A 101,559-nucleotide genomic window follows, 5' to 3' on the forward strand; every position below is an offset into this window, starting at 1 on the left:
TGACCTTAAGTATCGCCGGCAAGAATAATGTTCTGGTCGTGCCGACCGAGGCTGTGATCTTCCACGGTGGAAAAGACGTCGTTTATGTCGCCAAAGATAATGCCGCAGTCGAGATTGAAGTATCAACCGGGCTCGAAAGCGGGACTGAGACCGAGATCATCAGCGGCTTAGCTGAAGGAGATATCGTCATAACCAAAGGGCAGAACTTTGTTCAGGACGGATCAGAAATCAAAGTCATATCGCTTGACGGCCAAGAGGTCCAGCAGGAAACAAATGATACGGCAGCTTCAGCGCAAACAGGGGGAGGCGCACAGGAGTGAGAATATCTGAAACGTCGGTAAAACGCCCCGTTACAGTCCTGATGCTCGTTTTCATTGTCATCATCCTCGGATTTGTCTCTTTTACGCGTATCCCGCTGGATCTGATGCCTGAGATGGAATTGCCTTACGCAATTGTCAGTACCTCTTACAACGGAGCAGGACCGCAAGAGATAGAAACTTTAATCACCCAGCCGATTGAACAGGCTGTTTCGACGGCCCAGAATGTCAAAAACATCAGCTCCATTACTTCGGAAGGCAGTTCATTGGTAATTCTAGAGTTTAATTACGGCGTCGATATGGACCAGGTTGCGCTGGACCTCAGGGAAAAAATCGATCTGATCAAGAACTATTTTCCAGACGGGGTCAGCAATCCGATGGTCCTGAAGATCAATATGAATTCCACCCCGGTTCTGACGTTGTCGATCTCCTCGCCGACGATGAGTCTTTCCGAGCTGCAGACGCTGGCGGAGGATACGATTCAGCCGAGACTGGAAAGGGCGGAAGGCGTTGCTTCGGTTTCAGTAACCGGCGGAACCGAGGATATTATTGAAATCCGGACGAAAAGTGAAAAACTGGCCGGTTACGGTATCAGCCTTGCTTATCTTCAAGGGATTCTGGCCTCGGAGAATGTGAACCTGCCCGGTGGCACAGTCAAAAAAGGAACCCAGGAGCTTACCGTCAAAACGACCGGGGAATTCACGTCGGTGGCCGAGATTGAGCAGTTGCTTATTCCTCTGCCTACCGGTGTGAACGTTCAACTGAAGGATCTGGCAGATATTGAATTGAAGGCTGATCAGCAGACCACGATTGCCAAAGCTGACGGCAATCCAGGCGTAAATATCTCGATCCAAAAACGTTCTGATGCCAATACGGTAAAAGTGGCGGAAGCGGCTTATGCTGAGATAGACAAAATCCAGAACGAACTGGAAGGCGTTAAGATCACGGTCGTGACAGACAATGCGGCCTATATTAAAAGCTCCTTGTATTCGGTCGCTGAGCATGGCGTTATCGGTGCCCTGCTGGCGGTTCTGGTCCTGTATATCTTTTTACGTAATATCCGTTCCACGTTAATTATTGCTTCGTCCATCCCGATCTCAATTATTGCGACATTTTGTCTGCTGTATTTTACCGGAATTACCCTGAACCTGATGACGCTCGGCGGACTAATGCTTGGGATTGGCCGTTTGGTTGATGATTCTGTCGTCGTGCTTGAAAATATCTACCGCTTCCGGCAGAACGGCTATTCCAGGGTCGAAGCGGCAGTGAAAGGATCTTCGGAAGTAATCATTGCCGTTATGGCTTCCACGCTGACGACGGTCGCAGTCTTTTTGCCGATCGTCTTTGTTCAGGGGTTAACTTCGACCCTGTTCAGACAATTTGCTTTAACGATCGCGTTTTCGCTCGGCGCATCGCTGGTCGTTTCGATGACGGTTGTCCCGATGCTCGCTTCCAAGCTCCTGAAAGTGGAACGTAAGAAAAATCCAGACGGCTCCGTTATCTCGGGAGAGGCTGAGAAATTGGGAGAAGCGGGAGAACTCGGTGCAGTGGAAGATGAGGAGAGCAAAGGGTTATTTCGTACTCCAGCTTTCCTGACAAAGGCTCATGATCAATTTGACAAGGGCTATGAAGCGTTGCTGCAGGGTTATAAGAAACTGCTGAAATGGGCGCTGAGCCACCGGAAACGTGTTTTTGTGATTACGACGATGATCTTTGTGGTTTCCGTTGCCTCGATCGCTGCAGTCGGGACGGAGTTCTTCCCAACGACCGATGAAGGGATGGTCTCAATCAGTGTCACACTCCCGGACGGGGCCAAAGTCGATGATACCGTTGAGATCATGCGTACCATTGAAACGAAAATTGCGGATATTCCCGAAATTGATACCATCTTCCTGGATGCCGGATCAGCCGGGACGATGAGCCTGACCGGTGCTCAGGGCAATGTCGGTACCTTTACCGTCAAACTGCTGCCTTTAGCGGAGCGGAAACGCGGTGTCGTTGAAATCTCCGATGAAATCAGAAACCGGATCATGGATGTGCCCGGGGCCAAGACGAGTGTCACGGTGGCACAATCTGTGATGAGCGCCGGGGATCCGATCAGCATTACGATCAAGGGAGAAGAGCTCGATCAGCTGAAGCAGATCGGGGATGATTTTGTCAAGGAAATCAAAAAAATCCCGGGAACCCGGGAAGTAAAATCCAGTTATGAAGACGGCATACCCGAAGTAGAAATCAGCGTGGACCGTCAGGCAGCCAGCCAGTACGGTCTGAGTGCCGGAACCATTGCGACGGCGGTGAAAGCCTCGATTAGCGGTGTAACCGCGACGCAGTTTAAATACAATGGAACGAAGATCGATGTCAAGATCAAAGGGGATGAAACATTTAACAGGAATCTGCAGGCACTTGAACAAATCCCGATTTCTACGAGCCTTGGCTACACGGTCACGCTGGGCCAGGTCGCAGATATCTCTGTCAGCCGCGGTCCAGTCAGTATCAGCAGGGACAATCAGGTCCGAACCCTGACGATTTCCGGCCAGATCAGCGGCAGGGATGTAGGCAGTGTTTCCAGCGATATTCAAGCAGCTCTGGCAGGTTACCAGCTGCCGGATAATTACACCTATGAAATGGGCGGACAACAGCAGGAAATGGTCGATGCGTTCAGTGATCTATACCTGGCGTTGGGGCTTGCTGTGATTCTGGTCTATATGGTCATGGCTTCCCAGTTTGAGTCACTGGTCTATCCGTTTGTAATTATGTTTTCGATTCCGCTTGGCTTTGCCGGAGCATTTTTGGGATTGTTCATCACAGGCAAACCGCTGAGCATTATGTCGATTATCGGGATCATTATGCTGGCCGGAATCGTTGTATCCAATGCGATCGTCCTAGTTGACTATATCAACACGCGACGCAAAACGTACAATGAGGACGTGCATGAGGCGATCGTCAATGCCGGTCCGATTCGCTTACGGCCGATTATTATGACGACACTAACGACTGTTCTGGCCATGTTACCGCTTTCACTGGGGATCGGGGAAGGGTCGGAATATCAAGCGCCGATGGCCATTGTCGTCATCACCGGTCTGCTGTTTTCCACCCTGGTCACCCTGGTACTGATTCCGGTCATGTATTCTTTCATGGATGATCTGTCCAATAAATTCAAACGCAAATTCAGAAAAGACAAAAAGACCAACATACCCTTTAACCTGTAATCAAGAGAAAAGCTTTACTCAAAAAAAGCTGTAATTTAAAGATGAAGAATTTGATTTTACAGGCATCGGATTAAATAAAGGGGGGAACAACGGTGACCAAGGAACGGAAAAAAACTGAAATCCTCCTGGCAGCCAGCAAAGTATTTTATATCAAAGGCTTTGAAGGAACAAAAATTGATGATGTCGCCAAAGAAGCTGGGATCGGCAAAGGGACCGTCTATGAATATTTTGAAAGCAAAAAACAACTTTTTGAGGAGACCGTCGTTTTCAGCTGTGAAGAACGGGGACGCATCATTCAGGAAATTTTGGAAAAAGGGAGTTCTTTAGAAGAGAAAATCAGGGCACTCGCCAAATGTCAGGCAGAAATGATTAGAGAGCACATGCCGGTCGTCAGGATGATGTCCTGTTCCAAGATTATGGCCAGGGAAATGGGAGCGGTCTTTATTGAGCATAATATTCGGCTCGGAGAGATCATCAAGAAACAAGTCCGGCAGGCTATCGACCAAGGGGAGGCCAGGGCTGAAATTGATCCGGAATTTGCTTCGGCAGCAATCATGGGTACGATCATGCAGTATTTCGGCAAAAAAGTGATATTTGCTGAGGCCATGCCTGAGGAAGCGGACTACGATAAAATCGTTCAGGTCCTGATGTCGGGAATTGGAATGAAGCCGGATGATAACAGAAGATAGTGAGCAAATCATAAAAAATCAACAAAAAAGCAGGTACGTTCCCGATGAGCTCAAAGCCTCGGGACGTACCTGTTTTTTTATTATGTAGAACGTTGACTCGAATATAGCTTCGTTATATCTTAAAATTCAGCTTGATGACGCCGACCTTGACAAGGGCTCTATAGAAAATACAGGCCAGCGGGAACAGGAATACGCCGAGGACACCCATAACTTTGAAACCAATCCAGATACTGATCAGGGTCGTCAAAGCGCTTAAACCGATGCGCTCGCCCAGTATTTTGGGTTCAATCACTCTCCGTACGACAATGATAATGATATACAGAATGACCAGACCTGCGGCCAAGAACAGCCGATCCTGGAAAAGTGAGACAATAGCCCAGGGCATGAGCACGGATCCGGTACCGAGGATCGGCAGGATATCTACGATTACGATCAATAATGAAATGACTGCCACGTATTTTACATGGAGGATAGCGAGACCGGCAAAAGCAATAATATAGGTGATTGTGCTCAAAATGATCTGCGCTTTAAAAAATCCTAATGTAGCATTGCGCAAATCACTTAAGACGTAAGCGACTTTCAGTTTGGAGGAATCTTTGAAGAAGGAGTAGAAGAAACGGTGGATATTGCTTAACTGGAATGTGAACAGGAAAACGGATACCAGGTAGATAATCGACAGGAAGAACATGTTCGGTATCGCCGTGGAGATACTAAGTGTTGAGGAACCAATCGCAGATACCAGGTTGATGTTAGCCAGGTCATTGATCCATTTCATGATCATATCGTTTATTTCAGGAGGCAGCAATCCGATCGTTTCCTGGATACGCTCCGTAAGGTTCAAAAACCAAACCTGAATTGCCGGGCCGTTCGATTGAATAAAGTCAAGCAGGTCCAAAAGCTGAACATAGAGCTTACTGATGATCAGATAAAGGAAAATAACAATACTGGCAAGAAAAAACAGGTAGGTCACAGACACCGAGAGTGTCTTGCTTTTAAGTCTGGTGACCTTGCCCAACCATGCTGCGGCAGGTTCCAGAAAAAGGGCCGTGAAGTAAGCAAGGATAAATGGCATAAAATGCGGAAGAATCTTATAAAGGCCATATGGAATGACGAGGGTTGCAACAATGATTAATACGGCGATAAATACTTTTTTGGAGTAATCAAGAAGATTTAACATTGTCCGAACCTTTCTTATCAGCGATGATCAGAAAAATATGTTTTTAAAATAGTCCTGTTTAGATAATATTATCGGAAAAGCCTTGAATATGCAATCAAAGTCTGGGAAGCGTATGACAAATAATCTTGAAACGGAAAGGGGAATGCCCGTTTCTGTCGAATTACTGCTAAGATATGAATTAGGCCGGACCTGCAAATCATACAGGAGGGAAAAAAGAACGTGAAACTTGGCAAAAGTCTAAGATTTTTGATGACAGTATTTCTGGTATTATGTCTGGGTTTGGGACTTCCACTGCAGGCTTATGGCACGGAAAACGATACTCTGGATGAAGTCAGAACAATCCTGCAGGAGCAATATGTCGATGTTGTTCCGGATGAGGTACTGAACGCGCCGACGGTCGAAAAAATGCTTCAAAGGTTGGGTGATAAATACACCGAGTATATGACCGCGGCCGAATATGAAGATATGATCAGTTCACTGAATATGTCCTTTTCCGGAATAGGGATAGAACTGGAAATGGTACAGCAGGGGGTTAAGGTTACCCGGGTCATTCAAGGTTATGGGGCTGATAAGGCAGGAATCAAACAAGGGGATATTATCCTTGAAGCAGATGGTTATTCCCTGGCGGGAAGAACCTCGGAATATAGCGCCGGCAAACTTCGGGGGCCGGAGGGAACCAAGGTTCGGGTAAAAGTCAAAAGAAATGCTCAAATCCTGAGCTTCGCTGTCGTACGGATGAAGATCGCGATGCCGTTGGCTGAAGGCCGGGTACTGGAAGGGCATATTGGCTATATCGCAGTTAATTCCTTTGGCGAGGATGTTGCAACGCAGTTTGGCAAGCAGGCCCTGGCCCTGCAGGAAAAAGGCGTAGACTGCTGGATTATTGACCTGCGTAATAACTCCGGAGGGTATACAAAAGCGGCAATGGAGCTGTTGGGTTATTTTATCGAGGAGAAAAGCGCGTATATCATGAAGGCGAGGGGGAACCTGGGTATTGTCGATACAGCCGTCAAGCAGGCTTTCACGTTGGAAGGGCCGATTGTCTTGCTGATCAATGGGTACACGGCAAGTGCTTCCGAGATTACTACGGCCGCGCTGAAGGATTATGGCAAGGCGACCGTCATCGGGGAAACAACCTACGGTTCAGGTCGGGTTAAGGCTTTGATTCCATTGAGTAACGGGGACTATTTGAAAATGTCCGTTTACAGGTTTTTCTCTCCGTACTATAACCCGATTGATGTGATCGGAATCAAGCCCCATCTGGATTTGGCCGGTGTCAATGAGCTGAATACCGCTGTTTTGATGCTTAAAAATTATAAGGCTGAAGATAAATCACAAGATAAATCAGGGTATATTCAGTTGGAGGCGGGCCCTTATGTTTATCCTCTTTCGGTAAAAGAGCTTCGTCAAACCGAAAACTGGGCAATTGGCAAGAAAATCCTGGATTCAGCCTATGTAACCACAACATTCAAACTCGGAGGCTCTAACGGTTGGGAGCCATTTCCGGAAGAGACTCTCCAGGACCGCTGGCAGATCTACTACCCGGGATATGAAAAGTCCGGAGATCTTAAGAATATTCCGCTCGAAAAGGTGTTCAACGTGAGCTTTAACCGGGAAATGGATTGGAATTCCGTAACGGCAGACAGTATTGAACTGATCAATACGGCTACAGGAGAAAGAGTCAAGTGCGCATACACGTTTGTCGATCAGCAGCATATGACTGTGAAACCGGCAACGAAACTTCAGGCCCATACCGGGTATTGGCTGGTGATTCATCCTTTAATCAAGGACGTTCAGGGCCAGGCAATTACCGGAGGTGTAGCGCTGGCCGCAACGGTAAAATAAAATCTTTTTGTGATACTATTAACAAACAACGTATAAAAATCACCTTTTATGGGAAAGAATAGAAATAGATTGATCCCAAGAGGTGATTTTTTTTGGAAGACCGACGATGCCGTAAAGGTTTGGCAGTGATGCTGACCACGGCGATTATCCTGAGTGCTACTGCCCAGACTGTATATGCCATACCTGAAAAATCAAAGGAACTGCTCTATTCCAGGGTATTGGAAATCCAACAGACTGTCCTTGAGAATGTCATGTCAGATGCCAGAAACATTATCCTGACGAAAGCGAATGAGAATCGTATTTTCCGGATTCTTTTGGACAAATTCTCCGGGCAGCCGGAAAGTCAGATTTCTTTCGTGATCGAACAGCTGCCTTTGGAAAAAAAGGCTGTTATTACCGCAGACAAAGGATCAGATATGGTGATTGAGGCGGCTAAAATGGCCGAACCGGCTGATTCAGCAGATTTGACTAATTCGGTGGATTCAGTCCGGGAGCCTGAACGGGTTAGTTCGGATATTTCCCGCAGCAGTCGAACCGTTTACGATCAGGAAGATGTGGTGCTTTTAGCAAAAATCATTTATGCTGAAGCCCGTGGAGAAAGCTTTGAAGGTCAGGTTGCCGTAGGGGCAGTAGTTTTGAACAGGGTGGAAAGCCCGAAGTTCCCCGATACGATTCGGGAAGTCATTTACCAGCCGGGACAGTTTTCTGCAGTCCTTGACAGGCAGATTGAACTGACACCGGGAGATGAGGCCTATCAGGCTGCGTTGGCAGCGCTTGAGGGGCAGGATCCAAGCGAGGGCGCTCTCTTCTATTACAATCCGCGGACAGCGACCGACAATTGGATCAAAACCCTAGATGTTGTAAAAAACATCGGAAACCATAATTTCTGTGTCTAACACAGGAAGATATATGGTTAATAAGATCAAATAAGGGTATATGAAAGCTATAAGACTTAGGGTTCTTTCCTCAAAGGAAGGCAGCTGAAGCGAATCAAAAGATTTGTCTGCAGCTGCCTTCTGACGTGAAGACGCTTAAATAACCCTGTGATAAGTCTGGGGGCCACAGTTCCGCTGTGAGCGGAGCATGGATTGGTAGCGCGGCCTTTTTGTGTCAAGGAGGACATAACGGCCGAAAGCGGAACTGTGGCCCCCAGACTTGCTCTGACAAAATGGTCTTATATATAAAAAGTTTAGTAAGCTTCACGGTGTCACAGCTGCAACCTGTTTTTCATATTATGACATAGCACAACACAGCGCAATTTGCAAACATACAAGGAGGTTAAAAAGATGTTCGGACATAACAAAGGGTTAGGAATCTTTTCCCAGGGTATGGGGGGTATGCCCGGAGAATCAATGATGGGTATGACGCCGAGACAGCTCAACTTGGTCGCTTCGGAAGGCTTTAGCGGAAACGGAATGGCGACGATCGGATCGGATAACAATTTTTCGGTCATTGCGCACCTGCCGCCCGTTCATACATTTAGTCCTTATGCTCCGGCAGTTTATGCGGCTTATCTGGTTGACGGCAAGGGAAAAAACGGATTTTATGCAGGAACGCTACGACCGGCCGGCAATGGAATGTATCAGGCCAATTTCAGGAGTCCGGTGCCGCTCGTGCATTATGACAAAGTTGTTATTTCACTGGAGAGCCCACAGTCCATTATGCAGTCTCCGCAGGGTCCTATTGTCATGAAAGTCAAGGAAGGCTTTTTCCCAGGGCTGGGACCGGTTAAAAAAGCCGGCAGTAATATGTGGGGTAAGGTGAGAGGTTTTGTCGGCAGCCGTTTTGGCAGCAAAGATGAGATCAATCAGAATCAACAGTCCCAGATTCCGCAATATTCGCAGCAGCCTCAAAATCAACAGTATCCCAATTATTCGCAGAATCCTCAGTATGCCGCGCAGCAACGTACTTATCCGCAGCAAGGTTATCCGCAATGGGGAACACAGATGCAGCCTAACAGGCAAAGATATGACCGGCCGTATATGCCCCAGGGCGGATATCAGCAGGGACCGGTTTATGGGCAGAATTCTGCTTCACAAGTTCCAGGTATGCAAAGTCCGATGATGCAAGCTCCAGCGTCTCCAGCGCCTCCAGCGCCGGTTCAACCTATGGAATTTCAACCGGCCGCTCAGGTCACAGAACAAGCCAAGAGCCAGCCGATACAGCAAATATCGCCTGACGAGCCGAAGGAATCATAGCAGGCAGAAAAGTTCATCTTTGCCGGGGTTCGGAAAAATAAATATGGATGTACTTGATAAGACGCACGTGGCCGTAAAAGGTCAGGTGTGTTTTCATGATGAACTGCCGTTTGACGTATTCGCCGTGTCCGTCCTGCCGAAAATGGCCAGCAGACCATAGAGAATAAGGGAAGCCAGCGGTACCACGTATCCCGGAACATTGTCAATGGATTTGAGCTTAAAAGCATATAAGGTGGAAGCGCGGCTTTGCACAGGCGTAAAAGGAGCACTCAAAGAAATATTGATTGTCATTCCTTCCTTCGGGATCAGCGGAGTCTGAGTCATCTTAAGCTGAGCCATTCTGTCCTCTCGTAAAGCGCTGATGTCCGGCAGGGCCTGACCGTATTCTCCCGGAAAGAATATTCGGGATGAAACCGGAACAACGGACCATTTATAAAATAGGGCCGTCGCAAGTTCCAGACCGACGATAATAAAATACCCATGTGGAATCATGATTTTGGTCAGCGGGATGATCAGGGTGCCTACTGGACTGTTGTTACTTGGATGGAGTGCGTTGGAGATCAGGAGGGAGATATAAAAAGGGACCGCTGCCTCTATTATTTTTTCCCCAGTCAAAGATTTGGCAGGAGCGGTGTTCTGATAAATTTGACTGCGGTGATAGAATACGGCAGACATTTTTCGCATTGGCCCCCTTTTAATTATTCCGTATTACTCGGATCATTTTTGTATTTCGGGTAGAGCAGGAAGTAAATAAATAAGATAAGCAAGGGGATAAATGTCTTTGGGAGTTTCTTAATTTCAAACATTTCAATGCCATAAATTAATACAAATTTGGTGCCGGTACTTTGAGGCACTCCGGAGTAAGGTGCAATCAAAGCCAAATTAAACGCCAAACCTCTCGGTTCCAACGGAGTTTCGGGTTCCTGCTGATTTCCTGTGTTATTACCACCTGTTCCGGCGGCATTTGTCTGGGGAGATAAGGGCAGGCCATCAAGAAATAGCCTGATATCCGGATAAGCCTGCTGATATTGACTGAGAGCAGAAATTCCTGAGAAAGCAGAAGACCACTTTGCCAGCAGAGAAGTTGCGAGTCCAAGTGCAATAATAATCAGGTAACTGAGGGGGATATTTAATATTTTCAGCGGTATCAGCAACGCTCCGACGGGGCTGTAGCTATTTTGAGGAAACAAACTGTCAGTCAGAAAAAGGGCGAACGTTAAAGGGATAGGTGTTAAGGGCGGGAACATTTCTGCAGAGGAAGGACTTCCAAAGGATTGATTATTTGGATATGGGTCGCTGTTCAAGAACATCATTTGAAAAATCTCCTATCCCTTATAATAAGAAAAGACAAACGGCAGAATAAGACGTGATTTACTTGCTCTTGGGGTTTAACCGGCTTAGCAGTTCGGAGACATTGAGCCCTTCAGGGATTTGGAAGCCTTCCGGGATCGTCATGGCAGGGCCGTTTTTGTCGCCTCCAATTGTATCCAGAAGCTGCTGGGCAAGATTTTGGATTTCTTTGGGGAAAGGCAGCTGTTCGGCACTGGGCATACCGTAAATTGTGGTTGTGATCGTCAGGTTCACAGTTGCCATTATTTTCTCCAGATCCTGCTGAATGGAGAAGAAGCTTCGGATAGAAGGATATAGTTTGATCAGGCGCATTTTTAAGTCGATGAGCGCTAAGGTATCCTTTTCAGATATCACTTTGCTGAACATTTGCGCGGTCAGGATTTGACGTTCTTTATCCTGATATGCCGCAAAAGCTTTGGCAGCTTCAGGGTCGTTTTGGATTTCGGCTTCTGCTTCTTTCAGCCTTTGTACTTCCGGTGTTTGTAGAAGCGCTTCACCGAGTTCACGTGCTTTAACAATGTATTCCATATGAATCAGGCACCTCCTTATGTATCAGGTTATGCAGTTCAAAATGTCGGAGTGCCTTAAAATACAAACAAACCGTAACCAACAGGAAACGAAGAACGAAAAAAGTTTTATTCGGGAAGGATTTAAGGGAAATATGTAGAAAAATATTGCGATGAGGAGGAATGAACATTGCGCACTTACCGTTTGGAAATTAGGGTTATTCAGCTTTCCGTATTGATGGCTGTTATTGTATTGGTCTTTGGGTATGTAAATGTTTGGAACGGAGGAACACCGGAACAGTCCGCCAGTGGCAGCTCGACAGTCCAGAATGGCGGAGCAAGTAATGGGGGCGGTGCAGAAAATGAAGCCGGTAATACCGACGGTGATGCTGTTTTGAATGGCAGCGGTACGACTGTCAATACCAAAATGGTGTGTCTAGGTGATTCATTTACATACGGTTACCCGGGTGAGCCGATTAATTCCTGGCCGCAGCATCTTGCGGATGTCCTGAAAGTGGAAGTGGTCAATGCGGGTCAGACTTATCAGAATGCATCCAGCCTGTTGGAACGTTTTGAAGAGGATGTAATTGCTGAGAAACCGGACACAGTCATTATTTTTGCCGGCGTTGGAGATGCTATCCGCGGAACCCCATTGGAAGAATACCAAAACAATATCAAAGCCATGGTCGAAAAAGCCACGGCTAATCAAATCAAGCCTGTCCTGGCGCTGCCGGTTCCTTTCCCTGACACGGATGAGCTCTATAAACAATACAGGGAATGGGAAACAGCTTATGCACAGGAGCAAAAGATTACGACACTTGATTTTAAAAGAGTACTGTTTGGCGACGGGGAAGAGATCCTCAGAAAATATTCCGATGACGGGAGATATCCGAATAAGGACGGCTATCAGGCCATGGGTGAGTATGCCGCCACAGTCCTGCAGTAATATTTAGCATATTGATAAAAGTGTGAGACAGCCTTCGGGCTGTCTTTTTTTTTGACGTCCACGGATGGACAAATGCCGCGATGCCATGGAGGGCAAGGAGCGGCGACATTAATGGGGTAAGAAGACGGAGATAAATCCAAAGAAAATAAATCCGCCCAGTCCTCCAATAAACGCCCAGACCGGGTGGTCTTCCCGGGACAGCGGCCATAATTCAGCCAGAACGAGAAACACCATTGCCCCAGCGGCCAGGGCCACAAAAAAACAGAGTGAGGTATGGACAAGTTCCATGGCCATCCTACCGAGCAAGGCACCCAGCGGAGTAAATAGTGCAATCAGGAGAGTCAGCGCCAGAATCTTCGGTTTCCTGATCCCGGCCATTACCAGAGGTGTAGCAGTAGCCATTCCTTCAGGCAGGTTATGCAGAGCAATGCCAAGGGCAATAAATGTACCCAATTGACCGGCGGATTCGTGCCCCGCAGCAATGGCCATTCCTTCAGGTATATCATGAAGCGCTATACCGGAAGCAATCAGAATGCCCATCCGTTTCAGACGGCTGTATCTATGATTAGGAAGCTGACGGTTTCTTGCTTTGAGCAGTCTGTCGGCAGAAGACATCAGTACCATACCGGCCAAGATCCCGCCCAGGAGGAGTCCCGGCTGTTTGAAGGATGCAGCCAGCGGCAAAAGATCAAAGGCCACCACAGCAAACATGACGCCTCCTGCTGCGGACAGTAGAACGGCCAGAAGCCAATCCGGAGGGTCCCCCAGGAAAAGCACAATCAGGCAGCCGGCTGTTGTGGCCAGCCCGGCAATTGTGCTGATGTACAGCAGATACAACGGAGACTGGAAGTCCAGGAGCATTTTTTCACCCGATTCTTTCGGCAGATTGTCAGCAAATCTGACAGGGCCTTATGAATCTTATTTTCAGACTTCAATAAATATTCGTACTGCCAAAAAACTTCCGAGACGCGCTGAATAAAAAACTTCTTGGGTGGTAAAAATAACCATATAAAGAAGGTTTATATATTTAGAATTTAAAAGGTACGGGAGAGGAAAATTAAATGTTAAAATTTGTGAATAAAAGCATAATAAGGTTAATTGTCTGTCTGGTCTTGTGTTTTAGTTTCTTGGTGGTTAATCCCTGCGGCCGGTCAGCAAACAGTGCTGAAACAGAAGCGTATGACAGTACAAGTCTCATTCGCTTTCATGTTATTGCGAATTCGGACAATGAACAGGATCAGCTGCTGAAATATGCGGTGAGGGATGAGGTCTTGAAGGCTGCTTCCCCAAACCTGGCTGAATCACAATCCCTAGCCGAATCCAGAGAAATCCTTCTGAGCATGGAAAACCAGTTGCTGGAGATTTCTAGGAGGGTGGTCAAAGAGTGGGGAAAAACTTATCCGGTGACCCTTGAGTATGGTGTATTTGCTTTCCCGACAAAATCTTACGGCAATATTGTACTCCCAGCAGGAGACTACGAAGCGGTTGAGATTAAGATAGGAAATGCTGAAGGGGCTAATTGGTGGTGTGTTTTGTTCCCGCCTTTATGCTTTGTTAATGTCGAGGAATCCACATCACTTCCTGTTGACGGTAAGCCTGCTGTGCCGCTGAATACAGCAGCCAAACAAAAAAAGCCGACCTATCAGGGCAAAGAAATCGGCTTTTTTCTGGAGCGTTTTTTCTAGGGGCGAGCAATTTCGCAATACAGCATTACCGTCAATAAATATAGATAGGGTTAACAGGTACTATATCCCAAGGATCTCTTTGAGTCGGCGGGCCTGAGTGCGGCTGACTGGGACTTCACTTTTGTCTTTGTCCTGCACGATTACAGTATACGTACCATTAAAGTAAGGGACAAGTTCCCTCATTTTTTTTATATTAACCAGATAGCAGCGGTGGGTTCTGAAAAAAGTTTTTGGATCAAGTCTGGATTCCAAATCCCGCAGCGTATAACGGGTCAGGTAGAATTCAGCTTCTGTTTTGACGTAAACATTATCCTTATCTGTGGAAATATAGATAATTTCTTCCGGCCGGATCAGAATGGTTTTTCCATTATACTCAGCTGCAATCACTTCAAGGGGTTTGAATTCGGGGATATCCGCCTTGACCGGTTCAGCTTTAGGTTGAGAGGGAGCAGGCGTTCTACGCTTTCTTACCGTATTTAAGGCTTCTTCAAGCCGCTTCGGATGAATCGGCTTGAGAAGATAATCGTAAGCATGAACACTGAACGCATCAAAAGCAAATTCTTCATGGGCGGTCGTAAAAATCACCGCCGGTTGTTTTGGACTCTGGGAAAGCTTCCTGGCAAGTTCAATGCCGTTTAAGCCGGGCATATTAATATCGAGAAAAATAACGGAATAGTCGACACTGTCAATCAGTTCCATGGCCTCAAGCGCATTTTCTGCTTCCCCGACAATTAGCACGTCTTCAAATGATTTTAAGAGATAACGCAGTTCTTTACGGGCCGGGGATTCATCATCAACCAGCAAGGCTCTTATTTTCATATTTTTAACCTCCTTGAATTCTATTTCTTTGGGACAAAGCATATTATCTTTTTAGAAATTTCTTTTTAGCGGACATTTCTATATTCATTTTAGAAAGGAGAACTTCTTATGAGAAAAATACGGTTGCTGCTGACCTTCATTCTGCTGATCGCAGCCATTACGCTTCTGGTTGGCTGCAATATCCTGAATGATCTAATCAAGGAAGGCGGTAATGCGCCCCTAAGCAAACTTCTGGATAAGACTGCTCAAGAAGACACGGTTGAAGTGACTACAGAATCTCAGCAGACGGAACAAACTGTAAAACTTTATTTCGCAGATGCTGACGGGAAAGTCTTGATCGAAGAAAATCGAACAATTCCCAAGACACTGAGCCTGGCCCGCGAAACAGTAAGCCAATGGCTGCTGGGGCCGGCCGGAAGATCAAGTGCTTATCCGATGGTGAACCCTCAGACGGTGTTATTGGACATTGGAATCAAAAACGGCATTGCCACAGTAGATCTTAGCAAGCAATTTCTTGAGCCTTACAGCAATGTCTCGGCCGAAACCGCTCTTTATGGTTTAGTCAACACCTTGACTCAGTTTCAAACCGTCCAGATCGTGAAGATCCGGGTCGAGGGGGAGGACATTCAAACCTATCGCGGAATCGGTCTGGAGAACTTAAGGTACCGTAATGATTTGATCGGCTACGCCTCAGGGACTGTGCAGGACGATGAAGTGACTACTGAAGATTCCCCAAGTGAAATCAATCTTTTTGAACAATAACTTCAATATTTTACCATTTGTTGAAAAGATCAAGATACGCTATGATATTAATTATATAACACCTATCATTAAATCTTTCAATAATATTTGAATTTTGAAAATTTTACTAGTGTTGATTTCCGGAATATGGTAAAATACTGTAAAAATGATATATAACAATATATACTTATATATAGGGGTTATTTTGAGTTGATTTTTGAGGTGAGGTGTTCGCATGTTAGAGAACAGAGAGTTAGCAGGTCATCTTGACCATCTGCTTCAGAGGCTCACCGTTTCTACCCAAAGGCAAAAGAGTGATTTTGCAGAAAAGCTTGGTATTTCCCGTCAGCAGTTTGAAGTGTTAACGATTATTTTTGAAAAGGGCCAGATTACGATGGGTGACCTCTGCAAGGAAATTTCTTCAGCCTGCAGTACGGCAACCGATCTAGCTGACAAACTGGAAAGAGCCGGCTATGTGGAGCGAATTAGGGAAAAACGGGACCGCAGGATTGTGAGGCTTAATATTTTACCCAAGGGAGAAAAATTGGTCAAATCGGTAATTGAGACAAGGACAGAAAGGCTTGAAAGTATTCTGGAATCTTTTGAACAGGAAGACCGGATGCGTATTATTGGTATTCTAGAAACGTTATCCGATAAATATGAGAGACTTTCCAGAAAAGAGTAAAAATCGAATACAAAGGTTATTGAACATTTTTGTCGGAGTAAGATCTTCCCGGCAAAGATGTTTTTTTTTGACGGCAAACCTTTTTTTAAAAGTTATATTTCTTGAATTCCGTATTTGCGCTATACTGAATAAAAGTGTTCCGGACAAAAAGCGGAGGTAAATTGTGAAAGAGATTCATGTTAACGAGGTCATTTCTGCAGTGGAGAGACTGTGTATTGAGGCGAACTGTATTCTGAATCAGGACGTTATTGATGCTTTGAACAAGGCTCTCGGCACTGAGGAATCCCCCCAGGGCAGAGAAGTACTTCAGCAGCTTTTGGAAAATGCGGAGATTGCAGGCAAAGAAAATATACCGATATGTCAGGATACCGGGATGGCAGTATTGTTTGTAGAAGTCGGCCAGGACGTACATATTGTCGGTGGAGATTTGACGGGAGCCCTGAATGAGGGCGTGCGCAGGGGCTATGAAAAGGGTTTTTTGCGTAAATCTATCGTCAAAGATCCTTTTAACAGAATCAATACCGGAGATAATACACCTGCAGTTATTCATTATGAAATCACACCAGGGGACAAGATTGGGATTACGATTGCACCGAAAGGGTTTGGCAGCGAAAACATGAGTGCCTTGAAAATGTTTAAGCCTTCAGATGGTTTACCTGCAGTAAAGAATTTTATTGTGGAAACAGTGGATAAAGCCGGGCCTAATCCCTGTCCGCCCATTGTGGTCGGAGTTGGATTGGGAGGTACGATGGAAAAGGCTGCCTACTTGGCTAAAAAGGCCTTGCTTCGTCCGATCGGAGAATCGAATCCGGCTGAGGAATATGCCCGGCTGGAACAGGAGCTTCTGACCCAAATTAACCATTTAGGGATAGGTCCCCAGGGTTTTGGCGGTCGGATGACGGCGCTGGCCGTAAATATTGAGGTATTTCCGACGCATATTGCAGGGCTGCCCGCAGCAGTCAATATTAATTGTCATGTTACCCGACATCGTCAAGTGATTTTGGAAGGGAGGGTCTCTTCCTGTGAGTAACGATCAAATGGTTGAAACCCGGAAAATTTCAGTACCGTTAGATGATTTGACTGCTGCTTCTCTCAGATGCGGTGAAAAGGTGCTGATCAACGGAGTCGTCTATACCGGAAGAGATGCCGCTCATAAGAAAATGGCTGAGGCCTTGGGCCGGGGAGAGAAACTGCCTTTTGATATGAAGGGACAGGTGATCTATTTTGTGGGGCCCGCCCCAGCTCCTCCAGGCAAAGTCATCGGATCTGCCGGACCGACAACCAGTGGCAGAATGGATGCCTATTCTCCTGGTCTGTTGGCCAATGGTCTAAAGGGGATGATTGGCAAAGGGCTTCGTTCACCTGAGGTCATACAGGCCATTAGGGAAAACGGCGCAGTCTATTTTGGGGCGATCGGTGGTGCCGGAGCACTCCTGGCTTCCTGTATCAAGGAAGCTGAGGTCATTGCCTATCCTGAACTCGGAACGGAGGCAGTCCGGAGACTGGTTATCGAAGATTTTCCTGCCATCGTCCTGATTGACAGTCTCGGGCAGAATCTTTACGAGACTGGCAGGGAAGAATATCAAATATTGGGGTGATGGTTTGTTCTATTCTTTTGAATTGGAAAAGTACCTCGAGGAATTACTTCCTGCCAGAGATGAACTGCTTCGTGAGATGGAAAGCGTAGCTTTGGAGGAAACGATTCCTGTGGTTACACCGGCCGTGGGTCATTTTCTTCAGCTTATGGTAAAGATGACAGGTGCAAAACGCATCATGGAGATTGGTACGGCGATTGGCTACTCCACTGTCTATCTGGCCAGAGGCGCAGCCGAGACTGGAGGAAGGGTTTTTACGCTGGATATGAACAGAGGAAGGCTCAACAAAGCCAAAGAGTATCTGAAAAAAGCCGGTCTTGCCCATTTGGTTGACTTCAGCTGTGAGAATGCGCTGCACTGCCTGCCGAAACTGACGGAAACATATGACTTGATATTCGTAGATGCAGCCAAAGGGGAGTACCTGGATTATCTTGATCTTATCACACCGCTTATTTCCCCCGGCGGTGTTCTGGTGGCGGATAATGTTCTGTTCAGGGGCTGGGTTGTGCCTGATTCGGTTTTTGACCGGAAATATGATAGAATGGTCGGTTGTATGAGGGATTTCCTGCAGCGTCTGGCCTGTCTGCCGGAATTTGAGGTAAGCGTACTTCCATTTGGCGACGGTATTGCGCTGGCCAGAAAAAACAAGTAGGAATTCAGGCAAGATACGAAGTGAGGATTAACGTATTTAAATAGGATATTTGGTTAATGTATTTGGTAAGGATATTAGGATATACGAGGAGAAATAATGTCAGGTAAGAAGGCTGCGAATGGGTTTCTTGCAATTGTCAGCGGATTGATTCTAATCACGATCATATTGCTGACGGTGATTGAACAGTGCGTCTTTGATCTCAATTTCTTCCGGTCGGAATATGCCAAACTAGACACGGTATCTGTGACCGGGATGCCGGAAAAGGATCTAATGGTGACGACCACGGAACTGCTGGCTTATATCCAGGGGGACAAGGATAACCTTGAAATCCGTGGAGAGATTAACGGTCAGGAAAGACAGGTGTTTAATCAGCGGGAAATCGTCCATATGGCAGATGTTCAAAGGTTGTACTTGGGCAGCCGCATGGTCCGTAACACAGGCTTGATTATCCTGCTTCTGTTTCTGATCTTACTAAGGGTAAGCAGTGGGAAGAAATACTTTCGTTCCTGGGCCGGTGGTTTTCTGGCCGCGGCAGTCATATTTCTTTGTGTATTTGGGGCAGTAGGGATTGCGGTCTGGCGGGATTTTCAAGTGTTCTGGGACAACTTTCACTATCTGATTTTTACAAATGACCTTTGGCTGCTTAATCCGGAGACCGATATCCTGATCCAAATGGTGCCGCAGCAGTTCTTCTTTGATTTGGTTGTCAGGATTCTGGCTCTTTTTACTTCTGCCGTACTGATCCTCGCTCTTGTTGCTGCAAGAATTCGGTTCGCCTATCAGAAAGTATAAGTACCGTTGAGCTTGATGACCGGTCATACAATTGATAAATATCAATAATTTTTTGAGAACAGAAAGGAAGCTCGATAATATGCTAAGATTTGATGGAAGACAACCCGATGAAATCCGGCCTGTGAAGATTACCAGGAAGTTTACGGATCTTCCCGAAGGCTCCGTCCTGATTGAGGTCGGAAAAACCAGGGTGATTTGCACGGCTACTGTTGAAGATAAAGTACCGCCATTTAAAAAGGGGACCGGCAGCGGTTGGGTCACAGCGGAATACGCTATGCTCCCGAGGGCGACGGCCGTACGCAATCAGCGTGAGGCTTCCAAGGGAAAATTGGGCGGAAGGACAATGGAAATTCAGCGGTTGATCGGCAGGGCGCTTCGTTCCATTGTCGATCTGAGTAAACTTGGAGAAAGGACCATCTGGCTGGATTGTGATGTCCTTCAGGCAGACGGCGGGACCAGGACCGCTTCGATCACGGGTGCTTATGTTGCCCTGGCTGATGCTGTAAACTACCTGCTGAAAAATCAATTGATTAAGCAGGACCCTTTAATAGACAGCATTGCGGCCATTTCTGTAGGCAAAGTAGATGGGGTACCTGTAGCCGATCTTGCCTATGAGGAGGATTCCAAAGCCGAAGTCGATATGAATATTGTGATGACCGGTTCGGGGCGTTTTGTAGAGATCCAGGGTACTGCAGAAGGTCAGCCGTTTGACCAAGAGGATCTGAATGCATTCTTAAACCTCGGGGAATCGGGTATTCAAAAACTCAGCGCTTTGCAGAAGGAAGCTCTGGCCAAAGAGCTTCCGGTAGCCTAGTCCGAAGGAGGTCTGTAAGGATGCAGGTCTTGCTTGCAACAACGAATAAGGGCAAAATAAAGGAACTAGAGGGATTGCTTCATAACGAAAAAATCAAAATTTTATCGTTAAGCGATCTTCAGGATTACCAGGAGGTTGAAGAGACCGGCATTACATTTGCCGAGAATGCTTTTATCAAGGCGCGGGCTGCCTGTGCTGCAGGCCAAATGATTACGCTGGCAGATGATTCAGGGCTTGAAGTCGATGCGTTGGCTGGAGCTCCCGGTGTTTTTTCAGCACGCTATGCCGGAGAGCCGAAAAATGATGAGCGTAATATCGAAAAACTCCTAGCAGACCTGGAAGACGTGCCTGAGGAAAATAGGACTGCCCGCTTCCGCTGTGCGTTGGCTATCGTCTGTCCTGACGGCCAGGAATATCTGACGGAGGGAGCGATTGAAGGAAGAATACTGACCGTAAAAATCGGAACCGGCGGGTTCGGTTATGACCCTGTGTTTTACCTGCCTGACCTTCAGAAAACGATGGCGGAGCTCAGCTCGGATGAAAAAAATTGCCTCAGCCACAGAGCGCAGGCTTTTGCGAAAGCAGTTCCATTGTTGACAACGTTACTGAAATAATTTTTTATTATTCTGAATGTGAAATTAAAAATGCTTCTTGACTAGTTTTTTCTCTTGGGATATACTAATCATTGTCACAAAAAGCGGCGGGGTATAGCGCAGTTTGGTAGCGCGCCTGCCTTGGGAGCAGGAGGCCGGGGGTTCAAATCCCTCTGCCCCGACCATAATGAAATGCTGCGGTGACCGAAACGTGCGCCTGTAGCTCAGCCGGATAGAGCATCTGCCTTCTAAGCAGGTTGTCGGGAGTTCGAATCTCTCCAGGCGCGCCATTTTTCATTGAGCGTGCATTTCTCGAAAACAAATGATGTAATTCAGACATGGTGGATGTGGCGAAGTGGTTAACGCACCGGATTGTGGCTCCGGCACTCGTGGGTTCAAGTCCCATCATTCACCCCATATAAAAAGATTAAGCTTTATCGCAAGATAAAGCTTTTATTATTAGGAATGATGGGACTTGAACAGAAAGCGCGCCCTGTAGAAGCGTTTTCCGGCTATGGGAGGTGGCCGATCATGCAAACTCCGCTTCATAGCGGTAGGCCATCCATGGCCGTCGGAAAAAGGAAATGCGACCTATGGAAGCATTTACCCGCCCCGGCGTGATAGCCGCGAAGCGGCGGAGCAAGTCCCATCATTCACCCCAAAATCGTAAAGCAGTGTGTACCAAGGGTTTCAGAGATTAGCAAGAAGTTGCAAAATCACGTAATCCGGTCACCGAAAATAGACAGTCCGGCATGAATAACTTCCAAATCAAAAGGAGGTTATTTTTTATGTCACGTATGCGTAAAATAATCAACAAGACTACGCAAAGAATTGGGAAACATCATTAAAAAACTATCTTGCTTATAGTAGCGCAAAACAAAAAAGTAAACGTACCTTACAAGATTTATTCTAAGCCCATATTTGCTATGCTAAGGTGCTAATTGCAATTGCCGCAAAGATTAAAGTCCATCAGTAATTCTCCTAATGGCTTCAATTGAATAATCCACTTCCTTGTTGGTATTATAGTGCCCAAATGAGAAGCGTAGAGTTCCAGTTGGATAAGTTTTCAATGTTTTATGGGCATTTGGAGCGCAATGCAAACCTACCCTTGTCATCACGCCATAGCGATTGTCAAGTTCAAACGAAATCTCGGCAAGATCGCGTTTGGTGGTCTGAATGGATACAACCGCTGTGCGATTGGTTATATCCGGCCTCCCAATAATCCGAATATCCGGTAATGATTTCAGCTTTTTCAAAAAACGGGCGGTCAATTCGAGTTCTTTTTCTCGAATCTTATCAATGCCTGTTTCCAATAGATACCGCAAAGCTGCATGAAGTCCGAAAATTCCCGGAAGATTCATCGTGCCTGCTTCAAATCGGTCCGGCATGAAGCCTGGTACTTCCTCTGTATGGGATAAACTCCCCGTTCCGCCGCTGATAAGGGGGTTTATTAACGGAAACATAGCTTCTGTCGTGATAAAGCCGCCGATCCCCTGCGGTCCCAGTAAACCCTTGTGTCCGGTAAAAGCGAGGGCATCAATACCCATTGCTTGCATATCGATTGGAATAACTCCAGCCGTCTGGGCGCTATCAATAATAAAAGCCAACCCCTGTTCTTTGCAAAAACTGCCTACTTTCTGAATAGGAAGAAGTGTCCCGCAAACGTTGGAAGCGTGGGTCATGACGATCGCTTTAGTGTTCGGCCTGAGTAGCCTGGGTACTTCTTCGAACAATAACTCTCCATCCTCAGTACAGGGAATCCTATCAAATTCTACTCCGGAAGTTTGAAGCTGGATCAAAGGCCGCATGACCGCGTTATGTTCCATTGCTGAAACAAGCACATGATCGCCATTTTGCAAGAAGCCTTTTAAGATCATATTTAAACTAGTTGTGATATTTGGAGTGAAAATAACGTTTTTACAGTTGGGGTAATTGAATAACTCACAAATGAGTTCTCTGGTTTCAATCACAATTTCATCCGCTGTATAGGCACTTTCGTAGCCACCCCGACTGATATTTGCACCGATACTCTGCATGTAGTGCACTACTGCAGCAGAAACTGAAGCTGGTTTAGGAAAAGTTGTACAAGCATTATCAAAATATATTTTGGTGAGATTCATTTTTTCCCTTTCTAACTGATGTTATTCAGCTTATATTATAGCTCAATTTTGTTGCGTTAATATATTCGAATAATCTATTCATAAAGACTTTTATTATTGAAAATTTCAATTTTTTTTTATAAACCTATTATGGTAATATTATCTCCATATGTTAGACACATAATGTCTAAATAATGATATTACAGAAGGAGGTCATTGAAGAGTGATCAAAAACGAAAAGATTGTAATTGTTATCGCTGGAATTATCATTGGTATTATTTCTGTCACACTGGTACTTCTAGGCAATCCAGCCAATATGGGCTTTTGTATTGCCTGCTTTGTCCGCGACACAGCAGGTGCGCTGGGTTTGCATCGGGCCAATGCCGTCCAATACATACGACCGGAAATTATTGGTTTGGTTTTGGGATCCTGTCTGATGGCTTTAAGTAAAAAAGAATTCTCACCGCGAGGTGGTTCTTCCCCTTTAACGCGGTTTATTCTTGGATTTTTTGTTATGATCGGAGCGCTGATGTTCCTGGGATGCCCCTTCCGGATGATTCTACGACTTGCCGGCGGAGACTTAAATGCTCTTGTTGGCTTGGTTGGATTCATCTGTGGCATTTTAGCAGGGATATTCTTCCTTAACAGGGGCTATACATTAAAAAGAACCTATAGTCTTCCGAAAATTGAGGGAGTCATATTCCCGGTGATACAAATTGTGTTTCTTTCTTTGCTCTTGGCAGCGCCTGCCTTTATTTATTTTACGGAAGCAGGAGCCGGTCCCGGAGCCAAACATGCCGCGATCGCAATTTCTCTAGCTGCGGGTATCCTTGTTGGTATCTTAGCGCAAAGAACCCGACTTTGCATGGTTGGCGGCATTCGGGATCTAGTATTATTTAGAGAATGGAAATTGTTGCTTGGTTTTCTGGCTATCCTGGCATCTGCTTTTGTTATGAATACCGCTACCGGTAACTTATCCGTGGGATTTGCCAATCAACCCATTGCCCATACGGATGGTTTATGGAATTTTCTCGGTATGCTTACGGTTGGTTTTGGCTCGACACTTCTTGGAGGCTGTCCGCTTCGGCAAATGATTCTTGCCGGGGAAGGCAATACGGACTCCGTTATTACAGTGATTGGCCTATTTGCCGGTGCAGCCTTTGCGCACAATTTTTCTTTAGCTTCTTCAGCTAAAGGACCTACGACCAACGGCATGATCGCGGTCGCTATTGGTTTGGTTGTCATGCTGATAATCGCTGTGGTCAACACCCGGAAGGCCGCTGCAACTGTGAATAATTGACATACGCTTTGATATTTATTCAAATGTAAAAAATTACATTACATTGAGAGGAGAATTGACATGCTCGATGCAAGAGGCCGTTCATGTCCAGAGCCTGTTATCATGATCAAGAAAGCAATGGCTTCCAACGAGGATGAATATGCCATACTGCTTGACAACCGTACCTCTTTGGAAAATGTCTCACGTTTTGCGAGAGTTGCAGGATATCATAGTGATTATACTGAAGAAAATGGGATCTTTACATTGAAAATAACAAAAAAATAATAATGTAGCACAAACATCGAAGGGAAATCCACTTATGGAATACATCGCAACCTTTTATTCGCATTATGGCGCGATGCGCTTTAAAAAAAAGTGTATAGCCAATAACCTTCATGCGGTCGTAATGCCTGTTCCCAGAAGTCTCAGCTCTTCTTGCGGCAGCTGCGTCAAGTATGAAGATCACCGGGACTTTGTTGCACCGGAAAATCCGGATGAAGAGATTGAACAAATAGTCTGCATTGAAACAACCGGGTACCGGCAGGTATATAAGGCTAAAGGAGCATAATTGCTTATAGTTTGTTTCTAACCCAAGTATAGTTATAATAAATACTAATTGTGAAATTAATTACTTGTATTCTATAAAATAATTAGTTAAAATCCAGGTAGGTTAAGAAATCAAATACAGCATGAGAAACGGTGTTTTTCAAAGGTAAAAGCCCGCAAACACGCATGGATTATGGCTTGTGGTATCGCGGCAGTCACAGAGTGATTGTGGCTCCGGCACTCGTGGGTTCAAGTCCCATCATTCACCCCATATAAAAAGATTAAGCTTTATCGCAAGATAAAGCTTTTTGATTACCCGCCTCGGCGTGATAGCCGCGAAGCGGCGGAGCAAGTCCCATCATTTTTTTTAATCATGGGGTTCGTCAGTAACCTGACCCCTTTAGGGCGGTGTAGATTTTTTATGGTGATGCTGCCTGCGTCGTGGCGGATGCTTTCGCGGATAGACCGCTCTGGCCGCTGCTGTTTAACGCAACAATTTTATAATAATAGGTTGTCTCCGGATCTAAGCCTGTATCCGTGTAAGGGGGCGCTGCCACATTTTCCGCTATCGGATTATAGGTGCCTTCGGAAGAGGATGCCCTGTAAACGATATAGGAGCTTGCACCGGTGACCGGAGTCCAATCCACAACAATCTGGCTGGAATTATCGGCTGTTGCCGTCAGATCTAATGGTACGGACGGAAATGTGATGGTATTTGCTGTTAAAGAATAAGGGCCATCTCCGGCGCTGTTGGAGGCCAAAACTTTATAGTAATAGGTGGTTCCTGCATCCAGACCCGTATTGGTATAGGAGGTTGAAGATAAAGTCGTGATACGTGTATAAGTTCCGGAAGCAGAGTGAGACCGGTATACGGAATAAATCGGGTCTCCGCTTACGGCGGACCAGGACAGCGATATCTGCGAAGAGCTTAGCGCTGCAGCAGTCAGATTTGCTGGAGCAGTTGGCACACTCGAGGCAAGGGTAGTGGCACTGGTGACCGCCGAATAGGCACTGCTGCCGGCAGTGTTCACAGCCAGGACTTTGTAGTAATAGGCAGTACTCGCGGTCAGACTGCTGTCTGTATACGCATTGGTTGTGGTCGTGGCCATAAGCGTGTAAGTCCCTGATACTGAATTGGCTCTGTATATGGAATAAGTATCTGCTTCGCTGACCGAAGACCAGGATAGGGAAATCTGTGTTGAGCTCTTTGGCACAGCAGTGAGATTATCAGGAATGGAAGGAACGCTGGCAGCAATGGTTTTGGCACTGGCAATGGCAGAATAAGAACTCGAACCGACACTGTTTGTGGCCAGCACCTTATAATAATAAGTCGTATTGGCTGTCAGACCACTATTGGTATAAGAAGTAGCGGTAATGGTCGTAAGCAGAGAATACGGTCCTGATGCTGAGGAAGACCGGTAAATGGAATAGGATGCTGCCCCGCTGACAGCGGACCAGGAAAGTGTGATCTGACTGGTACTTTTCGGTGTTGCCGTAAGATTTGCCGGGGCAGACGGGATGCTGAGCGCAGTCGTGGTGCTAGCAACAGGTGAAAAGGCGCTCGATCCGGTACCGTTCGTAGCTTTTATCTTATAGTAATATGTTGTGTTGGGGGATAGTCCACTATTGATATACGAAGTCGAGGAAACTTTTGCAATCTGATAGTAAGACCCATAGTAGGAAGAAGCGCGGTATACAGCATAGGAAGTGGCACCGTTTACTGTTGGCCAGGATAACGCGATCTGACTGATACTTTGCGATTTCGCTGTAAGATTTGGCGGAGCAGCCGGGACAGAAGCAATATCGTCTAAAAGGGTGTTTACGACGTTTTGCGGTATCACGGCTGTACCACCGAAGACAATCAATTTGCTGATCAGATTACTTTTTTGATTGATATAATTCCCGACAGAAGTGTTGGTCAGACTGTTGACCAAAATAACGGGGGAATTTGTCTGTGCTGCCAAGGCCGAACCTGCGAGCGCATCGGGAAATGATTGCCCGGTTGCGATACAGCAGGCGGCCAGATTAAGTTGAGCTGAAAATTCATCGATAATTTTAAGGTTGGTTTCATAGCGGTCAGCACCACTCAGCCTTTTCCCCGCAGGAAGAAGATTTAAAACACTGGTGCTGATGACACCGGTTCCGCCAACAACATATGTGCTGGTGACATTTTGCAGAGCTTGCTGGATGTTACCGGGCAAGCTGTTTTTAGCTGTAAGCAGGATCGGAATTTCTTTGATCGCGGCGATAGGAGCGGCAGATAAAGCATCCGCAAAGTTTTCACCCGTTGCAATGATTGCCTGGTTATAGCTTCCCAGCGTCTGGGCAATTCTGGCCGAGGTATCATAGCGGTCAGAACCGGCAATCCGGGATATGGATATTCCCATATAATAGATCTCCCGTTCCACACTTGTGGAGATGGCTGAAGCCCCACCGATAAGAAAGACATGTGAGACGTGCAGACGGGAAAGTTCGGTCCTGGTCTTGGTGCTTAATGATTCGCTGGAGGTCAGCAGAATAGGAGCATTATATTTAGAGGCGAGCGGAGCGCTGCATAAGGCATCCGGATAATTTTCACCATTGACAATGATGGCGTAGTTGGAAGAACTCCAGCCATACTGGGAAATCAGGGCGGATGTTTCATATCTGTCACTGCCTGACAAACGATTGGAGGTTATGAAAGAGGATCCTGGACTGCCGGCGGCTGCATTAACGATATTGGAAAAATAGTCTGTGCCGGAATTCCCCATAGCTTTGATCTTGTAATAGTAAGTATTGCCTGATGTCAGGCTGCCATCCGTATAATTGGTATAGAACGTCGAGGCAATCTCCGTATAGGCCCCTGAATACGAAGCTGAGCGGTAGACCGTGTAAGAGGTTATTCCGCTGATTGAATTCCAGGAAAGATAGATTTGCCCTGGTCCGGAGGATTTCGCTGAAAGACTTGAGAAAGAGGAAAGGGTCGTGGCGCCGGCATAGGAAGAAAGTAAACTTGTTTCATTGTTGTCGACAGTCTGGATCTTATAGTAATAGGTTTGATTGGAGGCCAAACCGGTGTCGGTATATTGGTTTGTGGTAACCGAATTAGTAAAAGTGTAGGTTCCGGAATGGGAAGTTGATCGGTAGACATTGTACTTGTCTGCGCCGCTTACTGCAGTCCAGGTTAACGCAATTTCATTTGGACCGAGTGCAGAAGCGGATAAGTTTGTCGGAGCGGACAAGGCAGCGGCAGAAATCTGAGGCATAGTCAAGAAACTGACGAGGAAGCATAAGAGTATCACCAATGATTTGGATTTGATTTCTCCCATAGGATATTCACCTCCCGTTGCATTCTCTTTTAAAGAATCATGAAACAATTATACCATTTTTTGGTTTATCATCTGTAAATTATATGTAAATCTTTTAGAATATTCAATTTAAATTTTTATTGTTATTCTTAGTAAAATCATCCATAATAGAAATCAGCAAGAAGAATGGGGGGCCTGTTTGTGACAGAAAGATATGTTCAGACTGTGGAAAGAGCGCTGGATATATTGGAAGTACTGGCCAGTTCTAGGGAATCATTTGGTGTGACTGAAATCGGCAGCAGGATAGGGCTGCATAAAAGCACGGTACATCGGATTATTCAGACTTTATGCTATCGGGGATATGTCGAAAAAGAAAAAGATAGGGAACGGTACCGTCTCGGGATAAAAATAATTGAAGTCGGCAACGCATTTTTCAATCAGCTTGAAGTCCGGAAGATTGCCGAACGCTATTTGGAAAGCCTGGCCAAAACCTTTGATGAAGTAGTTCATCTTGTCCTGCCCGACAACGGAGAAGTAGTGTTCATTGATCATAAAGAGAGTTCCCAGTTAATCGGCATGTACTCCAAGGTAGGCAGCAGAGGCTACATGCATTGTACGGCGGTTGGTAAAGCGATTCTTTCCACTTTGCCGGAAGAGGAAGTAAGGCTTATTCTGCAAAAAAAGGGTATGCCCCGTTTTACTCAGCAGACGATTACAGATCCGGAAAAACTGATCGAACAGCTGAAGGAAATAAGAAAAACAGGCATTGCAGTTGCCGCTGAAGAAACTGAAGTCGGGGTCATTAATATAGGAACACCCATTTATGATTATTCGGGTAGAACCATTGGTGCGATCAGCATTTCCGGACCCATTAATAGGCTGATGGAGAAAGGGATTGAAAAGGTCGGTCAGGAAATCAAGCGTGTTGGTCAGGATATATCCTCCAGATTAGGATATTCCGGCCGCTGATCTTACAGTACTACCCAAAAAAACGCTTGACGGAAGTAGGAAACTAGTACATAATATTAATACTATATTTTCAAATATTTCAGAATCTTTTTGTGTTGGTTTGCATAAGATAGCCAAAAGATCAGACATTAAGCTTCAGCAAAAAAATTGAAAAGATGGGGACAATGATGAAGGTTTAGTTTAAAAATGAAACAATGTTTCAGATAATAAAACAAAACTAATTTTTATAGGTATAAAATGAAACATTGTTTTATATGGTGAAACACGGTGGGGAGTGATTGATCATGATGAGGATTTCATCAATAGCTTATAATCAGGACAGAGATTGTATAGGATGTGCCATTAGAGATGAAAAGCAAATATCCACCTATATTCTGTCTTTTCAGATAGCAGACCAGCTGATGTCGCGCTATCACGGGAAATGGGGTATTTCGGGTAACAGGATTACACTTCGATTTACAGACCTAGACCATCCGCTGACGATTGATTATGATTCCGGAGTGATTAATTACGGATCCCTTACGACAGCATTTTATCATCGCTATAACCCTGCTAAGGGGCTGACGGTGCTGGTCGAGGATATCTGTTCCGACCTTGCGATCCCACAAAGTGAGCCCATTGAATATGAAGAATATTTATTTAGATTATTCGTCAAAATTGTGGAGATTTTCCATGCCCGATGCAATGTTCAGATCTTACCTGATATAAATGAAGGCAAATGGGAAATTCGTTTAGGTGAGGGGGAAGCTTCAGGCTGGATTGGGAAAGATGGAATTGCCGAGAACCGGTTTGGTGAAAAAATGGATATAAAACAATGGCAGAATCTTAGAATTGAAAAAGCAGCGCTTTATGTCTTTGGTTTTAACTCTTTTTGCAAAAACTTTCAGTGTCCGATAAAATAAGGACACTATTTTTTTGTATTAACTTTTGTTTGACAGGGCAATTTTTTTTAAGTATAATACTGTTTGCGTGTTAGAGCCGTCAGCGAATTGCATAACCGATTTTTTATTCCAATGGGGTATCGCCAAGCGGTAAGGCATCGGACTCTGACTCCGACACCGGTGGTTCAAATCCATCTACCCCAGCCATAGTCCCAAAAGCAGGAGTTCATGCGGGTTCCAGAAGTTTAGCAATAAAGTATAGCATCACGAATCCGACAGTGTTAAAATAACTACTCCGACGTGTTGCTCAAAACCTCTTTAACGAAAATTTAAGGAGGTTTTTGTATATGTCAAGAAAACTAAATCAAATCAGAATGAATCTTGATTGGAATGACTTAATGGAATCGTTTCTATGTGAAAAGGCTGCTCAACAACGTTCTGATAGAACGTTAAAAGATTATCGATTTCACATCAAACAATTTTTCAATCGTTATCCAAATGGTGATTTGAAAGAGAATTTGTATTCTTATCTTGCAGAGGAGTGTGCATCGGCAACTTACAATTTGAGACTTGTGTATCTTAAAGCGTTCTTTAAATGGTGTATTGCTGAAGGTTGGATTGATACAAATCCATTATCAAATATCTCTCAAAAAAGAGCTGAACCACGTATTGTTGATATTGATTTGCGTGATTTAAAACAACTTGTTGAATTACCTGATATAACCACATATACTGGTTTACGTGATAAAGCTATGATTTATTTGACACTCGATACTGGAATAAGACCAAGTGAAATGTGCAAATTAAGCATTGATGATTACTATGTTAAATTTCATCAAATCATAGTTCGTGCTGAAATTGCAAAGACGAGAATGCAACGTACCCTACCTATAGGGCCAGCAACATGTAATCTCATCAATAGAATTATTATGATTCGACCAAAAGATTGGACAAAATCTTCACCATTGTTTGCAAGTTGTGATGGCAGCATGATGCATACAAATGCATGGGGTGATAGACTGCAATATTATTCTAAATTTCTTGATGTGAAGATATGTCCATACGATTTAAGACACGTGTTTGCATTAGAATTCTTACGCAATGGTGGAAATGCATTGTTCCTTCAAAGAATTTTAGGACACACCGATCTTACGATGACTAAGCGATATGTCGCCGCAACAAATGATGATTTAAAATCTGCGTTACAATCAGCATCACCACTTAATAATTTGGTTAAGAAAACACGATTAAGAAACATTTGATTGGATTAAATAAATGTGAATGTTATAATATTCTGTAAAAGTTATATATTTACAGAGGTAATGCATTGATGAAAAAATTAATCGCAGAATGTCATCATAGTCATTTTAAAAAACTTGTATATGGCGATATTGGGATTGATAATAGAATTCTATTTTTATATGTTGATGAAAACAAATATAGTGACAGATATCGATTAACTATATGGATTGGCGAAAATGTTAAACGTATTTATGTTGAAGAAAATTATAAAAAAGCTGGTTTTATTGAAATTACAAAAGATAATATATTTGTATTTAATAATACAGACAAAATCATCAAAAACATTTTATTAATAATATCAAAAGTCTTATATTGTGATGGTAAATGGAGGATGATTGATGAATTACCTATACAAATAAAATTTACTTCTTCAAATACATCAAAAAAAGATAATGATGTTGATGATATAAATAAAGTTTGTAGTAGTTGTATTAAGAATTATATATGTCATGATTCAAATAGACACAAACCAAAAAAAGCGTGTCAAAATTATATTAAAGGTCTTGCTATTGAACGTGATTTTTCACAATATGACTCTCGCTTTTAATTCATATTAGCACATCGTGCAAAATATATTGCTGTACGTCTAAGTAAATCATTTTCCGCTTTCAACATTTCATTTTCCTTTTTGAGTCTGATTAACTGCTTATCTATATTTTCTATTGTGTTACTTTCAGGAAATATCAAAGCAGAACTTTTTCTATATTTTTTCATCCAGCTTTGTAATGTATTTTTATTAACACCAAATCTAATTGCTGCTTTAGGTATAGAAATATTTTCAGTTTCAATTTTACGGATGATTTCTAATTTAAAATCAGAAGAATATTGTGAAAGCATGATTATCCTCCATATTTATTTGATATGAAAATGTCTGATTTTGTGCCGCTGCCTGTACTCAATCAAGCATTCCCTAGGTTTTTGTGTTATTGTGTAGAAAAAAATTAGAACAAAAAAGGGGAAGTACCCTTCACAAGATACTTCCCAAGTATTATACTATTATCGATGAAAGTTATTTTATCAAGACTGATTTAGCGAGTTCAGAGTCGCCGATCAGTTCAACCATGGACTCAAGGGTGATGTAATCTTCTTCGATGAGGAAGACCATAAAATCCTTGAGTTTTTGGTTTGCTATTTTGATATGCTCATCGTTTTTTAATTCTGGCTCTAACATTAATGATGTAATGCAATCATGAACTTCATCATTATGATAGCCAGCAACAGCTTCAAGTTTAAAGAGAACATCTTGAATATTACGGAATTCTTCTTTCTTAACTTGTTCTATTGTTTGAGATTTCCGGAGTGCTTCAAATGTCATGCTCGAATCACTTCTTTCACCAAATTTGGTGAGTGATTTGTCTTTCAAATCCTTACTGAGCATGTTAATGTACGTGTTGGCATCTTCTTTACTCATCATTTGAAGCTGCATGTCTTCCATTGGCATGTATGCATCAGGAAGCCATTCGTGTTGTGGTTTTACGGATTCTTGTCTAGTGAGGTTGCCTTCAATATCCACAACCCATTCAACTGTGACTTGGTTGTGCAGAGATTGCATTCTTTTTTCCAAATCACGAATGTGTCTGATTTGTTCTGGACGAATGCGAGTGGAAGTCCATTCATAAAATGCAGCACGATTTGTTTCAATAAATTTTGATGCATCTTGTTTGCTGAATGAACTTTGAATCATGATTGCAAACTCATCAGGAGTGCAATAACGCCAGTGTGTTTCATCAATTTGAATCTTGCGCGAAACACCAAATGATTCGAAATCTGCATCAGGGAAAAGGAACATTTTAACGATGGCAGACACTTGGTTATCTGTTGCTGGAATCTTAGCAGATAAGCCGAGAGCAGCTTCTTGCTTGATGAGTTGGTCAAGCAATTCAGATGCAGTTCCACCAAGACCACCAGTAAGTAAATGTAATGTTTTTTCAGATGGCATGTTAATCAAAACACCGGCCTCTTGGAGATTGGTGATCTTTTCTTTGATGAGCGCAATCTGCTTTTCGCTGGCTGGTTTAAATCTGTAAAGATCGGAGATTTTGTCACTCATATATTCGATAGACCAGGCTGCATAATTTTCAGCTGGCAAACCTTTTTGTTCGCAAAGTTCAAGGTACTTACGTACTTGATTAGGAGTCGCTGTACGATTGGAATTAGTAGAAGAAGCTGCGTAGTCACGTGCATTATAGTCGAATGTAAAAGTTTGCTGTGTCATGGTAATTACCTCCTTGAATTAAAAACAAATTACATGAAACATAACGTACCCTATTCAGTTTTTGAACCATATTCAATTATGTGATACACAAAACACAACGTGCTCTACACATCAATCACCTTCTTTCAAAATATTTAATAAATTATGTAATACACATTAAGCACAAGCATGACGGCAGTAAAGTTGCCCTGAACGTTTTGTCAAGTGCAGAATAAGCACTACTTACCGGACTGAGCATAGCGAGGGAGGATAAGCGTCAACTTGACAAAACAATGTGTGCTGTATGTGTGATGTACGTGAAACACCCGAAAGACGTGCTTGCAAAACGTGTTTACAACACGTAGCAAATCAGATAGATTCCTCTATGATGAGAAAAAGTATCCAAATATATCAGCGAAGCTGCTTTAGCAGCAAGCGAGTCGAAGACTCAAAAGAAAGTAATAATAAAGTAAATAAACACATACAGCACACGTTCATTACACAATACTGATGTGAGTACACAATGATGTACACAAACCCTGATGTGATGCAACACTTGTTTACTTCACGTGCTGAAAACGTATGAATGTACGCTCATATGTTGTGTGTTGAACGTGTAGTATGATGTGTACTATACTCTTGCTGTACTTGTGCTGAACTTGGGTTGCTACACGCAACAAGAACCACATTCTCCCCACCCACCCTGACACACGTTACACAACACAAAACAAACACATAAGCCACGTACTATACACTCTGCTGTACGTGTTATACTCGTATGAAAATCAAATTATCAAATCATGATTGGCAAGACCCCCGGGGGAGCCAAAATCAGTACCTGGAGCCTCGTCGTCTTTCACGGGCTAATAATGATTCTTGTCATGCACACATTAAGCATACTGATTTGAGCACGTACAGCAGAAGTGTCATGCACACGTTCACAACGTGTAATTACTCATCAATATTGATGTGCTCTCACGTACAGCAACACGTGCCGCATCAAAATAGGGTATACGTCATTTATACGTTAAGTACCGTGATAGAGGTTGTAATACGTGAAATACAGCGCGTGCTGTACGTGTAAATCGCCGATGTACGTGTATTACTCTTGTTATATACACAATATTCAGATATTGTCGAAATGTTTTTTGTATAATGTATAAAATAAAACTTGACAAGATTTTGTGTATTTTGTATAATTAGATTACACGTTCTTTACGTGCTTAAAGAAAAAAGAAAATAAAAAAAACATTTCAACTCCCGAAGGGAGTTGTAGCATTCTTCTATAAGAAACGCTGTTAGCGTTTATATTTATTCTGATTTGAACACGTTATATGAACTTGCCTTGCTACGCAAGTCAAGTTAAAATTACTTCGTAATTTTATTATCGAATCAATAGATAATATATATGTCGAAGACATATGGCAAGTTACTCGGCAAGTTCTGCCGAAGTACTTGTAAACACTTGAATAACGTAATATACATAAATAACGTGTAACACACGTACAAAACACCCGATATACGTGTACTACACGTTATTATTAATTAATGGGAGGTATTCTTCTGATTTGATAATACAAATTATAATCACGTGTTTCTTCGCCGCCGCAGTTGGTATTGAGTGCCTAATGTACCACAAATTAACAAAATATATTGAGTTATGTACGACAAGTCCTCCTGCAATGGAGGATTTTTTTAGTGAAGAAGAGTTAAGTAGAATAGAAAAGAATAAAGCGTTTGACGCACGTATTGCCGAGTTACGAGAAGAACTTGGTATAGGTGCGGAAATACGTTTATCGGAAACTGAACCAGCAGCGGAGTTGCATCCTGCCGTACACAATATTCCACACAATGCGGTACATATCGATGGATATAACGCTTTGCCGGACGTGGAATGGAATGATTAACGTGTGATGTACGTGTAGGTCCTCCATGTAGCTTGTTCTGACATGGTTAAAACCCTTGTGCACGGGCAGGAAAGTGTTCCATAAAGTTGGCTTTCCACTTTAAATAACACGTAAATCGCCGATGTACTTCTGCTGTACGTGAGAACGCCGATGTACGTGAAGAACTTAATGGAGGTTTAATGAAACAACTTACTATTCCTGATGTGGTTAGAATTGGTGCAGATGATTTTAAAATAGTCTATCCAGAAGTTATTATTATTGGCAATAAATGTGATTATGCTGGCAGCATTAATACTGAAACCAAACAGATTGCATTACTTGAAGAATATACACCAGAACAACGTTTATCTCCGTTCTTTCATGAGTTAGTACATGGCATTTTTCGTGAAGCAAATCTTCGTGAATTATTTGAAAATGAAGATGTTGTAGATCGTGTCGGACGTGTTCTGCATCAAATCATGAGAGACAATTATTTTTATAAAGATGTGGTTGAAAAGAAAACTACACGTAAATCGGTGGTGAGGAATCGTGGATAAGGTAGTCTTAAAATTTATCGCCGATATACTCTACATCAAAGGCATCATACTTTTTGAAGAACTTGAAGCAATCTATGAAGCCAAGTCTTTTTCTGATTTGGACACGATAGTTAAAAAGATTGAAGGTGGTGAGTATCGTGTCTTCAGAGGAGAAACTTACAACATTATCGAACCGAAACCCCTCCCAACTTTCGATGATTGAAAATAACACAAATAATCTTTCTTCTGATGTGTCAAAACAAAATGCTAAACCTATTATTGATGAGGAAAAAGAAACACACCTAATGGCGTTATCTGCGAAAGAGCAGCGGTTTGTGCAGCTGTATTTAACAGGACAATATACTATACCTAAGCTGGCACAGCTTCTTGAGTTACACCCAAACACATTGTGGAAGTGGTTGAAACGAAAAGATATCAAAACAGTCATTGAAGAAACACAACTCATGACGCATGAAGTGGTTGCAACGCAACTACAAAACCTGACGCTGAAAGCGACAAACAAACTCAATTCTCTCCTTGATTCGCCTATTGATGGTGTTGCGTTGCAGGCAGTTAAAGATGTTCTCGACCGTGGAGGACACAAACCAAAACAGGAAATGAAGATTGAGAAGACTGTCATATCATATGAACAGCAACTTAACAATCTCATCAAAGAAGTTATTGATGTGGAGGAAGTCTATGAAATATCGGAAGAAACCTGTTGTGATTGAAGCATTGCAATTTAAAACAAATAATGAACCAAAAGGTTCACCAAACATGGATAGTATTGTGAATTGGGCAAATCAAGGGAAAGACAAAATTAATGCATGGCATAATGGCACAAATATTTTCATTAGCACTTTAGAAGGTGAAATGAGAGCTGATGTTGGTGATTTCATTATCAAAGGTATTCAAGGAGAATTCTATCCTTGTAAACCAGATATTTTTGAAAAGACTTATGAAAAAGTGGAGGAAGAATAATGGGTAAAACTCTTGATATTTCTGAAGTTAAAGGTGCAAAGGCTAATATTTCTGATTTGAAAGTTTATGGTGATGGTGATACATTTCATCTACTTTGTAAGGCTTCAAGTCAGAATGAAGGTTGGATGAAATCAACTAAAGTTTGTAATGTTTATGGTGGTTGTATCGTCCAAGTTACTACGCAACAACTTAATCCAGATGGTTCTTATTCAGTAGCTGAAGCACTTACTTTTGTACCGAATAATCATATTGATTTGGAATCTGAGCCAAGAAAAATCATACAAATTTGAGGTTTGAATGGCTAAGTTGACAAAAGAACAACTTTTCTTTTGGAAACTAAAACACGATAAAAAATGGTATGTAGAAAAGTTCTTAAAAATCCGTAATAAACAAGCAAAGATAATACCCTTTGTTCTTAATCCTGCACAAAAAATCGTTATGGATATCATTGAAAAAGATGAAAGAGAGGGAAGATTAAAACGTTACATCGTACTGAAAGCACGACAAATGGGATTATCAACCCTCTTTGAAGCATTAATCTTTCATGATACGGCAAATAATGATAACAAAACGTCGCTGATTGTGGCACATGAGGATACCGCATCTTCGAATTTATTCAATATGTCCAAGTTATATTATGAAGAACTTCCCGATCTCATCAGGCCAATGAAGAAGTATTCAAATGGACGTGTTTTACAGTTTGAAAATCCAGAAAATGACGAATCAATTAAGAAAGATAATCCTGGTCTTCGTTCCAAAATTACTATTGCAACCGCTGGAACAGGTGAAGTAGCACGTTCATCAACAAATCATAATGTCCATGCTTCAGAAGTGGCCTTCTGGCCTGATGCGAGTACAACGATGTTGTCACTTATGCAGAGTGTGCCGGATGAATTAAATACCTTGGTCGTACTTGAAAGTACTGCAAATGGTGTTGGTGATTACTTTCATGATATGTGGAATAAGGCTGTTCGTGGAGAGAATGAATTTACTCCAATATTCCTTGCATGGTTTGTAGACCCAACATACACACGTAATTTCCCCTCAGAAGCCGCTAAACAACAATTCCTTGAGGAAATATCTATCATCTCTACAGATGGCAACGGAGGGCAAGTACGGACGTATGAGTGGGAATTAATGAATAAACATGGACTCACACTTGAACAACTCAATTGGCGACGATATACAATAGCCAATAAGTGTCAAGGTGATGAGGAAAAGTTTATGCAGGAATACCCAAGTACACCAGAAGAAGCGTTTATCTCATCAGGTAGACCAAAGTTTAGTATTAAAGCCTTAAAGAAATATCAAACCATTACCAAAGCACCCCAACGTGGATATTTGCAATTGTGTCCGGATGGTGGTGTTTCTTTTATAGAAGACCCAAATGGTTATATATCAATTTGGAAACATCCTGAACCTGGACAATTCTACTGTATTGGAGCAGACGTGGCTGAAGGACTTGTCGAAGGTGACTATAGTGCAGCATGTGTTGGAAATTCTGAAACATTTGATATTGAAGCTATATGGCATGGTCATATTGACCCTGATTTATATGGTCTTGAATTACAAAAGTTAGGCAAATTCTATAATGATGCGTATCTTGGTGTGGAGAATAATAATCATGGTCTTACAACACTCACCACTCTTAAGAAGCAAGAATATTGGAATTTGTACTTCTCCAAATCATATGACAAGATTTCAGAAAAAGTCACACAGAAACTTGGTTGGACAACTTCAAGCAGAACTAAACCATTGATGATTGATAAATTAGCAGAGTTTATCAGGGAGTTTTATTTAGGTATTTATTCTGATTTGATAATTAGTGAAGCATTCACATATATCATTGAAGATAATGGTAAAACCAATGCTCAGATCGGCTGTTATGACGATACTATAATGGCTACTGCTATTATGTTACAATTACTTTTAGAAGGTAAAGGAGATTCATACGTTCCCGAGATCCCTATCGATCAGAGAAATAATATAAAAAAAGATATCATAGACCCTCTGTTTGAATCAAACGAAAGCGATGAGTTTTCTGATTAACAGGAGGTGTTTTTTTTGTCAAATACTGTTCAAATCGAACAGGAAAATATGCAATTAGCCAGTAAATGGCACATGAAATTTAAAGAAGCTATGGTGTATAAAGCAAGTTACACCAAAAGGTGGCAAGAGTATGATGAAGCATACGCTGGTGAATACAGTAAGGGTCAATCTCTGCCGGATTACAAATCTAACATCATTAGCAATTATATCTTTTCCACTGTGGAAACTATTCGACCAATTATGCTTGAATCAAATCCAAAATTCCAAGTCATGGCAAGGCAACCAGAAGGCTTAGCATTTACTACTGATGTGAATGAAGCGATGAGTTATGAATGGGATAGGGAAAAGATGACACGTAAAGTATGTGCTGAATTGATTCCAGTTCTCGTTCGTGGCACATCTGTATTCTTTGTTCCATGGAATGCTGATGAAAAGAATACCAAATATATTCCTGTATCTGCATATAATATCTTTCCGGACCCACTTGCAACATGTGTTGAAGATGCAGAATATATAGTTTATGCAACTTATAGTCACGTAAATCGATTAAAAAAACTATTCCCTGAATACGCCGATAAACTTAGTGGTGGAAGTGTTAAGTACAGCGAATTGGTTTATAACAATGATTTGAATGCTCGAATTGATAATCAAGTTCTTTTACTTGAAGTTTGGTGTAAGGATTATGAAACCATTGAAGAAAATGATGGTAAAGTAAAACGCATCAAATATAAATATCCAAAAGGTCGTCATATCATCGTCGCACCAGAATTAGGTTTGGTCTTGTTAGACCAAGATAATCCATACGATGATGGTGAACATCCTTTTGTACTCATTAAGGATTATGATGTACCTGGCAAGTTTTGGGGTGAAGGTGAGCCAAGTCAGATGCTTTCACCGCAAAAAGGTATGAATGATCTATACAATGCTATTATTGATAACGCCAAAGCGACAGCAAATTCACCATGGGTTATTGATAAGAATAGTGGTATTGGACAAGGAAAGATTACTGCACGACCCGGCCTTATCTTGCGTAAAAACCCCGGCTCTGAAGTGACACGCTTGCAGCCACCTGGTATGCCTATGTATGTGCCAAACACAGTTGAAACACTTAAATACGATCTGCAAGAAGTAAGTGGTGTGTTTAATTCCCTTAAAGGTAACTCATCCACTGGTGTTTATACTGCACAAGGTATCCTTGCTCTCAAAGAAGCTGGTGAAACACGCATCAGATTGAAAGTGAAGTTGCTTGAAGATGCACTTGGTGAAATGTGCCGTAAGGGTTTTTCACGTTGTCGGCAGTATTGGAAAAGTGACAAATGGATTCAAATCACTAGAGCAGATGGTTCTTATGATTTGAAAAAGTTTATTACTGATAGTTTGAAATACGATTATGATATTAAAATTACAGCTGGTTCCACAATGACGGTTAATCGTGGTGCAATGCTTGATTTGATGATTCGTTTGGCGCAAACGCCAATGCCTGATGGACAAATGCTTGTCGATCGTGAAGCTGTTGCAGAGTATTTGCCTGAAGAAGTTAAAGCATCGTTGCTTAGACGTATGGGTAATAAGCAACAAGCTATTGAACAGCAAGTACAGCAATTCCAACAGATGATTGAACAACTTACTCAACAGATGCAGCAATACATGCAGCAAAATGACGCTAATGATAAAGAAACATTAGCCGTTGTTGAACAAATGACAAGTGCTATTGAAAGGATAAATAAGCAAATTATACAACTCCAAAATAAGCATGATAAACTTGAGGAAGATAAGAGAAAAGAAGAAGAACAGCAAAAAATAAAAATCAATTCGTATAATGAAGGTTTTGCTGATGCGGAGAAATACTATGTTCCCGAATCAGAAGGAGGTGCTGATTCAGTTTCTTCGCAGCCAGATGGACAACAATTACCTGATGAAATCTTAACTGGACTTAATAATATGTCTGATGATGAGTTAGCAGTTGTACTTCAGCAGAATCCTGATTTGATGGAATTATTAAATATGGAACAACCACAATAACGTGGATTCCAAGGAGGAAATGAATTGAATATCACTCAATATCGAGAAATGAAGGCGAAGGAAACGGCTCAGAAAACTGAACAACCGACCACGCCAGAGCAGAAAACTGAAAATAACACAACGGAAGTTGTTGAAAATAAACCAAAACAATCAGAGGAGAAAGAAAAACCCTCTGATTTTGTTTTACCCGAGAAAATCACAATTGATGGTATTGGTGAAATTTCTGTTGATGAATTGAAAAATGGATATCTTCGCCAATCAGATTACACCAAGAAAACTCAGGATTTATCAAAACAACGTACTGAAACAAAAGAAGCAATTGCTTTCTTTGATTATCTGAAAGCCAATCCTGAAGTTGCGAAACAAGTTGTTGAAATTACAAAAAACAAAACACCGCAGTCTGTTGACCCAAATCAATCTGAGATTGTTGCGTTAAAAAACACGATCTATGATTTGAAACTTGAAATGGAAATCAGCAAATTGCAAGGTAAGTATTCAGATTTTGAAGTACGTGAAGTTCTTGAAATGGCAAGAGATAAAGGATTAACCAATTTGGAAGATGCTTATAAACTTGTCAAATCAACAAAGCCTGTTCAGACCGAACAGATCGATAAAGAAACACTTAAAGCACAACTTCGTGAAGAAGTTTTAAAAGAAATAGAAAACGAAAACAAATCAACCAAAACAATTATTTCTACGACAAATAGTGCTAATCCCATTGTTACTGACAACACGCCCAAAATCTCTGATGCTGAAAAGCTCGTTGCTAAGAAAATGAGACTTTCAGAGAGTGATTACATCAAATGGCGTGATGCAAGTAAGAAAAAGAAATAATTGAGGAGGATTTTTAACAAATGGCTGTTGATTTTAAATGGTTAGGTTTACAGATGTTTGCTACACCTGTTCAACCTACTACTGAAAATACAATCTATTATACTGATGCAGATGTAGTCAATGAGACTAATTTTGGTAAGTTACTCGAACCCGGCTTAAGGAAGATTTTCTTCGAGACTTACGATGAACTCCCTGAGCAGTTTCCTCGAATCTATAATGTAATGGATTCTGATAAAGCTCAAGAAAAAGATTGGGGTATGGGTGCTTTTGGTGATTGGACTGAACGTACAAGCCAGTTCGACACTGTTGCTTACAAAACTCTGTCTCCTGGTCTTGAAAGAACGTACACACACTCTGCGTTTACCCAAGGTTTCATTATCACTCGTGAAATGTTTGATGATGAGCAATATCGTCAAATCGAAAAGATGCCGAGAGCAATGGCAAGAAGTGGACGTGCTAAGGTTGAGAAGGATGCAATGATTCCTCTCGTTAATGGTTTCACAACTGTTCTCTATGATGGAAAAGCTTTGTTTGCTAATGACCACCCTCTGCTTGATTCTACTGGTACTGGTGATAACTTGCAGACAGGTGCATTAACTGATGTAAACTTAAAAACTGCCCTTCAGTTGATGAGACAGACTGTTGATGAAGCTGGTAATCTTGCTCAGTTTAAAGCAACAAAACTTATCATCCCTCCGGCATTGGAAGATACTGCAAGACGTTTACTGCACTCTGCACAAGTTCCTGGTTCTGCAAATAACGATACTAACGAATATTTGCAATCTGCTGGTCTTGAAATCGTCATTATGGATTATCTCTCTGCTGCTGCTGGTGGAAGTGATACAATGTGGATTCTCCAAGACGGTGCAAGACATGAATTGAACTTCTTCTGGCGTGTAAGACCTGAATTCAAGTGGGAAGAAGATTTCGATTCCTTCGTCAGCAAATATCGTGGTTATATGCGGTATTCAATGGGTGTAAGTGATTGGAGAGGAATGATCGGTTCTACTGGTCTGTAGTAATGAGGGAGAGTAACCCTCTCCCTTTTTCTTAAAATATAAGGAGGTAAATTAATGAGTTATTCTAACGTTCCCGGTGTAAACGGCATTGCTGGTCAATTTAATGACCTTGGCGAATGTGAGCATAATCTGTTGAAATGTTTGAAAATCCCCATTAGTCATACAATGTTTACCGGTACAAGTGAGGTTATTATCCATACTGCTTTGCCGAGAGCGATTGTTGAGAAGGTTCTTATCAATGTGACTACTGCTGAAGCGACCGGAACAACCAAAACCATTAACATTGGTACTGCAACTGCTGATAGTGGCGACCCAGATGGTTTTATTGCTGCTGCAAGTGTTGCTGCTGTTGCTGCTGTTAAAGGTGCTGGTGCATTGGTTGGCACGATTTGTCCGGCAAGTGACAGAATTGTTGCTGTTGCACCAAATGCTTTCAGTGAAATGCATGCTGATGTGTATATCTTTTACACTGAAATCTAATCGAATCAAATCAAGAATATTGGGGTGACTATGCGTTGCCCCTTTTCTTCTATAAAGGAGGTTTTCTATGTCTAATAGAACCGCACGTTACAATGGAAATGCGATGCGAATCATAGATAATGGCGACAATAGTTTCTCATTTGCTGCAATAGAATTGCCATCAACAAAGATATCTTCCACAAGTTTCACCAGACCAGCAGATACAACTGCATATACAGCAAATGATGTTGTTGGTCCTGCTGTTACTGGTAATCTATCTTTTTCTGATGTGTCAATGATAAGTGGTGCACCTATTAAGATCGAGTCGGCAATGATGGAAATTGATGTTGCTGCTGTACCGAGTGGAATGTCCACATTCCGATTACACATTTATAATGCAGCACCAACTGCGATTGCCGACAATGCAGCGTTTAATCTTATCGCTGCTGACAGATCGAAATATCTAGGTTATATCACTTTTTCTACTCCTGTTGATTTTGGAGATACGTTGATAAGTGATGTGAGTGCCTTAAAGAAAATCATCAAACTTGCCGATAATAGCACATCCCTTTATGGCATTTTGGAAACCATTGGTGCGTATACACCAACATCTGCAGCAGTTAAGAAAATTACACTTGTTACATCTTTAGCATGATGAGGTGAAATATGGAAAGAAAATTAGACATTCCATTAAACGCAAATGAACGTTATTTATATGCTATATGTATGCGTCTTGATGCGTTAATTGAAATGATGAATAGTTTTATTCAAGTCTATGCAAATCAAAATAATCTTGCAACTACGCAAAACGTTGTTGAGGAAAAGGTGACAAAACCTCGCAAATCAAAGGGGTGATAATGTGACAAGGATACAACTGATTTTAAGAGTTAGAAGTTATACACGTGACTTTTCAAATTCAATCTTTCGTGAAATTGATATTACTGATTATCTGAATGAAGCGATCGATAGAGTGCGTGAAGTTATAACTGAATGTGAAGGTATGGTGTATTTAACAAATAACTCTGATGTGCCGACGTTATTACCGAGTCAATATCACTACCTGCTTTCTGTGTACGCCGCATCACGCTGCTATTCCCAAGATGGGAATGATTATAAAGGCGGCGATATGATGAATGAATTTGAAAGTAAACTAAACGAGTTGCAGACCAAAATTGATAATGGTGATGTGATTATTACTGATATAAACGGCAACACAATTACCAATGATAATCCTATTGATTATGTTGATTTAAGTGCTTATTGGAATGCAAATCAATTTGATACCGAAGAAGAATTAGGAGTTGAGGGGGTTGAATAATGGCTTTTATACGTAAAAAACTTCCTTCTCCTAATGTTGTTTATACTTTCTCCCTTCAAGATTTTACTGGCGGCCTGAATAATCGATCGGAAGTATTAGAACCAAATGAAGCTAAATCACTGATGAACGTGCGTTTTGGTGATAACACATCAATTGAAAATAGACCTGGGCAAAATTATTATGACGATCTGCAATTAGATGGTGAAGTGGTGTTTATAGATGAATATAAACCATATAACGATCTTCCGATGTTTATACGTGCTACTGAACGTGAGATATATGTGAATAACACGTTGTTGACAAATATTGCAGGGAAACCTTGTGGTGTTACACATCAAGGTAAATATTTCTTTTGTGATGGGGATAAATTGTATTGTTATGGTAAATTCGACCAAGTAACCAGCACGTATATCAATGTAATCGGCACGCCTAATCCAAGTTATTGTTTAATGACAGTTGTGAGTCCAGATATTGCTGCGGTACGTCTTAATACTGACCACACACAAGGTGTATTAAATATTGATTACACGAATATGCAAATCTATTATGTACCATGTGAAAATGAATTCGTAGACACTTTTAGTGGTGCGAATGTTGTGCCTGATAATTTGAAATATATCATTTCACATCAAGGAAGATTATTTGCATCGGGTTGTGCAGAAGATGATGATAATGTATTTATTACTGATTTGCAGCATCCTTTTTATTATCCAGTATCATTGCCAATGCAAGTACCACCTAACTCAGATAAAATACGTGGATTATGTGTTTATGATAATAGTGTGATTGTTGGCAGAGAGAAGGATATGTATGTCATTACTGGTGATACAAATATTATTGACACTGGTGCTGATGTATTTGCATTAAAGCGTCTTAACACACATACCGGCATCGCTAATCATGATTCGATGAAAGTGGCTCATAATTATTTATTCTATCTTGGTAGTGATGGTATTGTATACAGTCTCGCATCAGCAAATAACAATAATGAGAGAGTATTGGCAACTGTTAATATCAGTAAGAATCTTGATTTGACAAAAGAGCCGTTAAACTTTTATCTTTATGAAATTGATTATGCAACTGCTTTCTTTTTCAATAATGAATATTATCTTAGTATATCAGATAAAGTTTTGGTTTACAGTTATCTCAATCAAAAATGGGTTATCTCAAAAGGATTAGACGCAAGTTCATTCTATTCTAAAGATAATAAATTGCTCATCGGTAGGCTAGATGGTACAACATCTTTTCTTGATGAGAACACGTATTTAGATTTTGGTAAACCTTATCAAGCATCATTTTATTCTGCAAATCTTGATATGAGTGATGCAGTTATTTATAAATACTTCCGTGAATTTTATCTTGTAGCACACGTATTTCAGGATTATCCATCAGATATCACTGTGTTGTTTGAAATTGACTATATTGATGTTGTAGATCGGCTCATCATATCAAATCAGATAAGTCAGTTTGGCAAAGCAATATGGGGAGACTCACGATTTATTACACGTAATATTGCTGAAAGTCTGCCATTTATAATTGGAAGACGTGGACGTAATATTCGTTTTAAATTATCTTGCAGTTATGATGTTGATGGTGAAGTTGATTTTTATTCTGATTTGACAGCGTACACAGGTAAGGTTGATGGACTCTTAGTATACGTGGCAGACGAAGACTGTTACTATTTATATATAGATGGTCAATGGCTTGCACAATCACTTTATGATTTGGAACAACGAATGAAATTCTATCAAATCAATGGTGATTATGAGAAACGTGGAAAGAGGTGATTGAGTGACAATTTCAAATTTAACATTATCTTATCCAGACTTTGTTCTTGGGCAGATAATTAATCCAGATGAATTTGACCAAAACAATGATGAAATTGTTGATAAAATAAATGAAACAATAAATGCTATAAATGCAGATGTTGCTGAATTAGTAACACATAAAACATCAACCGATCATGACAGTCGATATTATACAGAAACTGAAGCTGATGCAAAATATGCAACCAAGGCTGAAGTTACTAGTATTGAACTTGGACAAATCACAGATGGTTCACTTACTGATGTGAAGTTGTCTAATACAGCAGGGCAAATTAAAGATCGTGTGAATATATTGGAATCTATTGCTGTATATGAATCTGCAAGTGGTACTGGTACAGTTATTACCTTATCAGATGTTGTATTATCAGATAATTATCCTAAGACATTCATAGCCGGTGCAAATAATGTTGGCGCAGCCACTACCATCAACGGCAAGCCGCTATATAAACCAAACACAACAACCGCCCCGAATCTCGTTGCAGGAAAAGCCTATACCGTTTGGTATGACTTATCAGGTGACTGTTTTTTTGTCAAAGCTAGTGCGGAAGGTGATGCCGTTGCTGCAAACGTACTAGCCACTAAAACATTCAGCAACGACAGCGATACCGGTATAGTCGGAACAATGCCAAACCGGGCCGGTGACACTGCGGCTCTGTCCAGTGAAGTATCTGGGACAACGCTTAAACTTCTAGCCTCTGACGGATACCGGGACGGTGTAGATGATAAGGTTACTGTCACGGATTCAAATTTTCTGGCGGAAAATATAAAAAAGAATGCAGAACTTTTTGGTCTCAGTGGTTCTTATGACGCATATGAGAAGAATGTTACTATATCTCCTGGAGCTTTCGGTACGATGTCTTTTGTTAGAAGCGCTATAGCATGTAGTTACACATCTTATGGTGGTTTTTTAGGCGCTATTTCTGCAAATGGCAAATACGGCCTTCAAGTCAGTTTAGGATTAACCTATCTCATGGTTCTTGATCTAGTAAACAATACGAATTCGCTAAATATTGCATTGTCTAATTACGCCGCCGTTGCTGTGATGAATGATGGTAGTTTTTTCATTGCAAACTCTTCTGATAAAAAAATATATAAGTATAATTCTAGCGGAGTTAATATCGCAACGTCTTCAGCTTTCACTTACGCTGTTGGCGCTATGTCTTTATCTATTGACGAGGACGCATTGTATGTCGTATTTGGCACATCGTCACCAATGGTTAAGCTAAACACAAATACTTTAGCAACTATTGTTACTTCATCTGGTTCGTATACTACAAACAGAGACAAATTCTTTGTGGACTCAGAGTATGTGTTTATGTTCGACACAACCTCTGGCGTTACTAAAATAACAAAAATAAATCGAAGCACTCTAGCATTAGTCGCTGTTAGTTCCGCTATAACGTATTCGTATAGATACGCTTTGAATGGTAATTATTCACAGAACATCATATATTTTAGTTATAGAGATGGAAGTAACTATGGTTATTCTTATGGGTATTCTTATACAACTTTGGCACAATGCACAGCCGTTGGAAGATCAAACAACATAAACTACTGTATAGCAACTTACCCGTTAAGTAATATTGGAGCATTCACTATAATATATAATATGTCTAATTATTGTGTAATTTTGAATGGAGATCAATCTTATCCGATAGATACCGGAATCTATATTATAGATGCCGCATTTAATCTAATCGGTGTAGGTCTTGCTATAATTAGCAGCTCGTCTACTATTTACTGTTATAAAATATCAAGTTTATTAAAATAAGAACGTTTGGAGGGATGCTTAATGCCTTATATCTTTGGAAAAAAAGAAAATGATCTCGTTACCGTAGAGAGTTTTGTTCTTGTAGACGATTCTTTAAGTCAAGATGACAAAAACAAAGGGTTTTATGTTAACAGCGCTCCACAAGAAGAGTTTATAGAGGGTAAGGTTGTTATTAAAACATATTTAAATCTTACCACCGGTGTGTATAGCTTTGATTATGCCGACAAACCAGTCGAGGACTCTGAAAAAATAACACAAATGCAGGAAGAAATCGACCTGCTCACGCTTGAAATCGCGACACTCAAAGGGGTGTAATTTATGAAACAGATAAAAGCAGACCATAAGGCTAAAATCCTTGCCAAAAAGGAAACGATCTGGAACAGGATTCTAGATCGATTAGAGAAGAAGGGTAAAGTTAAGAACAAAGACAAAGTATTAAAAGCGTTGATGAAATAGAGGTGCATAAATGGATGTTTGTGTTTTTCATGAAGAAACACAATCCAACATAAAAGACTTACAAACAAGAGTAAGTAAACTTGAATTATCTGATGCGCAAAAAAATATTCAATTTGATAACCTATCCAAATCAATAGATGATTTTAAAATAGATTTGAAATCAGATATTGCGTGTATCAGAAAAATATTGGATAACGAAAGACAAAAACCAGCAGATCGATATGCAGCACTAACAACAGCTGCGATAACAACAATTCTCGTTTTTATTGTTCAGTATTTAATGAAACTCATTTTAGGTACGTGATATGAAAATAAAAAAACCCAACACATCCACACTTATTGTGTGGTTTGTCTTTTTCGTGCTGGCTGCATTCACCATTAAAATTCTACAGATTGTTGAAAATGGTGGGCAAGAGCCAGCAGTATTGATCGGTGCTGTATTTGCTTTTTGTACTGGTGAGTTTATTAATCTTACTGTTATTAAACGGACTAAGATTAAACATGGGGTGAAGAAAAATGATTCCAATGAAGGATGCGACAATAACCAAATGTTATAAAGAATTACCCGGTTCCAATATCACATATCGTAAAGGATATCACACTGGTGTTGATTTGATTAGTACTGACTATAACATTTATGCAGCACTTTCTGGAACAGTTATAAGAGTTTATTATGATGCGAAGGGTTGGGGAAAGTACGTTATCCTACGTGTTACAGCATGTAATGGAAAACAATACGATTTAATACACGCACATTGTGACAAACAATATGTTAAAGAAGGGCAAAAAGTAACTGAAGGATTTAAGTTTGGATTTATGGGTGCAACAGGTCAAGTAACTGGTGCGCATTTACACTTTGAAGTACGTGAAGTACCTTGGACAAATGGCAAAGATATTGACCCTTGCGTGTTTCTCGGTATTAAAAATGAGAGAGGCAAAGTGATGAGTACAAGTTCAGCAAAAGTTGTTATTCCAACCGGCAATAACATTACACCTTTCAAATCAGGTAATGGATGGCTTGAAGATTTGCCTGAACGTACAATTGCACATCAAGATGCATATAATTATATTTGTTTTTGGAAAGATGGTCGTGTTACTGAACATAAAAGAAATCAACCAATTGTTGAGTGGAAATAAGGAGGATTTAACATGCAGGATGTATTGATTCAAGTTTTCACATCAAACGCAGCGTTATCATTATACGTTGCTATACTTGCACTCATCGTTGGTGTTTTGATTAAACGTTATCCATGGATAAAAAAATACACCAACATTGCTATTGATGTATTTGCATGGATTGAAGAAAACTACAAATCATGGGGCATCAATGGTAGTGAAAAGATGGATTATTTTGTGAAGGATTTTATTGCTGATTATACAAAACAATATGGTGAAACGCCTTCTATTGATGTGATAGAAAAAGCCAAAGCACTTGTTGAATCACTTGTTGCTAAACAGAATGAAATTGCAGGAGGTGTTGTGGATGGCAACAACAACTAAACCAACTGTAACTGTTGTTAAAGGGTCTGTTGATGAGCAGGCCCTACGTTCTCAATATGGCGACAGTATCAATATACAATATGGTAATAATCAGTTTACCGGTTCTAATCGTACTGATACAAATCAACAGTATCAGAATTATCTTTCTCAAAACGGTGTCACTGCTGCTAATAATTCTGTTGATTTGAAATCACTTACCGGCACAAAAGTTGTCAATGGCAAATCAGCAGATGGCAGTAGTGATTTGGATGCTGCATTAACGAGTCTTTTAAATCAAGCACAAGCAAATTCAGATGCTTATCTTCAATCACAAACAGCTATGTTACAATCCAATCTAAATTCTGCAATTGCAGAATTACAAAAGACATATCAAAATGCTGTTGCTGAAGGTGAAATCAGTGTCCGTGATGCGGAAGATAATCTTGCATCAGATGTTGCTGCTATTCAAAAAGAAGCTTATAACGATGCCGAGAAAACGGCTGTATTTGGTCAGCAACAAGGTATTCAAAACAGTCAACAAATGGTTGGTCTTATGGCTGGTGACGCTGCACGAAAAAATACCAACATCACTACAGCACAGAAAACTCGTGACCAAACCGTTGCTAATATAAAAACACGTCTTAACGCTTTAAAGGCAAATACTGATACTGATATTGCAACAACCAACGCTAATTACAATTCTGATGTGGCTGCTGCATCTGCGCAAGCAAGTCAAATGTATAACTCATCTGTGATGGGAATACTTGGTGATGATTATAGTAATAAACAAAACCAATTCTACACCGAAAAGAATGCTGCAACTGCACAACAAAATGAATTAGCACAAATGGCTAAACAGCAAGAATATACTCAAACTAATATGAACTTAGAACAAAAATATAAAAAAGAATTAGCTGCTATTGAAAATTCATATCAACTTGGACAGATAAGTGCTTCGGCAGCTGCAAATGCAAAAGCTAAACTAGCTGCTGACCAATCTGAATTTATTCAGATGTGTAAAGCATATGGCATCAATCCAAATGCAAGTGATGCAGCGTATCAATTACGTGTTGCACAAATCAATGAAAGTCAAGCTATTAAAAAAGCTGATATTTTTCTTGATGCATCAACTAAAGCTGAAGCTGATAGCATTATTAACAACCCTGCATTGAAGTATTCTGATGAGGAAAAATTGAGTTATAATCCTTTTGATGATTCGAACATTTTTAACTATAATCCATACACTGGAACAAGTAGTTCAACTGGATATTATGACCCTATTTTTGCACCAATGTGGCTTGGTAATTTAATCGATAATCAAGATCGCTCATCAGATGAACAATTAGCCTCTAAGAAAGCAGCACAAGCAGCTTTAGAGAGATTGTATAATCCTACTTTTAAATAAAAATAGGGGCATATTGTATGACTAAATATAAAACTGATTATTATTTTAAAAACAAATATATTACAAATCGTACTACCAAAGCTGACCCTGAATTAGTTAAATTGTTTTCATCTAACAATTATTTTAACATTCCATCACAACGATCAGGTCTTGACCGTGTTTTGGATGCTGTATCTATTGGCAATTATCTTACTGCTGGTATTGCCGATGCACTTGTAAAAAAGGATTTATCTGTTTCTGATGCGATAGTGAGGGCATTGAGAGCAGCAAATCCTTTTGGTGAAGGTTATGAAAATGGTGAATATCATTATAGCCAAGTATTAGAAGATGCTGGTTGGAAACCTGAAAGCACCGGCGGGCGTATTGCGAAAGGTGTTGTTGGGTTTATTGGTGATGTGTTATTAGACCCTACCACGTACCTCACAGGTGGTGCATCAGCATTATTACGTGGAACAGGTAAGGCTGGTCTGAAACTTACACATACTGCTGATGCGGTTAAGGATATTGCCAATACTGGCGGTATGACTGTTGATATGGCAAAAAGTATTCTTAGCAAATCAGGAAAGCAAATAGATAATATTGACGAAGCTGCTGAGAAATTTGTTAAGGCTTATAATAAGGTCGCCGGAGTTAGAAGTACTAATGCCGATCTCACGTTCGGTCCAAGTAATCTTCCGTTTGGCGAAAGATTGTTCGGCAAGAATAAGCGTATCACATTAGCTAAAGCCAAGACGCTTGAGGATATTGGTGAAGCAACTCTTGCACCACATTACGCAAGATTGCGTGATAGTATTTATGGAAGTCAATTGGGTAAGTTGTTTTCCACAAAATCCTCGCTTTATCAGGCAAGTAAAACTAGACCTGATGTAGTTTATAAAGTACTCGATTATGCGGAACATACACGTGGCCTTAAAGGCGATAAAATCGCTGCAGAGAAGGCCATACGTGATTATGCTGCACAATATGATTTGACGCCAGATGATACTCGGCAAATCATAGAACTGATGCAGGATAAGTCAAAATGGTCACGTGTTGCAGAACTTGTGAAATTTATGGATACACGTGAAGCTAAACTGATGCAGAATGAGTATCGATATAAACAAACCGATGCTGAAACAAGATTAAGTGATTTGGAAAATCGTAAAGCTTTCTTTGAAAACACTGGAAAGAGTCTTGATGAGCAAATCGTTGATATACAAAATGATTTACATCATGCGCAAAATGGTTATGAAGAATCAATTAAGAAGTATATTGGTGAAATGGCAACTGATGAGGAAGTACAGAAATATACCAATGCGTTGTTGGGTAAAAGTACTGAAACACATACATCGGCTGATTTACTTGAACAGTACAAATCATATAAGAGTGCTGCTGAGATAGCACAAAAGGAAAGAGGACGGCTTGTAAAGGATGAATCTTTCTCTGATTTGGATTATGCTGATGAGATAAAAGGTATTACTGATGTGGATAGGCCTAAACTCATCAAATCACTTTCACATGATTTGTTTGGAAAAGATGATATGATTTCTAATAGTGTTCCGGAAGAATATCTGGACATTGTTTTTAACATGCTTGGAAAAGGCAAATCAAAGGATATGATAGTAGATTATATTGATTCCAATTCATCGCAATTCAGTGGCAAGGCCAAGACGATCTATTCCTTCATTGCTAAACAACTTGGATATGGTGAAGGAAAACAATATAAGTCGTGGAAAGAAGTTGTTGAAGCAAATCAGAATAATCCCAATTTCATCAATACAGAACGTGATAGGAAATTACTATTACGTGCATTAACGTCTGCCAAAAACACAGATGAAATGAAACAAATCATGACTGATGTGGAAAATAAGCAATTTGAAAAAGTTTTCAATGAAGAAAGAAAACTCATCGATGAGAAGAATAGAAATGAATTCATTGACAGCGATTCAGCTATGGAAACTGAATTCAAAAGCCGTAAAACTATTTATAAAAACAACTATTCTCTTGATTTGTATGTACAAGATAAATTCCCAAAAGGTGTTAAGAATATTGATTCGAATCCTGGTTTTTCCAAATACATCAAACAACTCAAATTTGAAATGCAGAAGTTTATTAAGGAAACATTTAATGTCGATGATTTCAGTAAGTTGAGTGAGAAGCGACAGAATTGGGCATTTGGTGTTGCAAAAACAATTGTTGATAACGGCGAATCTAAATTTAAAAAGACATTGGAAACAACTGCAAAAGGAGCCTTAAAAGAAAGGCTTATTAAATCACACATTCAGCACGTTAAAGACAATGTACAAATCAATTCTGATGTGAAATTTTCTACTGGCAGCGTTGAACAGAAGATTGCCATTGATGAGAAGATTGGAAAATTACAAGATGAGTTAGTCAAATTTGAAGACGCTTTTAAAAAGCGTGATGAATTGTTTGCAAAACTTATTCCATATCAACAGAAATATACCATTCAGCGCAAATATCAATTTACTGAGGAAGATCTTCCTCACATCAAAACAATGGGTCAAATTAAAAAAGATGCTATCAAGATCGATTTACATTATCCGCAAGATAAATATAAGAAGTTAAAACAAGAAATTTCTGATTTGCAAAAAGAAAAAGATACCATTGGTGAAGGTGGTAAGCAAGCCGGTAAAGTTATTGGAATTGACAATCGTTCCGATGTGCCAACATATCACGTGCAAATGAGCAATGGTAAAGTGGTGCAGATTGCACCGGGTCAAATCACACATGTTGCCAATAAAGCAATTGAAGAAACCCCCATCATAAAAGAGACTATTGAAAACTTCGATGAACTTGAAATGAAGGTTAAGGCACGTGGAGAATATGAAACCTTAGTTGCTGAAAATAAAGCACATATTCTTGATTTGCAAAAAACTATAAGTGACCTTCAAGAGCAGCGTAAGTTAATCAATGATGCTTTAAATAGTAGTGAATTCAAAAATATTGATAATCTTTATTCTGATTTGGAAAAGTATGAAGATATGTTCGCATCACAGGATGCTTTTGAAACTGCTATGAGAAGTATTTATGGCAATGACAAAATTGATGAGATAACTTATAAATCATCACCTAAACTTTATGAAGCTGTACTTGATGAAACTTTAAATGTAAATGATAAAGTACGTGAAGCAGCCACATTCTTTAAAAATGAATTCATAAAGATTGGACATGAAGAAGTCACAATAGGCAAAATGAAGTCTGACCAATTTGAAAAGATGATGTTGGATTATCTTCCTCACATTATTACTCCAGAAGGTGAGGAATTAATCAGAAAGTTTTATGCAAATCAAACTGGTGAAATGCCTGAATATATCAAAAAGATCATTCCTAAATTTGGCACCGATCTTGGATATGGACGTAAATTCAATCCCTTTGCTAAGAGTAGGACTTTAAAAGTGTTGCCTGACGGTGAAGGTGGAGTGATTATTAATCCAACTATTGAACAAATCAATAACTTCTTTAAACCTGTTCTTCAAGGTAAAAACTTCTTCAATGAAAACATCGTTGATATTTATTTGGCACGTGCAATGAAACATACGGAATTGATGTATGACAATGCCTACATGAAAAATATGATGGATACATTTGGTGATGTTTATGATGGAGAAGTAAAAGAAGGTTATGATATTGTTGTCAATTACGGCAGGATGAAGGAAAGTATCAATGATATTGGAAGTGCAAGAGTATCCATTGAAATCAATAAAAGAGTATCTGATTGGTTGGAAAGTGAATTTCAACGTGGATTAGAATCTGAAATAAACGATATTGTTTCAACTAAACTTCATGCATGGAATGTTAAAGAATATGATATAAATAGTGAATATTCGAGATTGTTTGATGCTGAAGTTGGCAGATGTGTAACACAATTTATTAAAGAGACATTTCCATCTGATGTGAGAAGTCAGATATATCAACGTGAAGTAGATAGATTTATGGCTGATAATCACATCACAGGTGTACTTGATGACTTGGCTATGCCGATGTTGAAAATTAATGATGAACAATATAAAGGCATGAAAGGCCATGTTGATGAGTTAAAAAAAGATTATCTCGAATCAATACTTGGTAAGGAAATCATTGATGATAGTAATGTTGATAATATTAAACGTTATTACAAAGGTGGCCTTGTATCACTTCTTAATAGTCATTATTATCGTATCAATGGTAAATCTATGTCTTTCTTTGAGAAGACAGATATTATTGGAATGTCTTCCGATGAAGCACGTGAAGCAATCAAAAATTATTTGAAGAATGATTATTTTACTGATGCGGAAAAACAAAGACTTAATAAGATGCTCACAAAATTAGATATGTATGACAAACTTGGTATTCGTGCAAATCAGGTAGACAATGTTATTGTTGAGAAGGCAAATCAGGCAAGAAAACTTCAAATTGCCAAAGACCAAAATCGTTTCTTGCAAATGTATGATAAGTTTACGCACTTTGTGAAACTGAATCAAACTACTATATTACCAGCGTTTCATTTAAGGAATAAGTTAAGTAACACGTACCTCAACTGGCTCGATGTTGGTATTGATGCATTTAATATTGATTTCCAAAAGAACGCTTTTAAAGCGATAGTGAACCAAGGAAAAACAGAAGCCATGCTTACAAAACAGTTATCATGGAGTAATGTCTATGATTTTGCTATGAAATACGACGTAATTAACACTGGTTACTTTGCTATGGATGTTGGTGTTGGTGCAGAAAGTAAAGGTGTACTTAAAAAAGTACCTCGGAAGTTTGATGTTACCAATACTAAAGATTTCATCCTTTATAAGAAAGGTGCAGAGATCGGTGGTAAGATTGAGAATCAAGATAGACTTATCCACTTCGCATCGTTGTTGAAGAAAGGTTATGCACCGCAGGACGCCGCTGCCAAAGTTGATGAATTCCTCTTTAATTATTCTGATTTGACTGAGTTTGAACAGAGTGTTATGAAACGTGTATTGCCTTATTACACGTGGCTCAGAAAGAACGCTGAGTTGCAATTGCGTGTGTTATTAGAAAATCCTAAGAAGTTTTTATATGTATCAAAAGTGCTTGGTGGAGTGGAAGGCATCACCAATCAAGAAGATCGCATCAATAAGGATTTGGTTAATGATTTTGCTGTTGATTGGGTACAGTTGCCGTTTAGTGTTCGTAATCCGCAAGGTAGAACAGAGCCAGTATTGTGGAATCCAAACTTACCGTTTATGGATTTAAGTAGAATACCTGATGTAACAAGGCCAATACAATCAGCAAAAGAATTATTTAGTCAATCAAATCCATTATTCAAAACACCTGTTGAACAAATTGCAAATAAGAATTTCTTTTTCGATAGTCCGATTGTTGAAGATGACTCATCTGTTGGTCAGGCCGTTGCTAATCGTGCCGATCACGTTGCATCACAATTTGGTGCATATGGTGTGGCAAGTGGACTTGCAACAAAAAATGGTATGGATTTAGGTTTACATGTGTTAAACAACGCCACTGGCCTCAAGTTCTTATCTTATGACTACGATGCTTATAAAGCCATGAGGATTAAAGAAATACTGGCAAATCAACAATAATATGTATGATGTGGTATAATTAAACAAAAACAATATAATGGAGGAAGATTGATGAAAAAGACGGGTTCAATTCTTTTGACAAAGATGTGGATGCTCATATTTTCAATTGTTACAATTGCTGGTGGCATTGTTTTAATCATAAATACCATATCCACACAAAAAAACCCCTCATAACGAGGGGTTTCTTACTTTACATATGAAATTGTCAGGTACAAATACCTTACCCACTTATTTTTAAAGCCTTACAGGGCAAATATGGAGGAGGTATTTTTTCATTTTTGCATGTTTATTGCTTTGATTCGGTCATTTTTACTTTGTGTCGTAATACATACCTCAACACGAGGATTTTCTTTGTCGTATTCGACAGATTGTATTCTTGGTAAGCAATAGTAATCGTTTTTATATACAATCCCTTGCATTACATCAAGAAGTAATTTGAGACAATTAGAGGCATCACGTATTCTCCTATCTCCAAAGTAAAATACTAAATCACAATAAAACCACGTGCTGTCTTTTTGTCTTAACCATCTTTGCACTTCAATTGCTTCATTGATTAGTGCACGGCTAACTCGGATGTAGTTTTCTGCTGTAGGTGTTAGACGTTTTCCACCATTGCGTGTGTTGTAATACATATGATTTACTGAAGGTGGCACTGGTAAAGATATTTTGAGTTTTTTGTTAGAGTATTGTGGTTTATCTCTAAACAAATCATTCTCATCAATAACTTTACTTTTTGCCAAATAACTTGTTGCTCCTTATTTACCTGTACTTCCAATGCCAGATGTACGTTCCTCTGATGTGGTGTCATTGTCAACTACACCGAAAGGTACAAAGATACCTTGCGCAACTCTGTCGCCAGCCTTCAGATTAACTGCTACTCCTGATGTGTTGATGATGGACATGGCAATATTGCCATCATTGTCCGGATTACTATAATAGTCGCAATCAATGACACCAACATTGTTTGATAACATCAAACCGTGTTTAATTCCCATTGACGATCTGATGAAGATGAGCAGAACATAGCCTTCCGGCATGAACGCTTTCACATCAGTAAAGAACATGGCTTTTTGACCAGGAAGAATTTGAAGATCCTTTGGCACATAGAAGTCATAACCTGCTGACTTGCTGCTGCCACGTGTTGGAAGTGTAATGTTGCAGGGAAACTTGTGTTGTACTTTTTTCTCATCAGTAAAAATATCGTGTGCTGTACGTTTGTCGTCACGAACTACTTCAAATCCAAATTTTGCTTTACTCATCTTCGTCCTCATTTCTTATTGATTGTAATGCTTCACAATAACCGCCCCAATTATCAACGCCATATGCTTCTAATGCATTGAGAATTTCTTCTGATTTGATAAGTTCATCATAGCGTTTGTGTGAAATAGTTATTGAATCACTCATTATTTGCTAAAACTCCTTCATTGTATAAATTGATTAATTCGTATTTATCCATTCCGTCAATCATCCAATATGGATAACCTTGATTGACCAATTCTTCACGTAGGCGATTCTCGAATATTTCTTGTAATGTTAATTCAAGCACAATCCCATACCTCCGTGAGAGAAAGATATTCAGGAAATTCTTTTTGGATTTGTTGTAGTCCATAACGTAATGAAAACAATAATGCCTTACAACAATCATCTGGATTACTTACGTATACTGCAAGTAGTCCTTCATGTGAAGCATAACTTGCATCGCAAAACTTATATAACCCATTTGCGATGGATTGGGTTATTGCAGATACGGCAGAACATACAATGTCCTCACCGTAGGGTTTAAAGTTTGCGTGTCCATGGACTGAGAAGCCATTGTTGGATACGCTCACTTTAATCATTGACTTTCTCCTTTGATTTGAATATTTATATAAACATCAATTACTCCTACATAAATAAAACAGCTCATCAATTATAATTTGTATAAACATATAAATAATAAGATATTAAATTTTATTACAATATGTTTGTTTGTTTTTCTATATGAAGTAGGATTGTCTTGATGCGATGGTTGATTGTTAATTGTTTCTTATTTTATATTCATTAAGTCCTTGTGCGCCCCATCCATCTAACATTAGTATCTTGTTAGCACAATCCTCACATATATCAATATTTTCGATACTGATATATGGTTTAGAATATCTGCCTTCTGTCTGGTCAGTATGAAATATTACTGGATATTTAATAGTTTTTGGAGTAGTGAGAATTTCAACCTTACATACATCACAAGATATTTTAGTTACTGTAGTTTTCATTATTTATCCCCTCATCCAACGCAATTTTGCAATTTCCACAACCTTCACGTTCTTGAGTTGAACATCCATCCAAATCATCACCGTACTGTTCATAACATTCGTCAGGTACGTGTATTCTTTTATTGTCCAATACGTTTGATATGGCGGTTAAGGCTAATTGTTCACCGATATTGTCATCAACGGTTATAGCACCTTTGGCAAGTTTTAATGCTTCCCTCGCCTGTTCCAAGACCGTTTTGAGTTCGGCATCCTGTACACATAGCTTTTTGCCAATAATTTGATATTGTTTTATTTCTTTTTTGAGTTCGGCGATTTCGGATTGTTGTTCTTCAATAACGTCAAGTAAATCAGACACACCATGAATCACATTACTAATGAAATCATCTTTAAAGGCTTGTACCATATCTTCAAACATTTCACCAGACGCAACTAATTCTTTGGCTTTTTTTAATTCTTCTGTTGTTAATTTCATCACACATTCTCCTTTTCAATATGTACCCCGGACAGTCTTGCCCTCTATACACTTCCACGTCAGCAGACGGTTGGCGAAGGAAAGCCGGGGTAGGGTGTATTTTAATGAGTTATTTTAACGTATTGGACATGCGCCGCTGGCGCATCCATCCATCCCACTCAAATCATCTTCATATTGATGTGCTTCAAAACGTGTTAGCAAATCAATAGAAAATGGTTTCATTTCTGATTTGAGTTTCTGATAAGTTTCCTCTGTGATTTCTTCATATGGTGCCAATTCATACGTTCCACCGTCATACGGCATGAAGGTTACACCAATAAAGTCATCCCATCTATCTAATACAATTTCAGCAACATGCTGCCATTCATCATCTTTTACTGATATGGTATTACTGGAATTGTGTGCAGTATAGTTTTCTTGGAATGAGAAGTAGGTTTCAAATTGTTCTTCGAGTGTTTGTTCTGCACGTGTGCGCTTTGCGCCACTACGTACTGGGAAGTCAATCACATACGTTCTTGGTACTTCACCTTCCGGTGTTCCAACTTCAGGTGATATATGCCAATTGCATTCCCATGCAACTTGTACAAGTGGGTCATTCGCATTGATTCGGATACGACGAATATAATATGGAGAGAAGCTTGTGTGTAAACCACTTGATACGCCACCGGCGATTTGTGATAGCGTGCCTTCCGGCTTTACTGTTGTTACAAGTAATGGTGTAGGTATACGAAGTGTATATGCATATCGCATTGCTTCTTGTTCAGCAACTTCACGTAGAAATGTTAAAAGATTCTTTTCCTGCTCATCCGAATAACCAAGCATACTCATTGCATCTTTCCAACCTGTAAGAGAGCAGCCGACCAACCTATCACGCTGCTGGACTCTATTCCATTGTGATAATTCCAAATCAAGACATGTCATACGTAGGCCAGCACGTGCTGAAAGTGCTTGTGCTTGCATTAAGCCTTGGAAGTCAAGTTGATATCCTGCTGGACACATTTTATCTCCATCAACGATTTCAGGTACATAACGTACAAAGCCAGCTACATTGACTGTTGTAAGGTTACATAAACCGTACGAATCAAGTAAAACTTCACCACATGGATTCAAACCTTTCACGTTCGGCCTACGTTTTGCAGCAGCTTCAATGTTGACGAACCCAGGTTCACCTTCGCCTTTGATGAGAAGCATAATCAAATCAAGGAAAGCTGCACTTGGTTTTGATGTGAATCGGATGGAGTTATTGGACATACGACGATGGTGCAACGTGCTACGCACGTCTAGCAAGTCTTTGTCATTCCACCATTGCGGTTTAACACCAAGTTTATCGAGTGCCTGTCCAATCTCATCATGACGATCACAATCCAATGCGTTAAGGCCATACTTGGCTAAGATTACTTCCCAATCACCCTCATCACATAGGAACATTTCTGCTGTACGGCGAACGCCGCCAACAACGACATTTGCACCGATGAGATTGCCGATATCCATGATGTGAATGGGGCGTACATAATAAGCATCAAATTCTTCATCGTATTCAAGTGGCGCAAGTGTTGGGTCAAGTTGATTTTTTAATACCTTATCAATGCCATCGAACATTTCTTTCAATGGCTCATATCCACTTGCTGTTCCACCAAAAGTGACAAGTCTTTCACCAGATGGACGAATGGAATTATAACTTATCTTGATGTGCTTAATATTGTCGCAATCTGGGTCTGTAATGATTGTGAAGAAATTGCGTAATGCTTCAACCCACAGTAGACTATATCATTATGAGTGTGTGTTCACTCAATGCTTGGCACTTCGGTAGAAGGAATTACACCTTCAACCTACTCTACTCTCTACATCGTTTGATGTGATTTCGATAGTCGTTTGACTTTGCAAATCAACAAAACGCCATAAAAATCCTTTATATGATTTCAAACTACCTAAACAACACTTAGAAATACATTTGTAAGAAATATCTAATTCATGACTTGCTTCTCTTGCACTAGAAAATTGTTTTATTAAATTTCCATCAATAGATAATTGTTCAATAGGTTTGCGTGATTTCATTGCATTTTCTTTTCCAAATTTCTTACCTATTAAACTCATATCATTTTTAAGTTGTCTTTTTCTTTCTGGAATATTTAATATCGCATGTTGAACATTTTCTTTATTTGTAACCCATTCCAAATTCCAATCATTATTATTTTTAGTATTCAAATCTTTATGATTTACTTGTGGCTTATTGTCTGGGTTTGGAATAAAATGTTCTGCTACTAATCGATGAATTAGTTTTTTTGATTTAAGATTACCATTTGTTAATAAGATTCTTTCATAACCTTTATTGTCAAATGATTTTATTATTTTATTATCTTTTCTTACAAGTCCTGTGTTACTGATTTGATAATTATCAAAATCTTTAATATTTTTCCACAGCATTTAATATCACCTCATTTAAAGCGTAACACATAGGTGATACTAAGTATAATTTGCCTTAGCACAGGATAACTTATTAGCTTCCCCTGTTAGCATATCAATTCATCGTCATTTCCTACGACTACATTTCGTTTGATATACACCCTATATTTATAGGTTCACCAAGTTTATAGAGGGCCGGGTCATTTGACCCTCTTTACTATCACCAACGTAAATCTTTGCATAACCATTTTCCATGATTACTAGTTTTGTCTTTTCTAATCGTTCTTCTTTGGAAACTGGTTTATATTCTGAATGCGTCAATTCATAATTCAATCGTACAACGTCTATTTTAGCTGCATTTTCTTTTGAACATGAAAAGCCAACGCCAGTTCCTACAAGAAGAAGATAGAATAAATCGCACAAATCATTCCATGATGTGATATCAACATATGCGCAGTTAAAGTTTGCAAGAGGAAACTTTTCAGCAACACGTGTTTCAGCACCTCCAATCCAATGTGTACGACCAGATAAGAATTGACGTAAATTGAAGACGTTGTCAAACAACGTTTCTGCTTCTGTTTGAAGCTTATCGTAAGGCACATCGAAGTCATTTTTATACAAGACTTTTTTTGATATGCCAACGTTATATTCAACAGCACGTGCTACAGCTTCACGCCACGTTTCACGTCTGTTATGCAATGGCAGCCAACGGCTGTACGTGCGGTAGAATACAAATGTTGCAAGTTCATTCATGTGTTCTGGCATATCAGGATATTGTGACAAAAAAGAATCCGTTAATAACATTTAATCTCTCCTTCAATATTCATTATGAATATTTTGGGTTGAGATAGGTTAGGCAATTTTATCTAATTTAGCCATTATTTCTGGAAGTTCATCTTGATAAAATGTGAAAGTTATCCAATTATAATGACCTCTTTTTGAAATGCGAATGGTATATTTGTTGTTTGAATATGATTGATAATTAGCACTGGCTGATAATGATGTTAAACGTTTAGTGCATACTTTGTATTTCAACAATATATCCATAGCTTGTTGATTCGTAATACGCTTGTTGATATACATGATATCGATTAACTCTTTAATCATGTTTTTATCAAGATTATTAATGGCACTTATCATAGAATATTGCATACTTACGTCCTCCCGAAATTGTTGTATTGTCGCCAACTTTCAATGTCTGCACCTTTACATATTTCAAGTTGCTGCAAATGACACATCTTGCAAGTATAGTACATGTTTTTTGCTCTTTGAGGAATGTTAAATTGGCCTTTCTTGATTTGCGTAAGTATACGCTGTACTTCTTTTTTGGTTTCGGTTATGTTCACGAAATACTGTCTTTTATTCACTGTGCAGACATATCGTTCATCATCCAATCTTTCAAATACACGTGTTTTGTTATCTTCAAGATAATAGAACGTGAATTTGCGGACCGGCATTTGAAATTTGTCACGTACACCGAGAATGTAGAGTGGTGCTTGCAAATCGGTAGAAAGTTTCTGTCCAACCATTACTTGTCCTGTTTTCCAATCAGACATTTCTAATTCACCATTGACTTCATCAATTCTATCTGATGTGGTTTGAACAAGTGGGAGATCGTCACCAACACTAAATTGAATCGTTTCTTCAGTTTTAAATGGGTTGCCCATTTCTGAAATAACTTTGTAAAATGTATCAATGGAATTAACGCCACGGTTATACATTTTAATCTTTTCCACATCACCAAAAAGCGAATCAGGATAAGAATGGAAGATTGATTCAAAGTGTTTTTGCATGTCTGATTTGATGAAGTCTTTATTTTGACTTGCTTTATCAAACATTTCATGAAGATCGATACCCATTTGAGTGTAGATATTTGGTGGCGACGGAACGCCTTTGATAACTTCGTGATAGAACTTTAATGGACATGCACGATACGTTTCAATGTAGGAGCGTCTTATCACATCAGGCACATCAATATCTACATTGGTTTGTGTTGTTTTATCTTCCTCTTTGACGGTATAACACGTATCACAATAGTGTTTACCATCTTCTTTAATCGCACAATCTTTGTGTAAATTTCCGTTACATATAGAACAGTGTGTTTCTTTACGTAGATCGGCAATTGGAAGTAAACAACTTACACAATTCAACTAACTTCCTCCAATACTTCTTGTTCTGTACTTTTGCCATGAATTAGCAAATCTTTTGCCATTTCAAGAGCACCGATTGCTTCAATTTGATTGATATCTTTCGTATCAACATAGAGTTTACCTGTGTCACGATTGATTGTTATCAATACTTGCATTTTTCTTCACCTCCTTTAAGCAATTTTACTTGTATTTTCTAATACCTCCACCGAATCAACGATAACCGCGTCGCCGCTTCTTTTGCCTTTAACAAGTACAATGTTTCCTTTTGTGAAAGACGATTTGATTTGTAAATAACGCCACGTGCTCGCAAACACCAGTAATTTAACATTACCGAATAATGTGTTGATAAACACAAACGCCATATCGTTTTTATTTTTGTCTTTAAACTCTTTAATATCATAGACTTCTCCACCTTGTAATACATACGAACCTTCGGTAAATGAAGATAATGGTTTAAAACCATACTTCTCCATGGGGTGAAGTGAAAGATACATACCAAGTGCTTCTTTCTCCCATTCTGCTTTAATCTTATCGTCATAAGCATATCGAGGACATTCATAGTTATTCTTGATTTGAGTTTTTGTGCGATTGAGCATGTCTAATTGCCACAACAATTCTGCTCTGTTTGGATTGTCAAAGTCGAAGCAGCCAGCTTTGATGAGATTAACTAACACATTTTGTTTGATGTGTTGTTTTTCACGTCGTTCAAGGAAGTTTGAGAAGGAAGTGATTGGACGTAATCTTTCAATTGCTCGAATAGCTGATTCGCCAACGTGGCTGATGGTAGTGATACGATAACTGATTCCCTCATCATTAACAATGAAATTATCTCCGCTGTGGTTAATGTCCGGTGGTAAGATTTTAATGTCACGCTGCTTGCACTCAACAATATATCCTGATATTGCACTTTGACCATCACCATCCGTTTTCTCTGAAGACATGAGAGCTGCATAAAAGTGTTCTGGATAATGGTATTTGAGCCATGCTGTTTGATATGAGATTACAGCGTATGACGCTGAATGTGATTTGTTAAACGAGTAGCCACCATCGACAGCATCTTCAATTTCATGCCATACCAAAGTCGCATCGGATTCCGAGAATCCATTGCTAACCGAGTCCAGAATAAATTTTCTTGCCAACTCTGTATCTTGTTTAATAGCTTTATTTTTGCGTACATATTTGTCTGCATATGCAATATCCCACCCTGCAAATGTTTTACAATCCAGTAAAAACTGTTCCTGATAAGTGATAAGACCTTCTGTTTCTTTCAGATAAGGTAAACGATTTTGATGAACCGACCATTCTTTACCTTTACGTCGAGAAATATATTCAGCCCAATCGCCGGTTCCTGGTCTGATGAGTGCATTTATTGCAATTAAGTCTTTGAAGTTGCGTGGCTGCTGTTCCATAACTTTTTGCATTTGATTTGATAATTGGAATACGCCACTAACGTCGCCTGAACAAAGCATGTCATATACTTCTTTTTCTTCCAGATCGATGTGATGTAGATCGATCTTATCTGACATACTATCGAGACAGTGTTTAATCATTGGTAAGGTTTCAAGACCAAGTACATCAAATTTAAAAAATCCTAATTCTTCGATCATATACTTGTCAAATGCTACGATGCGAAGTGAACGATCTTCGCCACGTGTTTTGATTGGCAAGTAGGACGATAGGTTAGGGTAGATTATGACTCCTGCTGCATGTTGTGATTCGTGAGATACAATGCCTTCTAATCGTTCTATCACATCAAACTCTTTTTTGTATTGTATGCGATAGGTAGTGAGTTCTGGTGAAGCAGAATAGGCATCTTTCATTGATTGACACAAATCAGGAATGAGTTTACTTATTGATTTGATAACAGACTCATCGTGTTCAAAACAATTCATTACCTTTCGGCATATTGCCTTTGGCGTAAGTGTGCCGAACGCTATGATACGTGCAACGTTTTTATGACCATATTTTCTTTGAAGATCGGTGAATACAGCATTCTGGTCCGAGAAGTCCACGTCAAACGTGTTTATCCTATATTCCTATAGGCACAGACTATATCTTCACCCTCGACTTTACGTTAGGGTGTTCGGCACTTCGAGTGGTAGTAATTTCCACCCTACTCCCCTATGGGATAGTCGTTACACCTCTAATACAACAATCTTAAATTCTTTAGAGAAGTGGTTTTTGTATAATTGATAAAATTTTGCACCAAGCAATTGGGCATATCTACATGCTTCTTTTATTGATTTGAAAATACCTAGTAATTCATTATTTCGATACAATTCACAACCAATAAAGTTTCTTACTGGTGTTTGTCCTAATTCTCTAAAAGAATGTTTCAGGTTTTCAGATCGACTACACCACTCTAAATTTGTATAATGGTTGTTTGTTCTATTGCCATCTTTATGATTAACATCCGTTTCATTACACGGATTATTTATGAAATGCTCAGCGACAAGACGATGTATTAAATGGTGATTTCCATTTAATTTAATATCCTTATAACCTCCTGCATTCCAAGGCTTCATGGCTTTTAGAATTGTTCCATCCTCTGCAATGTAGTAATCATCATAACCATTTACTTTTTTAATAATCATCATCAATACACTCCTTTATATCCTTATATATTAATTGTAGATGATGATTTAATTGCTGTATAATTTGGCACGGTATTGCCCGATCTGGGTTTCACCGTTAGCACATCATAGATGCACACCGCTTACTAAGCGTTCACCGAACTTAACATGACATATTTCTATGACACTCGACTCTATTGAATCTGGTTGTCTGCCATCTGCAAGAAATCTTTCAAACAACAAGTCATAATGATGTGGAGGAATCTTGGTTATCTCTGTAAGCCATGCAACTTTAGAACCTGCACCGCTGCCCCTGCCGTCGCCAACAATAACACCATTTCGTCGTGCTGTATTGACATAATCACCAACAATAAGAAAATAACCACTATATCCGTTCCTATCGATAACATCGATCTCATTTTGGACTTCATGCATAAACTCCTTATCTTTTGAAATGCCTTCACGTCTTGCACCCTCTATCGTGTGTTTAACAAGTAGGCTTCTTTCACTTTCACCTTCCGGCACATCATAGAAGGAAGGAAGATAATGTCCTTTGATGAATTCTGCATTACATTTATCGGCGATCTCCTGCGTGTTCTCACACGCAACACGTACATCTTCCGGCGATACACCAGTAAATGTGGAACACATTTCTTCGTAACTCTTCAACCAGAAGTCTTGTGTGTCAAATCGCCATCGTTTTTCATCGGACATTTTCTTATTGATTTGCAGAGCAAGAAGTACTTCGTGAGCAAATGCGTCTGATTTGAGAACGTAGTGAATATCATTTGCAGCAATAATTTTGCAGTCAACTTCTTTTGCAATTCGGACAATTGTCTGGTTTGCAATAAGTTGTTCAGGTATAGAATTCGGTTGAATCTCCAAATAGAAGTCATTTCCAAATACTGATTTGAATTTTCTTGCCCATTCCTTTGCTTCATGAATTTCACCTTTCATGATGTGTTGGTTGATTGTACTTGCAAGACAAGCAGAAGTTACAATCAAATCAGATGAATACTTTTGCAAGATATCCCACGTTATACGTGGTTTCTTGTAGAAGTTATCTACGTATGCAAACTCCATCATCTTGAGCATATTTTCCAAACCCTTTTGGGATTTGGCAATGACGATGAGGTGTCCATTCTCACCGTCATTTTCTCTTTGATAATAGAATTCACATCCCATGAGAACTTTGATGCCGATTTCTTTGCCGATCTTTTGTGCCAAGTATAAGCCGGACATGCTGCCATGATCGGTAATAGCAATGAATGATTGACCTAATTCTTTAGCACGTTCCAGCACTTCTTTGATTCTACCAGCACCATCGAGCAAACTATACTCTGTATGAACATGGATATGACCAAATCCCATAATGTCACCTTCTACATATACATATAGAAGATCGGGTCGCGTTTACTGATGGCATAGTCAATAGCATCTTTATAGCGTTGAATTTCTTCTGGGTCTGTATTTTCAAGAACTTTCATTGTTTTTCCAGTGGGTTTAGTTACCCATAATTCGTGTTTATCACCATTAACAAAAGTGTTACAAGAAATGATAGATTCTGATTTAGTTGAGTCAATAACAAGCCATATTCCTAACATATTTAAAAGTCTCCTTTAATTACAATTTATTTTGGTACGTAAATTATTCCACCTGGTTTGATTTGTTTTTCGTAATTAACGTGATCGTCAATCATGTTGCCGAGCAACCACAAGTAATTACGTGCGTCTGCGAATCGTTGCATTAAGCCTTCTTCACCTTTACTATTAACCCAATTCCAATCAAATTCACCTTTACGAATAGCGACATTGATACTTTGGATGTGTTTTAACAGGTAAGTTAGGGCAACTTCCTCTGGAGTACGACCTTCAAAAGCTGCAACTTCATAGAAATTCTGCCAACGATTATTTTGCACATCAGATGAATATTGATTTCCTTTACTAACAAGCAAAGCGTTTTCTTTTTCAATCAATAATTCACCAAATCTTTTTTCGGTTTTCATATTTAAGCAACAATTCCTTTCTTTCTATTGATTCGGGGTCAGTACCCTCATCAAAAGTAATGACAGAAAGGTTTGCTTTATTTTTGAATTGTTTAATAGCCTTTTCTGTAACGACACGTCCGGCTTGGTCGCCATCATAAGCCAGTACAATGTCTGCACCAGTTTTCATCAGAAGTTTGTATTGTGTGTTTGTGATGTGAGTGCCAAATGTGGCTACAGCTGATAAGCCGATTTCATAAAACGCCCACACATCGGTAATACCTTCGCAAACAATGATTTCTGAAGACGATGATGCATCATCGTAATTGTATAACACGTTGCCCATTTCTAAGTGTGCTGGTTGATGTGACCATTTTGGTACATCAGTTGATTTAACACGTCTGAATGATATGCCTATTTGAATTCCATTAAAGATAATAGGGAAGATAAGGCGATGATTCAGAACGTATATTTCGCCAGTTTTTTTGGTTAAGGACACACAATCGACATAACTCAATCTGAAATGGTCGATGGTTTGTTTTTCAAACTGACGAAACTTCATCACTTCACGTATTTCTTCACAAATCGTAAATTCAGAGAAAGTAGTAACTTTCTTCCTTTTTACGATTTGGATGAACTTCTTAATGTCTTTAAGGTAATTTTCTTTTCTATCAATTATGGCAGCATTAGTGATATCCACATCATAGAATGATGAAAGCCATCTAACTGCGGAGAAAAAATCAATATTCTCCATCTTTTGAACTAGTGTGTAAATATCACCGCCGCCACAATTTGTATGACAGAACCAAAGTCCTGTTTCTTGGTTAATAACAAATGCTGTAGGGTTATTCCCTCTATGAATTCTGCAACTTGAACGTATGAATTGCCCATCTTCTTTGATGTGGTCAAAGTTGTAGTACCTTAATAGCTTCATAACATCCAATTTTGCATTGATGAGAGTTACAGCATCCATTGGTTACGCCTCGCTTTGCCTCAATATTGGCCTATTAAACATTAGTGAAATTGGAGGACAATCTGAAGCAGCATTACGTTGATATTTGATAAAGAGTTGTTGATTACCAGCTTGTATACCTTCTTTAGCAATCTTTTCATCACTCTTGTTCATCAGGAACATCAATTTTGTTGCCAATTGCAGAATGCGATAAGAACCTCCAATATTACTTGCATCTGGACTGTCTGTGTCCAGATCGTTACGATTTGCTTGACATGCTGTGAATACTGGAATTTTTAATAAACCAGCAATGTCTTTTAGACCTGATGTGAAAAAACCGAGTGCTTGATATTCTTGTACTGATTTGAAATCAGCTTGGTTGGACGGTATTTTGATGTAGTCCATAAATAACGCCTTAATACCATACTGCATACAGAATTTACGCGTGATTGCTGTAACTTTTTCGATTGTAAATTGCGGCATGTAGATGTGATAGTAATAACCAAGTTGCAATTCTTCACGAGCACGTTTCAAGCGAGATACTTTATCAGTTGATGAACCATTTACGGTATCAAGTACATACATTCCAGAAACAATCTCATCAAACGGGATGCCAGTTAAATTGGACAATATCCTATCTTCCTGTTCACGTTCATTCATTTCCGAATCAATATACAAGATTGGTATTTGGTCTTTAATGGATAATTTTGTTGCCCAATTGGTAAGTGTGACTGATTTGCCTGTTTTTGATGGAGCACATACAATGATTAAGTCGCCAGCTTGTGCACCATTTGTATAACGGTCAAATTGTGTCCAACCTACTTCAAGGCCTGGAACTTGAGCCGGTTTACTACCACGTTCATCAAGTATTTCTTGAGTATTTGTACCCATCTTGTAAACTTCATCGGATGTGGTAGAATTTACTGAGAGATCGGTTAGTTGTTTTTCGGCGAACGAAATTAATTCGGTCGGATTCAAGATTTCTGCTTTATCAGAAAGTACAAAGTTTTTTACCTCATCAGAAATGTTTAATAACATTCTTCGAGTGTAGCTTTGTTTAATCTTTTCGATAAAGATCGTTAGGTTGTCATTTGGAATATTTGATTCTTCAAGGATTGTCAAATACTCTAAACCACCTAACTCATCAACAGATTTCTTGGCTTTGTCATTTGAAAGGACTTCTATGATTGCCATCGGTGTTGGTTTAATCTTTTTGGAATACAAGTACATCATTGCCATGAAAATGAACTTGTGTCCAGGTACGCCAAAGTGTTCTGCAAAAACCTCTGACGACTCCACATCGATGATTTTATCACTGTCCTTCAAACAGATCGAAAGTAAGTTCCTCTCCGAACCGGGGTTGAACACCAAGTCTTGACAACTTTTCTCGATTTCTTTCCTTTGACTCATTATCATCTGTCACCTCGATTTGATGCAGTACGTTAGATGATGTGAGTTCTTTTTTTACTTGTTCTGTTTTTTCCTTGTCCTCTAACCGTTTGATTTCTTTTAAGGCATTGCCAATGCAAGAGTTGAGATATCCAAGTGAAAACATGTTTACATGTTTTATATTAAGAAGATAATCAATAACATTGATTATTTCATCCTTTGTATAACCACAACTTAATAGATATTTGGCATTGGTGATTGTTCTTGACCAAACTTTAGACGTAACACGTCCATCAGTTGTCAAATCAATAAAATAACTTGCAATATCTTTTGCTGCTGTTCCATCTGCTTTTACTGCTGTCATACAAGTAGTTTATATGACCTGATTCCGGTTTTAACAAGCCAATTATCTCTTTCGAGAATTTGTAGTGCAAAACTGATTGCACCACCTGGCTCTTTGTAACCCATTGTGTCGGCTATTTTGGTTTTGGTTGCTTCGACATTTTTGTTTTCATCTGAAAGAATGAGTAATGCTCCGAGCACTTTTCTTTCAATTACTCCCATAGCAACCTCCACTATTGGATAACTACTTCTTCGTCATTATCCTTTTCTTCTTGATTTGATTTCATGACTTCATTCCATTCTTCACCATTGAGTATCCGCATGATTTGTTCATTGGTGTGTGGTTTAAAGAAGTCATTAAGGTTAACTCTACCTTCTTCAATGAGTTTCTTTTCCACATCAGTTAATGGTGTGTCGCTGCCAAGGTCAAGACGATATGAAGTATCATCTTTACCTGTTCCACGGCGTTTCACTTTGATATCACAATCAATTAACGTTTTGCCATCATCAGATAGGTCATCCATCAAATCACGAATGTCTTCAAAAAATCCAACACCCTGTTCCATAATTTCAACTTTACCTGTTTCACGATTAAGCACGTTGATTGCAATTCGTCTTGCCATGTTTTGCGTGTATGGTTCTTGATTTGCTTTTTGTTGCTTTCTGATTTCACAGATAGGGCAACCTTTACCCGGACAATTGATGGAACGTTTGTGTTGTGGCATCCAATGTGTCCAACGAATGAATGGTTCTGAATCGACGATGCGAATGTTGGTTACTCCTTGTGGAAACTTAGTGAATTCTGCCTTTGTTGATGTGGATGAACCACTAGTGTTAAAATCCCAACCTGACAAAATAATCCCTCCTATTTATTATTTATGATGAGTGTCAAAATGCGACCATTCTTAACGACATGATGTAAATCAGCGTAATCAATTTCATCGTGTTGATTTTGATATTCACAAATCATGTCGTCTAATTTTGTGTTTTGTTCATACATTGCAGCAATGACATTGTTTATTTTAGAAACAACATCAGCAGGATTTTTATACTGCATTGTTATGATTGCATTGGTGATAACTCTTGACAGTGATTTGTAGCATTCTTCAAATCCGTCGATATAGCCTTTTACATACATGTCATTCTGTTTATCGCTCATCAAATACCTCCCAAAATAGCTTCTTGAAATTAAAAACATCGATTCCATCATAAAGACGGGCCGATGCCAAATTGTGAATACGCTGAGTTATTTTTGGATGGTTCGCATTACCCACATAAACCTGTGCATCGATTGGTTCACCTTCTCGGTATTTAAGCCTTGCAAGTTCATCGAGGGTATTAAAATAGATTGGGATAATTTGTTGTTTAACACGATGATGAATATCTTGATGATGATTTTTGTACAATGTTGACATTGAACAAACATGATAAGCATCAAGAATGCGGGAATAAAATTCAAAATCTGAACAATGGAATAGACCACCATACACAACTGAATTTCCCCATCGCTTATTGAAGGCTTCTGAAATAATGAATGTGCTCTGATTGCGGTAGTGTTTATACATTTTACCTGATGCGATGCCAAATTGTACAAAGTTTAGTGGTAAATGCATGCTACGTTGCAACTCAGGATTCATCAATTCATTAGTTAGAAATAACAGGTTGTTCATTTAATTGTCCTTCGAGTTTTTCCAATGAGGAAATACCTTTGTTGACTATGGCTAACTCTTTATTTAGCCTTGTTGTTTCAACATATAAAGATGAAATCTGATTTGATAATTCATCTTTACGTGTCTTTAAAGATTCAATCTGATCGGTAAATGTCATGTAACCACCTCCTCTCATATGAATTAAGCTATTATCATAAAAGAATATTGTTTAATAAAACATTATCCTTATAGCTTCAGCATTCTGGAATAAACGCCAGCTTTTTTTAGCCATCTGAAAACTGTGAGATAGGTGACATTAAGTTCATTTGCTATTTGGTGCATCGATTTGTTTTCGTCAACAAATTTACGTCTTAATATTTCTTCTAAAATTTCACCTTCTTTATTTTCGATTTGTAATATGAGTTTATTTTTACGCAACATGAGTTTCATAAAATTTCCCTTTTAGTACGAACATATGTTCGATTATATACCCTTACTTAAAATAGAACAAGGTGAATTTTGTCGAATCTTTAAATGGTCGATTAATAATTTGATGTGATTTGTTCAATAATACTTTGTCGCCAATTCTCATCATATATTTTTACATTTTTAACATATCGGTGATTTTGAATGATGTTCTTATTCATTCTTTCTAATGAATAATTATCATCTTTAGTGATGTAAAATGTTGAACCATCTGATAAATCATACTGAGTAACATCTATTGCTGGTTCATCAATTAGCAGCAAATTTTTAAGAGAAAAATATAAGAATTTATCATAATAATGATGTTTGCTGCGAATTGATTCATCAACAAGAACTTGACATATTCTTTGCAATAGATTTTGTTTATGTGATCTCCATTTGTGATAATTTGATGAGTATTCAAAAAAAATTACATAACCAATAACAAATTTATAATCCTGATAATATTCATATGATGGATTAATTGCTACACGTTGACCAACAAGTATTGGCAAATCAGTAATAGGTGATGGATTTGGAATTGGTGTTGGTTGTGGCGTGTTATTTGCCAAAAGCAATGCTTTTTGATGATATCTATTTTCATGACCATTATCCCATTGAATTGAAACCCATTCTTGGTCTGGATAAACATCATCATCATCTATTGTTCCAATATCACCTCCATGTTGATCGTAAAATTCACCATAATCTGAGTGATTCAGATCGATGTAAACCCGATCACCTTTTCTAAAAGTATATATTGTTGTTTCAGGTGTAGATTCATTTTGATGAGTAAATTCAAGCCATTCATTCTTATATGAATTGATTTGACCGTTTTGCCATTTAACACATACCCAACCTTCACTTGTTTCCAAAACTTCACCATTTAGACTTTTGTGTTCATCATAATATTCATCATGTTCAACAATGTTATTTTTGAATTTGACGATATTTCCTATAGCAAACACATCAATCCCACCTTTCAGTAATAAGATTGTTATATTTGAAATCAATTAAGATTTCATTATCCAAATCAATCTTATTTTGGAAGTTGATGAGTTGTCTTGCACAATAGGCAGCAACACTCATGGCAGTTGTGATAACTGTCATAGATGCACCACAAGCGGAAACTTCCGCTTCTTCATCAGTGTAGAATGTGTTTTCATACTTCTTGATGTGGTCAAGATTTGTCGGTTCAACATTGTAAATACGTGCCATATCTAATCCCATGCGTGGTTCAACAAGTAAAGCAATTTGGGTTTTGAGTTTAATAGCATCTTCCCAAATCTGTTTACGTGCTGCCATTGAATCCACCATTAGGAATACGATGCCGGTGATGCGTTGGTCGGTGAAGGTTTCGTTTTTGACTTTAATTGTTGTACCGGTTGCTTTTTCAATTAAAATACGAAGTTGATTTACTTTAAAACCTCCAACATCTCCGTTATCCTTTGTTAAACAACCATCTTCACTATGACCATATAAGTCATATGCTTGATTTGGAATGTTATGTTCCTCAACCACATCAAAGTCATACACAGTAATGTCCTCGATGCCGAGTTTTGCAAGTGCCAAGGCAAGCCATGAGCCAGTTGCACCAGCACCGATGATCGTGACAGGATGTTCAAAATAATAAGGGTCGAATAATTCCATATGTCTACGTATATCAAGGTTATGCATTACCAATCCCTCTCTTTCATGATTTGTTCATTAATATGTTTCCAATAAAAATCATCAGCGATTGATTTGATATCGATCATATCATAATATGATATTTCAGAATAACCATAGGTTTCAAGTATTTCACGTATTTCAATATAATCACTTGCATCGGCTATTTCCAATAACATATCTTTATCATAGATATCATCCCAATCATCATCAGAACCATCTTGATTTTTGTTTGTCTCGCTTACTTTGTCGTTGCTGTTTGTTTTTTTTTTTCATTTGATGGTTCATTATTCACTGTTTCTAGTTCAACCCATCTTCCATTGAACCAGACTTTTCCGGTATGACAATCATAATCATCGTCATAGAGATTTTTATAAGCATTTCCTTGATAAGATGGAAAGCCAATTGTATTTTGGGTATATGTTTTTTTATGCACTTTATCTTTTATTTCTGATGTGATAAATTCATCAAATTGCGAAAGTTTTACTTTGTTCAATTCTTCAATTTGTTTGTTAATGATGGCAATCTGTCTGTGTAATTCCATTTCTTCAGGAGAAATAACATCTTCCCACTGTAATTCATTGTAAATCACACCAACATTGAAATCATACAGATCGACACGAAGGCTACCATTCTTATTGGCAATGATGCGAATAAACCAATCATGGCCTGATTTGCTGAAGAATTCCATTTGTGAATTATCTTGACCTGATGGGGAAGTTGCCATATTAACGTGGCTGTGCCCCCATACTTTGAGATTATTCCAAATGTCCATGCCGTTTGGTTGCATGAGTAAATTTTCGCCGAATTCAGCAAGACCTTCTGGTGTGATTTCTGTTGTCGTAGAATGTACATCTTGGTCAAAGACATACACATCATGGATGTAATAAACATTCTTTGTATCGTGTTTGGTTGCTGTACCTAGCCAACCAACTTCTTCACCACATTTGTCTACTAGAAGTTGCATTTTGGTAAGTGCTTCTGAGGAAATGTACACTTCAGGAGCACATACCGATAGGATACTTAGTGTTGGTTTTGTTGTTGGAATTTTGAATGTTGTCATTATATTAATCCTCCTTAATTGTGTACGTATTCTTCGACACGTTCATCAAAATGATAGTATTCGGCTCGGCAATTTTCACAAACCCAATATTCATCATCTGCATAATAACTTTCATTACCATCTTCGTCGGTTTCAGTTACGACTCTGTCGTAAACGTGATATGTTTCACCTTCACGGAAATATTCATCGCATGCATCACAATGCTCAGAGAGTTCATCATCTTCATCACCATATTTGATGATGTTTCCTTCTGCATCGACTTCATCCCAATTACAAACATTTGCCCCGGCAGAGTCTTTTGTATTTGCAGCTTCAAGAAAGTCGATGCCAATGAGTGCCAATGCGTAGATTTGCATTTGTGCAGACAGTTCGGCAATAGTACTTTCGGTGTTACCAAGACATGCTCTACCATTATCGCCATTTACATGCGGGTGTGGGTCACGATCTGTCCAGTAACTATGACGTGGATTATCACCGAAGAAACGTATATCTGCTTCTTCAGGTTTCAACACGATGCGGTATTTACCGCCGTAATAACGTTTGCCGTTATCAGCATAAATGTATAATGGTTTTGTGAAGATTGTAATTTCATTATTCTTGACTTGAAGATCGTCAACTTTTTTGTGTGCAACAATTAGGTCTAAATCTTTTATTACACCAGAAAGTAAATCATCTGTATTGCTTTTTTCAGCAGCAACACGGCGGCGTGTTTGATTGAGAGAATCAATTGTGGTTTTTAAAGACTGTTTATAAGTTACAATGTCATTTTCATATTTTTCAATATATCTCAAGTCTTGCCGCATGTTTTCTTCTTTCTTTTTCTTAATCACATCAGAAAAACGTGATGTTAAAGTAGATTTATTTTTAGTATGCAGCCAAGAATTTTCAAATGTTTTCGGTTTTAATACTTTTACTTGAAATTCACGCATTATGTACGTGAAGATTGCAATGCCTTCTTGAGCATCATTCGCAAATGGGTCAAACAAAACATACAATTCATTGTATGCTGGCACGAATTCAGCAATAATAATGCCTTCATCTGACATGATGGCAATTTTACCTTCAGTAAATGATTGTGACATGAAATTAGTAAACGGATATTCTTTTCCATTGATGTGAATCGGCGTGTCAAACTTAACATCATTACCAGCACATTTTGCAGCTGTGTTGATATAAATTAATAGTTTTTGTTCATCAAGTGAGTCGATTGTGAATTTATCGTGGCAAAGATTGTACATTTCAACTTTTTGCCCAAAGAAATCAATCAATTCATTATTGATGATAGTTGGAATGATGGTGTGTAGAAAATTAAAATCTGAATCATTTTTGCCAAGTTTGGCACGATAAGTGGAAACATCTACTGTGATATTCATTGATATACCTCCTTAAATATATGTAGTTGTACTCTACTTGAAGGATGTGATGATTTCAGCGTTACTCATCACAACGGACGCTACCCGTTAATAATGTAAAATCCTTCAAGTAAAGCACATCGGGCGATATGTGCTTCACCATATAAAAAAAGGAAGACAAAAGATGATAGAACATAAAATAGAGTTATTATGTTCTACTTGATAGACACAAGTGCACGTTCAAGGAGGTATGCCTGTTTTACGTGTCAATTTACGTTATGTCTATCAAGTAAAGCACAATTAGTGCTTCACTTATATGTTATTTACATTCAACTTCAGCTGTACGTCTTGCAGCAATGGCATCTTGGAGTTCATCATAAACTCCCAAATGAACACGTATTTTATTATGTGTTATTTGTGATTGCCATTTGTCGAGTCTTGCATTCCACTTAACTCCTTTGTGACCACTAGAATTAGTCTTATATAAAGACTTATTGTTCATATTTTCTTGAAATGTGACAATACGAAGATTAGATTTTCTATTATCTAATCTATTTCTATTGATGTGGTCAACAAACTCATTTGAATTTGCTCCAAGTAATGCTCTGTGCATTAGTCCAAACTTTGTTGATCGTAAATACCAATCTTTTTTATTAAGGTAGTGCCAATAATTATTAGAAACAAAATCTAAATCTTCTTTATCAAAAAGAAATATTTGTCCATCTGGCATAATACCTTCATAGTGATCTTTTAATTCAATATATTTGATTGTATTTTTTCTGACTTTTCGATGATAAGTCATACAGTTTCCCTCCTATTTGATTCAATATAAATTAATTGTATTTCATAGAAGGGAGACTGTATAATATGGTTTCCTTCTTATTTGTTGCCTTTAATCTGTTTAACAAGAAGAATAAGACTAGTACCATCATCGACGACGGTTGAATCGATATTAGTTATCTTTTCACCATCAACTTTCACATCATAGCCAGATGGGTTGAGGTCTGCCATTGCGAGAACTTCGCTAACGGGAGTCCCTGTCGTTACCGCGTATTCTGTAATTCTTCCTGGCATGATACCTACTCTGATTGTTTTTTCCATGGTTAAAAACCCTCCTTGAAATATTATCTAACCCTCTGATTTTTGTTATCTTTATATTTGTGGGTTGATTACTTTAACGCAAGTAACATTAAGGGATTGATGGCTGCATTGGATGCGCCGCCGCTGAATGCTTGAAGCATCAGTAAATCTTTAATGTCTGATTTGCCACCAAGTCCATCGCCGAGGATGCTCATCATAAGCAAGGGATTGGATGCAAAATCTTTTCCACCAGCACCAGACATTAACATCAATGGGAGTAAATCATCCTTGTTTCCGTCCATCGCCATGAGCATCATTGGATTGAATGCTCCATCAGTTGCAGCGTTGTTGAACAGGGAAGTGACTTTGTAGTAGAAGTTGAAACCGAAAGCATTGGTTTCTTTGCAGATCGTGGATTTGGTTCCTTTATTGATGTTTACAGCGGATAGGCTGCCGTTGTCTTTGACGGTCAGTATTTGGAAATAATCACCTTTAACTTTGATTACGTCACCTTCGGCAACATCTGCAACAGGCAGGATAAACATGAATTTGCTTGCTTCAGCAAATACGAGAGACATGTGATTTTCAATCACATCTTTTTCCGCATCATAACGGACAAATTCATCTGCGTTACGGCGGATTACAACCTTGCCGTCAAACGTGATGGCGACTTCGCCATTTGTGATTATACCGAATTCACCCATAAGTTTTTTGATATTCATTTTTTCTGTTCCTCCTTGATTTGGTGTAATGATAGTTTTTGCAACTGGCGAATATGCCGGTTGTTTTGCCGGTGTTGATTTAACCGACTTTGGCTTTTTTGTGTACTCAAGAAGATCGTCAAGTTCAACTTCGATGTATCCATTTACATCAGAGTAAACTTGTACAATATCGTCATAATTGTCGATATCAACAACGATTACGTCCTCACCTAATTCTTGACTGTACACTTTGTCACCGATTTTCATTTGTTCTCCTCCTTTTTAATTTGTTTTATATGTATCTGTTATTAAAAACAGATAATAACGAAGAAAGAAAAGTACCCTACATGTTAATCACCGAGATAATTCCAACCTTTGAAGTTGAGTATTAGTACTTCACATCGTATTAAAGAACCATGTTTTAAATACTGTCTACTATCAATATAAAAACATTTATTTGTATTGAAATAATTTACACCTCGATTTCTTCAATAATGAAAGAGTCCATCATTTCTTCATATGACATGTTGAAAAGAGATAAATAATCTCTTAATTCATCAATGGTATCAAAAGTTCTAATCATTAGTTTTGAGTCGAGCAAATATTCATTACCATTAAGTGAAATCCCATTGATTGGACGAGAAACACAATATTTAACCATATTTATACCTCCATTTTCATTTCAAGATAACGCACACCCCACTTAATTGCTTCATCATAAGAATTCATTACCACATCAATTTGGATACCATCATAAGATCGCATTGCTCCACCGGTATCTTCCGCAACTGCGTTACCGTAGCCTGGGATATAAAGTTGTGTGCCATATGGAATTTTAGATGGGTCAACTGCTGCAACACCAATTCTTGGTGTGGTGCCGGTTGCCGTTGTACTTGCTGTACCGTCATTACATATACCTGATTTGTTATCGAATGGTGCATATGCAGTTACTTTTGCCCTTACGGTTATGTAATCAGGCTGTTCTTGTTTTTGTTGATAAGTATAAACTTCAGAATAAGAAACGTTCCCTTCACATATTTCTTTGTATTCTTTTTTTAGATTGTGAATGAGGAGACTATCAACTATGATGAGAAGTAACGTTAAACAAACCATAAATGTTATGATACGTTTATTCATCAACCTACTCCTTATTTAAAAATGGGTACAAAAAAAATAACGTTCCCTACGTCTAAAGATAGACATAGAATGCGTTATTTTGGTTTGGTTTCGGTTGATGTGTTAAGTTGTTTGTGTTGTTGTTTTAAGTTACTTCCACAATTTACATCACATCAACAGGAAAGTCAAGAGTTTTTTTTTACTTGTGTTATTGTTAATCCGACAGTATAATAAATATAATACGAATATCTTAAAGAGGTTTTGAATAATCTAAAACACGTCAAACGCTTGGTACATGCGGCTTTTGGGGAATGTGTAATAAAATATGGACTCTGACTCCGACACCGGTGGTTCAAATCCATCTACCCCAGCCAACTTTTATATGCGGGAGTGGCGGAACTGGCAGACGCACTGGATTTAGGTTCCAGCGGGTAACTCCGTGCAGGTTCAAGTCCTGTCTCCCGCACCAAAATTAAGGACTTCAGGCAGTTGACCTATAAATGGTTGACTGTCTTTTTTCTACACATTACGATCACAAATCGCCAAAATGGAGGTGCCGTAACAAAGAAGTCACAGAAGAGATAACACCAAATGTAAAAAATCGAGAAAAAGTATTTAAATGTCAACCGGCAATTATTATAATATGGATGTAACAGGAATAATCCCAGATTCTTGGACCAGAATATCTTTTCATATATAATTATCTGATCCGGTTTATAATATGAATAGTAATAACACCAGATGAAAAGAGTCTTGGAGGGGGAAAAAGAAGTGTCGGGAATTTTGATTTTTTCATCAAACTATGGTGAAGGACATTTCCAGGCGGGTGAAGCACTTGCCGAAGCTTTTGGCCATCAGCCTTCTCCAATACAGGTAAAGCACTTAGATTTTGGTTCTTTTTTTTACTTTAACACGGATTATTTTATGAGGAAAGCCTACGCAACAATGATCAAGAAGACGCCGAAACTCTGGAGAATACTCTTTGAAAAGACGGCAGGACTGACTGCCGAAGACTGCCGGAAGTTTGTGCGGGGATTGGAAACGAAGAAGCTGTTAGATTGTATCTGGAAGTTCAATCCTGATGTGATTGTAAGTACCCATTTTATACCGGCTGCCATACTGGGTGAACTGAAACTCAAAGGGCTCCTTTCTGTTCCGCTGGTTACGGTGGTGACGGACTACCTTGTTCACGGTGTATGGATCCACTCCGGAACGGATAAGTATATTGTAGGTTGCAAGGATGCATGTACCAGGCTCGCGGAGGCAGGAATAGCACCCCAGAACGTGATTCAGTCCGGGATCCCTCTCCGGTTAAGATTTGAAGAAGCCATCCAACAATGCGCCGCTAAACAAAAACTGAAGCTTGACCTGAACCGGAAGACAGTACTCATCATGGGTCTTAACGGTAAACCCGTGAGCAATGTCGCAGAACTGAAGGAGATTGTCCGGAACCTGGCTCAGGATATTTCGGCACAATTATTGGTGGTTTGCGGCTACAATAAAGAGCTGTACCATGCGCTTAACAGTGAAATTCGGGAAAAGAATCTCTGCATCAGACTCTACGGTCATGTCGACAATGTTCAGGAATTGATGGCAGCTTCTGATCTTATGATCACTAAAGGAGGAGCATTGACAATTTCCGAAGCACTGACCATGGGACTTCCCTTGCTGATGTACAGACCAATCCCGGGGCATGAAAAAGGAAATGCTTATTTCGTTGAACAAGCGGGAGCGGGGAAGGCTTTCGGTACCCCGGATGAACTGATCCGCTACACAGTAGAACTGTTTAAGCATCCGGCCAGACTGGAAACAATGAGTTTAGCGGCACGGATGATACTGCCGGTCAATCCTTCACAAAATGCAGCTGCCTATATTTTGACACTCAGGAAAAACACCAAAACCAATCCGTTCAAAACAGAAGCGATGTAGTACCCGGCAGAAAATCTGCCCGTCATTATATTCCAAAACAAGGATTAACAAGGCACTAGATTTAAACAGAATATCAAGCGTTTTCCTTGATTCTTTGGAAAACTTCTGATAATATTAACTGGTCAATATCAGGTTTACTGGAAAGGGGAAACGGATGTTTCCTCTTTCTAAACTTATTGCTTTTTTTCCAGGGATTTACTCTTTAGCAAGGTTTGCATTTATTTGAAAAAGGGCAGAATATCCTGGTGTGAAATGTTGATACTATTTAAATATAAAAAATAAAAGCAAGGTTAAATTCCAAGGAGGAGCGGACATGTCTGTCAAGATCGAAAAGAAGAACAATAACACCTACGAAATGGAAATTACGGTTGGGGTTGAAGAGGTTTCTGCAGCTTTTGACCGGGTAATGAAAAGAGCCGGCCAGGGACTCAGCATACCAGGTTTTCGCAAAGGAAAAGCCCCCAAGCATATAATAGAAAGGTATGTTGATAAAGACGCTGTGAAAAATGAAGTGATGGAGCAGGTCTCTTACCCGGCTTTATTTGAAGCCTTTAAAGAGCATTCCATTACGCCTGTTTCCAGACCGGCTATACAGGTTGTCCAATTTGAGGCAGATAAAGATTTCATTTATAAAGTTAAGGTAGAGACAAAACCTGATGTAGAGCTGGGAGAATATAAGGGTCTTGGCATTGAAAAACAGGCTGTTGAGGTTACAGACGAGCAGGTGGCCGAAGAATTGGAACGCCGTCAAAATAGACATGCTAAACTTATTCCGGTTGAAGACGGAGAAATCATTGACCAGGATATTGTCACGATTGACTTTGAAGGATTCCTGGGTGATGTGCCGTTTGAAGGAGGAAAAGGTGAGAATCACGAGTTAACCATCGGTTCCGGCACTTTTATCCCAGGATTTGAGGAACAAATAAAAGGTTCTAAGAATGGTCAGGAACTCGAAATCAATGTTAAGTTCCCGGAAGGCTATCACAGCGAAGAGCTCTCTGGAAAAGATGCCATGTTTAAAGTCAAGATCAACGGTATTAAGAGAAAAGAACTGGCTGCTCTGGATGACGAGTTTGCCAAAGACGTCAGCGAATTTGACACGTTAGAAGAATTGAAGCAGGATATTAGAGAAAAGATGATTTTGGCTGCAGAAAACAGATGCGACAATGAATATAAGACCGAAGTTATGAAGAAGGTTGCTGAAAATGCAGTCTGTGAAATTCCTGAAGGAATGAAACAGGAACGCATTGATGCGTTGATGGAAGACCTGCAGCAGAACATGGCCTATCAGGGGATTTCCATGGAGCAGTATTGTCAGTATGTCAACACTAGCATAGAAGCGCTTCGTGAATCCTTCAGTCAGCAGGCAGCTGATGGACTAAAAACTGAACTTGTCCTTGAAGCAATTGCGGAAAAAGAAGGAATTACGGTTACTGATGAAGAAATTGAATCCGAGATTAATAGGATGGCTATGCAGTATGGCAGGACAGCTGAAGAACTGAAGTCAGCTTTTGAAGCTCGCGGTGAGATGCAGATGTTCAAAATGAGTTTAACATCAGAGCATACCGTTGATTTCCTGGTCAAGAACAATGGTGTTGAACAGGAAAGTGCCGCAGCACAGAACACAGATTCGGAGAGTAATGTTGCGGAGGAAAATGAATAAGATAATTATTGCGATAATGATAAGGGAATTCTCAATAAAGGGGTGAGCATATGGCAAAGTTTAACGATGAAAAGAATCAACTGAAATGTTCTTTTTGCGGTAAAACGCAGGAACAGGTCAAGAAACTGGTAGCAGGTCCCGGGGTATACATTTGTGATGAATGCATCGAGCTCTGTAATGAAATCATTGAAGAGGAACTCCAGGATGATGTAGGCTCAGAAATTGGAGAGATTCCTAAACCCAAAGAAATCAGAAGTATTCTTGATCAATACGTTGTCGGTCAGGACGAAGCAAAAAAAGCATTATCTGTTGCAGTTTATAACCATTACAAGCGTATCAGCATTGGCATGAAGGTCGATGATGTCGAGCTTCAGAAATCCAATATTATTATGCTCGGTCCAACAGGTTCCGGTAAGACGCTGCTTGCTTCTACACTGGCTAAAGTTCTGAATGTCCCATTTGCTATAGCGGATGCAACCTCATTGACGGAAGCCGGCTATGTCGGAGAAGATGTCGAGAATATTCTCCTCAAACTGATTCAGGCTGCTGATTATGATATTGAGAGGGCAGAGCGAGGGATTATCTATATTGATGAGATTGATAAGATTGCCCGAAAATCTGAGAATCCATCCATTACCAGGGATGTATCAGGGGAAGGTGTTCAGCAGGCACTGCTCAAAATCCTGGAAGGCACAGTAGCCAGTGTTCCTCCGCAGGGAGGACGCAAGCATCCCCACCAGGAATTCATCCAGCTCGATACCACGAACATCCTGTTCATTGTCGGCGGGGCTTTTGATGGGATTGACAAGCTGATTCAAAACCGCATCGGCAAGAAAGTGATGGGTTTTGGGGCGGAAATTCAAAAGAAGAATGAAAAGAACGTCGGGGAATTCTTAAGGCAGATCCTGCCGGTAGACCTCTTAAAATACGGGTTAATTCCCGAGTTTGTCGGAAGACTTCCTGTTATTGTCACCTTGGATGCCCTAGATCAGGATGCGCTAGTCAGCATTTTGACCCAGCCCAAAAACGCCTTGGTCAAACAGTATGAAAAACTGCTGGAAATGGACGGTGTAGGGCTGGAGTTTAAAGAAGATGCGCTTAAAGCCATTGCTGAAGAAGCGATTCGCCGTAATACGGGAGCGAGGGGTCTTAGGGCGATTATGGAAGAAATCATGCTGAATGTCATGTATGATATTCCAACCCGTTCGGATGTCACCAAATGCGTCGTTACCAAGGATACGATCCTTCAGCGAATTGAACCTGAGCTTATCACAGCGGATAGCAAGAAGGAAGAATCAGCTTAAGTAGAATAAATCTAAACCTATGAGATACTGTTAATAGTTTTATGCTATTGGCAGTATTTTTGTAAACTTAGGGTTTACGTCATGTACCCTAACCGCTCTTCGGCTATTGCGCCATCCATGGCGCAAAAAGCCGCGCTCCGCATCGTGCTCCGCTTGGCCGCGGATAGACTACATGACGTTAAATTTTGGGTCTATTAAGCCATCATATAAAGAATGCGGGATCAGAATCGAGGGGAATTCCGTATAAAGCTTCCAAGCAAATTTTACAGCCGCCGACGAATGAGTTTCGCCAGCGGCTGTTTTTAGTTTGAACGGCTAGTACCACAAATAATGAGTTGTATTCTGGCATGCAAACCTACTTAACCCTAAGATCAGTCTGGGGGGCACAGTTCCGCTGTGAGCGGAGCAGGATAGCGCAGCGCGGCTTTTTGCGCCAAGGATGGCGCAATAGCCGAAAAGCGGTATTGTGGCTCACAGACTTACCCTCACATAATGATAATGTAATATACAAAATGAAAAAACAACAATTTGAGGATACTGTTCTAGTCGAACTTCGCTGCAGCAATGATCCTTACTGTTAGCACTGCAAAGCAATGGGACATTGCCGTTATGGCATCGTCAACGGAGCTGTAGGAAATTAAGAAATCATTCAGAAAATCATCCGGTAAATCATAGCTTCTCCTGAGACGTTCAATGATGATTTTCCCTTCGGAGGCGGCCTGGGCAGGCGATAATAACTGCCAGTCCAATTGATCCATCAGATGGACATAGAGCGTAGCCGGGACCACTAGTTCCCCTTCGCGTTCTATCTTTATTAACCTGTTCAGGAACTTTTGCTTATCCAGCGATCCCGGTTTTCTCGATTCCGCTTGATTCGGAACTCCTGTTCGAGACGTGGATCCCTGACATTCCAGGACACCGATGCCCTTCTGGTATTCTTGCCAGAGGGTTTCTTCATTGATACCGAATCTTTTTAAGCGGTTCAGCAGGCTGAACTGGCAGACCGGACATAGGCTGGTCTGCAGGAAAAGAGCCTCCTTCACAGCTTGTTTGACGGTGATTCCAATCAGTTCTCCCAATTTGCTGTGTTTGCCGGCATAGAAGAGCCTGGAGCCAGAGTTGCTGTTGCAGATGATGACCGTCCCGTCTGTGCCTGATCCTGTGGCGATGCCCCTAGAATAGCAACTGCCTGCCATAAGCTCCTGCAGGGCAGCCGTTTTGGCTTCTGTACAAGTCACAAGTGCTCGGGTCAGGGTCTCTTCCGGAAGATCGGCATTGATATACAGCAGAATATTAATCGTTCCAGCCGGAATGTTTACCGTTTCCCCCTGCCGTTCATGGAAGAAAGCTGGATCACCGATCCGGCCGCCGTTCATTTCGATGCCGCCGGTTACCACTGCGGTGACGGTCAGATCTTCGTAGCTTGCTGTCCGAATAGCCGCATTATTCATGGCAGCAGCTGTCAGAAGACCTGCGGAGGCTTCAGGATCAAGACCCAATTCCGTGGCAATCAGCTTCATATGTTCCTCATAGACGGTTGGAGTGATGTCACACGTCAAGCCCATTCCCGAATTAATATCGTGGTTAAAAACAAATTTCAGGTTTTCACGGTAGCCACCGTTCAAATGGGCGGTACTCAGAACCTTGCGGTCATCCTTGAAAAAAATAATGATACTGTCTTTATAGCGCTCAACGGTATCACCTGTTTCGTAAGTCCACAGAAGCAAATCATTTTCCTCCGATCCTACCTAATAGTTCCCGGATGCTTTCGAACTTCTCTGCACCATGCTGTATCATGCCGGTGAGAAGGCTGTCAGCTTTGCCACCGGTAAAATCTCCTGTGTAATCCCACTGTTCTGATTCAGGTTCCACAATCATTACTTTTTTGTTTTTAAGGTGTAAAGCCGCTGAAACTTGTTCTAAATTGACGATGTTCCCGTACCCGAAAGGAACAGACAAAACAATGATCAGGTCCGCTTCGTTTAGAAGGTCTTCATTCATGTTAAACGCTTCGGCGGAGATGGGGGCAAAAGGAGCTTCTTCTGATACGGCAATGCCAAGTTCTTTGGCTTTTTTCCAGTCCGAATCTCCAATGTTCAGGACGCCGCAGCTCACTTGATAACCGGCCTGAACCAACTGTTCCATCAGATAGACACCGCTTCCACCTCCGCAGAGTAAATGAATACGTACATCCCTGGCAGCCTCACTCCGGTCCTTCTTTTTACTTAACGGAATAATATTAAAGCGTCCGGTGATTTCATTCGTCGAAATCGCAACTTCGATATGGTAGCTGTCACGGATCTTCTGGGCTGTAAGCACTTCAACGGGACTGCCATAAGCCACAATTTTGCCTTTATCCAGAAGAATGATTCTATGGCTGAATTGGGCGGCAAGGTTAAGATCGTGCAAAACAGCGATCACGGTCAGGCCTTTAGTTTTATTCAAACGATCCAGAAGCTCCAGCAATTCATATTGGTGCTGGATATCTAAATGAGAGGTTGGTTCATCGAGCAGCAGGACTTTGGGTTCCTGAGTTAAGGCTCTGGCCACAATGACTCTTTGCCGCTCACCTCCGCTTAGTTCGTTCACAGAGCGGTCCTTCAGGTGCCAGACGTTTGTCAGCTCCATCGCCCATTGAGCAATCTCCACATCCTTTTCAGAATCGCCCTCAAATCGCTTTTGATGGGGCATTCTGCCCATCAGTACCGTCTCCATGACAGAAAAAGCAAAATCCCCTCCGGTATCCTGGGGGACGACTGCAATCGTTTTGGCAAGATCTTTTTTCTTAATCTTAAAAATATCCTGATCGTCGAGCAAGACAACCCCCTTCTGGGGAGTAATTTCTGCGGTAATATTTTTTAGCAGGGTAGACTTGCCGGACCCGTTGGGTCCAATAATGGACACAAAACTGCCCCTGCTGATTTCCAGACTTAAGCTTTCCAGAATATTTTTACTGCCGTAGGCAAATGTGAGGTTACTGGCAATGATTGAAGGCTCCACTTATATTCCTCTCTCTTTCTTTTTCTTCAGCAGATAGATGAAAAAGGGCCCGCCAAAAAGCGCGGTAATGACACCGACAGGGATTTCCTGTGAACCCATGCATGTCCTGGCAATCGTATCGGTAATCACCAAAAAAGTTCCGCCCACTAAGAAAGAGAGCGGAAGCAGGATCCGGTGATCCGGACCGACTAGAATCCTAACAATGTGCGGAACTATCAATCCGACAAAACCAATCGAGCCGCAGGCAGCCACAGCGCCAGCTGTTGTCAGTGAAGTAGCGACAAGAAGAATAATCTGCAGTTTCCCAAGATTGATACCCAGATGCTGAGCGGTACTGTCGCCAAAAACCATCGCATTCATTTCCTTGGCTAAAGTAAATAAGACAATGATGCCAATAATCGTGAACGGAGCGGCAAGCTGGATATGTTCCCAGCTCTTATTGGCAAAACTGCCCATGAGCCACAGATAGATTTTATCGATATCTTCCGTATTTAAAACCATCAGAAAAGACATGACTGCTGACAGGAACGCACTGAGTGCGACACCTGCCAGTAGCAGTGTAGTGACAACAACTTTTTTTCCAACTCTGGCCAGGGAGTAAACAATCCAGGTTGTGAGAAATGCTCCGGCAAAACTAAAAACAGGAATTTCAATCATACCCAGGAAACCGGCTGCTCCTGTAACAATGGCGACCGTGGCTCCCAAACCTGCACCTGAAGATACCCCCATCACGTAAGGATCTGCCATTGGGTTTTTAAAAAAACCCTGCAGCGTACCTCCTATAACCCCTAGGGCTCCCCCGACCAAAGCTGCCAGAATGATTCTTGGAATACGCAGAGTCCAGATAATTGTCTGGTGGACCTGTGAATAGTCTTCCGCGTGAAACCAGTGATTCAATAAAGGTACTTTGCTCAGGATAACCCCGGCACTCTCTTTAAAAGAAATGTTCGCGGAGCCAATCGTTGTGCAGAAAATGCCCACGATGACCAAAAATAAAGTGAAGATGATCAGCAAGTACTTCCAATTTTTCCTGCTTTTTAATACATCCATGATTGATAACTCCGTTTATTTACCGAAAACTTCGGGATGAATCGTTACCGCCATTTGTTCCAGACCCTCGATAACTCTCGGGCCTGCTCTGCTGATCAGGTTGTCATCAATTGCAAATACCCTGTTGTTTTTCACGGCGCTTAAGACTTTATAGCCGGCTCGATTTTGGATATCTGCAGGGGTATGTGCATGGGTATTGATGATATAGTAATCCGGATCGGCTTGAAGCAAATTTTCCATGCTGTAATTATAATACCTTTCCGTGTTGTCGGCAGCAATATTAACACCACCGGCAACTTCAATAATATTATTGACAAAACTGGTTGAACCGGCTGACATCAAAGGATCATCCCAGATTTCAACAAATACGCTTGGTTTGGCCAGGCCTTTGACTTTGGAAGTGATATTTTCTACTCTGGTTCTCATATTTGCATTCAGCGCAGTAGCCTCAGCTTCCTTGCCGGTCAGAGAACCGGCCAATTCAATATTGCTGATGACCTGATCAATCGTATCGGCATCGAGCACAACGACAGTCGTGCCTAGTTCTTCAAGCTTCGTGATAACATCTTCCTGTACGCCGGCGGAGATAAAGACCATATCCGGATCTGCAGCGACAATCATTTCCACATTCGGGTCTTTAAAGCCGCCCATTTTTTCTTTGGTCAGCGCCTGTTCAGGATAGTCGCAGTATTCTGAAACACCAATGATTTCTTGATCAAGTCCAATGGCAAAGAGAATTTCGGTGATAGCAGGGGCTAAAGAAATAATTTTCTGGGGATACTTGTCGATGGTAATCTCTCTGCCCAGCGTGTCCGTAAACATCTTTTCCTGTTGGGCCTGTTGGTTTTTTGTTGAACAGCCTGTGGCCAAGCCAAGGGCCAGGGTAAGGACCATGGTCAGAATCAGCAGTAGTACAAATGGTTTTTTCTTCATAATCATTTCTCCTTTGTTTTGATTCTTTTAAGATAAAACAAAAACAAAAGTCTCTTAATTCTAAGAGACTTTCCCATTCTAAGTCGGCTTAATCATTAAAGGAAGCGTTTTTACCATACATCATCTTCCTAATCCGAGGCAGGTCTCCTGGCTTACGGGTCATTCTCCTTCCGGCCTTCCCGGATCATATCCAGTGGCATTCAGAATTCGTCTCCTCATTCTGAGGCACCTAGGATCAATCATTCATTTCTCATTTCTCTACGCTTACAATATTGCATAGAAGGCCCTTTTTGTCAATCGGATTTTTTTTTAGGAATCCTTCCTGCTTTCCGGACGCTTTCCCGTAAGAGATATTCAATATGAGCGTTGACGCTTCGGAATTCGTCGGACGCCCATTCTTCAATCATGCTGAATAACTTTGGATCGATACGCAGCGGAAAGTTCTTCTTGTCTGCCATTATCCTGCTCCTGCTGACGCCTTTTTTATTTTTTAATACAGAGTGCCGGTATTGAGTACTGGCTGGGCTGAACGGTCAGAGACAATTGCGACCAGCAGGTTGTTGATCATTGCCATCTTGCGTTCGTCGTCGAGTTCAATTGTCCCGCTGTTTTCCAACTGCTGAATAGCCATCTGGGCCATTCCGACAGCACCTTCCACAATTTTCTGACGGGCAGCCAGGATTGCGTTAGCCTGCTGCCTCTGAAGCATGGCGCTCGCAATCTCGGTGGCATAGGCCAGGTGGGTTAGGCGTGCTTCAATTACTTCCACGCCGGCAAGTGTCAGGCGCTCCTGAAGTTCCTTCGCAATTTCTTCGGCTACTTCCTCGGTGTTGCCCCTTAAGGAAACATCACCTTCTTCATAATTGTCATAAGGATATTTGGTTGCAACATGACGCAGCGCTGTCTCACTTTGGATTTCTACAAACTGTTCATAATTGTCTACATCAAATACAGCTTTAGCCGAGTCCACCACTTTGATCACGACAACTGCAGCAATTTCAATCGGATTGCCGTCGACATCATTGACTTTCAAACGTTCGCTGTTGAAGTTGCGGACTTTCAGGGAAATCTTTTTCGCGGCAACGAACGGAACCGTCAGCCAGATACCGGGTTCGCGGATACTGCCGATATAGCTGCCGAAAAATGTCAGTACTTTGGCTTGATTCGGCTGGATAACCTGGATGCCGGTTGAGACAATCAGTGCCAGAAGAAGCAGAACCACTGCTAGTACGATATTCGTGAATCCTGTTTCTTGAACTGAGGCAACAATATTAAATGTTGCAGCAGCCAAAAGGGCTAAAAAAATGAGAATGCCCAGGAACCCGTTAACTTTCCATGCTTTTTTTTCAATCATAGCTATCATCCTTTCTTTGTGAAAAACCAGTTTAAATCAAACTGGATCAAACATTTAATTGATATAATAATGATATCATTCTAATATAATTAATGCAACGATTTTTGCGGGTGACTTTCGCAATATGTTTTGAATCTTCTGATCTGGTAAATACTACATAGAGAGTGTTGAGCAGGAGGTACTGGAATGGAAGGTTTGGGGTTTGGGTCACTACTGGCAATGATTCAGTTGGCTTTTGTATTGGTTGTTGGAATTTATTTCTGGACGATGTTAAGGCAGCAGTACTCGACGAGATCTGCTGTGGAGAAGGAGTCCGTGAAACAAAAAGAAAAGCTGCAAAGAATGCGTAAAATATCTTTGACGATCCCGCTGTCGGAAAAGACCAGACCGGAAGTCTTTGCGGAAATCATTGGACAAAAAGAAGGTGTGAAAGCACTTCGGGCTGCTTTATGTGGGCCGAATCCTCAGCATGTTCTACTGTACGGGCCTCCGGGTGTCGGCAAAACAGCCGCGGCCAGGCTTGTCCTTCAAGAAGCTATGAAAAATCCGCTCTCGCCGTTTAAAAGTGAGGCAAAATTTATTGAAATTGACGGTACGACGGCCAGATTCGATGAGAGAGGGATCGCTGATCCGCTGATCGGTTCTGTCCATGATCCAATTTATCAAGGCGCAGGTGCCATGGGGATGGCGGGGATACCACAGCCCAAGATGGGTGCTGTCACGAAAGCCCATGGCGGGATTCTTTTTATTGATGAAATTGGTGAACTTCACGCCATTCAAATCAATAAACTGCTTAAAGTGATGGAGGACCGCAAGGTTATTCTGGAAAGTTCCTATTATAGCTCTGAGGATAGCAATATCCCTGAGCACATCCACGATATTTTCCAAAACGGCTTGCCGGCAGATTTTAGAATGATCGGCGCGACGACCAGAAGACCGGAAGAAATACCAGCGGCAGTACGCTCACGCTGTATGGAAATTTTCTTCAGGGCGCTTCAGCCGGAGGAGATTGCGGTTATCGCCAAAAACGCTGCCGAAAAAATTGATATTGAGATCACAGACGGAGCATTGGAAGTTCTTAAAAAATATGCCACGAACGGCAGAGAAGCTGTCAATATCGTACAGCTGGCAGCCGGAGTCGTTCAAAATGAAGGCCATCGTTGTATTGATGAGGAGAATATCGAATGGGTGGTTATGACCGGACAATACACGCCAAGGCCTGAGAAAAAAATTCCACCTTTCCCCCAGATTGGATTGGTCAATGGCCTGGCAATCTACGGAGCAAACCTTGGCATGCTCCTGGAAATTGAGGTCACAGCCTACCCGGTCAAGAACCGTAAGGGGGAGCTCTATGTAACTGGAATTGTTGAAGAGGAAGAATCAGGTTATGAAGGTAAAAAAACGCGCCGGAAAAGCATGGCGCGCTCCTCGTTGGAAAATGTTTTGACCGTACTTTGCCGGGAGCATAAGATTGAACCGCGTCATTACGATATCCATGTCAATTTCCCCGGGGGAGTTCCAATGGATGGTCCATCTGCAGGCACAGCTATGGCGACAGCAGTGTATTCGGCAATTAAAAAATGCAAGGTGGATAATACCATAGCTATGACCGGGGAGTTATCGATCAGGGGAAGAGTAAAACCGGTTGGCGGGATCAGTGCAAAAATTGAGGCAGCCGTCCAGTCAGGGTGTAAAAAGGTATTTATTCCGCAGGAAAACTGGCAGGCCAGGTTTACTCACTGGGAAAAGGATATCCAGATCATTCCGGTGGAGACGCTCGATGAGATATTGAATGAAGTACTTCAACCCGCTTTGCCAGCCGCCAACATGGTCGAAGTGGATTTATCGGAAAAAGAGGTGTCGCTTAATAAGGTGCTGAAAAGGATAAAAATCCCATCCGGCAATTTGCATGAACAAGGTAAACCGTGTTAGAATATAGCACTGACAAGTCTTTTGAGGGGAGATAAATTATGCACGAAAGAGAGATACCGATCCTTCCGCTTAGAGGAATCCTTGTCTTTCCCTATATGGTGATTCATCTTGATGTCGGTAGGGAAAGATCCATGGCAGCCATTGAGGAAGCAATGCTTTTGGATCGCCAGATTCTTCTACTTTCACAAAAGGAAATGGAAATAGACAGCCCGACGACCGATGATCTGTATACTGTAGGCACAATTGTTGATATTAAACAGCTTTTGAGACTTCCCGGTGGGACAATGCGCGTTCTTGTCGAGGGGATCTGCCGTGCCCAGGTCATCGAATTTTTGACGGAAGATCCTTTCTTCAAAGCGCAGGTTGAAAAATTCCCCGGTAATGAGCGTATGACTCCCGAACACGAGAATATGACCAGGAGTCTAACACATCAGTTTGAGGAATATGCGCGTCTCAGCAAAAAAGTATCTCCCGAAGCGATCGGATCGGTGCTTGCTGTGAAAGAGCCTGGCCGGATGGCCGATTTAGTGGCTTCCCACCTGAATTTAAAGATAGAGGATAAACAGTCGGTTCTTGGTGCGATTGATGTTAATGAACGCCTGGAAAAGCTTACCGAACTAATTATGCGTGAAATCGAGATCCTTGAATTGGAAAGACGCATCGGGCTCAGAGTCAGAAAACAGATGGAAAAGGCCCAGAAAGAATACTATTTAAGGGAACAGATTAAAGCGATCCAGAAAGAACTGGGCGACAAGGATGAAAAACAGGCTGAAATTGAAGAATATAAAGAGAAGATCGAAAAGGCGAATCTGACGGATGAGGCCAGGGAGAAGGCTTTAAAAGAACTGGATCGCCTCGAAAAAATGGCTGCATCTTCCGCTGAAGGAACCGTTGTCCGGACGTATATTGACTGGATCATTGCTCTTCCCTGGAATAAAGAGAGCCGGGACAAAGCTGACATGCGCAAGGCTGAAAAAATATTGGAAGAAGATCACTATGGATTGGAAAAAGTCAAGGAGAGGATCCTGGAGTTTCTTTCCATCCGTAAATTGACGCCGAATATGCATAGCCCGATCCTTTGCTTCATTGGACCGCCAGGAGTAGGCAAGACCTCACTTGCCAAGTCTATCGCGAGGTCCCTGGACCGTAAGTTCGTCAGGATGTCACTGGGTGGCGTTCGCGATGAAGCGGAGATCAGGGGTCACCGCCGGACGTATATTGGGGCATTGCCGGGCAGGGTGATTCAGGGAATTCGCAAGGCGGAAACAAAAAATCCGGTTTTTCTTTTCGATGAAATAGACAAGATGTCTTCAGACTTTCGCGGGGATCCTGCTTCAGCCATGCTCGAAGTGCTTGATCCGGAGCAGAATCATTCCTATGCGGACCATTATCTGGAGATTCCTTTTGATCTTTCCAAAGTGTTGTTCATCATGACAGCCAACTATATAGAGAATATTCCGCGCCCGCTTTTGGACAGGATGGAAGTTATTCATTTAAGCGGTTATACCGAAGATGAAAAAGTCAATATTGCGGTCCGGCACCTCGTACCGAAGCAGATGAAAGCGCACGGCCTAAAAGAAAACATTGTCCGGCTAGATAGCGCGTGCGTTCTGAAGGTTGTCCGCGGTTATACTCGGGAATCCGGCGTCAGGAATCTGGAACGCGAAATTGCCAATGTATTACGCAAAGTTGCGGTCCGGGTCGTGAAAAAGGAATGGGAACCGAGGACACTGACTTCGGAAGATATTGAAACCCTGCTTGGAGCCCCCCGCTATTTTTACCGAACTGTGGGCTTTGAACCGGAAATCGGCGCCGCCGTCGGCCTAGCTTATACAGAAGTCGGCGGAGATGTACTGACCATTGAAGCTACGCCTCTAGCCGGCAAAGGCAGATTGACGCTGACTGGAAAACTTGGCGATGTGATGAAAGAATCAGCGCAGGCCGGACTGACGTTTGTCCGTTCCCAGGCTGAGGCTTTAGGGATAAGTAAGGATTTTTACGATCAGCTTGATTTGCACATCCATGTGCCGGAGGGAGCTGTACCAAAGGATGGACCGTCTGCTGGCATCACAATGGCGACGGCGATGGCTTCCGCGCTTTCTTCCAGAGCGGTCCGCCAGGATGTGGCGATGACCGGAGAGATCACCTTGCGCGGCAATGTGCTGCCAATCGGTGGTGTGAAGGAAAAAGTGCTGGCTGCACACAGGGCAGGGATCAAAACGATCATTCTTCCCGAAAAGAACCTGAAGGACTTGGAAGATATTCCGGAAGAAATCAGGAAGGAACTGGATTTTTATTTTGTAAAACGAATGGAGGAAGTTCTGGATATAGCCCTCCTTCCGTTTCCCAAATCACAGGAATTTCTGCCGCAGCTACCGGTCTACAATACGGACTTTTCGCAGCCTGAAAGCAGGCCGTTGTAAGCAACTCAAATAATCTGCTGCTAAACAGAGTTCAGTCCTATATACAATCAGACGGGAGACAGAGGGGCGTTTTAGGATCCTTTTTCAGAGGAGATAAAGAAAAACGTCCCTCTGTATTTACCTTTGTTTTCTAACCAGTCTAACCGGTCTCCCTGTGCATTTGTCTCCCTTGGATTAATCCCCATTTTGGAGTACAATATTAGCTGTTGATATTTAAGGATATAGTGGGGATATTGTACTGACGATGTCCCGTTGAGGTGATAGTGTGATTTTTCGTAAAGCAGAATTTGTGATTTCGGCAGTGAAGCCGCAGCAGTATCCTGAGGGATCTAGGCCGGAGCTGGCTGTTTCAGGCCGTTCCAATGTAGGGAAATCTTCTTTAATCAATAAGCTTGTCAACCGCAAGGCGCTGGCCAAGGTCGGCAAAACGCCCGGCAAAACGCAGACGATTAATTTTTTTAATATTAATGATGAATGGTATCTCGTTGATTTGCCGGGCTATGGCTATGCAAAAGTGGCTCAGGAGACCCGAATGCAGTGGGGGAAGATGATGCAGACGTACTTTCGTCTACGTGAAAATTTGAAAGGCGTCATTCAGCTGGTTGATATCCGTCATCAGCCGACCGAGGAAGATAGGATGATGATGGAAATGCTTAAGGTCAACAACATTCCTGTTCTGGTGGTAGCGACAAAAGCGGATAAAATTGCGAGGGGGCAGCGGCCCAAATATCTCAAAATTATTGCAGAATCTTTCAAAATGTCCGACTGGAAGACGATTATTCCATTTTCTTCGGAGGATGGTACCGGCCTTCAGGAATTGAATCAGGCCATGGATGATATTATCTTTTCTACGGAAGACAAACCCGGAGTGTAATCCGGAAGAATAATCGATGAAGAAGAGCAATAAATTTTGAAGAGTAATGCAAAATAAAACATAGAATACTTAAGAATTCCATGGAAAATAATAACATTAATAGCTTTGAAGTAATAGTTTAAGAAAAATAGTTTATTGAGCTAAAACGGGAGAGGAAAAATGATTGATATAATTTTTTTGGTTGTCAGTCTGGGTATTATTCTTCTTGGTGCAGAAGTGTTCACAAACGGAATAGAGTGGCTTGGCAGGAAGCTCAATTTGGGTGAAGGGGCTGTCGGAAGTATTTTTGCCGCAGTAGGGACCGCTTTGCCCGAAACATTGATTCCGATCCTCGCGATTCTGACCTCCAGTGGTGCAAGCGGGCACGACATTGGAATAGGGGCAATTTTAGGAGCGCCGTTTATGCTTGGAACACTTGCTTTTTTTGTCACAGGGATTGCGGTGCTGATATTCCGTAGAACAAACAGACCAATGTATATTCATCCGGAAGTCATCGAGCGGGATCTGAAGTTCTTTCTGATTGTCTATTCACTCGCAATCGTTGCTTCCTTCTTACCGACACATTCTTTGAAAATGCTGATTGTGATTATTCTTGTAGGGGCTTATTGTGCCTATGTTTACCGGACAATCAAATCAAGCCATGGTGAAGCGAATTTAGAAGAGGAACTTCCCGCGTGCTACTTCTCCCGCAGGGGGGAGCCTAGACTGATTGTCATATTTGTTCAGATCATAGCTGCGCTTGCAATTATCATTGCGGGCGCGGAACTGTTCATTAATTCTGTTCAGGCTGTATCCACGGCTGCCGGAATCCCCGTATTCATCCTGGCAATTATCATTACGCCGATTGCAACTGAACTGCCGGAGAAATTCAACAGTGTTCTCTGGGTGCGTCGTGGTAAAGACACATTGGCCATGGGAAATATCACCGGAGCAATGGTCTTCCAGAGCTCGGTCATTCCGGCAATTGGCATTTCGCTGACCTCCTGGGTTCTGGAACCGCTGGCCCTGGTCAGTGCGCTGCTTGCCCTAGCCTCTGCATCCCTTCAGTATTTTGTCATTGTCAAAACAAAAACCCTCTACCCTGCAATCCTGATGATTGGCGGGGTATTCTATGCAATCTTCTTATTCCTTTCCCTAAGAGCGATTTAACTCCGAACGGAAGGTATATAGAAAAAAATAGACAAATGTTCCCAAAATGATGAATAAAGGTTATCCCGGTTCTAATATATTATATTAGGATAATATACGAAACCGGGTGATTTTTTATGGGAACAAGCATTCTAAAAGGCATTACCATAGGTCTGCTCGTCACGGTCCTGACCCTTTTGGCCGTCCTGGTCACAACACTGGCTGGAATTGATGAAACGATCATCGCCTATCTTGTGGATTTTGGTCTATTGCTGAGTTGCCTGACTGCCGGTTTTCGAGCCAGCAGAGACTCAGGCCGGCTGCTTCCCGCAGGACTAGCTGCCGGGGGATATGCTGTGGCTGGCATACTGCTTTTGGCTCTTTATTTTCCAATTGAAAGCCTTGGGGCCGTCAAAATTATTTCCGAAGGAATAGGTCTTGGACTGCTGGCAGGGGTACTCGGTACAGGTTTTCTTGGTTCCGAACGTGTCTCTTATGGACGGCTGAACAATATACCGCATCCAAACAGTCTGATGCGATCCAAATGGCCGTTAGAGGAAGACAGGAAATTCACAGCTGATATTCGGAGCAATCCCAGTTGGTACGGTGAAAACCCAGATGCGGAAAGGACCCGGATCTACGAACTGTGCAGCAAAAAACCGGAACTCACGGATGAAGAGGAAGCTTTCAACTGGTGGGAAGTCGAAACAAAGAAGCAGCTTCGGCGGCGGTAATTGGTGCGCTGTAGTCAATCAACAGGACAGGATACCTTTTCCACTTGCATTGTTTCAGGGCAAACAAGCAAGAGGGAAAAGGTTTTTTCTTTATTGAAAGAAGCTTTGGTATAGGCAATTCATATATAGGAAAAGCTAAGTCAGATGATGAGCGCCGCGGTGGACAGAGGAAAGATGAAAGCATTAGCTGAAAACAGGGGTGCCGATAATGACGAAAAGAGAAAAAACCATCCTATTTTTCCTATTGACTTTTATTCTTCTGCTCAGGCTCTATCACATTAATGTTGGTCCTGTTGAAATTGAGGAGAGCTGGCGGCAAGCCGACACAGCATCCATCGCAAGGAATTTCGCAGGTTATGACTTTCACCCGTTTCATCCTAATTTGAACTACGACGGACCATTTCCAAATATTCCGGCGTTGGAAATTCAAGTTACGACCTATTTGATCGCGATCCTGTACAAAGTATTCGGCTATCATTATTTTCTGGCACGGGCTGTCCCCATTGCTTTTTTCTTGATCTCAGCCCTGTATCTGTATCTGCTGGCACGCCTGTATCTCGGGCGGAACGGAGCAGCTTATAGTCTTCTGATTTATGGGATCCTGCCGATTAATCTGTATTATTCCCGGGCGATTATGCCTGAGTCCGCAGCCCTGATGTTCTGGATCGGAGGATTTTACTATTTTAATCGGTGGATTATCAATCAAAACGATCACGATTATAGCGATCTGCAAAGCAAATACGGTTTGCTTATTTTAAGCTCGTTTTTTTTAGCTTTTGCAATCATGACCAAACCACCTGTGATTTTAATTGGAATCCCTATGATGTATCTCTGTTTTAAGTATTATGGTCGCAAATGGTTGAAAATGCGTATTTTTTGGATATACGGCTTCATTACGACAGCGATCCCAGCCTGCTACTACTATTTCAGTACTGCCGCTGCGGAATATAAATTTACACTGGGCATTACCCGTAATATTATCTTTAAGCAGGTGATTACCGCCTTTTACAGTCCGGAGGCACTTGACTTTTTTGTGGTAAATTTGCCTAAGGCCCTTGGAATAAGCGGGCTGCTTCTTTGCCTCGCAGGAATATTTTTTTTGCGGGAAAAGCAAAAAGTCTTTTTGCTCTGGTTTATCACGATGATTTTTGAGGCAATCCTGATTGTAAGTGAGATCCGGGCGTTTTATTACCTAATATTTTTGATGGTGCCGTGCTGTTTGTTGGCCGGTAATCTTTTGGCCAGGGCGGTTTCGGGTTCAGTTGGGAAAATTGCAGGAGTAGTATTGGTACTGCTCTTAATGAAGGAAAGTTATGATCTGGTCAAACCGATGTTCACCATCAACACGGTGATGGCGAAACAAGTAAACGTAGTAAAGCAGCTGACGGATCAGAACGATCTCCTAGTCGTCGGTTCTCTGGATCCGTGTCTGCTGGACTTAACGGACAGAAGAGGCTGGCGGTACAATCTTAGGCTGTATGCTGCAACACCCAAAGATCCTATTCAGGAACTGGATGATTATATTGCAAGGGGAGCCAAATATTTTGTGCCAATTCAGGGGAAAATATATGGGGATCAGGATGAGAAGTTAATGAGCTATATTGAAGGAAAATATCAGAAGCTCGAGGTCGTACAGGGCTACCCGATTTATGTACTAAAGTGAGCGGTGACTGCTTATCCGCAAACTTACGTTTATCTTTTGGCAATACTGCCTGGAGGAGGCGAGTGATATGAAGGTTCTGATTGGCTTGCCCGCCTACAATGAAGCAACCGGGATTATTCATTTATTCAACAGCATTGCATCCTACCGAGAGGTCAGCCGGTATAATATTCAGGTCCTGCTGGTGGATGACGGCAGCATCGATGATACTGCAGAAATTGTAAGCACTTACGCTCGAGATCATGGTTATGTAACACTGGTCAGGCACCACGGAAACAAGGGCCTCGGAGAAGCCGTCAAAACGATTTTACGTCATGCGCTGGAAACCCTGAAGGATGACGATGTCCTGGTTACCATGGATGCCGACAATACCCACAGTCCCCTGCTGATCGAGAGCATGATTGAAACGCTGAACAGTCGGGATCTTGACTTGGTTGTCGCCTCCAGATTTACTTCGGGAGGATATGAAATTGGGCTGAAAACCTTACGAAAGTTTTTCAGCCGGGGCGCCAGGTGTTTCTTTAAATTGTTTTTTCGCATCAAAAACCTCAATGATTATTCATCTGGCTACAGGGCTTACCGGGTGAGAGTAATCAGAAAGGCACAGGACCGCTGGAAAGAGCTGATTACGACCAACGGTTTTGACTGTATGGCCGAGATCGTTGCTAAATTCAGCAGGATGGAGGTTAAAGCCGGGGAGGTACCGCTTATTCTTCATTATCAACAGAAAGAAGGGGCCAGCAAAATGCAGGTGTCAAAGACAGTCAGAGGTTACTTTGCATTGCTGGCTAAGGTGAGATAAACGGATGATCTATTTGCTGGCCTTGATTTCCATTGCTCTGGGATCGACCGGGCAGTTCGTTCTTAAGCTGGCGGCAGGGGAACTTCGGCCGGACAGTGGGATATGGAACCTTGTTTATTCGATGATCAGTCCGAAGATGGTCTTTGCCGTGAGCTGTTTTGTTTTCAGCATGCTGATGTGGATATTTGTCCTGAGAAAGCTGGAGCTCAGTATTGCTTATCCAATGGTCAGTCTGGGCTATATCCTGGTAATGCTGCTTTCCTTTTTCTTTCTTCAGGAACAGGTTTCAGCTGCAAAGGTTGGTGGGACTTTATTGATTGTAGCCGGGGTCATCGTGCTAAACATGAAGTAATGTCCCGCTTAAAGAATTTCTGATAAAAAGATTACCTGAGTCCG

General features: G+C 40.8%; 111 protein-coding genes, 6 tRNA genes and 1 riboswitch (1 of these 118 cut by a window edge). Of the genes, 64 read left to right on the forward strand and 53 right to left on the reverse strand.

Features of this window, described 5'->3' with window-relative positions; all coding sequences use genetic code 11:
• The 3 genes from A7K50_RS09410 to A7K50_RS09420 all read left to right on the forward strand — a co-directional run.
• Nucleotides 1-320, forward strand: the 3' portion of a protein-coding gene (locus tag A7K50_RS09410) for an efflux RND transporter periplasmic adaptor subunit (RefSeq protein WP_119775790.1). Its footprint begins 964 nt before the window's first position; 320 of the gene's 1,284 nt are visible here — the last part of the coding sequence; its start codon lies beyond the left edge, outside the window; the stop codon is at nucleotides 318-320.
• Nucleotides 317-3,526: an efflux RND transporter permease subunit gene (locus A7K50_RS09415; RefSeq protein ID WP_119775792.1), complete on the forward strand. Its 3,210-nt coding sequence runs from the start codon at nucleotides 317-319 to the stop codon at nucleotides 3,524-3,526. Before A7K50_RS09410 ends, A7K50_RS09415 begins: the two co-directional genes overlap by 4 nt.
• 92 nt (nucleotides 3,527-3,618) lie before the next feature.
• Nucleotides 3,619-4,215, forward strand: coding sequence for a TetR family transcriptional regulator (locus tag A7K50_RS09420; protein WP_021315839.1), 597 nt, complete (start codon nucleotides 3,619-3,621; stop codon nucleotides 4,213-4,215).
• A gap of 112 nt (nucleotides 4,216-4,327) precedes the next feature.
• Here the strand turns inward: A7K50_RS09420 and ytvI are convergent, their stop codons facing one another.
• Nucleotides 4,328-5,392, reverse strand: coding sequence for a sporulation integral membrane protein YtvI (ytvI, locus tag A7K50_RS09425; protein ID WP_119775794.1), 1,065 nt, complete (start codon nucleotides 5,390-5,392; stop codon nucleotides 4,328-4,330).
• 219 nt (nucleotides 5,393-5,611) lie between these two features.
• On the opposite strand from ytvI, the gene A7K50_RS09430 reads away from it, so the two are divergent.
• The 3 genes from A7K50_RS09430 to A7K50_RS09440 all read left to right on the forward strand — a co-directional run bounded on the left by A7K50_RS09430 (nucleotide 5,612) and on the right by A7K50_RS09440 (nucleotide 9,435).
• Entirely contained in the window at nucleotides 5,612-7,237 is a 1,626-nt protein-coding gene (locus tag A7K50_RS09430) for a S41 family peptidase (protein WP_119775796.1), read from the forward strand.
• A 92-nt stretch (nucleotides 7,238-7,329) separates the two neighbouring features.
• On the forward strand, nucleotides 7,330-8,133 hold the full coding sequence (locus A7K50_RS09435; RefSeq protein ID WP_119775798.1) for a cell wall hydrolase: 804 nt from the start codon (nucleotides 7,330-7,332) through the stop codon (nucleotides 8,131-8,133).
• 390 nt (nucleotides 8,134-8,523) lie between these two features.
• On the forward strand, nucleotides 8,524-9,435 hold the full coding sequence (locus A7K50_RS09440) for a hypothetical protein (RefSeq protein WP_119775800.1): 912 nt from the start codon (nucleotides 8,524-8,526) through the stop codon (nucleotides 9,433-9,435).
• 93 nt (nucleotides 9,436-9,528) lie between these two features.
• Here the strand turns inward: A7K50_RS09440 and A7K50_RS09445 are convergent, their stop codons facing one another.
• The 3 genes from A7K50_RS09445 to A7K50_RS09455 are packed head-to-tail and all read right to left on the reverse strand — an operon-like array spanning nucleotide 9,529 to nucleotide 11,313.
• Entirely contained in the window at nucleotides 9,529-10,119 is a 591-nt protein-coding gene (locus A7K50_RS09445) for a hypothetical protein (RefSeq protein ID WP_119775802.1), read from the reverse strand.
• A 14-nt stretch (nucleotides 10,120-10,133) separates the two neighbouring features.
• Nucleotides 10,134-10,748, reverse strand: a complete 615-nt coding sequence (locus A7K50_RS09450) for a hypothetical protein (protein ID WP_119775803.1) — start codon at nucleotides 10,746-10,748, stop codon at nucleotides 10,134-10,136.
• A gap of 58 nt (nucleotides 10,749-10,806) precedes the next feature.
• The gene (locus A7K50_RS09455) at nucleotides 10,807-11,313 is read right to left on the reverse strand and encodes a YlbF family regulator (RefSeq protein WP_020491360.1); all 507 of its coding nucleotides are present in this window, start codon (nucleotides 11,311-11,313) and stop codon (nucleotides 10,807-10,809) included.
• Nucleotides 11,314-11,481: 168 nt separating this feature from the next.
• On the opposite strand from A7K50_RS09455, the gene A7K50_RS09460 reads away from it, so the two are divergent.
• Nucleotides 11,482-12,237 carry a GDSL-type esterase/lipase family protein gene (locus A7K50_RS09460; protein WP_119775805.1) on the forward strand — a complete coding sequence of 252 codons (756 nt, stop codon included), beginning with the start codon at nucleotides 11,482-11,484 and terminating at the stop codon, nucleotides 12,235-12,237.
• 108 nt (nucleotides 12,238-12,345) lie between these two features.
• Here A7K50_RS09460 and A7K50_RS09465 read toward each other — a convergent pair whose 3' ends face one another.
• Entirely contained in the window at nucleotides 12,346-13,098 is a 753-nt protein-coding gene (locus A7K50_RS09465) for a ZIP family metal transporter (RefSeq protein ID WP_119775806.1), read from the reverse strand.
• 200 nt (nucleotides 13,099-13,298) lie between these two features.
• Between A7K50_RS09465 and spoIIR the strand changes: the two genes are divergently transcribed.
• Nucleotides 13,299-13,922 carry a stage II sporulation protein R gene (spoIIR, locus tag A7K50_RS09470; protein ID WP_119775808.1) on the forward strand — a complete coding sequence of 208 codons (624 nt, stop codon included), beginning with the start codon at nucleotides 13,299-13,301 and terminating at the stop codon, nucleotides 13,920-13,922.
• A gap of 60 nt (nucleotides 13,923-13,982) precedes the next feature.
• Here the strand turns inward: spoIIR and A7K50_RS09475 are convergent, their stop codons facing one another.
• The gene (locus tag A7K50_RS09475) at nucleotides 13,983-14,741 is read right to left on the reverse strand and encodes a LytTR family DNA-binding domain-containing protein (RefSeq protein WP_119775809.1); all 759 of its coding nucleotides are present in this window, start codon (nucleotides 14,739-14,741) and stop codon (nucleotides 13,983-13,985) included.
• Nucleotides 14,742-14,849: 108 nt separating this feature from the next.
• Between A7K50_RS09475 and A7K50_RS09480 the strand changes: the two genes are divergently transcribed.
• The 11 genes from A7K50_RS09480 to A7K50_RS09530 all read left to right on the forward strand — a co-directional run bounded on the left by A7K50_RS09480 (nucleotide 14,850) and on the right by A7K50_RS09530 (nucleotide 21,030).
• The gene (locus A7K50_RS09480) at nucleotides 14,850-15,503 is read left to right on the forward strand and encodes a GerMN domain-containing protein (RefSeq protein WP_119775811.1); all 654 of its coding nucleotides are present in this window, start codon (nucleotides 14,850-14,852) and stop codon (nucleotides 15,501-15,503) included.
• Between the two features lie 214 nt (nucleotides 15,504-15,717).
• On the forward strand, nucleotides 15,718-16,167 hold the full coding sequence (locus A7K50_RS09485; RefSeq protein WP_119775813.1) for a MarR family transcriptional regulator: 450 nt from the start codon (nucleotides 15,718-15,720) through the stop codon (nucleotides 16,165-16,167).
• A 163-nt stretch (nucleotides 16,168-16,330) separates the two neighbouring features.
• Entirely contained in the window at nucleotides 16,331-17,197 is an 867-nt protein-coding gene (locus A7K50_RS09490; protein ID WP_119775814.1) for a fumarate hydratase, read from the forward strand.
• Nucleotides 17,190-17,765 carry a Fe-S-containing hydro-lyase gene (locus A7K50_RS09495; RefSeq protein ID WP_119775816.1) on the forward strand — a complete coding sequence of 192 codons (576 nt, stop codon included), beginning with the start codon at nucleotides 17,190-17,192 and terminating at the stop codon, nucleotides 17,763-17,765. The genes A7K50_RS09490 and A7K50_RS09495 overlap by 8 nt, the downstream gene beginning before the upstream one ends.
• A gap of 4 nt (nucleotides 17,766-17,769) precedes the next feature.
• Nucleotides 17,770-18,414, forward strand: coding sequence for an O-methyltransferase (locus tag A7K50_RS09500; RefSeq protein ID WP_119775817.1), 645 nt, complete (start codon nucleotides 17,770-17,772; stop codon nucleotides 18,412-18,414).
• Nucleotides 18,415-18,510: 96 nt separating this feature from the next.
• Nucleotides 18,511-19,206 carry a TIGR01906 family membrane protein gene (locus A7K50_RS09505; RefSeq protein WP_119775819.1) on the forward strand — a complete coding sequence of 232 codons (696 nt, stop codon included), beginning with the start codon at nucleotides 18,511-18,513 and terminating at the stop codon, nucleotides 19,204-19,206.
• A gap of 79 nt (nucleotides 19,207-19,285) precedes the next feature.
• The gene (gene rph, locus A7K50_RS09510; RefSeq protein WP_119775820.1) at nucleotides 19,286-20,020 is read left to right on the forward strand and encodes a ribonuclease PH; all 735 of its coding nucleotides are present in this window, start codon (nucleotides 19,286-19,288) and stop codon (nucleotides 20,018-20,020) included.
• Nucleotides 20,021-20,040: 20 nt separating this feature from the next.
• Complete coding sequence (locus A7K50_RS09515; protein ID WP_119775822.1) at nucleotides 20,041-20,634, forward strand: XTP/dITP diphosphatase; 594 nt, start codon at nucleotides 20,041-20,043, stop codon at nucleotides 20,632-20,634.
• Between the two features lie 87 nt (nucleotides 20,635-20,721).
• Nucleotides 20,722-20,798: transfer RNA gene (locus tag A7K50_RS09520), tRNA-Pro, on the forward strand.
• A 28-nt stretch (nucleotides 20,799-20,826) separates the two neighbouring features.
• A tRNA-Arg gene (locus A7K50_RS09525) sits at nucleotides 20,827-20,903 on the forward strand.
• A gap of 51 nt (nucleotides 20,904-20,954) precedes the next feature.
• A tRNA-His gene (locus tag A7K50_RS09530) sits at nucleotides 20,955-21,030 on the forward strand.
• Nucleotides 21,031-21,572: 542 nt separating this feature from the next.
• Here the strand turns inward: A7K50_RS09530 and A7K50_RS09535 are convergent.
• Nucleotides 21,573-22,733, reverse strand: a complete 1,161-nt coding sequence (locus A7K50_RS09535) for an aminotransferase class V-fold PLP-dependent enzyme (RefSeq protein WP_026156256.1) — start codon at nucleotides 22,731-22,733, stop codon at nucleotides 21,573-21,575.
• Nucleotides 22,734-22,935: 202 nt separating this feature from the next.
• On the opposite strand from A7K50_RS09535, the gene yedE reads away from it, so the two are divergent.
• From yedE to A7K50_RS09550, 3 genes are read left to right on the forward strand one after another with little or no spacing between them, the layout of a single operon-like run.
• The gene (yedE, locus tag A7K50_RS09540; RefSeq protein ID WP_119775823.1) at nucleotides 22,936-24,012 is read left to right on the forward strand and encodes a YedE family putative selenium transporter; all 1,077 of its coding nucleotides are present in this window, start codon (nucleotides 22,936-22,938) and stop codon (nucleotides 24,010-24,012) included.
• 60 nt (nucleotides 24,013-24,072) lie between these two features.
• The gene (locus A7K50_RS09545; protein ID WP_199698267.1) at nucleotides 24,073-24,276 is read left to right on the forward strand and encodes a sulfurtransferase TusA family protein; all 204 of its coding nucleotides are present in this window, start codon (nucleotides 24,073-24,075) and stop codon (nucleotides 24,274-24,276) included.
• Nucleotides 24,277-24,310: 34 nt separating this feature from the next.
• On the forward strand, nucleotides 24,311-24,559 hold the full coding sequence (locus tag A7K50_RS09550; RefSeq protein WP_019224758.1) for a DUF3343 domain-containing protein: 249 nt from the start codon (nucleotides 24,311-24,313) through the stop codon (nucleotides 24,557-24,559).
• 397 nt (nucleotides 24,560-24,956) lie between these two features.
• Here A7K50_RS09550 and A7K50_RS09555 read toward each other — a convergent pair whose 3' ends face one another.
• Nucleotides 24,957-27,845 (reverse strand): cell wall-binding repeat-containing protein, encoded by a 2,889-nt coding sequence (locus A7K50_RS09555; RefSeq protein ID WP_119775825.1) that lies wholly within the window; start codon nucleotides 27,843-27,845, stop codon nucleotides 24,957-24,959.
• 180 nt (nucleotides 27,846-28,025) lie between these two features.
• Here A7K50_RS09555 and A7K50_RS09560 point away from each other — a divergent pair, with 180 nt between their 5' ends.
• The 5 genes from A7K50_RS09560 (at nucleotide 28,026) to A7K50_RS09580 (ending at nucleotide 31,523) form a co-directional block, all read left to right on the forward strand.
• The gene (locus tag A7K50_RS09560) at nucleotides 28,026-28,793 is read left to right on the forward strand and encodes an IclR family transcriptional regulator (protein ID WP_119775827.1); all 768 of its coding nucleotides are present in this window, start codon (nucleotides 28,026-28,028) and stop codon (nucleotides 28,791-28,793) included.
• Between the two features lie 284 nt (nucleotides 28,794-29,077).
• A complete protein-coding gene (locus A7K50_RS09565) occupies nucleotides 29,078-29,695 on the forward strand; it encodes a hypothetical protein (RefSeq protein WP_026156258.1) in 618 nt (205 codons plus the stop codon).
• A gap of 112 nt (nucleotides 29,696-29,807) precedes the next feature.
• Nucleotides 29,808-29,881 (forward strand) — tRNA-Gln (locus A7K50_RS09570).
• Between the two features lie 140 nt (nucleotides 29,882-30,021).
• Nucleotides 30,022-30,936 (forward strand): tyrosine-type recombinase/integrase, encoded by a 915-nt coding sequence (locus A7K50_RS09575; RefSeq protein WP_119775828.1) that lies wholly within the window; start codon nucleotides 30,022-30,024, stop codon nucleotides 30,934-30,936.
• 68 nt (nucleotides 30,937-31,004) lie between these two features.
• On the forward strand, nucleotides 31,005-31,523 hold the full coding sequence (locus A7K50_RS09580; RefSeq protein WP_119775830.1) for a hypothetical protein: 519 nt from the start codon (nucleotides 31,005-31,007) through the stop codon (nucleotides 31,521-31,523).
• Here the strand turns inward: A7K50_RS09580 and A7K50_RS09585 are convergent.
• Both A7K50_RS09585 and A7K50_RS09590 read right to left on the reverse strand, forming a co-directional pair.
• Nucleotides 31,520-31,813, reverse strand: a complete 294-nt coding sequence (locus A7K50_RS09585; RefSeq protein ID WP_083916734.1) for a transposase — start codon at nucleotides 31,811-31,813, stop codon at nucleotides 31,520-31,522. The genes A7K50_RS09580 and A7K50_RS09585 overlap by 4 nt on opposite strands.
• Before the next feature lie 172 nt (nucleotides 31,814-31,985).
• Nucleotides 31,986-33,191 (reverse strand): hypothetical protein, encoded by a 1,206-nt coding sequence (locus tag A7K50_RS09590; RefSeq protein WP_119775832.1) that lies wholly within the window; start codon nucleotides 33,189-33,191, stop codon nucleotides 31,986-31,988.
• Between the two features lie 1,661 nt (nucleotides 33,192-34,852).
• Here A7K50_RS09590 and A7K50_RS09595 point away from each other — a divergent pair.
• From A7K50_RS09595 to A7K50_RS09705, 24 genes are all read left to right on the forward strand, one after another.
• Nucleotides 34,853-35,077 (forward strand): hypothetical protein, encoded by a 225-nt coding sequence (locus tag A7K50_RS09595; protein WP_158582046.1) that lies wholly within the window; start codon nucleotides 34,853-34,855, stop codon nucleotides 35,075-35,077.
• 179 nt (nucleotides 35,078-35,256) lie between these two features.
• On the forward strand, nucleotides 35,257-35,613 hold the full coding sequence (locus tag A7K50_RS09600) for a hypothetical protein (protein WP_119775835.1): 357 nt from the start codon (nucleotides 35,257-35,259) through the stop codon (nucleotides 35,611-35,613).
• Nucleotides 35,606-35,815, forward strand: coding sequence for a hypothetical protein (locus A7K50_RS09605; RefSeq protein WP_119775837.1), 210 nt, complete (start codon nucleotides 35,606-35,608; stop codon nucleotides 35,813-35,815). Before A7K50_RS09600 ends, A7K50_RS09605 begins: the two co-directional genes overlap by 8 nt.
• Complete coding sequence (locus tag A7K50_RS09610) at nucleotides 35,808-36,323, forward strand: helix-turn-helix domain-containing protein (protein WP_147363120.1); 516 nt, start codon at nucleotides 35,808-35,810, stop codon at nucleotides 36,321-36,323. The genes A7K50_RS09605 and A7K50_RS09610 overlap by 8 nt, the downstream gene beginning before the upstream one ends.
• Nucleotides 36,292-36,573 carry a hypothetical protein gene (locus A7K50_RS09615; RefSeq protein ID WP_119775840.1) on the forward strand — a complete coding sequence of 94 codons (282 nt, stop codon included), beginning with the start codon at nucleotides 36,292-36,294 and terminating at the stop codon, nucleotides 36,571-36,573. The genes A7K50_RS09610 and A7K50_RS09615 overlap by 32 nt, the downstream gene beginning before the upstream one ends.
• Entirely contained in the window at nucleotides 36,573-36,863 is a 291-nt protein-coding gene (locus A7K50_RS09620; protein WP_199698268.1) for a hypothetical protein, read from the forward strand. The genes A7K50_RS09615 and A7K50_RS09620 overlap by 1 nt, the downstream gene beginning before the upstream one ends.
• A gap of 7 nt (nucleotides 36,864-36,870) precedes the next feature.
• A complete protein-coding gene (locus A7K50_RS09625) occupies nucleotides 36,871-38,622 on the forward strand; it encodes a DNA packaging protein (RefSeq protein ID WP_119775843.1) in 1,752 nt (583 codons plus the stop codon).
• Between the two features lie 15 nt (nucleotides 38,623-38,637).
• A complete protein-coding gene (locus A7K50_RS09630) occupies nucleotides 38,638-40,644 on the forward strand; it encodes a hypothetical protein (protein WP_119775844.1) in 2,007 nt (668 codons plus the stop codon).
• 24 nt (nucleotides 40,645-40,668) lie between these two features.
• Nucleotides 40,669-41,478 (forward strand): hypothetical protein, encoded by an 810-nt coding sequence (locus A7K50_RS09635; RefSeq protein ID WP_119775846.1) that lies wholly within the window; start codon nucleotides 40,669-40,671, stop codon nucleotides 41,476-41,478.
• A 20-nt stretch (nucleotides 41,479-41,498) separates the two neighbouring features.
• Nucleotides 41,499-42,497 carry a Mu-like prophage major head subunit gpT family protein gene (locus tag A7K50_RS09640; protein ID WP_119775847.1) on the forward strand — a complete coding sequence of 333 codons (999 nt, stop codon included), beginning with the start codon at nucleotides 41,499-41,501 and terminating at the stop codon, nucleotides 42,495-42,497.
• Nucleotides 42,498-42,551: 54 nt separating this feature from the next.
• Nucleotides 42,552-42,977, forward strand: coding sequence for a hypothetical protein (locus tag A7K50_RS09645; RefSeq protein ID WP_119775849.1), 426 nt, complete (start codon nucleotides 42,552-42,554; stop codon nucleotides 42,975-42,977).
• Nucleotides 42,978-43,044: 67 nt separating this feature from the next.
• On the forward strand, nucleotides 43,045-43,611 hold the full coding sequence (locus A7K50_RS09650) for a hypothetical protein (protein ID WP_119775850.1): 567 nt from the start codon (nucleotides 43,045-43,047) through the stop codon (nucleotides 43,609-43,611).
• 11 nt (nucleotides 43,612-43,622) lie between these two features.
• Nucleotides 43,623-43,811: a hypothetical protein gene (locus A7K50_RS09655; RefSeq protein WP_119775852.1), complete on the forward strand. Its 189-nt coding sequence runs from the start codon at nucleotides 43,623-43,625 to the stop codon at nucleotides 43,809-43,811.
• A gap of 4 nt (nucleotides 43,812-43,815) precedes the next feature.
• Nucleotides 43,816-44,274 carry a hypothetical protein gene (locus A7K50_RS09660; protein WP_119775853.1) on the forward strand — a complete coding sequence of 153 codons (459 nt, stop codon included), beginning with the start codon at nucleotides 43,816-43,818 and terminating at the stop codon, nucleotides 44,272-44,274.
• Nucleotides 44,274-46,061 carry a hypothetical protein gene (locus tag A7K50_RS09665; protein ID WP_119775855.1) on the forward strand — a complete coding sequence of 596 codons (1,788 nt, stop codon included), beginning with the start codon at nucleotides 44,274-44,276 and terminating at the stop codon, nucleotides 46,059-46,061. The genes A7K50_RS09660 and A7K50_RS09665 overlap by 1 nt, the downstream gene beginning before the upstream one ends.
• A 4-nt stretch (nucleotides 46,062-46,065) precedes the next feature.
• The gene (locus tag A7K50_RS14355) at nucleotides 46,066-47,871 is read left to right on the forward strand and encodes a hypothetical protein (protein ID WP_243103707.1); all 1,806 of its coding nucleotides are present in this window, start codon (nucleotides 46,066-46,068) and stop codon (nucleotides 47,869-47,871) included.
• 21 nt (nucleotides 47,872-47,892) lie between these two features.
• Complete coding sequence (locus A7K50_RS09675) at nucleotides 47,893-48,186, forward strand: hypothetical protein (protein WP_119775857.1); 294 nt, start codon at nucleotides 47,893-47,895, stop codon at nucleotides 48,184-48,186.
• Between the two features lie 3 nt (nucleotides 48,187-48,189).
• Nucleotides 48,190-48,327, forward strand: a complete 138-nt coding sequence (locus A7K50_RS14045) for a hypothetical protein (protein WP_020491393.1) — start codon at nucleotides 48,190-48,192, stop codon at nucleotides 48,325-48,327.
• A 10-nt stretch (nucleotides 48,328-48,337) separates the two neighbouring features.
• On the forward strand, nucleotides 48,338-48,631 hold the full coding sequence (locus tag A7K50_RS09680; protein WP_119775858.1) for a hypothetical protein: 294 nt from the start codon (nucleotides 48,338-48,340) through the stop codon (nucleotides 48,629-48,631).
• Between the two features lies 1 nt (nucleotide 48,632).
• Nucleotides 48,633-48,884 (forward strand): hypothetical protein, encoded by a 252-nt coding sequence (locus A7K50_RS09685; RefSeq protein ID WP_020491394.1) that lies wholly within the window; start codon nucleotides 48,633-48,635, stop codon nucleotides 48,882-48,884.
• Nucleotides 48,844-49,464: a M23 family metallopeptidase gene (locus tag A7K50_RS09690; RefSeq protein ID WP_119775860.1), complete on the forward strand. Its 621-nt coding sequence runs from the start codon at nucleotides 48,844-48,846 to the stop codon at nucleotides 49,462-49,464. The genes A7K50_RS09685 and A7K50_RS09690 overlap by 41 nt, the downstream gene beginning before the upstream one ends.
• A gap of 12 nt (nucleotides 49,465-49,476) precedes the next feature.
• Nucleotides 49,477-49,827 (forward strand): hypothetical protein, encoded by a 351-nt coding sequence (locus A7K50_RS09695; protein WP_119775861.1) that lies wholly within the window; start codon nucleotides 49,477-49,479, stop codon nucleotides 49,825-49,827.
• Nucleotides 49,811-51,211: a hypothetical protein gene (locus tag A7K50_RS09700; RefSeq protein WP_119775863.1), complete on the forward strand. Its 1,401-nt coding sequence runs from the start codon at nucleotides 49,811-49,813 to the stop codon at nucleotides 51,209-51,211. Before A7K50_RS09695 ends, A7K50_RS09700 begins: the two co-directional genes overlap by 17 nt.
• Before the next feature lie 17 nt (nucleotides 51,212-51,228).
• Complete coding sequence (locus A7K50_RS09705; RefSeq protein ID WP_119775865.1) at nucleotides 51,229-56,766, forward strand: hypothetical protein; 5,538 nt, start codon at nucleotides 51,229-51,231, stop codon at nucleotides 56,764-56,766.
• Between the two features lie 272 nt (nucleotides 56,767-57,038).
• On the opposite strand, the gene A7K50_RS09710 is transcribed toward A7K50_RS09705, so the two are convergent.
• The 37 genes from A7K50_RS09710 to A7K50_RS09865 form a co-directional block, all read right to left on the reverse strand.
• The gene (locus tag A7K50_RS09710; protein ID WP_119775867.1) at nucleotides 57,039-57,506 is read right to left on the reverse strand and encodes a RusA family crossover junction endodeoxyribonuclease; all 468 of its coding nucleotides are present in this window, start codon (nucleotides 57,504-57,506) and stop codon (nucleotides 57,039-57,041) included.
• Nucleotides 57,507-57,521: 15 nt separating this feature from the next.
• Nucleotides 57,522-58,025 carry a dUTP diphosphatase gene (locus tag A7K50_RS09715; protein WP_119775869.1) on the reverse strand — a complete coding sequence of 168 codons (504 nt, stop codon included), beginning with the start codon at nucleotides 58,023-58,025 and terminating at the stop codon, nucleotides 57,522-57,524.
• Nucleotides 58,018-58,170, reverse strand: a complete 153-nt coding sequence (locus A7K50_RS14200; RefSeq protein WP_199698269.1) for a RecBCD nuclease inhibitor — start codon at nucleotides 58,168-58,170, stop codon at nucleotides 58,018-58,020. Before A7K50_RS14200 ends, A7K50_RS09715 begins: the two co-directional genes overlap by 8 nt.
• Nucleotides 58,163-58,312 (reverse strand): hypothetical protein, encoded by a 150-nt coding sequence (locus tag A7K50_RS14050; RefSeq protein ID WP_158582047.1) that lies wholly within the window; start codon nucleotides 58,310-58,312, stop codon nucleotides 58,163-58,165. Before A7K50_RS14050 ends, A7K50_RS14200 begins: the two co-directional genes overlap by 8 nt.
• Complete coding sequence (locus A7K50_RS09720; protein ID WP_119775871.1) at nucleotides 58,305-58,604, reverse strand: ribosomal-processing cysteine protease Prp; 300 nt, start codon at nucleotides 58,602-58,604, stop codon at nucleotides 58,305-58,307. The genes A7K50_RS14050 and A7K50_RS09720 overlap by 8 nt, the downstream gene beginning before the upstream one ends.
• Before the next feature lie 177 nt (nucleotides 58,605-58,781).
• Nucleotides 58,782-59,018: a hypothetical protein gene (locus tag A7K50_RS09725; protein ID WP_119775872.1), complete on the reverse strand. Its 237-nt coding sequence runs from the start codon at nucleotides 59,016-59,018 to the stop codon at nucleotides 58,782-58,784.
• A complete protein-coding gene (locus A7K50_RS09730) occupies nucleotides 58,999-59,490 on the reverse strand; it encodes a hypothetical protein (RefSeq protein WP_119775874.1) in 492 nt (163 codons plus the stop codon). Before A7K50_RS09730 ends, A7K50_RS09725 begins: the two co-directional genes overlap by 20 nt.
• A 114-nt stretch (nucleotides 59,491-59,604) precedes the next feature.
• Nucleotides 59,605-61,089 carry a hypothetical protein gene (locus A7K50_RS09735; protein WP_243103711.1) on the reverse strand — a complete coding sequence of 495 codons (1,485 nt, stop codon included), beginning with the start codon at nucleotides 61,087-61,089 and terminating at the stop codon, nucleotides 59,605-59,607.
• A gap of 225 nt (nucleotides 61,090-61,314) precedes the next feature.
• Nucleotides 61,315-61,914 (reverse strand): NUMOD4 domain-containing protein, encoded by a 600-nt coding sequence (locus A7K50_RS09740; protein ID WP_119775877.1) that lies wholly within the window; start codon nucleotides 61,912-61,914, stop codon nucleotides 61,315-61,317.
• 147 nt (nucleotides 61,915-62,061) lie between these two features.
• Entirely contained in the window at nucleotides 62,062-62,697 is a 636-nt protein-coding gene (locus tag A7K50_RS09745; RefSeq protein WP_119775879.1) for a hypothetical protein, read from the reverse strand.
• 48 nt (nucleotides 62,698-62,745) lie between these two features.
• Nucleotides 62,746-63,045 carry a hypothetical protein gene (locus A7K50_RS09750; protein WP_119775881.1) on the reverse strand — a complete coding sequence of 100 codons (300 nt, stop codon included), beginning with the start codon at nucleotides 63,043-63,045 and terminating at the stop codon, nucleotides 62,746-62,748.
• Between the two features lie 2 nt (nucleotides 63,046-63,047).
• On the reverse strand, nucleotides 63,048-64,043 hold the full coding sequence (locus A7K50_RS09755; protein ID WP_119775882.1) for a PD-(D/E)XK nuclease family protein: 996 nt from the start codon (nucleotides 64,041-64,043) through the stop codon (nucleotides 63,048-63,050).
• The gene (locus A7K50_RS14055; RefSeq protein ID WP_158582048.1) at nucleotides 64,040-64,198 is read right to left on the reverse strand and encodes a hypothetical protein; all 159 of its coding nucleotides are present in this window, start codon (nucleotides 64,196-64,198) and stop codon (nucleotides 64,040-64,042) included. The genes A7K50_RS09755 and A7K50_RS14055 overlap by 4 nt, the downstream gene beginning before the upstream one ends.
• A gap of 15 nt (nucleotides 64,199-64,213) precedes the next feature.
• Nucleotides 64,214-66,055 (reverse strand): DNA polymerase III subunit alpha, encoded by a 1,842-nt coding sequence (locus A7K50_RS09760; RefSeq protein WP_119775884.1) that lies wholly within the window; start codon nucleotides 66,053-66,055, stop codon nucleotides 64,214-64,216.
• 123 nt (nucleotides 66,056-66,178) lie between these two features.
• On the reverse strand, nucleotides 66,179-66,640 hold the full coding sequence (locus A7K50_RS09765) for an HNH endonuclease (protein ID WP_119775886.1): 462 nt from the start codon (nucleotides 66,638-66,640) through the stop codon (nucleotides 66,179-66,181).
• A 102-nt stretch (nucleotides 66,641-66,742) separates the two neighbouring features.
• Nucleotides 66,743-67,987, reverse strand: a complete 1,245-nt coding sequence (locus tag A7K50_RS09770; RefSeq protein WP_119775888.1) for a PHP domain-containing protein — start codon at nucleotides 67,985-67,987, stop codon at nucleotides 66,743-66,745.
• 11 nt (nucleotides 67,988-67,998) lie between these two features.
• Complete coding sequence (locus tag A7K50_RS09775; RefSeq protein WP_119775890.1) at nucleotides 67,999-68,220, reverse strand: hypothetical protein; 222 nt, start codon at nucleotides 68,218-68,220, stop codon at nucleotides 67,999-68,001.
• Nucleotides 68,221-68,246: 26 nt separating this feature from the next.
• Nucleotides 68,247-68,621, reverse strand: a complete 375-nt coding sequence (locus A7K50_RS09780) for a hypothetical protein (RefSeq protein WP_119775892.1) — start codon at nucleotides 68,619-68,621, stop codon at nucleotides 68,247-68,249.
• Entirely contained in the window at nucleotides 68,596-69,573 is a 978-nt protein-coding gene (locus A7K50_RS09785; protein WP_119775894.1) for a toprim domain-containing protein, read from the reverse strand. Before A7K50_RS09785 ends, A7K50_RS09780 begins: the two co-directional genes overlap by 26 nt.
• A gap of 3 nt (nucleotides 69,574-69,576) precedes the next feature.
• Complete coding sequence (locus A7K50_RS09790; RefSeq protein WP_158582049.1) at nucleotides 69,577-70,878, reverse strand: DnaB-like helicase C-terminal domain-containing protein; 1,302 nt, start codon at nucleotides 70,876-70,878, stop codon at nucleotides 69,577-69,579.
• A complete protein-coding gene (locus A7K50_RS13975; RefSeq protein ID WP_147363122.1) occupies nucleotides 70,865-71,305 on the reverse strand; it encodes a hypothetical protein in 441 nt (146 codons plus the stop codon). The genes A7K50_RS09790 and A7K50_RS13975 overlap by 14 nt, the downstream gene beginning before the upstream one ends.
• Nucleotides 71,302-71,505 carry a hypothetical protein gene (locus tag A7K50_RS09795; protein ID WP_119775898.1) on the reverse strand — a complete coding sequence of 68 codons (204 nt, stop codon included), beginning with the start codon at nucleotides 71,503-71,505 and terminating at the stop codon, nucleotides 71,302-71,304. The genes A7K50_RS13975 and A7K50_RS09795 overlap by 4 nt, the downstream gene beginning before the upstream one ends.
• An 11-nt stretch (nucleotides 71,506-71,516) precedes the next feature.
• Nucleotides 71,517-72,137 (reverse strand): hypothetical protein, encoded by a 621-nt coding sequence (locus A7K50_RS09800; protein WP_119775900.1) that lies wholly within the window; start codon nucleotides 72,135-72,137, stop codon nucleotides 71,517-71,519.
• A gap of 11 nt (nucleotides 72,138-72,148) precedes the next feature.
• The gene (locus A7K50_RS09805) at nucleotides 72,149-72,442 is read right to left on the reverse strand and encodes a hypothetical protein (RefSeq protein ID WP_119775901.1); all 294 of its coding nucleotides are present in this window, start codon (nucleotides 72,440-72,442) and stop codon (nucleotides 72,149-72,151) included.
• Nucleotides 72,432-72,953, reverse strand: coding sequence for a hypothetical protein (locus A7K50_RS09810; RefSeq protein WP_119775903.1), 522 nt, complete (start codon nucleotides 72,951-72,953; stop codon nucleotides 72,432-72,434). Before A7K50_RS09810 ends, A7K50_RS09805 begins: the two co-directional genes overlap by 11 nt.
• Nucleotides 72,928-73,110 carry a hypothetical protein gene (locus tag A7K50_RS09815; RefSeq protein ID WP_119775905.1) on the reverse strand — a complete coding sequence of 61 codons (183 nt, stop codon included), beginning with the start codon at nucleotides 73,108-73,110 and terminating at the stop codon, nucleotides 72,928-72,930. Before A7K50_RS09815 ends, A7K50_RS09810 begins: the two co-directional genes overlap by 26 nt.
• Before the next feature lie 68 nt (nucleotides 73,111-73,178).
• On the reverse strand, nucleotides 73,179-73,382 hold the full coding sequence (locus A7K50_RS09820; RefSeq protein WP_119775907.1) for a hypothetical protein: 204 nt from the start codon (nucleotides 73,380-73,382) through the stop codon (nucleotides 73,179-73,181).
• 92 nt (nucleotides 73,383-73,474) lie between these two features.
• On the reverse strand, nucleotides 73,475-74,410 hold the full coding sequence (locus tag A7K50_RS09825; RefSeq protein WP_158582050.1) for a hypothetical protein: 936 nt from the start codon (nucleotides 74,408-74,410) through the stop codon (nucleotides 73,475-73,477).
• Complete coding sequence (locus tag A7K50_RS09830; RefSeq protein WP_119775910.1) at nucleotides 74,367-75,074, reverse strand: ThiF family adenylyltransferase; 708 nt, start codon at nucleotides 75,072-75,074, stop codon at nucleotides 74,367-74,369. Before A7K50_RS09830 ends, A7K50_RS09825 begins: the two co-directional genes overlap by 44 nt.
• Nucleotides 75,074-75,238: a hypothetical protein gene (locus tag A7K50_RS14060; RefSeq protein WP_158582051.1), complete on the reverse strand. Its 165-nt coding sequence runs from the start codon at nucleotides 75,236-75,238 to the stop codon at nucleotides 75,074-75,076. Before A7K50_RS14060 ends, A7K50_RS09830 begins: the two co-directional genes overlap by 1 nt.
• A gap of 68 nt (nucleotides 75,239-75,306) precedes the next feature.
• Nucleotides 75,307-76,128: a hypothetical protein gene (locus A7K50_RS09835; protein ID WP_119775912.1), complete on the reverse strand. Its 822-nt coding sequence runs from the start codon at nucleotides 76,126-76,128 to the stop codon at nucleotides 75,307-75,309.
• Between the two features lie 14 nt (nucleotides 76,129-76,142).
• On the reverse strand, nucleotides 76,143-77,501 hold the full coding sequence (locus A7K50_RS09840) for a hypothetical protein (protein WP_119775914.1): 1,359 nt from the start codon (nucleotides 77,499-77,501) through the stop codon (nucleotides 76,143-76,145).
• Nucleotides 77,502-77,799: 298 nt separating this feature from the next.
• Nucleotides 77,800-78,282: an HNH endonuclease gene (locus A7K50_RS09845; protein WP_119775916.1), complete on the reverse strand. Its 483-nt coding sequence runs from the start codon at nucleotides 78,280-78,282 to the stop codon at nucleotides 77,800-77,802.
• A gap of 77 nt (nucleotides 78,283-78,359) precedes the next feature.
• Nucleotides 78,360-78,581 (reverse strand): hypothetical protein, encoded by a 222-nt coding sequence (locus A7K50_RS09850; protein ID WP_119775917.1) that lies wholly within the window; start codon nucleotides 78,579-78,581, stop codon nucleotides 78,360-78,362.
• Between the two features lie 68 nt (nucleotides 78,582-78,649).
• Nucleotides 78,650-79,528 (reverse strand): hypothetical protein, encoded by an 879-nt coding sequence (locus A7K50_RS09855; protein WP_020491412.1) that lies wholly within the window; start codon nucleotides 79,526-79,528, stop codon nucleotides 78,650-78,652.
• Nucleotides 79,529-79,733: 205 nt separating this feature from the next.
• A complete protein-coding gene (locus A7K50_RS09860) occupies nucleotides 79,734-79,922 on the reverse strand; it encodes a hypothetical protein (RefSeq protein ID WP_119775919.1) in 189 nt (62 codons plus the stop codon).
• 2 nt (nucleotides 79,923-79,924) lie between these two features.
• Nucleotides 79,925-80,398: a 3D domain-containing protein gene (locus A7K50_RS09865; RefSeq protein ID WP_119775920.1), complete on the reverse strand. Its 474-nt coding sequence runs from the start codon at nucleotides 80,396-80,398 to the stop codon at nucleotides 79,925-79,927.
• 284 nt (nucleotides 80,399-80,682) lie between these two features.
• On the opposite strand from A7K50_RS09865, the gene A7K50_RS14065 reads away from it, so the two are divergent.
• From A7K50_RS14065 to clpX, 5 genes are all read left to right on the forward strand, one after another.
• Nucleotides 80,683-80,751 (forward strand) — tRNA-Leu (locus A7K50_RS14065).
• A 10-nt stretch (nucleotides 80,752-80,761) separates the two neighbouring features.
• Nucleotides 80,762-80,846, forward strand: a tRNA-Leu gene (locus A7K50_RS09870).
• 302 nt (nucleotides 80,847-81,148) lie between these two features.
• On the forward strand, nucleotides 81,149-82,306 hold the full coding sequence (locus A7K50_RS09875; RefSeq protein ID WP_243103708.1) for a glycosyltransferase: 1,158 nt from the start codon (nucleotides 81,149-81,151) through the stop codon (nucleotides 82,304-82,306).
• A 313-nt stretch (nucleotides 82,307-82,619) separates the two neighbouring features.
• Nucleotides 82,620-83,969 (forward strand): trigger factor, encoded by a 1,350-nt coding sequence (gene tig, locus A7K50_RS09880; RefSeq protein WP_119775924.1) that lies wholly within the window; start codon nucleotides 82,620-82,622, stop codon nucleotides 83,967-83,969.
• A gap of 50 nt (nucleotides 83,970-84,019) precedes the next feature.
• Nucleotides 84,020-85,273 (forward strand): ATP-dependent Clp protease ATP-binding subunit ClpX, encoded by a 1,254-nt coding sequence (gene clpX / locus A7K50_RS09885; RefSeq protein WP_119775926.1) that lies wholly within the window; start codon nucleotides 84,020-84,022, stop codon nucleotides 85,271-85,273.
• Nucleotides 85,274-85,815: 542 nt separating this feature from the next.
• On the opposite strand, the gene A7K50_RS09890 is transcribed toward clpX, so the two are convergent.
• The 6 genes from A7K50_RS09890 to A7K50_RS09915 all read right to left on the reverse strand — a co-directional run bounded on the left by A7K50_RS09890 (nucleotide 85,816) and on the right by A7K50_RS09915 (nucleotide 91,610).
• Nucleotides 85,816-87,000, reverse strand: a complete 1,185-nt coding sequence (locus A7K50_RS09890; protein WP_119775927.1) for an adenosylcobinamide amidohydrolase — start codon at nucleotides 86,998-87,000, stop codon at nucleotides 85,816-85,818.
• 1 nt (nucleotide 87,001) lies between these two features.
• Entirely contained in the window at nucleotides 87,002-88,273 is a 1,272-nt protein-coding gene (locus A7K50_RS09895; protein ID WP_119775929.1) for a heme ABC transporter ATP-binding protein, read from the reverse strand.
• Nucleotides 88,274-89,323: an iron chelate uptake ABC transporter family permease subunit gene (locus tag A7K50_RS09900; RefSeq protein WP_119775930.1), complete on the reverse strand. Its 1,050-nt coding sequence runs from the start codon at nucleotides 89,321-89,323 to the stop codon at nucleotides 88,274-88,276.
• Nucleotides 89,324-89,338: 15 nt separating this feature from the next.
• The gene (locus tag A7K50_RS09905) at nucleotides 89,339-90,256 is read right to left on the reverse strand and encodes a cobalamin-binding protein (RefSeq protein ID WP_119775932.1); all 918 of its coding nucleotides are present in this window, start codon (nucleotides 90,254-90,256) and stop codon (nucleotides 89,339-89,341) included.
• A 119-nt stretch (nucleotides 90,257-90,375) separates the two neighbouring features.
• Nucleotides 90,376-90,560: riboswitch (cobalamin riboswitch) on the reverse strand.
• A complete protein-coding gene (locus A7K50_RS09910) occupies nucleotides 90,550-90,714 on the reverse strand; it encodes a hypothetical protein (protein ID WP_020491421.1) in 165 nt (54 codons plus the stop codon). Its footprint overlaps the riboswitch before it by 11 nt.
• 32 nt (nucleotides 90,715-90,746) lie before the next feature.
• Nucleotides 90,747-91,610: an SPFH domain-containing protein gene (locus A7K50_RS09915; RefSeq protein WP_020491422.1), complete on the reverse strand. Its 864-nt coding sequence runs from the start codon at nucleotides 91,608-91,610 to the stop codon at nucleotides 90,747-90,749.
• Nucleotides 91,611-91,796: 186 nt separating this feature from the next.
• Between A7K50_RS09915 and lonB the strand changes: the two genes are divergently transcribed.
• From lonB to A7K50_RS09955, 8 genes are all read left to right on the forward strand, one after another.
• Complete coding sequence (gene lonB, locus A7K50_RS09920; RefSeq protein ID WP_020491423.1) at nucleotides 91,797-93,542, forward strand: ATP-dependent protease LonB; 1,746 nt, start codon at nucleotides 91,797-91,799, stop codon at nucleotides 93,540-93,542.
• 38 nt (nucleotides 93,543-93,580) lie between these two features.
• The gene (lon, locus tag A7K50_RS09925) at nucleotides 93,581-95,965 is read left to right on the forward strand and encodes an endopeptidase La (protein ID WP_119775934.1); all 2,385 of its coding nucleotides are present in this window, start codon (nucleotides 93,581-93,583) and stop codon (nucleotides 95,963-95,965) included.
• A gap of 265 nt (nucleotides 95,966-96,230) precedes the next feature.
• Nucleotides 96,231-96,839: a ribosome biogenesis GTP-binding protein YihA/YsxC gene (gene yihA, locus A7K50_RS09930; RefSeq protein WP_119775935.1), complete on the forward strand. Its 609-nt coding sequence runs from the start codon at nucleotides 96,231-96,233 to the stop codon at nucleotides 96,837-96,839.
• 159 nt (nucleotides 96,840-96,998) lie between these two features.
• Nucleotides 96,999-97,988, forward strand: coding sequence for a sodium:calcium antiporter (locus A7K50_RS09935; protein WP_119775937.1), 990 nt, complete (start codon nucleotides 96,999-97,001; stop codon nucleotides 97,986-97,988).
• A gap of 116 nt (nucleotides 97,989-98,104) precedes the next feature.
• Nucleotides 98,105-98,701, forward strand: a complete 597-nt coding sequence (locus tag A7K50_RS09940) for a hypothetical protein (RefSeq protein ID WP_020491427.1) — start codon at nucleotides 98,105-98,107, stop codon at nucleotides 98,699-98,701.
• A gap of 208 nt (nucleotides 98,702-98,909) precedes the next feature.
• Nucleotides 98,910-100,364, forward strand: coding sequence for a glycosyltransferase family 39 protein (locus A7K50_RS09945; protein ID WP_243103709.1), 1,455 nt, complete (start codon nucleotides 98,910-98,912; stop codon nucleotides 100,362-100,364).
• A 67-nt stretch (nucleotides 100,365-100,431) separates the two neighbouring features.
• Entirely contained in the window at nucleotides 100,432-101,163 is a 732-nt protein-coding gene (locus tag A7K50_RS09950; RefSeq protein WP_020491429.1) for a glycosyltransferase family 2 protein, read from the forward strand.
• 4 nt (nucleotides 101,164-101,167) lie between these two features.
• Nucleotides 101,168-101,515: an EamA family transporter gene (locus A7K50_RS09955; protein WP_020491430.1), complete on the forward strand. Its 348-nt coding sequence runs from the start codon at nucleotides 101,168-101,170 to the stop codon at nucleotides 101,513-101,515.
• The last annotated feature ends 44 nt before the right edge of the window (nucleotides 101,516-101,559 follow it).

Origin of the sequence: Dehalobacter sp. MCB1, assembly GCF_003590275.1 — a bacterium.
GTDB lineage: Bacteria > Bacillota > Desulfitobacteriia > Desulfitobacteriales > Syntrophobotulaceae > Dehalobacter.

Coding starts and splice junctions, on each gene's coding strand:
- A7K50_RS09955 (WP_020491430.1), top strand. CDS start 101,168: ATGATCTATTTGCTGGCCTTGATTTCCATTGCTCTGGGATCGACCGGG.
- A7K50_RS09815 (WP_119775905.1), bottom strand. CDS start 73,110: ATGACATTTACCGATCAGATTGAATCTTTAAAGACACGTAAAGATGAA.
- A7K50_RS09515 (WP_119775822.1), top strand. CDS start 20,041: ATGCAGGTCTTGCTTGCAACAACGAATAAGGGCAAAATAAAGGAACTA.
- A7K50_RS14200 (WP_199698269.1), bottom strand. CDS start 58,170: ATGAGTGATTCAATAACTATTTCACACAAACGCTATGATGAACTTATC.
- A7K50_RS09455 (WP_020491360.1), bottom strand. CDS start 11,313: ATGGAATACATTGTTAAAGCACGTGAACTCGGTGAAGCGCTTCTACAA.
- A7K50_RS09830 (WP_119775910.1), bottom strand. CDS start 75,074: ATGCATAACCTTGATATACGTAGACATATGGAATTATTCGACCCTTAT.
- A7K50_RS09645 (WP_119775849.1), top strand. CDS start 42,552: ATGAGTTATTCTAACGTTCCCGGTGTAAACGGCATTGCTGGTCAATTT.
- A7K50_RS09640 (WP_119775847.1), top strand. CDS start 41,499: ATGGCTGTTGATTTTAAATGGTTAGGTTTACAGATGTTTGCTACACCT.
- A7K50_RS09915 (WP_020491422.1), bottom strand. CDS start 91,610: ATGATTGAAAAAAAAGCATGGAAAGTTAACGGGTTCCTGGGCATTCTC.
- A7K50_RS09775 (WP_119775890.1), bottom strand. CDS start 68,220: ATGTTAGGAATATGGCTTGTTATTGACTCAACTAAATCAGAATCTATC.
- A7K50_RS09860 (WP_119775919.1), bottom strand. CDS start 79,922: ATGGTTAAATATTGTGTTTCTCGTCCAATCAATGGGATTTCACTTAAT.
- A7K50_RS09935 (WP_119775937.1), top strand. CDS start 96,999: ATGATTGATATAATTTTTTTGGTTGTCAGTCTGGGTATTATTCTTCTT.
- A7K50_RS09905 (WP_119775932.1), bottom strand. CDS start 90,256: ATGAAGAAAAAACCATTTGTACTACTGCTGATTCTGACCATGGTCCTT.
- A7K50_RS09695 (WP_119775861.1), top strand. CDS start 49,477: ATGCAGGATGTATTGATTCAAGTTTTCACATCAAACGCAGCGTTATCA.
- A7K50_RS09650 (WP_119775850.1), top strand. CDS start 43,045: ATGTCTAATAGAACCGCACGTTACAATGGAAATGCGATGCGAATCATA.
- rph (WP_119775820.1), top strand. CDS start 19,286: ATGCTAAGATTTGATGGAAGACAACCCGATGAAATCCGGCCTGTGAAG.
- A7K50_RS13975 (WP_147363122.1), bottom strand. CDS start 71,305: ATGACAGCAGTAAAAGCAGATGGAACAGCAGCAAAAGATATTGCAAGT.
- ytvI (WP_119775794.1), bottom strand. CDS start 5,392: ATGTTAAATCTTCTTGATTACTCCAAAAAAGTATTTATCGCCGTATTA.
- A7K50_RS09765 (WP_119775886.1), bottom strand. CDS start 66,640: ATGATGATTATTAAAAAAGTAAATGGTTATGATGATTACTACATTGCA.
- A7K50_RS09590 (WP_119775832.1), bottom strand. CDS start 33,191: ATGACACAGCAAACTTTTACATTCGACTATAATGCACGTGACTACGCA.
- A7K50_RS09820 (WP_119775907.1), bottom strand. CDS start 73,382: ATGAAACTCATGTTGCGTAAAAATAAACTCATATTACAAATCGAAAAT.
- A7K50_RS09555 (WP_119775825.1), bottom strand. CDS start 27,845: ATGGGAGAAATCAAATCCAAATCATTGGTGATACTCTTATGCTTCCTC.
- A7K50_RS09535 (WP_026156256.1), bottom strand. CDS start 22,733: ATGAATCTCACCAAAATATATTTTGATAATGCTTGTACAACTTTTCCT.
- A7K50_RS09865 (WP_119775920.1), bottom strand. CDS start 80,398: ATGAATAAACGTATCATAACATTTATGGTTTGTTTAACGTTACTTCTC.
- A7K50_RS09785 (WP_119775894.1), bottom strand. CDS start 69,573: ATGGATGCTGTAACTCTCATCAATGCAAAATTGGATGTTATGAAGCTA.
- A7K50_RS09655 (WP_119775852.1), top strand. CDS start 43,623: ATGGAAAGAAAATTAGACATTCCATTAAACGCAAATGAACGTTATTTA.
- A7K50_RS09810 (WP_119775903.1), bottom strand. CDS start 72,953: ATGAACAACCTGTTATTTCTAACTAATGAATTGATGAATCCTGAGTTG.
- A7K50_RS09600 (WP_119775835.1), top strand. CDS start 35,257: ATGAAACAACTTACTATTCCTGATGTGGTTAGAATTGGTGCAGATGAT.
- A7K50_RS09795 (WP_119775898.1), bottom strand. CDS start 71,505: ATGGGAGTAATTGAAAGAAAAGTGCTCGGAGCATTACTCATTCTTTCA.
- A7K50_RS09805 (WP_119775901.1), bottom strand. CDS start 72,442: ATGAGCGATAAACAGAATGACATGTATGTAAAAGGCTATATCGACGGA.
- A7K50_RS09700 (WP_119775863.1), top strand. CDS start 49,811: ATGGCAACAACAACTAAACCAACTGTAACTGTTGTTAAAGGGTCTGTT.
- A7K50_RS09740 (WP_119775877.1), bottom strand. CDS start 61,914: ATGCTGTGGAAAAATATTAAAGATTTTGATAATTATCAAATCAGTAAC.
- A7K50_RS09565 (WP_026156258.1), top strand. CDS start 29,078: ATGATGAGGATTTCATCAATAGCTTATAATCAGGACAGAGATTGTATA.
- A7K50_RS09850 (WP_119775917.1), bottom strand. CDS start 78,581: ATGGAAAAAACAATCAGAGTAGGTATCATGCCAGGAAGAATTACAGAA.
- A7K50_RS14055 (WP_158582048.1), bottom strand. CDS start 64,198: ATGCAAGTATTGATAACAATCAATCGTGACACAGGTAAACTCTATGTT.
- A7K50_RS09840 (WP_119775914.1), bottom strand. CDS start 77,501: ATGAATATCACAGTAGATGTTTCCACTTATCGTGCCAAACTTGGCAAA.
- A7K50_RS09675 (WP_119775857.1), top strand. CDS start 47,893: ATGCCTTATATCTTTGGAAAAAAAGAAAATGATCTCGTTACCGTAGAG.
- A7K50_RS09550 (WP_019224758.1), top strand. CDS start 24,311: ATGGAATACATCGCAACCTTTTATTCGCATTATGGCGCGATGCGCTTT.
- A7K50_RS09940 (WP_020491427.1), top strand. CDS start 98,105: ATGGGAACAAGCATTCTAAAAGGCATTACCATAGGTCTGCTCGTCACG.
- tig (WP_119775924.1), top strand. CDS start 82,620: ATGTCTGTCAAGATCGAAAAGAAGAACAATAACACCTACGAAATGGAA.
- clpX (WP_119775926.1), top strand. CDS start 84,020: ATGGCAAAGTTTAACGATGAAAAGAATCAACTGAAATGTTCTTTTTGC.
- A7K50_RS09585 (WP_083916734.1), bottom strand. CDS start 31,813: ATGCTTTCACAATATTCTTCTGATTTTAAATTAGAAATCATCCGTAAA.
- lonB (WP_020491423.1), top strand. CDS start 91,797: ATGGAAGGTTTGGGGTTTGGGTCACTACTGGCAATGATTCAGTTGGCT.
- A7K50_RS09730 (WP_119775874.1), bottom strand. CDS start 59,490: ATGAAATTAACAACAGAAGAATTAAAAAAAGCCAAAGAATTAGTTGCG.
- A7K50_RS09440 (WP_119775800.1), top strand. CDS start 8,524: ATGTTCGGACATAACAAAGGGTTAGGAATCTTTTCCCAGGGTATGGGG.
- A7K50_RS09545 (WP_199698267.1), top strand. CDS start 24,073: ATGCTCGATGCAAGAGGCCGTTCATGTCCAGAGCCTGTTATCATGATC.
- A7K50_RS09770 (WP_119775888.1), bottom strand. CDS start 67,987: ATGGGATTTGGTCATATCCATGTTCATACAGAGTATAGTTTGCTCGAT.
- A7K50_RS09450 (WP_119775803.1), bottom strand. CDS start 10,748: ATGATGTTCTTGAACAGCGACCCATATCCAAATAATCAATCCTTTGGA.
- A7K50_RS09780 (WP_119775892.1), bottom strand. CDS start 68,621: ATGAAAACCGAAAAAAGATTTGGTGAATTATTGATTGAAAAAGAAAAC.
- A7K50_RS09580 (WP_119775830.1), top strand. CDS start 31,005: ATGAAAAAATTAATCGCAGAATGTCATCATAGTCATTTTAAAAAACTT.
- A7K50_RS09745 (WP_119775879.1), bottom strand. CDS start 62,697: ATGTTATTAACGGATTCTTTTTTGTCACAATATCCTGATATGCCAGAA.
- A7K50_RS09475 (WP_119775809.1), bottom strand. CDS start 14,741: ATGAAAATAAGAGCCTTGCTGGTTGATGATGAATCCCCGGCCCGTAAA.
- A7K50_RS09715 (WP_119775869.1), bottom strand. CDS start 58,025: ATGAGTAAAGCAAAATTTGGATTTGAAGTAGTTCGTGACGACAAACGT.
- A7K50_RS09855 (WP_020491412.1), bottom strand. CDS start 79,528: ATGAAAATCGGTGACAAAGTGTACAGTCAAGAATTAGGTGAGGACGTA.
- A7K50_RS09485 (WP_119775813.1), top strand. CDS start 15,718: ATGTTAGAGAACAGAGAGTTAGCAGGTCATCTTGACCATCTGCTTCAG.
- A7K50_RS09725 (WP_119775872.1), bottom strand. CDS start 59,018: ATGAAAACTACAGTAACTAAAATATCTTGTGATGTATGTAAGGTTGAA.
- A7K50_RS09575 (WP_119775828.1), top strand. CDS start 30,022: ATGTCAAGAAAACTAAATCAAATCAGAATGAATCTTGATTGGAATGAC.
- A7K50_RS09465 (WP_119775806.1), bottom strand. CDS start 13,098: ATGCTCCTGGACTTCCAGTCTCCGTTGTATCTGCTGTACATCAGCACA.
- A7K50_RS14045 (WP_020491393.1), top strand. CDS start 48,190: ATGAAACAGATAAAAGCAGACCATAAGGCTAAAATCCTTGCCAAAAAG.
- A7K50_RS09845 (WP_119775916.1), bottom strand. CDS start 78,282: ATGACTTATCATCGAAAAGTCAGAAAAAATACAATCAAATATATTGAA.
- A7K50_RS09595 (WP_158582046.1), top strand. CDS start 34,853: ATGGAGGATTTTTTTAGTGAAGAAGAGTTAAGTAGAATAGAAAAGAAT.
- A7K50_RS09945 (WP_243103709.1), top strand. CDS start 98,910: ATGACGAAAAGAGAAAAAACCATCCTATTTTTCCTATTGACTTTTATT.
- lon (WP_119775934.1), top strand. CDS start 93,581: ATGCACGAAAGAGAGATACCGATCCTTCCGCTTAGAGGAATCCTTGTC.
- A7K50_RS09505 (WP_119775819.1), top strand. CDS start 18,511: ATGTCAGGTAAGAAGGCTGCGAATGGGTTTCTTGCAATTGTCAGCGGA.
- A7K50_RS09690 (WP_119775860.1), top strand. CDS start 48,844: ATGATTCCAATGAAGGATGCGACAATAACCAAATGTTATAAAGAATTA.
- A7K50_RS09705 (WP_119775865.1), top strand. CDS start 51,229: ATGACTAAATATAAAACTGATTATTATTTTAAAAACAAATATATTACA.
- spoIIR (WP_119775808.1), top strand. CDS start 13,299: ATGTTAAAATTTGTGAATAAAAGCATAATAAGGTTAATTGTCTGTCTG.
- A7K50_RS09610 (WP_147363120.1), top strand. CDS start 35,808: ATGATTGAAAATAACACAAATAATCTTTCTTCTGATGTGTCAAAACAA.
- A7K50_RS09625 (WP_119775843.1), top strand. CDS start 36,871: ATGGCTAAGTTGACAAAAGAACAACTTTTCTTTTGGAAACTAAAACAC.
- A7K50_RS09685 (WP_020491394.1), top strand. CDS start 48,633: ATGAAAATAAAAAAACCCAACACATCCACACTTATTGTGTGGTTTGTC.
- A7K50_RS09615 (WP_119775840.1), top strand. CDS start 36,292: ATGAAATATCGGAAGAAACCTGTTGTGATTGAAGCATTGCAATTTAAA.
- A7K50_RS09480 (WP_119775811.1), top strand. CDS start 14,850: ATGAGAAAAATACGGTTGCTGCTGACCTTCATTCTGCTGATCGCAGCC.
- A7K50_RS09835 (WP_119775912.1), bottom strand. CDS start 76,128: ATGACAACATTCAAAATTCCAACAACAAAACCAACACTAAGTATCCTA.
- A7K50_RS09735 (WP_243103711.1), bottom strand. CDS start 61,089: ATGTTCGATGGCATTGATAAGGTATTAAAAAATCAACTTGACCCAACA.
- A7K50_RS09750 (WP_119775881.1), bottom strand. CDS start 63,045: ATGCAATATTCTATGATAAGTGCCATTAATAATCTTGATAAAAACATG.
- A7K50_RS09445 (WP_119775802.1), bottom strand. CDS start 10,119: ATGCGAAAAATGTCTGCCGTATTCTATCACCGCAGTCAAATTTATCAG.
- A7K50_RS09620 (WP_199698268.1), top strand. CDS start 36,573: ATGGGTAAAACTCTTGATATTTCTGAAGTTAAAGGTGCAAAGGCTAAT.
- A7K50_RS09900 (WP_119775930.1), bottom strand. CDS start 89,323: ATGGATGTATTAAAAAGCAGGAAAAATTGGAAGTACTTGCTGATCATC.
- A7K50_RS09680 (WP_119775858.1), top strand. CDS start 48,338: ATGGATGTTTGTGTTTTTCATGAAGAAACACAATCCAACATAAAAGAC.
- A7K50_RS09910 (WP_020491421.1), bottom strand. CDS start 90,714: ATGGCAGACAAGAAGAACTTTCCGCTGCGTATCGATCCAAAGTTATTC.
- A7K50_RS09720 (WP_119775871.1), bottom strand. CDS start 58,604: ATGATTAAAGTGAGCGTATCCAACAATGGCTTCTCAGTCCATGGACAC.
- A7K50_RS09665 (WP_119775855.1), top strand. CDS start 44,274: ATGGCTTTTATACGTAAAAAACTTCCTTCTCCTAATGTTGTTTATACT.
- A7K50_RS09950 (WP_020491429.1), top strand. CDS start 100,432: ATGAAGGTTCTGATTGGCTTGCCCGCCTACAATGAAGCAACCGGGATT.